The following is a 111,286-nucleotide window of genomic DNA, read 5'->3' as shown; positions in this document are numbered from 1 at the left end:
CACTCGTGGAGAGCCGCGAGGCGACTTTTGTCGGCGATCTCGGATTCCCGATCCACGGGATCGTGGGCGGGATGGTGATCCCGGTGGCCGCACTGGCCCTGCTGGTGGTGGCATTCTTCGCGAAAGTACGCGGTGCCCGCTTGTGGGCGGCCATCGTGCTCGGCCTTGTTGCCTTGCAGATCACGCTTGGATACTCCATCACCGATATGCCCTACCTCGGCCTGATCCACGGCGCGAACGCCCTCGCTGTGCTGCTCGTCGCCGTGCACTCCGCCCAGCGGATCAGGCAGCCCAGGACTGCGAGGGCGTCGGTTCAGGCCTCCGATGCCGTCGCGACGTGAGGTGTTCCGGCGCGTTGCCGCCGCCATCGCGGTGACAGGTGCCTTTGGCCTGGGTGCGCTGGCGTGGAGTTCGACGCTGCTGGGTGAGTACTCGGTGATGGACATGGGCGGCGGAAACGGCGGCCATGTCCATGACTCCGTTTCCGTCACCGGAAATTCCGGCACCGGCGCGCCCGGTCAGGTCAGGACGGTCAGTGTGGCCGCGTTGATCGCGGATCCGCTTCGGGATCCTGATGTGCGCGTCGAACTGGTCGCCCGCCAGCAGACCATCGATGTTCCTGGCGGGCGTCCTGTTGACGGGTACACGGTGAACGGCACCTCCCCCGGCCCGACCATCCGGGCGCGGCATGGAGAGCTCGTGGAGGTGGCCTTCATCAATGAGTCGGTCGCGGCCGGAGCCACCCTGCACTGGCACGGCATCGACGTGCCGAATGCGGCGGACGGGGTAGCCGGCATCACCCAGGACGCGGTGCCGGCGGGAGGCCACCATGTTTATCGGTTCGTCGCAGCGGACGCCGGGACGTACTGGTACCACTCGCACCAGGTGTCCCATGAGCAGGTCGAACGCGGGCTGCTGGGTGCAGTGGTGATCGAACCGGCTGAGCCGTTAACCGACGACGGCGGAACTGACGTTATTGCCCTCCTGCACGTTTACGGGGGCCAGCACACTCTCAACGGCCGGGTGCAGGACGAGCAGGTGCCCGCCGCCCCCGGGTCCCCGGTGCGCACGCGCATCATCAACACCGATCAGGGCACGGCCGCAGTCTGGTCCGCCGCTCCCTTCCATGTTGTCGCAACCGACGGGCACGAGGTGAACGCTCCCGCCGTCGTCGAGGGCCGGACGGTGCTGATCCCGGCGGGCGGACGTGTGGACGTGATGACCCAGGCTCCTGCGCAGGGATCGGTGCGCCTCCACGTGGGCGGGGCCAGGAGTGTCTCCATCGGCGATCCGGCGGTGGTCCCGCCCGCAACGCGGCAGCCCGCGGAGACGCTCGATCTGCTGGCCTACGGCGCGCCTGCACTGCTCGGCTTCGACGCGGGCTCTCCGGACCAGACGTTCGATTACGTGATCGGGCGGCGCTACGGCCTGATCGACGGGCGTCCCGGCAATTTCTGGACCATCAACGGACGGCTCTTCCCTGACGTCCCGATGTTCCACGTCCGCGAAGGCGACGTGGTCAGGATGCGCATCGTCAACGACTCGGGCGAGGTGCATCCGATGCACCTGCACGGCCACCACGTCGTGGTCCTCTCACGTGACGGCACGCCGGCGTCGGGAAGCCCCTGGTGGGTCGATTCGCTCGACGTCCACCTCGGCGAGTCCTACGAGATAGCCTTCGTGGCAGACAACCCCGGCATCTGGAGCGACCACTGCCACACCCTCCCCCACGCCGTGGACGGCCTCGTGGCCCACCTGATGTACGAGGGCATCTCCACCCCGTTCACCATCAACGGAGCCGCCGGCAACCATCCCGAATGACCCTGCAACGCGGGGTCACTCCTCGCCCAATAAACCTCGATTATCGGGCCAGGAGTGACCCCGCGTTGGTGTTAGGCGCGGCGGGCCCGTTTGATTCTGGCGATGAGGCCCTGAAAATCTTCGGCGAGATCGTCTGCGTTCGGTTTGAAATAGGACCATCCTGCGTTGATGAAGAATTCATCGCGGCGGTTATCGCGCGACTGCTGTTCCCTCGATCGGTGATGCTCGCCGTCGTACTGTACTGCAATCCGGTGCTTTCGGAAGCCAAGATCGGCTGCAGGCGACCACAGATCGTCGGGATCCAGGCGCAGCTGCAATTCGGGCTCAGGCAGGTGCGCGTCCGCGAGCGCCAGCCGAAGGAACGTTTCCGGGAACGAATCCGACCCCACCCGCATCTCATCCAGCGCCAGCCGCGCCTTCTCAACGCCTTTCATGTTGGGATGCTGCCGGATCAACAGGCGCAGGCCTTCTTTATAGGCGAACGGTGCGGTGCGGAACTCCAGCTCCGGCCGGGGAACGCGGATCAGCTGATCTCCCATGGCCACGACATACCGCAGGGGCAGCTCATGGGCCAGGTCCAGCCACGTCCGGGCGGGCCCGCTCACCCTGACGCCGTCTATCTCCACGACTTCGCCAGGAATCACGTGCACCCGGTGACCGACGACGCCGGCCCGCCGCACCCTGGGCAATCCATGCGGCTTGCTGAGGTGGAAGCCCGGCTCCTGGCTCAGCCAGGGAGAAAGGCCCAGGTCGAAGAAAACAGCCGCCGTCTCGTGGGACACCCAGGCGTCCGGAGTGGCAGCGCAGAGCACCCGAGCCCGGTCCACCAAGGAAAGGTCCTGTCCCACGTGCGTCCGGATCAGCCGTCCTGCCCCCATAAGGTCTTTGGCCCGCAGGCGGTTGGGTGCAACATCCAGGGCGCGTGCCTGGTAGACCGTGAATGGCAGCTTGGAGAGCTCCTCGGGAAGTGGCTTCGCGGTGACCATGGCACCCAGTCTGCACCCTGGCAGGATTCTCTTCAGAAGTTATCCACAGGTCAACCCCAGACCAGGCAACGCGGGGTCACTCCGCGCCCGATAAACCTCGATTATCGGGCCGGGAGTGACCCCGCGTTGCTTTGGTGGTCAGAGGCCGAGCCGGGCCACCGCTTCCTCGCGCATCTCCACCTTGCGGATCTTCCCCGAAACCGTCATGGGGAAACTTTCGCGGATGTCCACGTACCGCGGGATTTTGTAGTGGGCCAGCTGGCCGCGGCAGAACTCGGCGACGGCGGCGGCGTCCAGCGGTTCCGCCCCAGGCCTGAGGATGATGCAGGCCATCAGTTCCTCTCCGTACCTGGCATCCGGCACGCCGATCACCTGCACATCCTGGATCGAGGGGTGGCTGAACAGGAACTCCTCGACCTCGCGCGGATAGATGTTCTCGCCGCCGCGGATCACCATGTCCTTGATCCGGCCCTCGATCACCACATAGCCGTCCGCGTCCATCCGGGCGAGATCCCCGGTGTGCATCCAGCCGTCAGCATCAATGGCCTCCGCAGTCGTCTCGGCCTGGTCCCAGTAGCCCTGCATCACCGCGTAGCCGCGGGTGCACAGCTCGCCGATCCGGCCGCGCTCCAGTACCTCGCCCGTGCCCGGATCCACAATCCGGCTTTCCAGCTGCGGCATGGTGCGGCCCACTGTCTCCGTGCGCTGCTGGAGCGTGTCGCCCTTGCGGGTCATCGTGGACACGGGCGAGGTCTCTGTCATGCCGTAGCAGATGGCCACATCCTTCATGTTCATCCCGGAAATGACCCGGTTCATCACCTCGATGGGGCACAGCGAGCCCGCCATGACGCCGGTCCGGAGTGTTGAAAGGTCGTAGGAGGCGAAGTCAGGCAGTGCCAGCTCGGCAATGAACATGGTGGGGACGCCGTAGAGGGAGGTTCCGCCGAAGTCCTGGACCGCTTCCAGCGCTGCGGCCGGGTTGAAGCCGCGGCCGGGAATGATGGTGGCGGCGCCGTGGCTGAGCGCCGCAAGGTTCCCGATCACCATCCCAAAGCAGTGGTAGAACGGCACCGGGATGACCACGCGGTCATGCTCCGTGTAGCCGAGCAGTTCGCCGATCGAGTACCCGTTGTTCAGGATGTTGTGGTGCGTCAGCGTGGCACCTTTGGGAAAGCCGGTGGTCCCGGAGGTGTACTGCAGGTTGATGGGGTCGTGCGGATCCAGTTCAGCCATCCGCGCCTTGAGGCCGGAATGCCCGACGTCGTCAGCCCTCTTGAGCAGCTCGGCGTACGTCAGTTCTTCGTCACTTTGGGGGACGCCGGCGTCGAGCCCCTCCGTTCCGGAGTCCGGCAGGAACACCAGTTCGCGGAGGTCCGGGCAGGTTGCCAGCGCCTGACGTGCCATCCCCACGTAATCGGCATTGCGGTCCGACGGCGCAGCCACCAGCATCCGCATGCCGTTCTGCCGCACCACAAACTCCAGCTCGTGGCTCCGGTAGGCCGGGTTCACGTTCACCAGAATGGCGCCGGCCTTGGCGGTGGCGTACTGCAGGATGGTCCATTCCGCACAGTTCGGGCTCCAGATGCCCACCCGGTCACCCTTGGCAACGCCCAAGGCGAGGAGCGCACGCGCGAGGCGATCGACGTCGTCGTTCATTTTGGTGTAGCTCCAGCGGCGTGCGTCAGCGCCCGGAACTGCCGCCGCCTCGATCAGCGCGTCATGGAAGGGGAATCTGGCCACCGCCCGCTCGAAGTTCGCACCGATGGTCTCTTCGAGCAACGGGACGTCAGTGTCCCCGGCTGTGTAAGCGCGCATGAAGGCACGCTACACCCTGGGCTGCCCGGTATTGTGAAATCCATGACCACACCCATTGACCTAAAAGCCACGTTCATCCCCAACGAGGGTGAGTTCTTCCGCGTGAAGCTCGCCCTGGAAATCGCCATCGACGAGGTGGTGAATGAGCCGGGCTGCATCCGGTACGAGCTGACCGAGGCCACGGAGGAGAAGCTGGTTCTGACCGAGCAGTGGGCGTCGGAAGAGGATCTGGAAAAGCACTCCAAGGGCACAGCCGTGCAGGACCTGAACGAGTCGCTGAGCGCCCTGCTGGCCGAACCGGTCAAGGTGGAGCGCATCTAGCCGTCCGCGAACAAAAACGCGGGGTCACTTTTCGCCCGAAGAACCGAAGTTATTGGGCGGAAAGTGACCCCGCGTTGGAGTTAAGGGCGGGTCAGGCGTCCGGGATCTGCGTGCCGTCCTGCGGACCGGCGGACGTGCCGGCAGCTGCAGTGGCTTCCGCCTGCGAGCGCGCCACGTGGGCGTGGACCTCGTCCATGTCCAGGGCCTTGACCGCGTCAACCACCTGTTCGAGCTGCTGGGCGTTCAGGGCGCCGGGCTGGGAGAACACCAGGACTTTTTCGCGGAAAGCCATCAGCGTGGGGATGGACGTAATTCCGGCTTCGGCGGCGAGCTGCTGCTCGGCCTCGGTGTCCACCTTCGTGAACAGGACGTCGGAGTGCTTCTCCGAAACTGCCTTGTAGGTGGGCCCAAACTGCTTGCACGGACCGCACCACTCAGCCCAGAAATCCACCAGGACGATGTCATTGCCCTCGATGGTCGATGCGAACTGTTCACCTGTGATGTCTACGGTAGCCATGGCTTCAACGGTACGCGAGCGTGCCGCGGATGTCGCGGCCAGGGGTCCGCTGTTCGCTCCCCGCGTCATCGGGAATAAGGATGGAAGTCCGTGTACGGGCGGCTTCCGCGAGCCTGGCCGCCGGCCATCAACCCACGGTTTCCCACACGTGCGGGGCCGGCGTCCGGCTGCCGGGGAGGGAGTTCGTTTCGCGCCACTCGTGGATCCATTCAGGGAGCTCAAGGCCCGCCGGGGGCTGGCCGAACTCACGCAGGATCTCCTCCTGGCTGACAGGTTTGCCCTTGCTGACCAGGCGGGTGGCGATGTAGGCACGGGCGTAGATCTCGCCGTCGGCCACCATGCGCTGCTCGAAGTAGATGGCCTTGGCGTCCAGGCCGATGATCCTGGTTTCTATCGTGTACTTCTGCCACAGCTGCAGCGACTTGCGGAAGGCGATGGTCTCCCCCGCCGCCACCGGGCTCCAGCCGCGCCGGCGCATTGTTTTCCAGACGCCGCTGCGCACCATGAGGTCGAACCGGCCCAGGTCCATCAGGGAAAAGTACATGCCGTTGTTGACGTGTAAGGCGATATCAATGTCCGTGGGCAGGACCTTCAGCGGCAGGGAAGAGGTGTCCCAGATGGTCAGCGGTGAACGGCGGGCTGAGGTGACAAGCATCAGGAGCGTTCGGAGGAGGAGGTGCATTCCCTCATGTTACCCGCCGGTAACTTGGTCGCCAACCCTGTGGCGCGCCGGCCGCGTAGGATTCTGGCCATGACGCAACAACGCTACCGGGACCTGGCTGAGTGGCCGCTGATGGGCACAGCCCTGGTATTCCTGGCGGCCTACGCCTGGCAGGTGATCGGCCGGGTTGAGGGCACCGGCGCAGAGTGGCTTGAAACCGTGATGTGGCTGACCTGGGGCATCTTCGCTCTGGACTACGCCGCCAACCTCTGGCTGGCAGCGGACCGCCGCCGCTGGTTTCTCTTCAACCTGCATGAGTTGCTGATTGTGGCACTGCCGTTTTTCCGGCCGCTCAGGCTGCTCCGCCTGGTCACTCTGCTGTCCGTCCTGCACCGCACCATCGGCGAAACCCTCAGGGGCCGCGTTGTCACATATGTGGCCGGATCAGCCGCGCTGCTGGTCTTTGTGGGGGCGTTGGCGGTGCTGGACGTTGAGCAGTCCGCCCCGGATGCCAAGATCCTGACTTTCGGCGACGCCGTCTGGTGGGCCATTACCACCATCACCACCGTGGGCTATGGCGACATGTACCCCGTTACACCGATCGGCCGGATGGTGGCCGGGGCGCTCATGATGAGCGGCATCGCCGTCCTGGGTGTGGTCACCGCCTCGATCGCCTCCTGGCTCGTCCAGCGCGTGGAAGAGTCCGTTGAAGAGGCCACCGAAACGGCAGAGGAACCTGTCCGGGCTGAACTGGGTGAACTTGCCCAGGAGATCGCCGAACTGCGGCGCGAGATCGCCGAACTGCGCGGGACTGCAGAGTTGAAGGAACGCCGCAGCCTCTGACCTGCGGTGCGTAGGTAGTCCTCCTTGAAAAGTTGAGGTACGAAACGGCGGCCGCGCCAAGTATCCGCGGAGAAAGTCGGGTAACTCCTACTCGTGCCGCGCCCTTTCCCGTTTCCTAGACTCGGAGTTCCTAGGGCTGAATAAGTTGCCGGCGCATCCTCCGAGCTGGGGTGGATGATGCCGCTTCATAGCGGAGTTTCCGTATCTTCTGGGTATGCGGGCGACTCCCATCGTGCGCATCCGTGCGCGGTCCGGTCACGGCCGGGACCGCGTTTGCGCATCACTCCCGATCCGTCCTGCAATGTGGCATTTGAGCGGATGATAGACCGCGGTGCTGTTGGCGGGGCCGACCTGCGATGGGCCACCCATGAATCAGTTGACCGTTAATTCGACCGAACCACCCCACCGAAACTTCGAAACCGACATCCCCCGGGCAGACCTCACGCCGGGCCGCAATCACGTCAGTCACCGGCTGTGGGCCGGGATGGCCATTGCGGCCGTGGTCTCGGCCGTGGGGGTGGGGGTCCTGTCCGGACCGCCACCCACCGTCCAGGTACCGCCGCCCGCGGAGGCAATCACGACGGCGGTTGCGCCAGTTGTGGCCGTCGCCAGGCCTTTGGTTGCGGTGCCTTTGGACGACCCGTACGTTGGCACGCTGCAGGCTGACTCTGCCCAGCCTGCTGGTCCTGCGGAGGCAACAGTTGTTGCTCCTCCGGCCCCGGCCCCGCAGCCTGCCCCTGAACCTGCGCCGGCTCCGCCCGCCGACACGAACCTCTACACCGTGGCCCCGGGCGACACCGTGGGCGGGATCGCGGCCAGGTATGGCGTGGACATGAACGCCATGCTCGCCGCCAACGGTTTGGGCATGTACAGCATCATTGTCCCCGGGCAGACCCTGAAGCTGACCGGGCCCGCCGTCGCGGCTCCCGCGCCTGCTCCGGCCGCTGCGGTGGCGGCTCCGGTTGCTGCTGCACCCGCGCCGGCTCCCGCCCCGGCGCCGATGATCCAGGCCGCACCCGCGGTCCGGACCATTTATGTGGCAGGTGCCGGCGGACAATCCATGGTGGACGCCTGCATCGGGCCGATCCACTACACACCCAACGACGGCTACTCGCTCTTCATCACCGAGCACGATTTCTGTGGTGGCTGGGCCCGCTTCTCCGGAATCGGCGTGGGCGAAACGGTCAGCATTCCCGGCTACGGGACATACACCGCGACGGCGCGTGGCCAGGTACCGAACCCGGGAACCACCAACGATGTCATTCGGGTTTTTGGCGGTTTCCCCCGGGCCATCCTGCAGACCTGCATCCCCGGCACCAGCCAGATGCTGCTGATCGCGCTGAACTGAAGCAAGACTGCCAGCACAGACCAGCGCCACGGAGCGGACTCCGTGGCGCTGGTTTTGGTACGAACTGCGTGATGCCGAAGTGCGCGGCTACATAGGATGGCGTTCGGAAATGTGCTCGACCAGCTCGCCCACTTTCTCTTCCGAGTAGTTGCGGGCGATGTCACCCTGGCTGATGATCCCCACGAGCCGGTGGTCGGCGATAACCGGCAGCCGGCGGATCTGGTACTTCTCCATAATCTCAATGGCGGCGTCAACGCTCGCGTCCGCGTCAACCCAATGCGGCTTGCCCGAGGCGAGGTCGCGGGCCAGCACTTCGCGCGGGTCGCGGCCGGCAGCAACGCACTTGAGCACGATGTCACGGTCAGTGATCATGCCCTTCAACTTGCCGTCATCACCGCAGATCGGCAGCGATCCGCAGTCCAGATCCTGCATCATCTTGGCGGCATCTACGAGAGACTGGTTTTCCTTGATACACCTTGCATCGGTAGTCATGAATTCACGTACAGCACTCATTGGTCCTCCTTCATCGATTGAGGTATCGACGCGGGGTACCGGGGCACATGCGCCGATGCTGCCAGCCTACGCCGGGCCCCGCTCCGATGTCGACGACGGATTCCGGGCACCCGGCCCCAGCGGCTTTTCCCCGCTCTTAGGACTATTCCCCCAGTACCGCCGCGGGGAAGAGACCGTCAGGCGGGGAGTGCCAGGGGCTGGTCAGGCGGGAGTACCGGTGCCGGCAGGACGCGTAGTGCCGGGGCACAAAAAAGCTCCGGAACCTGGTGGTTCCGGAGCCTTTTCATTGGGTGGCAGATGAGGGATTCGAACCCCCGTAGGCGTTGCCAGCTGATTTACAGTCAGCCCCCTTTGGCCGCTCGGGTAATCTGCCGAACTTCAAAAGAAGATCACCCCCGGCTGCAGTGTTCAGAACGTCCGTTTCCGGGCCGTTCCGCTTCCAGTAACCGCGGGCAAGACAACTTTACAGAACTTCTGCCGAAGAATCGAATCGGGGCCACAGGCGGCGGGGATGGGCCCGAAAAGCCCTGAAATTCCGCGGAACAGAGGGGAATCAGGCGTCGCCGAGAATCCGTCCGGCCAGCCTGGCCTCGAACTTCACGGCCTGCTCCTCGGTGATCTGGTTGAGCTGGACTGCCCGCAGCAGGTCCTCGCTCACGCCGTCCATGCGGGCGGAGGAATCCGGAACCGGGCTGAAAATGATGGAGGCGGCGACCGCGGCTGCGGCAACGGATGTGGCTGCGGTGGCAACGGCTCCGGCCGCGGCAGAGGTGGTTCGGGTGACATAACGGACGGCGGTGCGATGCATTGCATTCCCTTTCGACCTGCTTTCAACTCCTTCAACTCTCCCGGGCCCGGCTTCGTTCCCGCCGGGCGTCCGCTATGAGGGAACTGTGAATCCGCAACAGCACCGAATCCACCACGGCGCTGCAGCGGATCCGTATTAGGCTGGAATACAGAGATCCCCGCCCTGCAGAGGCATGTCAGGGTACCCATCAACGTAAGGAGAGTCATGGCAGGCGAGTCAACGTTCGACGTCGTAAGCAAAGTGGACAAGCAGGAAGTAGCCAACGCCCTGAACCAGGCGCAGAAGGAACTGGTGCAGCGTTACGACTTCAAGGGTGTTGGGGCCGAGGTCGATTTCAGCGGCGAGAAGATCCTGATGAAGGCCAACTCCGAAGAACGCGTGCTGGCAGTCCTGGACGTACTCCAGTCCAAGCTGATCCGCCGCGGCATCTCGCTGAAGTCGCTGGACACCGGCGAGCCGTACGCGTCCGGCAAGGAATTCCGTCTGGAGGCCTCCATCAAGGAAGGCATCGAGCAGGATCTGGCCAAGAAGATCAACAAGCTCATCCGCGACGAAGGCCCCAAGGGCGTCAAGTCCCAGATCCAGGGCGACGAACTCCGTGTCTCATCCAAGTCCCGCGATGACCTGCAGTCCGTGATGGCACTGCTGAAGGACTTCGACGAGGCCGACCTGCAGTTCGTCAACTTCCGCAGCTAGCGCAGGAAGTACGACGGCGGCGCGCTAGTTCAGCGGGCGGCCGGCCATCCGTTCGAGCCGGGCGATCCGGTCCTGCATGGGCGGGTGCGTGGCGAAGAGCCTGGTCATTCCTCCGCCGCGGAACGGGTTGGCGATCATCAGGTGTGAGGTGTTGACCAGCTTCTGCTCCTGCGGGAGCGGCGCGATCCGCACGCCCTGCTCAATCTTGCGCAGGGCGGAGGCGAGTGCCAACGGATCTCCGGTCAGCTGCGAACCGTCCTCGTCGGCGTCGTACTCCCTGGTGCGGGTGATGGCGAGCTGGATCAGGGAGGCGGCAAACGGCGCCAACAGGGCCATGGCCAGCATGGCCAGGGGGTTGGAGTTGCGCCGGTCTCCCCCTCCGAAAAAGAGCAGCATCTGGCCCACGGACGTGATCACGCCGGCCACCGCGGCAGCCACGGATGAGGTAAGGATGTCCCGGTTGTACACATGCATGAGCTCGTGCCCCAGGACCCCGCGGAGTTCGCGGGCATCCAGCATCTGCAGGATCCCCTCGGTGCAGCAGACCGCGGCATTCCGGGGGTTGCGGCCGGTGGCGAACGCATTCGGGTTCATGGTGGGTGAGAGGTAGATGCGCGGCATGGGCTGGTTGGCCCGGACGGAAAGCTCGCGGACGATCTGGTAGAGCTGGGGCGCCTGGGCCTCCGTGACGGGGTAGGCCTGCATGGAGCGGATGGCGATCTTGTCGCTGTTCCAGTAGCCGTAGGCCGTGGTGGCCACGCCGATGAGGGCCATGATCCAGATCGGCGCCGAGCTGCGGGTGTTCAGCCCGATCAGGCCGCCCAGTCCAAGGAGTACTGCCCAGAGGGCGCCAAAGAGCGCCGCAGTTTTGAGGCCGTTGTAATGCTTGTGCACGTCCGCTCCTCCGCCTCTGTGTGGCCGGGCCCTAAGGCACCGGGTGATGGGCATCGTACTTTCTGAAGCCCGGTTGCAGCTGTGCGGCGAGCCATGCGAGTGCAATGCACAGAACCCCGCCGAGCAGCAGCACCCATCCCTCACTCAGAATTTTAGTCCCGCCCCCGGCCAGCAGGTCACCCACGCGCGGGCCGCCGGCCACCACCACGATGAAGACGCCCTGCAGCCGTCCGCGCAGGTGGTCCGGAGTGGCGGCCTGCAGGATGGTGTGCCGGAAAACGGCGCTGATGGAGTCCGCGATCCCTGCCAGTGCACAGCACAAAGCTGCCGGAACCAGCCAGAGGGTCGCCCCGCCGTCGTCCGTTCTTCCGGCCAGAAGCACCACCACCCCAAAGCCGGCAATCGAGGCGCCCCAGCCCATGACGGACCACACCACGGCGCTCCCCTGCCACCGGACATGGCCCAGCGGCCCGGAAAAGAGCCCGGCCAGGAACGCCCCCACTGCGGTGGAAGCGAGTAGGATTCCCACCGTGGACTCACCGCCGCCGATCATCACGGCACCAATGGCGGGCATCAGCGCCCGCGGCTGGGCGAGGATCATGGCCACGAGATCGATGATGAACGTCATCCGCAGGTTGGGCCGGGTGCCAAGGAACCGGAAGCCCTCGATGACAGACCTGATGCCGGCCCGCCCTGCACTGCCCGAGGGCGGCATGGACGGCAGCCGGAAGACGGCCCACAGCACAAAAGCGAAACTGATGAAGTCGATCGTGTACGTCCAGCCGAAGCCCACCCAGGCAACCAGCACGCCAGCCAAGAGCGGCCCCACCGTCATGGCCAGCCCGAAGGAAACCATGCTCAGCGCGTTGGCGGCAGGCAGGAGTTCCTTGCGGATGAGCACGGGGATAATGGCGCTGCGTGCCGGCTGGTTGATGGCCTGGGCGCCGCTTTGCAACGCCACAAGGAGGTAGAGCACCCAGACGTTTCCGAGCTGGAGCCAGGACTGGAGGGCGATCAGGCCCGTGGTCAGCCAGAGGACTGAGGTGGCAAGGAGTGCAACGGTGCGGCGGTCGTGCGAATCGGCGATGGACCCGCCCAGCAGTCCCCCCACCACCAGCGGCACGAGCGCGAAGACACCCAGCAGGCCAACGTAGAAGCTGTCCTGAGTGAGCCGGTAGACCTCCAGGCTGACCGCCACCAGGGTGAGCTGGCTGCCGACAGCGGAAACGGCGGAGCCCAGCCAGAGCCGGCGGAAGGCAGGGCTCTCCCTGAGCGGTGTGACATCGGCCAGCAGTTTCCCCACCCTGCAACCCTAGTGGTCACATCCGTCACTTCTTTGTCACACGCTTGGTATCCTCAGGCGGGGAAGGAGTTGGCTTATGAATCTGTCCAGACGGCTGCTTTACGCATCGGACATGTGGGAAGTGTCCCGGCCCCGGACGGCGCTGACTGCCGGCCATCTCCTGATCCGGCTGAGCAACCCCGCCATTGCCTTTGATCTGCGGTCCGCCGCGGACTGGCTGCTGTGTGCAAGCGCCGCCCGCCGGGCCCTGGCCGAGGTACTCGGCGCCAAAAGCTTCGCCGTGGTTTTCGCGCACCAGTGGCACCCCATTGGCTCGGCGATCGGCGAACCTGAGGTGGAATCCTCCACGCCAACGTTCCATCTCTTCGGCCGCTGGGACGGCGAGACCGTCAGCCCCGGCGAGCAATTGCGGCTTCCGGCGCAACGCCGACTCCCCGTGGCCACCAGTGAACTCATGAAGTACGACGACGGCCTCCGGGCTGCACTGCGGCGCTCGGCTTTGGAGCGGGCGGCTTTGGAGCCGGCACAGGCGGGCAGTGAGCTAGCGGGCGGGCCCGACCCGGCGGGCGAACTGCCTGCGGTCCTGTTCTGGAAACCGGAACCCAACGCCGGGCCGCTGCACACCATGCTGGCAACGGATTCCGCCAGTCCTGACATCGGGCCCGCGGACCTGCTGGCGGCCGCCGCTGCCCTGCCCGGCCTGACGGCCCGCCTGCGAGTGGGCGGGCTCAGCTGCGTAGCCGCCGACGCCGCGGGTCCCCGGCTCGAGATCCACGCCCTGGGCCGATCGGTGGGCGAACCGGTCAATCCGTTGAAACTGCTGCTCGAGCTTCCGGAGGTTAGCCAAGCCTTATTGTGATGAACTCATAATAAGTGCTTCAATGGAGCCATGACGGAGAATTTCGGCGGCCACGATGCATGGGCTGCCGCCCTGCGTGCCCACGGCCGCCGGGTGACCAAACAGCGGCTCGCCGTGCTGGCCGCCGTCGAACACCACCCGCATTCCCCGGCGGAGAGCATCCTGGCCGCCGCGCGCGCCGAGCTTCCCGAACTGACTGCCCAGTCCGTCTACGTTGTGCTCGGTGACCTGACTGACCTGCATATGCTGCGCCGCTTTGAGCCGCCGCATTCGCCCGCCCTGTATGAGACCCGCGTCGGTGACAACCACCACCACGCCATCTGCATCAGCTGCGGACGCGTCGAGGACGTGGAGTGCGCCGTCGGGCACGCGCCCTGCCTCACCCCGCACTGGGACGAAAACGCCAGGCCGATGACCATCCAGATCGCCGATGTCATGTACCAGGGCATCTGCCAGGACTGCCAGCAGTCCCAACAACTTCCTTCTGAACGTCCCTCACAAGTAATCGAGAAATAGGAGAACAATGACTGTCATTTCAACCACCCAGTCAGGTGCGCCCGTCACGTCCGACGCGCATTCCCAGACCGTCGGCGCCGACGGCGCCATCATCCTCACTGATCACTACCTGATCGAAAAGCTCGCACAGTTCAACCGCGAGCGTGTGCCGGAGCGTGTAGTGCACGCCAAGGGCGGCGGCGCTTTCGGTACGTTCAAGGCCACCTCGGACGTCTCCAAGTACACCAAGGCCGCGTTCCTGCAGCCGGGCGTCGAGACCGAGATGCTGATCCGTTTCTCCTCCGTCGCCGGCGAGAGCGGCTCCCCGGACACCTGGCGCGATCCCCGCGGGTTCGCCGTCAAGTTCTACACCTCCGAGGGCAACTACGACCTCGTAGGCAACAACACCCCGGTCTTCTTCATCCGCGACGGCATCAAGTTCCCGGACTTCATCCACAGCCAGAAGCGCCTCCCGGGCACCCACCTGCGCGACGCCGACATGCAGTGGGACTTCTGGACCCTGTCCCCCGAGTCCGCGCACCAGGTCACCTGGCTCATGGGCGACCGCGGCCTGCCGGCTTCCTGGCGTGAAATGCAGGGCTACGGCTCGCACACCTACCAGTGGATCAACGCCGAGGGCGAGCGCTTCTGGGTCAAGTACCACTTCAAGTCCAACCAGGGCGTCAAGTCCATCACCGGTGACCAGGCCGAAGAACTGGCCGGCTCGGACGCTGACTTCTACATCCGCGATCTGCAGGAAAACATCGCCGCCGGCAACTTCCCGTCCTGGGAACTGCACGTCCAGGTCATGCCGTACGAGGATGCCAAGACGTACCGCTTCAACCCGTTCGACCTCACCAAGGTGTGGCCGCACTCGGACTACCCGCTGATCCACGTGGGCACCATGGAGCTGAACAAGAACCCGGAGAACTACTTCGCGCAGATCGAGCAGGCCACCTTCGCGCCCTCGAACTTCGTGCCGGGCATCGCCGCTTCACCGGACAAGATGCTGCAGGCCCGCATCTTCTCCTACGCCGACGCACACCGTTACCGCGTGGGCACCAACCACGCCCAGATCCCCGTGAACCTGCCCAAGAACCAGGTCAACAACTACAGCCAGGACGGCGCCGGGCGTTACCACTTCAACGCCCCCTCCGTCCCGGTCTACGCCCCCAACTCCGTGGGTGGACCGGCCGCTCTTGAGCCGGCTTCCCCGGCGGGTGGCTGGGAGAACGACGGCGAGCTGACGCTCTCCGCGCACTCCCTGCACGCTGAGGACGGCGACTTCGGCCAGGCCGGCACCCTGTACCGCGAAGTGTTCGACGACGGCGCCAAGGCCCGCCTGCTGGACACCATCACCGGTGCTGTCGGCGGCGTGAAGACCCCTGAGATCAAGGAACGGGCCATCCAGTACTGGACCAACGTTGACGCCGAGCTCGGCGCCAAGCTCCGCGCCAACCTGGGTACGGCCGCTGCCGCTGACTCCGACGCTGAGTCTGCCAACAAGATCGGCTAGTCTCCTCTCGCGTCACTGCAGAACACCCCGTCACAGATACTCCGTGGCGGGGTGTTCTGCATTCCGGGCTTGGCCTTCCGGGCGCGTCACGTCGGAGATTTCCACATAGGTCCGGGCGGCTCTGGCTGGAGCTGGCCCGCGGTACCTAGGATCACACCATGACTACTTTCCAAGGCATTCCCCCGGGGGCGTTCACGTTCTACGCGGAGCTTGAGGACAACAACAACCGGGAGTGGTGGCTGGAGCACAAGGACAGCTACGTCAGCCTGGTCAGGGACCCGCTGACCGCGCTGCTGGCGGAACTGGAGCCGTGGTTCGGGCCGGCCAAGATCTTCCGGCCCAACCGGGACGTCAGGTTCTCGCAGGACAAGTCACCCTACAAGAGGGCCCAGGGCGCCTTTGCTTCGTCGCAGGAGGGCGTGGGGTACTACCTTCAGGTCAGCGCGGACGGGCTGTTGGTGGGCGGCGGTTACCATTCCCACACCCCTGCCCAGCTGGCCCGTTTCCGGAACTCCGTTGATGCGTCCGGGACCGGCGAGACCCTGCGGCAGATCGTGGACGGCGTAGCTGCCGCCGGTTTCGCGGTGGAGGGCGAAAAGCTCAAGACCGTGCCGCGCGGCTATAACAAGGACCACCCGCGGGCGGAACTGCTCAAGCACAAGTCGCTGTCCGCGGGCATCGAGCTGGGACAGCCGGAGTGGGCATCCTCGCCGGCCGCGGTCCAGGAGATCGCTGCGCTCTGGGACAAGCTGCGGCCGCTGGTGGAGTGGGTGGGCAGGCATGCGGCACCGTGAAAGACCAAAGGCAACGCGGGGTCACTTCCGGCCCGATTCCGGGGACGGAACGGGCGTGGAGTGACCCCGCGTTGCCCTAGCTGGCGCGGATTTACGGGCGCGGATTAGCGGGTGTCAGACCGGGATGTCGGACCCGAGCGTCAGATCCGGGTCTCAGACCCGGGTGAGCTCGTCCTCGTCGGCGGAGTCCGGCGTGGTGTGTCCGGCGGGGCGGTTGACTGCTTCATTTGCCTCGCTGAACTTTTCGTTCAGGCGGGAGTGCCGCTGTCCGTAGGCGAAGTAGATCACGATGCCGATGACCAGCCAGCCCGCGAAGAAGATCCAGGTCTCCACGGCAAGGTTAGTCATCAGGTAGAGGCAGAGCACGGCCGAAACGACAGGGAGGACCTTGCCGAAAGGCACCCGGAAGGAGGGCTTCAGGTCCGGACGCTTCTTGCGGAGCACCAGGATGCCCAGGCTCACCACGACAAACGCCGAGAGCGTTCCGATGTTGATCATTTCCTCCAGCAGGTCCACGTTGGTCAGGCCGGCCACCAGGGCCACCAGCGCACCGCAGAGGATCTGGAGGCGGACCGGCGTCGAACGCTTTTCACTGGTCTTGGACAGGGCACGCGGCAGGAGTCCGTCGCGGCTCATGGCGAGCACTACACGGGAAAGGCCCATCAGGAGCACCATGATCACGGTGGTGAGGCCAATGAGCGAGCCGAAGGCGATGACCTTGGCCGCGGTGGTGTTGCCCACGGCTTCGAATGCTGTGGTGAGGGTGGGGTTCTCTGCTGCGGCGAGGTCGGTGTAGGACACCATGCCGGTCAGCGCGAGGGACACCAGGATGTAGAGCACAGTCACCACGGCAAGGCCCCCGAAGATGCCGCGGGGCAGGGTCTTCTGCGGGTTCTTGACTTCCTCTGCGGAGGTGGCCACGACGTCGAAACCGATGAACGCGAAGAAGACCAGGGCGGCGCCGGCGAAGATGCCCAGGGTGCCGTACTGGGCGGGTGCGGCGCCGGTCAGGAAGCCGAAGAACGACTGCTTGAGGACGTCGGCGGTGCCGCCGGCCGTGGGTTCAGCCGTAGGGATGAAGGGGCTGTAGTTTTCGAATTTCACGTAGGTGAAGCCCACCACGATCACGAACAGCACAACACCGATCTTGACCAGGGTGAAGATGTTTCCGACGCGGGCGGAGAGCTTGGTGCCGAGAACAAGCAGCACGGTGAAAATGGCCACGATCAGGAACGCACCCCAGTACAGGTCCACCCCGCCGATGGACAGCGCCGGCGGGACATCGGCACCCATCAGCGCGAACACCTTGCTGAGGTAGATTCCCCAGTACTTGGCGATGACGGCCGCGGCGGTGAACAACTCCAGGATGAGGTTCCAGCCGATGATCCAGGCAAGGAGTTCGCCCATGGTGGCGTACGTGAAGACGTAGGCGGAGCCGGCCACCGGGATGGCGGTGGCGAATTCGGCGTAGCACATGATGGCCAGGGCGCACGTGACGGCGGCGATGGCGAAGGAGATGGTCACGGCAGGGCCGGAGAAGTTGGCCGCGGCCTTGGCCCCGACCGAGAAGATACCGGCGCCGACAGCAACGGCGACGCCCATGATCATCAGGTCCCAGGTGCTGAGGGAGCGCTTGAGCTTGCGTCCGGGTTCGTCGGCGTCGGCGATGGACTGCTCGATGGATTTTGTCCGGAGAAGGTTCATAAGAAGTTCCACAATCCTGATTGTGTTGGAAACAGACTTATCAACTTTACGGTCCATCCACTGGACGGTCCGAATCGTCCCGCATGATGAGACGGGCCTTATGCCGAAGATTATTGTGGGAAACACCTCGGGGCCCTCCATTTTGGAGGACCCCGAGGTCAATGTACCGAACCGGCTAGACGGGCCAGTCCATCAGGGTGGACCGGATGAGGAAGCGTTTGCCTTCGGGCGCCTCGACCGAAAACCCGCTCCCCCGCCCCGGCACCACGTCCACTGCAAGGTGGGTGTGGCTCCAGTAGTTGAACTGCTCCCGCGACATCCAGAACTCCAGCGGTTGCGGCTCGATCCCGTCCGAAATATCGAACAGGCCCAGCAGTACATCCGAGTCCCCGGTGATGAACTCCCCCGCGGGGTAGCACATGGGCGAGGATCCGTCGCAGCAGCCGCCGGACTGGTGGAACATCAGCGGGCCGTGCTGTAGCCACAGTTTCCGCAGCAGTTCCACGGACTCCGCGGTGAGCGCCACCCGGGAGAAGTCCTCCCCGGGCAGCGTCACTGCGGCGTCAAGCCTTGACTGGGGCATTAGAACCTCAGCACCACACGGCCGTCGATCTTGGCATGCTTCATCTCGTCCAGGACGGCATTGACTTCACCGAGTTCGCGGACCGAGACGGTGGGGTGGATCTTGCCCTGGGCGTAGAAGTCCAGGGCTTCCTCAAGGTCCTGCCGGGTGCCCACGATGGAGCCGCGGACCGTCAGGCCCTTGAGCACAATCTCGAAGATGGGCGCCGGGAAATCGCCCGGCGGCAACCCGTTGAACACAATCGTCCCGCCCCGGCGTGCCATGCCGATGGCCTGGCCGAAGGCTGATGGATGCACTGCTGTAACCAGGACGCCATGGCAACCTCCGGTTTCGCGCTGGATAACTTCTACTGGGTCTTCGTGCAGGGCGTTGACTGTGACTTCGGCACCGTGGGCTTTGGCCAGGGCCAGTTTGTCGTCGGCAATGTCCACGGCGGCGACCCGAAGGCCCATGGCCACGGCGTACTGCACCGCGATGTGGCCCAGCCCGCCGATGCCGGAGATGGTGACCCACTGGCCCGGCTTGGCTTCGGTCATTTTCAGGCCCTTGTAGACCGTGACGCCGGCGCAGAGCACCGGAGCGATCTCCACCGGGTCCGAACCGGCCGGGATCCTGGCGGCAAACCGGGAGTCCACCAGCATGTACTCCCCGAAGGAACCGTCGACGCTGTAGCCGGCGTTCTTCTGCACCTCGCACAGCGTCTCCCACCCGGTGCGGCAGTACTGACAGTCGCCACACGCGGACCAGAGCCAGGCGTTGCCTACCAGATCGCCGACGGCGAGGTCAGTGACACCTTCGCCGAGGGCAACGACTTCGCCTACTCCCTCGTGGCCGGGAATGAAGGGCGGCGACGGCTTGACGGGCCAGTCACCCTCCGCCGCGTGAAGGTCGGTATGGCAGACACCGGTGGTGATCACCTTGACCAGGGCCTCCCCCGGCCCCGGAGTGGGGATGGCGAGTTCCTGGATCTGGAGGTCCTTGCCGAATTCGGTTACTACTGCTGCGTGCATTGTCGTCGTCATTGGCGAAATCCTTGCGTTGGTGTGCTGGTAAGAAAAAGGGGGGGCGGCGCAGGGGCCGCCCGCCCCAGCCGGGCCTAGAAGAAGCCGAGCTTGTTTTCGTTGTAGCTGACCAGCAGGTTCTTGGTCTGCTGGTAGTGGTCCAGCATCATGGAGTGGTTCTCACGTCCGATGCCTGAGGACTTGTAGCCGCCGAACGCGGCACCGGCCGGGTAGGCGTGGTAGTTGTTGACCCAGACGCGGCCGGCCTGGATTTCGCGGCCTGCGCGGTAGGCCACGTTGCCGTTGCGGGACCAGACGCCGGCGCCGAGGCCGTAGAGGGTGTCGTTGGCGATGCCCATGGCGTCGTTGTAATCGCTGAATTTCGCCACCGAGACGACGGGTCCGAAGATCTCCTCCTGGAAGATGCGCATCTTGTTGTGGCCCTCGAATACGGTGGGCTGGACGTAGTAGCCGCCGGCCAGGTCGCCGGGGAGCTGGGCCCGGGCGCCGCCGGTGAGCAGCTTGGCGCCTTCCTGCTTGCCGATGTCGATGTAGGAGAGGACCTTCTCGAGCTGGTCGTTGGAGGCCTGGGCGCCCACCTGGGTTTCTGTGTCGAGCGGGTTGCCCTGGACCATCTTCTCCACCCGGGCCACGGCGTCGGCCATGAAGGAATCGTAGATGTCCTCCTGGACCAGCGCGCGGGACGGGCAGGTGCAGACCTCGCCCTGGTTGAAGGCGAACAGAGCGAAGCCTTCCTGGGCCTTGTCGTAGAAGGCGTCGTTGGACTCGGCAACATCGTTGAAGAAGATGTTCGGGCTCTTGCCGCCGAGTTCCAGGGTGACGGGGATCAGGTTCTGGCTGGCGTACTGGCTGATCAGCCGGCCGGTGGTGGTTTCGCCGGTGAAGGCAATTTTCCGGATCCGCGGGCTGGAGGCGAGCGGCTTGCCGGCCTCGACGCCGAAGCCGTTGACCACGTTCAGGACGCCGGCGGGGAGCAGGTCACCGATGAGTTCCATCAGGACCAGGATGGACGACGGCGTCTGCTCGGCGGGCTTGAGGACCACGGCGTTGCCGGCTGCGAGTGCCGGGGCGAGCTTCCAGACGGCCATCAGGATGGGGAAGTTCCAGGGAATGATCTGGCCGACGACGCCGAGCGGCTCGTGGTAGTGGTAGGCGGTGGTGTCGTCGTCGAGCTGGGACAGCCGGCCTTCCTGGGCGCGGACCGCGGAGGCGAAGTAGCGGAAGTGGTCAGCAGCGAGCGGGATGTCCGCGTTCAGGGTTTCGCGGATGGGCTTGCCGTTGTCCCAGGATTCGGCGACGGCCAGCATCTCAAGGTTTTCGTCGATCCGGTCCGCAATCTTGTTCAGGATCGCTGCACGCTCGGCGACGGAGGTCTTGCCCCAGGACGGGGCGATCTTGTGCGCGGCGTCCAGCGCCAGTTCAATGTCTTCTGCCGTTCCGCGGGCCACTTCGCAGAATGCCTTGCCGGTAACAGGCGTGATGTTTTCGAAGTACTGGCCTTTGACCGGGGCAACCCACTCGCCGCCGATCCAGTTCTCGTAGCGGTCCTTGAAGGTCACCTTTGAACCTTCGGTACCGGGCTGTGCGTAAACAGTCATTGCTAGCTCCTTTGCTGTGCATGAGGCGGCGCCTGATGCTGCGGCCGCCGTTGCATTCAGCGTAGGAGGGCGAAGGTTGCAGTCAGGTTGCAGGCATGTGAGCCAGCTCACGCAGAGGTTGCGGAGGCGCTCAGGCGCTCAGTTCGGCTTCCAGCCGTTCAAGATCGGCGACGACGGCGGCACGCTTGGGCGAGCGGGCAGGCAACAGTTTCAAAGCGGCAAGCCGGACCCCGACATCGTCCCGTGCCTCGGGAAGCTCGGCGTACTTGAGCAGGGTTTCGGCGCTGCCGTCGGTGAGGACGGCCTCGCGCATGAGCGAGGACACACGGTCGCGGAGATCGATCACGCCCGGCGCCTCGGACTTGGGCAGCAGTGCGCCGCGGTAGATTTCGAGGGCGATGCGGTGGGCGCCCCGCTGCAGGCAGCTGAGCACCTGGCCGCTGTCCGGGACCAGGTCCATGGTGAGCTTGTACGGCCGGGATTCCGGAACGGCCGCCGGATTGAGCTGCAGGAGGATTTTGCGCAGCCTGACCATCTCCGCGCGCAGGGTCATGGTGGAGCCGTCGCCCGGGTAAAGGAGGACGCTGAGCTCGTCTGCACTGAATCCGTCCGGATGCGAGCTCAGCAGGGCCAGGATTTCGCTGTGCCGGGCGGAGAGTGCCACGGTTTTGCCTTCGATGCTGAGCAGGGCCTGGTCGCGGCCCAGGAGCTGGAGGCTGTTGCGGTAGAGGCTGCCTTCTTTCGCACCGGAACCGGAACCCAGAGCGGTGCCCGCGTTCCGCCGTCGTGCTGGCCGGCTGGCAAGGGTGGCCGCAAGCTGGAGGCGTTCCACGCGTAGCTGCGCCTGCGCGGCGGCAACTGTTGCTTCGACCAGAGACAGGGTGTGGGGCGCCACCGCGGTGGCCGTTCCCGTAATATCCACAACGCCCAGCAGCGCCCCGGAATCCGGATCGTGGAACGGGACGGCGGTGCAGCTCCACGGGTGCACGGACCGCTGGTAGTGCTCCGCTCCGGAAATCTGGATGCCACGGCCCAGGGCCAGGGCGGTACCGGGGGCGCTGGTGCCAACGGTGGCCTCGGACCAGTCGGCGCCCGGGACGAACATCATCCCTTCCGCGCGGCGCTGCATGCCGGGGTCCCCCTCAACCCAGAGGAGCCTGCCCACTTCGTCGCCCACGGCCACGAGCAGCCCGCTGTCATGGCTGGGCTGGACCAGGAGTTTGTGGATCACCGGCATGATGCTGGCGAGCGGGTGCTGCCGCCGGTATTCCTCCAGCTCGTCCGTATCCATGGCCAGCGGGGCCTCGGGATTGTCCGGATTGGCCTTGAGGCTGGCGGACCGTTGCCAGGACTCCCGGATCAGTTTCCGCAGGCCGGGGATTTCCTGCTCAGCAGGGAACAGCAGCCCGCCTTCCAGTTTTTCATGGCCGGCCAGCGCGCCGCGTTGGAGCAGCCCTGCGGTGTCGTCGCCGCCGGGGGCTGGGGGGTGGATCAGGTTCCTCATCGAACTCCCACTGTGTACTGCCTAAAGTTTAGCCCCGGGAAATCCTGATCATGTCCTCGCGGGGCACAACCTTGATGCGCTCCCGGACCACAGCTTCCTCAGCGTCCTGCGCCACCCATTCGGCACCGAGTGCTGCTTCATGGGCGTCGAGCTTAATCCAGCCTTCCCACGTGGTGTATTCGATGCCGCGTTCTTCGAGGAGGTGGATGATGGCCTGCGGATCGGGGTTCTCGGCCGGGGGCAGCTGGAGGCGGTCTTCGAGCAGGAAGCCGATGGTCTCCAGCGCATCACCCTTGGTGTGGCCGATCAGCCCCACGGGTCCGCGCTTGATCCAGCCTGTGGCGTAGATCCCGGGAACGGGGTTGCCCGCGGCATCCAGGACCCGGCCGCCTTCGTTCGGGATCACGCCGCGCTTGGCGTCGTATTCCAGCTCGTCCAGCGGTGAGCCGTGGTAGCCGATCGCGCGGTATACGGCCTGCACCGGGTAGTCCACGAACTCGCCGGTCCCCTTGACGTTGCCGGTGCCGTCCAGTTCCATGCGCTCGAACTTGATGCCGGCCACCTGGCCCGTGCCGCCGTCGTCGTAAATCTCCACCGGGCTGTGCAGGAAGTGCAGGTGCAGGCGGCGGCTGGACGGCTGCTCGGCCTCGGCGTGTTCCTCCACCAGCCAGTTGGTGAGGGTGTTCACCATGGTCTTGATCTGGTTGTTGCTGCGGATGGCGTCATCGGAGGCTTCGTCGAATTCGAAGTCCTCCGGGTACAGGACGATGTCCACGTCCTTCATGTGGCTCAGCTCGCGCAGTTCCAGCGGGGTGAACTTGACCTGGGCCGGGCCGCGGCGGCCGAATACGTGGACGTCGGTGACCGGGGAGTTTTTCAGGCCCTGGTAGACGTTGTCCGGGATTTCGGTGGTGAGGAGTTCATCGGCGTGCTTGGCCAGCATGCGCGCCACGTCGAGGGCCACGTTGCCGTTGCCGATCACGGCAATTTCCTTGGCGTCCAGGGGCCATTCGCGGGGAACGTCCGGGTGGCCGTCGTACCAGGAGACAAAGTCCGCTCCGCCGAAGGAACCCTGCAGCTCGATCCCGGGGATGGGCAGGTCCGCGTCCTTGATGGCGCCGGTGGAGAAGATGACGGCGTCGTAGAAGGCGCGGAAATCGTGCAGGGTCAGGTCCCTGCCGTAGGTGACGTTGCCCAGGAAGCGGATGTCGCCGCGGTCCAGGACCTTGTGCAGGGCGTTCACGATGCCCTTGATCCGCGGATGGTCCGGGGCGACGCCGTAGCGGATCAGGCCGTACGGCGCGGGGTAGGCCTCGAACAGGTCGATGCTGACCTCGAAGTCGCCGTCCTTCACGCCGTTGGACTTGGTGAGGATGTCCGCCGCATAAACTCCCGCCGGACCCGCGCCCACAATGGCAACACGGAGCGGACGCTGGGAGGTGGTTTCGCCTGGGTTGGACACCGGGAGCCCTTCTGGAAGGAGGATTTCGCGCCGAAGGCGCTTCGTACAGCGCACCGTGCAGGGTGCGCACAATGTCCCATTCTAATTGTCGGCAGGCACTCCGGGGCGAGCCGTGACGCCGTCCTCACCCGCTTTTCTCAAGCGGGACCACCTCGCCCTCCCTGTACAGCAGTGCGCGAAGCTCGGATTCGGCGGAGTCCACCCGCTTGGGGTCGATGGTCTCCCCCGAGGCGAAATGGTCCAGCACGCGCGGATCCACGTAGCTTTTGCGGGCGATGGTGGGAGTGTTTCCCAGCACCGCGGAAGCGTCCTGCATTGCCTGGCTGATGGCTCTTTTCCGTTTGGCGGTGGTTCTCTGGGTGCCGGTGCGGGCCAGGCTGGCCGCGGCGGAGACAGTACCGTGCAGGGTGCGGAAGTCCTTCGCGGTGAAGTCCGAGCCGGTCCGCTCCTTCACGTAGGCGTTGATGTCCGCGCTGGTGACCGGGCGCCAGGATCTGCCTTCCTTGTATGCCAGGAGCCGGGCATTGCCACCCCTCCGTTTGAGTCCGCGCACCAGGGCGGCGAGATCGGCGTCGCGGATTTCCGATTCCCAGTCCTTGCCGCTCTTGGCGGGGAACCTCAGCAGGATGCTGTCCTTGCGCACCTGGACGTGGGCGCACAGGAGGGTGGCCAGTCCGTGGCTGCCGTTCTCGTTGGTGTACCGCTCGGACCCCACCCGCAGGGACCCGCTGTCCAGCATCCGGAACGCTGCCGCGAGGACCCGCTCGCGGGAGAAACCCTCGCTGCGCAGGTCCATCGTGACCTTCCGGCGGGCGGCCGGGAGTGATTCCGCCAGCTGGAGGGACCTATCGAACTTCAGCCGGTCCTTCCGTTCACGCCATTCAGGATGGTAGATGTACTGCCGCCGGCCCACGGCGTCCACCCCGGTGGCCTGGATATGGCCGTTTTCGAACGGGGCAATCCACACGTCGGTCCACGCCGGCGGGATGCCGATGCTCTCCAGCCGCTCCCGGATGGGCCCTGGCGGGAGCGTGGAGCCGTCCAAGTCCCGGTAGCTGAAGCCCTTGCCGGCGGGCACCCGGCGATAGCCCCGGCCGGAAGCGTTGCTGCGCCTCAGCCTCACGGGGTGGGGTCCTGCAGGTTGATCCGTGTCATGAAAGCAAGCCTACTGACTAAATGGCGGAATAGGCCTCCGCAGCATGATGTTATGGAAGACGTGCCTACTCCCCACGGACCCGACTCCCCCACCGAAACCTCCGCTCCGATCACAGCGGCAGGGAAAGCGCGGACGGGGACGTCCGGGGCCAAGGCCCCGGGGGTGAAGGCCCCCGGACTGAAAGCCGTGGATAAAGAGACGACGGCGGGAATCATCTTCGGCTTCGGAGCGTACGGCCTGTGGGGGCTGCTCCCGTTGTACTTCTTTGCGCTGATGCCGGCCGGGGCCGTGGAGATTGTGGCCAACCGCGTGGTGTGGTCGCTGGTGTTCTGTGCACTCCTGATCACGGTGACACGGTCCTGGCGTGCCCTGGCCGCGGCGTTCCGTGACCGTTCGGTGTTCTGGACCCTTGCCCTCGCGGCCGCCCTCATTGCCGTCAACTGGCTGACGTACACGTACAGCGTGACCACCGGCCAGGCCGTCGAAGCTGCACTGGGCTACTTCATCAATCCATTGGTGTCCGTCCTCCTGGGTGTTTTCATCCTCAAGGAGAGGCTGCGCCCGCTCCAGTGGGCCGCCGTCGGCATCGGCTTTATTGCGGTGGGGGTGCTTGCCGTCAGCTACGGAAAGCTGCCGTGGATCGCCCTGACGCTGGCCGTGAGTTTCGGGCTGTACGGGTTTGTGAAGAAGCGGGTGGGGCCGAAGGCGGACGCGGTGACCAGCCTCAGTGTGGAGACCATCGTGCTGGCCCCGCTCGCGGCAGCGACCATGGTGTTCCTGGGCCTCACCGGTGCGGCCACCCTGACAACCCAGGGCGCCGGGCACTTCTGGCTGCTGCTGGCCTCCGGCGTGCTCACGGCCGTGCCCCTGCTGTTCTTCGGCGCCTCCGCGCGGCGCCTGCCCCTGACCACCATCGGACTGCTGCAGTACGTCGCACCGGTGCTGCAGTTCATCGTGGCGCTGACGGTCTTCCAGGAAGCCATGACCACGGCACGCTGGATCGGCTTCGGTATTGTCTGGCTGGCCCTGCTGGTGCTGACGCTGGACATGCTTGGCGCGACACGCAGGAATTCTGCGGCGAAGAAGCTGGCACAGGCCTAGGCAGACAAGCGCGGACCGGCAGCTGGTCTGCTGCCGGTCCGCGCTTGGTAACTGCCGCCTGTAGCGGCCCGGGTGCCCGGCGCCCGGTGCGGCCGGAGTGCCCGCGCCGGGTGCCTGGGGCGGGGGTGCTAGGCGTGCGCCTTGATGGCGCGGGCCAGGACGTCCAGGCCGTCGATGAGCAGTTCGTCCGTGATCACCAGCGGGGGCAGCAGCCGGATGACGTTGCCGTAGGTGCCGCAGGTGAGGATGATGACGCCCTCGTTGAGGCAGGCAGCAACCACATTCCTGGTGAGCTCCGGGTTGGGTTCCTTGGTGCCGGCGTGGACCAGTTCGATGGCCAGCATCGCACCCCGGCCGCGGATGTCGCCGATGACGGCTGAGCCCGCACCGGCCAGTTTGGCCTGGAGTTCCCGGAGCCGGCCGGTAGCCAGTTCCTCGATGTGGCGGGCACGGCCGGCCAGATCGTATTCCTCCATGGATCCGATCGCGGCCAGGGCGGCAGCGCAGGCCACCGGGTTGCCGCCGTAGGTGCCGCCGAGGCCGCCCGGGTGGACGGCGTCGAGCAGGTCGGCCCGGCCGGTAATCGCCGAAAGCGGCATGCCGCCGGCGATGCCCTTGGCCATGGCGATGATGTCCGGGACCACGCCCTCGTGGTTCACGGCGAACCATTCGCCGGTGCGGCAGAAGCCGGACTGGACTTCGTCGGCGATGAAGACGATGCCCTTCTCCTTGGCCCAGCCGGCCAGCGCCGGAAGGAAACCTTCGGCCGGGACAATGAAGCCGCCTTCGCCCTGGATCGGCTCGATGATGATGGCGGCAACGGATTCTCCGCCGATCTGCTTTTCGATCATGGTGATGGCACGCTTGGCGGCTTCCTCGCCGGTGATCGCGGGGTTTTCCTCGCGGTACGGGTAGTTCATGGGCACGCGGTAGACCTCGGGCGCGAACGGGCCGAAGCTGCCGGCCGGGCCTGCCTTGTAGGGCATGGCCTTGGCGGTCAGGGCCATGGTCAGGTTGGTGCGGCCGTGGTAGGCGTGGTCGAAGGCGACCACGGCGTCCCGGCCGGTGGCCAGGCGGGCCACCTTGATGGCGTTCTCCACCGCCTCGGCGCCGGAGTTGAACAGCACGGTGCGCTTCTCGTGGTCACCCGGGGTGAGCCGGTTGAGCTGCTCGGCGAGGGCCACGTAGCTTTCGTAGGGGGTGATCATGAAGCAGGTGTGGGTGAAGTGTTCCACCGCTTCCTTCACGGCACCGACGACGGCGGGATCGGACGCGCCGACGCTGGTCACCGCGATGCCCGAGCCGAGGTCAATGAAGGAGTTGCCGTCGACGTCGTGGATGATCCCGCCGTCGGCGTCCGCTACGTAGACCGGGACGCTGGAGGCGACGCCGGCGGCGACAACAGCTTTGCGGCGCTCGGTCAGGGCAATGGATTTGGGGCCCGGGAAGTCGGCCTGGACGCGGCGCTTCTGCTCCAGCCGGTAGGTGATTTCGCTTGCGGTGGTGGTCATGGTGGGCTCTTTCTTTGCTGGGTGGGGGCCGGTAAGGATTACGCGTCGAGCGCAGACATGACGTGCTTGATGCGGGTGTAGTCCTCCACGCCGTACATGGAGAGGTCCTTGCCGTAGCCGGACTGCTTGAATCCGCCGTGGGGCATTTCGGCGGTGAGGAGGATGTGGGTGTTTATCCAGACGGCGCCGAAGTCCAGGTCACGGCTCATCCGCATGGCCGTGCCGTGGTCCGAGGTCCAGACGCTGGAGGCCAGGGCATAATCGACGTCGTTCGCCAGCTCGAGTGCCTCCGCTTCGGATGCGAACTTCTGCACGGTGATGACCGGGCCGAAGGTTTCCTTCTGCACGATGTCGTCCGTCTGCTTCGCGCCGGTGACGATGGTGGGTTCGAAGAAGAAGCCTTTGTCCCCCGCCCGATGCCCGCCGGTGACGATGCGGCAGTTCTCCGGCAGGTGCTCCACTACGGAGGTCACAGCGTTGAAGTGGTTGACGTTGTTCAGCGGGCCGAAGTAGTTCTCGGCATCGTTCTGGGAGCCGGTATGCAGGGACTTGGTGTGCTCCACCATGGCGGCTACGACGTCGTCGTGCACTGAATCCTCCACCAGCACGCGGGTGATGGCGGTGCAGTCCTGGCCGGCGTTGAAGAAGGCGAACTCCGCGATCGCGGCGGCGCTCTTCTTGATGTCAGCGTCCTTGAACACGATGGCCGGGGCCTTGCCGCCGAGCTCCAGGTGGGCGCGCTTAAGCCCCTTCGCGGCACCGGATGCCACGGCGATGCCGGCCCGGACCGAGCCCGTGATGGAGACCAGCCCGGGGATTTTGTGGTCCACCATCATGGCGCCGGTTTCACCGGTTCCCAGGACCACGTTCAGCACCCCGGCGGGCAGGATGTCTCCGGCCAGGCGGGCGAGCACCAGCGTGGATTCCGGTGTCGTGTCGGAGGGCTTGAGGACCACCGTGTTGCCGGCTGCCAGGGCAGGGCCGATCTTCCAGATGGCCATCAGGAACGGGTAGTTCCACGGCGCCACCTGCGCCACCACACCGATGGGTTCGCGCCGCACATACGAGGTGTGGCCCTCGAAGTATTCGCCGGCGGACTTGCCCTCGAGGATGCGGGCGGCACCGGCGAAGAAGCGGAGCTGATCGGCACCGGCAGCCACTTCCTCGGAGGCGATGAGCGAGCGCACCTGGCCGGTGTTGCGGTGCTGCGCCTCGACGAGTTCGTCGCTGTTGGCCTCGATGGCGTCGGCAAGCTTGAGGAGCATCAGCTGGCGCTGGCCGGGCGTGACATGCTTCCAGGTTTTGAAGGCATCCTTGGCGGCGTTCATGGCAGCATCAACATCGGCCCGGACGGAGACCGGCGCCTTGGCCACCACCTCTCCGTTGGCGGGATTGACGATGTCCAGCATGGCGGTGCCGGCGGGCGTGACGAACTCACCGTTGATGAAATTCTGCAAGGTCTGGACCACGGCGTACAACCTCTTTCATAAGGAACATCAGCTGTCAGGCGGATGGATGGGGCTGATTCGAGCCTATGCCAGCGGGTGCACCCAAGGAATAGCCACCTGCACACCCATCACGGAATTGTTTAGTGCGTTTGACCAGCCTTGGATATCCTGTCCAGATGGCCATTTCCCTCGCTGCCCTGGTGGGTGTGCATTCCCTCCACCTGTCCAAGGCAGGCCTCGCCGAAACAACGTGGCACCACGACATCAACTGGGTTGCGGTGACCGAACTGGAAGACCCGCAGCGGTTCCTCAACGGCGGCGAGCTGGTGCTCACCACGGGCATGCGGCTGCGGTCCGCTTTCGAACAGCGGCGGTTCGTCCGGCAGGTCCAGCGCGCGGGCGCGGTGGGCATCGGGTTCGGGATCGGGCTGACCCACGACGCCGTCCCGCCGGCCCTGCTTGCGGAGGCAAACCGGTGGGGACTGCCCATCGTCGAGGTCCCGTACGAGACCCCTTTTATCGCGATCGGCAAGCTGGTGGCGGATGCGCAGTCGGCTGACCACTTCGCCAAACTGGAACGGCTGATCGCCGGCCACCAGATCCTGGCGCGGGCCCTGCTCACCGGCGGCGGCCTCGCCGAGCTCCTCAAACACCTGGGCGGCATGCTGCGGACCGATGTTGCCCTGACCCAGTTCACCGCCCTGCTCTTCAGCAGCACCACGGACCATCCCACGGCAGACAAGTGGGCGTCCTATCCGGTTCCCACGGGCCGGCGGGATGCCTGCACCCTCTGGGTCCGGCAGCCCTTCGAGGATTCGGGCATCATCGGTTACGCCCAGAACCTGATCAGCGTGGAACTGAACAACATGGTCAAGCAACGCCAGGCCCAGCGCGCCCTCTGCGGCCAGGTCATCGAGGACGTCATCCAGGGCTCCCTGGAAACCAGTGAAGCCCAGCGCCGGCTGGCGGGCGTAGGTGTCAACAGCACCCGCAAGAACGTGGTCCTCCTGGCCGTATCGGCCGCCCATCACAAGGCTCTCCTGAGCACCTCCGTGCCGCAGCCGCTGGACGACGCGGTGGCCGCCGTCGTCGGGAAGGACCTGGTGGTGGTGATAAACGACGACGGCGGCGGGGCACCTGCGCTGGCCCGCAGCCTGAGCGACCACCTGGCTGAGGCGGGGATCCATGCGACGATCGGCATCGGCGGTGCGTACACCAAACCGAACGGCCTGCGCTGGAGCTACTTCGAGGCGCGGGACGCCGCGAGGCACGGCCTGCCGGTGAACGAGCCCGAACGCCTGAGCCTGACCTCACTGCTTCTGGCGAGCGAGGATGTGCCACTGGCGGACATGGCCCACGAGTCCCTCGACCCGCTGCGCACCTTTGATTCAGCCCACGGAGCGGAGCTGATGACCACCCTGGAAAGCTACCTGAACAACAACGGCTCGGTGGCCGCCGTCGCCGAGGCTTTGACCCTGCACCGGAACACCGTCCGCTACCGGCTGGCACAGATCACCGAGCTGACGGGCTACGACCCCGCGGTCACCGCGGACCGGGTGCAGCTCTGGCTGGCGCTGGCTGTTTCACGGCTCGGCGCCCGCCAGACCTGAGACGCCGAACGACACCACAACGACACCACAACGCGGGGTCACTTAAAGCCCCTTCCGCGGCTCCGGAGGGGCATTAAGTGACCCCGCGTTGCAGGAGCCGGCGGGACTTCTTCCGTTCCTTCCGGTACTTGGCTTCAGCCTCCGCGGCAAGCTGGATCTGCTGCGTGTGGAGCGTAACGTAGGCCGACGCGACCTCTTCGGGCAGTTCCGGCGCGGCGAGCAGTTTCACCAGCAGGTCCCGGGCCACCACGCTGTCGTGGAAATCGCCGAGGATCTGCTGCTGGCTGTGCGCAGCGTTCGCGATTTTCGTGGCATGTTTGCCGTGTACAGGCGCCACCGACTCGGCAACGTGCCGCAGCCGTTTGGCGTCCTTCCGCACGCGGTGCAGGGCCGTCTCGTATTCCACTCCCTGGTGTGAATGCCGGGCCGCCTTGTCTGAGCGGCGCAGCCGTTTGACCGCCTTGGCCACCTGCCTGCGGGCTGCCTTCCCCGCCGGCTCGGCGCTGCCCGGTCTGACCGGCGGGCTGTCCAGGAACGCCTCGAGGGCGTCCAGGAGATCGAAATAGCGCGCGGACACCATCGCCATCTGAAGCTTCCGGTGCGCTGCGTCCCGGTTCCCGCCCAGTTCATCCTCCAGCCGTTCCAGCACCGCCGCCGAGGCGGGTCCCTGCGGCAGCCCGGCCGCATGCTCGCGGAGGCGGTCCAGCATGACTTCGGCGTCCCGCGGCACGCCCAGCACCCGGCCCAGCCATTTGAGTTCGGCGACGAGGTGCTTGACGGCCAAGGCGTTGTAGAACCGACGGTAGGCTCCGAGCGCCGAACGGGCCCGCCGGGCGGCCGAGCGGATATCGTGCACCGCGTCGGGCTCTTCCAGCCGCACACCCGGATCACACGCCATGATTTCGCGCACCTGCGTCCCCAGGTAGGCGCTCAGGAGGTCCTGGACCGGGTCCTTTTTGCCGGTCGGTGGGGCGTCAGTTGCCGCAGACGCCCCCTGGGCAGATCCGGCCGTACCGGATTCCCCCAACGCCTTGGCCAGTTTGGACTGATGTTTCGCGGGGACTGCCCCGGCGGCCGCCAAGAGTTCTTCCGCGGGGGCGAACAGTTCAGGGCTGCCGTGCACCAGCTCCAGCTCCCACTCGCGCCATTGCTGTGTCCGCGCTTCGGCCGGTGACGCTGGGTGGGAGCTGCCTTCTGAATCGTGGGAGGTCTCCGGTCCAGCGGGTGCCTCCCGGGCCTCGGCGGTGACGCGGTCATCGGCGAGATCGGCCAGATGGGTGCCGTCCTCGCCATAGAGAGGGTAGGTGGTGCGCTGGGTTTCCAGACGGACCACTGGCACGGGTTCGTTGCCGCGGAGATGGACATGCAGGTGGGCCAGCAGGCTGTCAGGGACGACGGCGGCCTGGCCCAGCGGGGCGTGCAGCTCGCGGCGCCGCTGGGGTTCCGTACCTGCAGGGGGTTCCGGTGCGGGGGCAGCACCTTCGGGCGCGGTACCTTCGGACCCGCTACTTTCGGACGGGAGTTTCAGGTGCCAGCCGGCATCGGCACCGCCGGTCCGGCGCCGAAGGGTGATGCCGCGGGACGCGAGCGCATGAGTGCGGGAGTCGAAATACACAGCCTTCAAGGTGTCCACGTGAGGCTCCCCCACCCGCGCAACCCCGGGAAGCTCCGCGAGCGCGGGCACCTCGGTATCAGCGCCGACGTCGTACTTCCTTTCGACCTCAACCCCCTGCGAATCCATACGTGCCGTCCTTCCACATTGATGGGGCATGCAACCCGCAGAGCACGGTCCAGGACCTGCTCAGGGCACGATTCTATGCCGCGAACCTTAACAGGACCCCGCACCGCACGGCCTGTCGTCGGAAGGCCGGCACGGGGAGAGAGTTTCCCCACAAAATAATGAAACATCAAACGTCCAACGTCTAACCTTGAGGGATGCCCGTCACCCGTTCCGCACCCCCGCCCGCGCACACCGCAGCCCTCCCCGCGCCCGCCGCAGTGTCGTCCACCGCGCCGGCGTCCACCGCGCCGGCGTCCACCGCGCCGGCGTCTGCCGCGACGGCGGCCCCGCGCTCGGCCGTCGTGCTCGGTGTGCTTGCGCTGGTGCTCATCGGACTCAATCTGCGGGCCGGGATAGCCGGTGCGTCACCCCTCCTGCATGATCTGCAGCTGGTTCTGGGCTACGGGCCGCTGGTGGCTGCGATCATCCCCTCTATCCCTACCCTCTGTTTTGCCGTGGCCGGAGCGGCCACCTCGTGGCTGACCGGGCGGCTGGGCGTGGAGAAGGCCATCCTGCTCTCCCTGGCCATGCTGGCCACCGGGCTGCTGCTGCGCGGCATCCCGTCCACAGGCATGCTGATGGCGGGCACGGTGGTGGGGATGTCCGGACTGGCGGTGTGCAACGTGGCGATGCCGTCGTTCATCCGGGAGCATTTTGCCCAACGGACCTCGCTGATGACGGCGATTTACACGGTGACCATGACCACGGGCGCCACGGTGGCCTCCGTGACGGCGGTCCCCCTGGCTCTGGCGATGGGTTCGCCGTCCGCCGCGGTGGGCGCCATTGGCTTCCTTGCCGTTGCCGCTCTCCTGGGCTTCCTCCCCATAACACTGCACGCGCACCGCCACAGCGTCCGCAGAACCTCGGCCCGCGTTTCCCCGTGGCCCCTGCTGCGCACCCGGAAGGGACAGCTGCTGACGGCCATCTTCGCGCTCCAGGCATTGCTCGCCTATTCACTGATCAGCTGGTTCCCGTCCATGCTGATCAGCCGTGGCATCAGCGCCGCGGACAGCGGCCTCCTCTACGGGCTGATGCAGCTGGTGTCCGTCCCGGCCGGTATGGTGCTGATCGCGATCGGTGCCCGGCCCAGGATGCTCCGGCCAGCGCTGTATTCGGTCAGCATGATCATGGTGGCCGGACTCGCAGCGCTGCTGTTCCTTCCGTCCGGGCTGGTGGTATTTCCGGCCGTCCTGCTGGGCTTCGGCCTGGGAATATTCCCGCTGGTGATGGTGATGATCAGCCGGAGCGGGACTTCCACCGCCGAGACCACTGCGCTATCCACGCTCGCCCAGTCCACCGGCTACCTGCTTGCGACGGCGGGCCCTTTCGGCGCCGGCCTTCTGAACAGCGCCACCGGCGGCTGGACCCTCCCGTTGGCACTGCTGCTGGGCCTCGCCCTGGTCCAGGTTGCGGTTGCCCACCTGATCACGCGCGGCGCTGCAGCCGGAACGGCCGGTGGCACTGCCGCCGGCCGTACCACCGTCACTGCAGCCGGCCGGAAGAAGTAGGACGTCATGACCCTGAGCACCTCCCACCGCCAGCCCCTCGCGGACGAAATCACCGCCAAACTCCGGGAAATGATCCACTCCGGCGAATGGCCCCTGCACCAGCGGATCCCCGCCGAGCCCGAGCTGATGGCCGGGCTTGGCGTGTCCCGCGGCACGCTCCGGGAAGCCATCAAGGCGCTGGCCCACGGCGGGATGCTGGAAGTCCGCCGCGGCGACGGAACCTACGTCCGGGCCACCAGCGAGATGTCCGGCGCCGCCCGGCGGATGTACCAGGACCATACGGAGGAGCACATCCTCGAAGTCAGGCTGGGGCTGGACACCACGGCAGCGCGCCTTGCCGCCCGCAATGCAACGGCCGACGACGTCACCTCCCTGCGTGCCGCACTCGCCGCCCGTGACGTTGCGTGGAATGCGGAGGACTACGAGGGTTGGGCGCGTGCGGACTGGGAATTCCACGAGCGTGTTGCCCAGGCCTCCTCCAATCCCCTGCTGCATGAGCTGTACGTCAGTTTCGGCGGCGTTTTCCATCAGGAGCTGTTGAAGCAGCAGCGCCGGGGCAGGCTGGACGGCCTCACCTACGAGGGCCACGGCGAGCTGGTTGAGGCGATCGAGGCCCGCGACGCCGACGCCGCCGTGGCCAGTGTCAACCGGAACCTGAACTCCTGCGCGGAGTGGCTGCGGGCTTAACCGCGTCGGAGTCAGCGGGGTTTCGTTGCCCGGCAAGCCCATCAGTAGGCTTAGCATCTGACGTAGACAGTTAAGCCCTGCGTGCCCCGCCTCGAGGGTGCACGCCAATGAAGGAGCACCATGGCGCAAGCAGCCAACATGTCCGGGGATGAGCCTTCCGCGGCCTCTGACGCCGCAGTCGGAACCGGAAACCGCAAGCAGAAGCCACCAAACGCCCTGTGGGCCGATGGCCTGGGCCGGGTGGGGATCCGCTCCGCCCAGGTCCTGCTCATCCTGACAGTGGCGGTGGTCTCGGTCTACGCACTGATGCAGATCAAGCTGCTGGTCATCCCCATCCTGATCGCGCTGATTCTCGCCGCGGCCATCGGGCCCTTTGTGAACATGCTCCGGCGCCGCGGACTGCCGGGCGGCGCAGCAACCGCGGTGGCGTTTGTTGCCCTTCTCGTTGTCCTTGGCGCCGTGGGCACAGTCATCTACCTGTCCATCCGGAACCAGTGGGCTGAACTGGCCCAGCAGGCATCCGCCGGGCTCGACGAGCTGGAGCAGTTCCTGGTCAACGGCCCCATCCCCATCGACCCCGCCCAGCTGGACCAGGCCAGGGAAGGGATCATCCAGTTCGCCACCAGCAGCCAGGCCCGCTCCGGCGCCATCACCGGGCTGTCGGTGGTGACAGAGTTCCTGGCCGGGGCCGGCCTGATGGTGGTGATCCTGTTCTTCTTCCTCAAGGACGGCGCCAAAATCTGGAACTTCCTGCTCCGGCCGTTCAAGGGAGAGCGGGAGGCGAAACTGCGCCGCGTGGGAAGCCGCACCTTGGAGGTCCTGGGCGGCTACGTCCGCGGCACAGCGATCGTCGCCCTGGTGGATGCCGTGGCGATCGGTGCAGCGCTGCTGATCCTTCAGGTACCCCTGGCGATCCCGCTCGCCATCATTGTGTTTATCACCGCGTTCATCCCGCTGGTGGGCGCCACGGTTGCCGGCATCCTGGCCGCACTGGTGGCGCTGGTGGCGAACGGCCCAGTGGTGGCACTGATTGTGGTGGCCGTGGTGGTGGCCGTCAACCAGCTCGAAGGAGACCTGCTCCAGCCGATCGTGATGGGCAAGTCCCTGCAGCTCCACGCCCTGGTAATCCTCATGGCTTTGACCGCCGGAACCATCCTGGCCGGGATCATCGGCGCAGTATTGTCTGTCCCGCTCGCCGCTGTGGCCTGGGCCATCATCCAGGTCTGGACGGCCGAGGACCCGAACCTCAAGGACATGAACCCGGACCTGCCGCCGGCCAACACGCAACCCATCTGACGCTTCGCCGGCACACCGCACGACGTCGGGCAGGCACCCGGGTGCCCACCCGACGTCGTACTTTTTAAACAACGCCTTAAACAACGCGGGGTCACTCCCCGCCCAATTTAGCCACCGGATTGGGCGCGGAGTGACCCCGCGATGATGGTTTTGCTGAGGGGTTAGGAGCGGAGCCCGGCGAAGACGTTCTTGGGCCGCTGCATCTCGCCGTGCTTGGCACCGAGGATGATCACAGCGCCGGCGAAAGCGGGGATCGCCCACTGCAGGATCCTGAGCTGCTGCTGGGCGGACTTGAGCTCATCCGAGGCTGCGGGACTGGGCTCCGTTGCGCCGACAGCACCCTGGTCCGCAAGCTTCTCCACCTTCTTGCCGAGGATGCCTGCGTACAGCGTCACCGCTGCGCCGGCAACGGTCACCGCCGTCTTGATGGCTGTGTCCCGGGCGACGCCGTCCTGCTTGGCGATCCGTTCCTTGTTCTCCCAGGCGATGGCGAGATCTGCCGCCAGGTGCGAGACGAACGCCGCCGTCTGGATGGGTGCCCACTTCATCCAGCCGGAACTCGAGAGCCTGGTGCGCTCCGCCGGGTCCTTGGCTTCCGCCGCCGCGCCGTTGAGCCCGATGGCTCCCATCAGCGATCCGCCAAACCACGCACCGGCCGTCAGGTCATGAATCGAACGGGCCAGAAGATTTCCTGCCATGATGTGTTTCCTCACGTTGTTTCGGTTCCTGGATGCCGCTGGAGCGGTCTTTACTGCCGTGTCCCATTAAGGTCATGGTCAAGCCATCGTAAGCACACTTACTAATATTACGAAACCCCGACTTCCGCTGCGCTTACGCGTAATATCGTCGCCATGGAAAACACTGGGACTTTGTTTGGCTGGGCGTTCGGGGACCCCGCCCGTCAGCGTGAGGATTCGTACATGGCAGGGCTCCAGAAAGAGGCGCTGAAGAACGCCACAGAAACTTCCCGGGCCAAGGGAGTGGCGGTGGTGGAAGGCTCTGAAGTCTTCACCGCCCTGAGCGCCGAAGACACCCTGGTGGAGCTGGACCACGCACCGGGCAAGCTGGTGGTCCGCTGCACCGTCCATGTTGAGGGGCCGGGCGCCGGCAAGCTGCACGCCGAGGGACCCATGAACGGCTGACCATGTCCGATGCAGAATCAACCATCAGCGAGGCGGCGGACGCCGTCGAGGAAGCGTCGGACACCAAGGCGCTGGATGTTGTTGCGCGCTCCGGCTTCGCCGTGATGGCCCTGCTCCACATGATTGTTGGCGCCATTGCCATTGCCTTGGCTTTCGGGCAGCCCGGCCAGGCTGAAGCCACCGGAGCCATCGAACAGCTCGCCGCCAATCCGTGGGGGCCGGCCGTGCTGTGGTCCTGCGTGGTGGCCTGCGCCGGCCTGGCTCTGTGGCAACTCAGTGAGGCCACGCTCCGGGCCCGGCGGCTTCCCCGGGCGAAACGGCTGGGAAAGCTGATTTCGTCCGGCTTCCTTTTCCTCGCCTACGGCAGCGTGGGGCTCAGCTTTGCCGGCTTCGCCGTCGGACTCCGCGGGGACTCCGGCGACACCACGCGGGACTTCAGTACCGCCGTCCTCAATACGCCCGTGGGAGTGCCGCTGCTGGTCGCCGTGGGCCTGACCGTCATGGGCGTTGGGGTCTACTTCGTGGTGAAAGGGCTGCGGCGCGGGTTCAAGAAGGAGCTGTCCCGGTTTGAGGGCAGGCGCCGCGGGAAGCTGGTGGACTCGCTGGGCGTCACCGGGCACGTGGCCAAGGGAATCGCACTGAACCTGGCCGGGCTGCTGTTCGTCATAGCCGCCGCCAAGCAGACGCCCGAGGAGTCCACCGGCCTGGACGGCAGCCTCAAGGCTCTCCGGGAACACCCCTTCGGCCCGTACCTGCTGGTGGCGATCGGGGCCGGCTTCATCTGCTACGGAATATTCGCGCTGGTCCGGGCCCGGTTCGGCCGGATGTAACACCGCTCAGCCACCCCACCAATGGAAGGAACGCCATGTCAACCGTGAGCCAACTGTTCAATTCCCCGGCGGAGGACGTCTGGAAGGTGATCGCTGACGGCTGGCTGTATTCGGGCTGGGTGGTGGGTGCCTCCCGGATCCGTGCTGTGGATGCGCACTGGCCGGAGGTCGGCTCACGGCTCCACCACTCAGTGGGCATCTGGCCACTGGTGATCAACGACAGCAGCCGCGTAGCCGCCGTCGAGCCCGGCCGCTCCCTGGAACTGGTGGCCCGGGGCTGGCCGCTGGGCGAAGCCAAGGTGGTCATCACGCTGGAGGACCGAGGAACGCAATGCCTGGTGACCATCAAGGAGGACGCCATCCGCGGGCCGGGGAAGCTGGTTCCCAAGGCGCTGCGGAGTCCGGTGATCGATGTGCGGAACCGCGAGACCCTGAACCGGCTCGAGCTGATGGCCGCCGGTGGCGCGGGGCATTAACGCAACGCGGGGTCACTCCACGCTCAATAATTGGAGATTATCGGGCGGAAAGTGACCCCGCGTTGGTTGGAAGGGGCTGGTTGGAGGGGGCTGGTTGGAGGGGGTTAGACCTGGGCAGCGACGCCGTCGCGGGAAATGGCAACCATGTCCTCGCGCGGCACCACCTTGATGCGCTCACGCTTGACCTCGACACCGTGGGATCCGCCGGCCTCGGTGGCAGCGGCCCCCAGCGCCAGTTCGTGGGCGTCCAGGGCCAGCCAGCCTTCCCAGCTGGTGAACTTCACGCCGCGGGCGTCGAGGAGTTCGACGACGGCGTCCGCCCCGGGAACAGCGGCAACCGGAAGGTTCTCGCGGTCTTCCAGCAGGTATGTCACGGTCTCCAGGGCGTCGCCCTTGGTGTGGCCGATCAGGCCGACAGGTCCCCGCTTGATCCAGCCCGTGGCGTAGATGCCCGGCACGTGGGTGCCGGCGGCATCCAGGACGCGGCCGCCGTCGTTCGGTACCACGCCCTTCTTGTGGTCGAATTCGATCTCCGGCAGGGCCGAGCCGAAGTAGCCGATCGCGCGGTACACGGCCTGGACCGGGTAATCCACGAACTCGCCGGTGCCGCGGGCGTTGCCCGTGCCGTCCAGCTCGGTGCGCTCGAACTTCATGCCGGCGACCTGGCCCGGGGTTTCCGGGGAATCGTAGATTTCCACCGGGCTGTGCAGGAAGTGCAGGTGCAGGCGGCGGGAGGCCGTGAGCTCGGAGAGGTCCTCGGGCTGCTCGGCGATCCAGTTGGTGAGCGTGCCAACCATGGTCTTGGTCTGGTTGTTGCTCTGGATCTGGCGGTCCGATTCCTCGTCGAACTCGAAGTCCTCGGCGTAGAGGATGATGTCCACGTCCTTGGAGTGGGACAGTTCGCGGAGCTCCAGCGGGGTGAACTTCACCTGGGCGGGGCCGCGGCGGCCGAAGACGTGAACGTCCGTGACCGGCGAGTCCTTCAGGCCGGCGTAGACGTTGTCCGGGATCTCGGAGACCAGCAGGTCATCGGCGTGCTTGGACAGGACGCGGGCCACGTCCAGGGCCACGTTGCCGTTGCCGATCACGGCGATTTCCTTGGCGTCCAGCGGCCATTCGCGGGACACGTCCGGGTGTCCGTCGTACCAGGAGACGAAGTCGGCGCCGCCGAAGGAGCCGTCCAGCTCGATGCCGGGGATGTTCAGGTCCGCGTCCTTGATGGCGCCGGTGGCGAAGATGACGGCGTCGTAGTGGGTGCGCAGGTCCTCGATGGAGATGTCCGTGCCGTAATCCACGTTGCCGAAGAAGCGGATGTCGCCGCGGTCCAGGACCTTGTGCAGGGCGTTGACGATGCCCTTGATGCGGGGGTGGTCCGGGGCCACGCCGTAGCGGATCAGGCCGTAGGGTGCCGGGTAGCGGTCAAAGAGGTCGATGCTCACGGTCAGCTCGCCGCTCTTGACGGCTTCGCTCTTGGTGAGGATGTCCGCGGCGTAGACGCCGGCCGGGCCGGAGCCCACCACGGCGACGCGCAGCGGACGTTCGGCAGATCCTACGGAGGTGCTGGTTGACACGGCTGTGTTCCTTTTCTTCGAAGCTAAGAGGCGAGGACTCGGGGCTTATTGGGGCTGGTGGTGCTGTAATCGGCTGTCCTGAAGTGCGACGGCGCGAAGGGGCTCACGCGCACCACGTCACCGATCACAATCACGGCGGGATTTGCGACGCCGGTGGCTTCCGCCTGGTCGGCGATGGAACCGAGCGTGCCGATGGTCACGCGCTGATTCGGCAGATAGCCGTTCTCAACGATGCCAACTGGAGTGTCCTGAGGCAAACCGGCTCTGCCCAGGGCGGATGCCGAAGCACGGAGCGCGGCAACGCCCATCAGCAGGACGATCGTATGGTCCGCGCGGGCGGGAACCTCGGACAGCTCCTCGTGTCCGGTGACCACGCTGAAGCCTTTGGCCAGGCCGCGGTGCGTCACGGGGATGCCCGCTGCGGCCGGTACGGAGATCGCGGACGTGACGCCTGAGACGACTTCAACCTCGACGCCGTGCTGCCGGCAGTGTTCGGCTTCCTCGCCGCCGCGGCCCAGGACGTAGGGATCGCCGCCCTTGAGCCGGACCACGCGGTGACCCTTGAGGGCCTCCTCGACGAGGATCCGGTTGATCTCGGCCTGCGGCACGGGATGGTGGCCGGGGGTCTTGCCCACTTCGATGACGCGGACGTCCGGGGCGAGTTCGTTGAGCAGTTCGCGGGGGCCGAGGCGGTCTGCCACCACGACGTCGGCCTGGCCCAAGAGCCGGCGGCCGCGGACGGTGATGAGGCCGGTGTCGCCGGGACCGCCGCCCACGAGAGCCACGGAACCGGCTGAGGCACGGCGGCGGCGCAGCGGGAGATCTCCTGTTTCCAGCGCGGTGGCGACGGCGTTGCGCAGGGCCATGGCGCGGCGCGGGTCTCCCCCGGCGTTAACGGCGATCTGCACGTCGTCGACAACGGCGACGGCGGGCGTCCAGGCGGCTGAAGCTTCATGGTCGGAGGCGTTGACGCACCAGATGCGCTGCGCCTCGGCGTCGGCTGAAACCCGGGTGTCCACGGCGGGATCCCCGGTTGCGGTCTGGACGAACCAGACGCCCTCGACGTCTTCCGGACGGTAGGTGCGCTGCTCCCAGGTGAGGAGGCCGGCGTCGGCCAGTTCCTGGAGCGCGGCTGAGGCATCGGGAGCGACCACAGTGACCCGGGCACCGGCGTCGAGCAGGCCCTTGGCGCGGCGGGTAGCCACGGGGCCGCCGCCCACCACCAGCACGGGGCGGCCGAGCAGCCGCAGCGCTGTGGGGTAAATATCCTGAATTGCCATGGATCAACGGTAGGTTGCCGTCACATTCGCCAACAACGGCACGGAAACACCAGTTCACGTAAGGTAACGCTGCGTCACATAGGCCGGGCCGCCGTCGTCGGCCCCAGCGCACCCCAGGAACCAGCAACGCGGGGTCACTCCCGGCCCACTAATCGACGTTTATTGGGTCGGGAGTGACCCCGCGTTGGAGGGATGGCAGAGGACGGACCGTCAGTCGTAGGAGGGGCCCGACGGCGGGACTCGCCGTCGTGCGTTCCATCACGGCGCGTAGGGCCCGGATTAAACCAACGCGGGGTCAGATCCGGCCCGATAACCAGTGGTTATTGGGCAGGATCTGACCCCGCGTTGCAGGAAAAAAGCGGGTTAGCGGGTGCTGCCGGCGAGGAGGCCGCGGCTGCGGAGGAGGCGCTTCTCGATCGGCGCGAAGACCAGGAGCTCGATCAGGATGCCCACGGCCAGAATCAGCAGGATCGCGGCCATCACCACGGTCATGTCGGACAGGACACGGCCCTGGTCCAGCAGCGAGCCCAGGCCGAAGCCGATGGTCCCGCCCACGGCGATGATTTCGGCGGCCATCAGGGAGCGCCACGAGAAAGCCCAGCCCTGCTTCAGCCCGCCGAGGTAACCGGGAAGGGCTGCGGGGAGGACAATCTGCAGCGCCATCTGGAGCCGGTTGGCACCCAGAACAGTCCCCACCCGGCGGTACTGCGGCGGGATCTGGTCCACGCCGGAGATCAGGCCGTTGATGATGGAGGGGATGGCGCCCATAAACACCACGAAGTACACGGTGGCATCGGTGAGGCCGAACCAGATGATCGCGGCCGGAACCCAGGCCACAGAGGGCAGGACCTGAAGCCCGGAAATCAGGGGGCCGAACGCCCGGCGAAGCGGTGCCACCTGCGCCAGCAGCAGGCCCACCGGAGTAGCGATCGCCACAGAAATCAGGAACCCCACGATGCCGCGCTGGAGCGAGGTCCACACCGCCTCCTGCAGCTTGCCCTCGCCCCACAGCACACCGATCTGGCCCAGCACATCGAGCGGGCCGGGCACCAGGTCGCGGCGCTTGACACCGAGGGAGACATAGAACTGCCAGATCAGGACCAGGACCACCAGCGCGGCAACCGGCAATAGGATGCGGCTCCAGTCGATCCGGTGCTTGCGGGCGGCGTCGGACTGCAGGGAGTCCAGGCCGGCCTCAAGCTCACGCAGGTCCTCGTTCCCGGTGGAGGACCGGGTGAGGGCTGCGTGGACCTTCTCAGCGGAAGCGTGCTCCGCTACCGGCTTTTCTTCCGCCAGGGGGGTGGGGTTATTTGGCATGGCGGCGGATCTCCTCGCGCAGCCGGGCGGTGATGACCCCGGTCAGCTGGCCGGCCAGGCCGGCGTCGGTTCGGTGTTCCTCGGAGACGGCCCATTCCTGGACCACCCGGCCGGGGCGGGATGAGAGCAGCAGCACGCGCTGGCCCAGCCGCACGGCCTCGCGGACGTTGTGCGTGACAAAAACGATGGTGCGCCCGGTTTCTTTCCAGATGCGTTCCAGCTCATCGTGGAGGAGGTCGCGGGTGATGGCGTCGAGCGCGGCGAACGGCTCGTCCATCAGGAGCAGCTGCCGGTCCTGAGCGAGCGATCGGGCCAGCGCCACACGCTGGCGCATGCCGCCGGAGAGCTCGTGCGGGCGCTTGTCCCCGGCCTCGCCGAGGTGCACGAGGTCGAGGAGTTCATCTGCCTTGACCCGGCGCTGGGACTTGCCGACGCCGCGCAGCTTCAGGGCCAGCTCGATGTTCTCCCGGGCCGTGAGCCACGGAAACAGCGCGGCGTCCTGGAACATAAATGCGGCACCGTCGCTGGGCACTTCCAAAGCGCCCGACGTCGGGACTTCCAGTCCCGCCATGATGTTCAGCAGGGTGGATTTGCCGCAGCCGGAGGCACCGAGGAGGGCGACGAACTCGCCCGCGCCGATGGTGGCGTTGACGTCGTCCAGCACCGGGGCGCCGTCGCCGAAGCGCTTGCCCAGGTTTTCCAGTACGACTGGCATGGTCCCGTCCTTAGATTGGTGGATTGCTGGTAATGCGGGGTCAGTCCTGGCCGAGGCCGGCGGCTGAGGTGGGCTGTCCGGTCTTTCCGGCGGCGATGACTTCGTTCAGGGCGCGGAGGTCGAACAGCCCGGTGATGTCGGCCTGCTTGGTGGTACCGGCCTCCACTCCGTCTTTGAGCAGCTTGGGGTAGGTTCCGGCGAGCGGGTCCACGGTGAACACAATGTTCTGCAGGGACCGGTCCAGGACGTCGGCGGGCAGCGCGGCGCCGGCGGCTTCCTGCAGTGCGGCATTGACGACGGCCGACTTCTCTGGCTCGGGAGTGTCATTGAGCCAGGCCACGGATTCGGTGTGGCCCTTCAGCAGCGCCTTCACGGTCTCCGGATGGGCGGCGGCAAAGTTCTTGTTCACGATCAGGATGGTGGTGGGAAACTCACCGGGTTTGCCGGACGCCGAGCCGTCCCAGAGGTCCTTTTCATCCACCAGCACTTTCGCCCCCGCAGTCAGTACCAAACGGGAGGCCCATGGCTCGGGCAACCACGCGCCGTCGAGCTTTCCGTCCTGGAACAGTTTCAGCGTCTGGGCGTTTTCGGTGGGATTGATGGCGACGTCGCCGCTGCCGTCCACGTTGGTCTTGTAGCCCTGGGAGCCAAGCCAGGCGCGCAGCGCGACATCCTGCGTGCCGCCCAGTTGCGGGGAGGCCAAGGTCTTGCCGCGGAGATCGGCGGCGGAGTTGATGTCCGGCTTCACCACCAGCTGGGCCCCGCCCGCGGCAGCACCGGCGATGACGCTGATGGACTCGCCCTGGCTCTTGACAAACGAATTGATGGCCGGGTTGGGGCCGATGTAAGTGGCGTCGATGGCCCCGGCGTTCAGCGCCTCAATGGCGGCGGGTCCCGCGTTGAAGGTCTCGGTACTCAAGCGGGTGGAGCCGAGGTTGCGGGCCAGGATTCCCTGTTTCAGGCCCACCAGCGCGGGCGCGTGGGTCAGGTTTCCGAAGTAGCCCAGCTTCAGTTCGTCTGCAGCCGTCGGCGCCGGCGCGGCCTGGGCATCCGTGTTACGGGAAATGGTGGACGCCACCACGGCGCCGGCTGCGATCAAAAGGACCAGTCCGATCGCCAGGAATGCCTCGATGGCACGCTTGCGCTGGGGTGCTGCGCTTTCGCCTGCCACGATGCGGGTCATCCCGGGCTTGGAACTAGTCATTGTTTCACCATAGGGAGTGTCATAAACCCGTTCAATGACGCGGAAACGGGGGGTCACGCGGGTTCATCTAGCGTCACATTGAGTGGCTACAGGACGCCTTCGGGCGGTTTCAGTCGCCCTTAACGTTGACGAGCTGCCGCAGCTTGTGCCGTACCTTCACGAGGTCCTGCGCGTCACGCATCACCACGTCGATGGGCTTGTATGCGGCCGGGATCTCATCGATGAATGCCTCGCTGGCCCGGAACTCGATCCCCTGCATTGCCTGCTTCAGTTCCGTCAGCGAGAAGGTCTTCTTTGCCGCATTCCGGGAGTATTCGCGGCCGGCACCGTGCGGGGAGGAGTTCAGGGAGGCCGGGTTCCCCAGCCCTTCCACAACGTACGACGCCGTCCCCATGGACCCCGGAACAAGTCCCGGATCGCCCCGCCCGGCTTTAATGGCACCCTTCCGCGACACCCAGACCGACTTGCCGTAGTGCGTCTCGAGCTGGGTGAAGTTGTGATGGCAGTTGATCCGCTCGCGCTCCTTGACCGGCCCGCCCACCCAGTTGCGGAACTGCGCCACAACCCGGTCCATCATTTCCTCGCGGTTCAGCAGGGCAAAGTGCTGGGCCCACCGCAGCTCCTCGATGTACCGCCGGAACTCGGGTGTGCCCTCCTCCAGGTATGCCAGGTCCGGATCGGGCACGCGGGTGCCGCGCTTGTGGGTGACCTCCCGGGCAACGCCGATGTGATGCTGCGCGATCTTGTTGCCCACGCCGCGCGAGCCGGAGTGCAGGAACAGCCAGACGGCGTCGTTCTCATCGGCGGATACCTCAATGAAGTGGTTCCCCGAGCCCAGCGAGCCCAGCTGCAGGTCCCACTTCTCCACATACTGGCCAGGGTTGAACCCGGCTTGGGCCGCCAGCTCCCTCAGCTCGGCGATCCGGGGTACAGCGGTGGCCTGGACTGTCCGGTTATTGTGGCCGGCGGACAGCGGGATGGCCCGTTCGATGGCTTCACGCAGCGGTTTCCGGTTTTTGGGGAGGTCCTTCACCTGGTACTGGGTCCGCACCGCGATCATGCCGCAGCCGATGTCCACCCCCACGGCGGCCGGAATGATCGAGCGCAGGGTGGGAATGACCGAGCCCACGGTGGCACCCTTGCCCAGGTGCGCGTCCGGCATCAGGGCCAGGTGCGGGTAGATGATGGGCAACGTGGCCGTGGCAAGGGCCTGTTCGCGGGTATTGTCGTCCAGGATCGAGGCCCAGCTGATGAGCTTGCTGTTGATGGTCTCCACCGCGTCGCCTCCCTACCTTAAGGATACGAAACGACAAAACCGCGGCCTGTCCGCGGAGCCGGCCCGTAAGGGTCCGGAACTGCGAACAGGCCGCGGCGTCGGTACAAACTCAGATCGAGTAGCGCTCGTCCTCGTGGTCGCCCGGGTGGTCCTTGACCAGGCCCGCGGCCAGCGTGTTGCCGTCCAACGGATCGATGACTAGGAACGCGCCGGTGCGGCGGTGGTGCGTGTAGTTCTCCAGCGGCAGCGGGGCGGCGAGCCGGAGCTGCGCGTGGCCGATGTCGTTCAGCTCCAGGCTTGAGGTGGCTTCGAGCTTGAAGGAGGCCAGGTCCAGCTTGCCGCTGACGTTGCGGACCAGCGCCTGGACGGTGCGGGTGCCGTGCTTGACCAGCACCTTGGCACCCTCCCGCAGGGGCTTCGGTGACAGCCAGCACAGGGCGGCGTAAAGGTCGGCGGAGGATTCGCGGACGGTGCCGGCGGCGGCGATGGTGTCACCACGGGCGACGTCGAATTCCTCGGCCAGGCGGATCGCCACGGACTGCGGGGCGAACGCTTCCTGCAGGGACTCACCGGCGAAGTCGATGCCCACCACGGTGGTGGTGCGGGCGGCCTGGCCCGGCGTGAGCACGGAAACCTTGTCCCCCACCTTCACCGAACCCTCGGTGATCTGGCCGGCGTAGGCGCGGTAGTCGCGGTAGGCCTCAACGTCCAGGCCGGCGGCAACGGCGTCGGGAGCGAGTGCACCCTGCGGCCGGATGACCAGCTGCACGGGGAACCGGAAGCTCTCCAGCTGCGTGTCGATCTCGTCGGCTGCCGGCAGGGTTTCGAGGACCTCCAGCAGGGCAGGGCCGTCGTACCAGGGGGTGCGCTCGGAGCGGTCCACCACGTTGTCGCCGTCGAGGGCTGAGACGGGGATGACCAGGAGGTCGTCGATGTGGTCGGCGGTGCCCAGTTCGGCGGAGCCGATGCCCAGTTCGCGGGCCACCTGCTGCACGTCGGCCTGGATTTCGCGGAACACGGACTCGCTGAAGTCCACGAGGTCGATCTTGTTGACGGCCACAATGACGTGGGCCACACGCAGCAGCTGCAGCACGGAAAGGTGCCGGCGGGTCTGCTCCAGGACACCCTTGCGGGCGTCAATGAGTACGACGACGGCATCCGCAGTGGACGCGCCGGTCACCGTGTTCTTGGTGTACTGAACGTGCCCGGGGCAGTCGGCCAGGATGAAGCTGCGCTGGTCCGTGGCGAAGTAGCGGTAGGCCACGTCGATGGTGATGCCCTGCTCACGCTCGGCGCGCAGGCCGTCGGTCAGGAGGGCCAGGTCGATCCCGCCCTTTTCGCCGCCGAAGCCGCGGTCGGAGGAGGTGCGGGCAACGGCGTCGAGCGTGTCAGCAAGAATTGCCTTGGAATCGTGAAGGAGGCGGCCCACCAGAGTGGACTTCCCGTCGTCGACCGATCCGGCGGTGGCAAAGCGGAAAAGCGTGGTGGGCAGGGCGGTTTCCAGCCCGGCCAGCGGCAAAGTTTCGGTGCTCATTTAGAAGTAACCATCCTTCTTGCGGTCTTCCATGGCTGCCTCGGAGATGCGGTCATCTGCGCGGGTGGCACCACGTTCGGTGATGGTGGAGGCGGCAACTTCAATCACAACGTCGCTCACGGTGGCTGCGTCCGATTCGACGGCGCCTGTGCAGGACATGTCGCCCACGGTGCGGTAGCGGACCGTCTTGGTGATGACTTCCTCGTGCGGCAGCGGCTGGGAAACCTCGCCGACTGCGCGCCACATGCCGTCGCGGGCAAACACTTCGCGGTCGTGGGCGTAATACAGGCCCGGCAGCTCGATGTTCTCGCGTTCGATGTAGCGCCAGATGTCCAGCTCGGTCCAGTTGCTGATGGGGAACGCGCGGACGTGCTGGCCCACGGTGTGGCGGCCGTTGTACAGGTTCCACAGTTCGGGGCGCTGGTTGCGCGGGTCCCACTGGCCGAACTCGTCGCGGAGGCTCAGGATGCGCTCCTTGGCGCGGGCCTTGTCCTCGTCACGGCGGCCGCCGCCGAACACGGCGTCGAACTTGTTCTTCACAATGGCGTCCAGCAGCGGGACGGTCTGCAGCGGGTTGCGGGTGCCGTCGGCACGCTCGGCCAGCTCGCCACGGTCGATGAACTCCTGGACGGAGCCGACGACGAGCTTAAGTCCCAGCCTTTCAACCGTGCGGTCGCGGAAGTCGATGACCTCGGGGAAGTTGTGTCCCGTGTCAACGTGCAGCACGGGGAACGGGACCTTGCCCGGCCAGAACGCCTTGGTGGCCAGGTGCAGCATCACCACGGAGTCTTTGCCGCCGGAGAACAGCAGCGCGGGCTTCTCGAATTCGGCAACAACCTCCCGGATGATGTGGATGGCCTCGGATTCGAGGGTGTCCAGGCTGGAGAGGCGCGTGGATACGGCAGCTTCAGTCACCTGGCTGGTCTCCTCAGTTAGGTAAGTGCTCATACGTGTAGTCCGCATTCTGTCTTGTCGGTGCCTGCCCAGCGGCCGGCGCGGGGGTCATCGCCCGGTGCAACCTTCCGGGTGCAGGGCTGGCAGCCGATCGAAGGATAACCCTGGGAAAGCAGCGGGTTGACGGGCAGGAGGTTGTCATCGGAGTACTGGACCAGCTGGTCGAAGCTCCACGCAGCCACCGGGTTCACCTTGACCAGGCCGTTGACCTCGTCCCAAGTGACCAGCGGGGTGTTGGTGCGGGTGGGGGCTTCGTCGCGGCGGACGCCGGTGAACCAGAGTTCGTAGCCGGCCAGGGTGCGGCGCAGCGGGGCCACCTTGCGGAGGGCGCAGCACTGGGCGGCGTCGCGGGCGAAGAGGTCCTTGCCCAGGAGCCGGTCCTGCTGCTCCACGGTGTTCTCCGGCAGGACATCCACCACGTTGACGCGGAGGTTCGCGGCCACCTCGTCACGCGTGGCGTAGGTTTCCGGGAAGTGGTAGCCGGTCTCCAGGAACAGGACGTCGACGCCGGGCAGCTGGTCAGCAACCAGGGCCGGCAGTACGGCGTCGGCCATGGAGCAGGCGACGGCCACAGCGGGCAGCTCGAAGTTGCGCTCCACCCAGGCGATCACGTCGCGGGCCGGGGCGTCCCAGCCGAGCTCGGCGGCACCTGACTCGGCGATTGCCTTCAGTTCGTCGTGCGTGCGGAGTTTGGGGGACGCGGCTGCCAGCGTTGCCTCAACCTGTTCAGAGGCGACGGCCGGCTCAACGACGGGGTCAATACCCGCTGCGTGCTTGCTCACTGGAGGGCCCCCTCATCTGCTGCGTGGGCCCACTCGGCGAAGGTCTGGCCTTCGGCGCGCTGGGCAACAAAGGTGCGGACAACGCGCTCCACGTAGTCCGGCAGGTCCTCAACGTAGACCTTGAGGCCGCGGACCGTGCGTCCCAGGCCTGCTTCCTCGCGGTCGGTGGAAGCCAGGCCGCCGCCCAGGTGGACTTGGAAACCCGGGGTGGGGTCGCCGTCGGGCGTTGGCAGCATCATGCCCTTGAGGCCGATGTCCGCGGTCTGGATGCGGGCGCAGGAGTTGGGGCAGCCGTTGATGTGCAGGGACAGCGCGTGCGGCAGTTCGCCGGACTCCGTGAGGTCCGCGAGGCGGCGTTCCAGTTCTGCGACGGCAGTGGCTGCGGTGACCTTCGTTTCCACGATGGCCAGCTTGCAGTACTCGATGCCGGTGCAGGCGATGGTGCCGCGGCGGAACACGGACGGGCGGGCGGACAGGCCCAGGGTGTCCAGCTCGGCCACGAGGGGCTCCACCTGCTCCTTGGGAACGTCCAGCACAACCAGCTTCTGGTGCGGGGTGGTGCGCAGGCGGTAGGAACCGCGGGACTCGAGGGTGTCCGCGAGCTTGACCAGCTGCGAGCCGGAGAGGCGGCCGGCCAGCGGGGTGGCGCCGATGAAGAACTTGCCGTCCTTCTGCTCGTGCACGCCGATGTGGTCGCCCGGGGAGGTGGGCTTCGGGGCGGCGGGGCCGTCGGCCAGCTTGTAGCCGAGGTATTCGTCCTCGAGGATCTGGCGGAACTTCTCCGGACCCCAGTCGGCCATGAGGAACTTCAGGCGGGCCTTGGTGCGCATGCGGCGGTACCCGTAGTCGCGGAAGATGCTGGTGACGCCGAGCCACACTTCGGCGGCTTCCTCAGGCCTCACAAAGGCGCCCAGGCGCTTGCCCAGCATCGGGTTGGTTGAGAGCGCGCCGCCGGCCCAGAGATCGTAGCCGACGCCGAGTTCGGGGTGCTTCACGCCGACCAACGCGAAGTCGTTGATCTCGTGGACCACGTCCTGGCTGGGGTGGCCGGTGATGGCGGTCTTGTATTTGCGCGGCAGGTTGGAGAGCAGCGGGTTGCCGATGAAGCGTTCGCCCAGCTCGGCAATCAGCGGCGTGGGATCGATGATCTCGTCCTTGGCGATGCCGGCCACGGGCGAGCCCAGGATGACGCGCGGGACGTCGCCGCAGGCCTCGGTGGTGGACAGGCCAACACCTTCCAGGCGGGTCCAGATCTCGGGGATGTCCTCCACCCGGATCCAGTGCAGCTGGATGTTCTGGCGGTCGGTGAGGTCGGCGGAATCCCGGGCAAAGTCCACGGAGATCTGGCCGATGACGCGCAGCTGCTCGGTGGTGAGCGCACCGCCGTCGATCCTTACCCGGAGCATGAAGTACTTGTCCTCGAGCTCGTGCGGCTCAAGCGTTGCGGTCTTGCCGCCGTCGATCCCGGGCTTGCGTTGGGTGTACAGGCCCCACCAGCGGAAGCGGCCGTGCAGGTCCTGGCCAGGGATGGAGTCGAAGCCCTCTTTGGAGTAGATGGACTCGATACGCTCGCGGACGTTCAGGCCGTCGTCTTCCTGTTTCCAGGTTTCGTTGGCGTTCAGCGGAGTTTTGCCGTCCACTTTCCACTGCCCGTGCGGTTTTGCGGCGGGGCGGTTGGTGCGCGCGGGGCGCTTGGCGGCTGCGGAGTCCGCGGACGCTCCGGCTAGAGCTGTATCAGTCATGCATCGACTGTAGGGTGCCGCCGAAGGGCGTAACAAAGGTCCGGAAACGTTGAGTCACCTAGGGAAACATTTCGTCACGAAACGCCGACGAGCCTTGAAGATGCCCCTCCGCTGTGCTTTCCGGGGCCCTTTGTTAGTGCCCGCCCGCGACGGCGGCGTCGTACCTGTCCAGCGCGATCCGGGCGAGCACGGGCGATGGCAGCAGCGGCTCAGTGACGAGGTCGGCACCCGCTTTTGCCAGCTGGTCGTGGAAGAAGCCCGGCGCCAGCAGGTAGGACGCAATCACCACGCGGCCGCCCAGGTCCACGGCTCCCGCGGACTCCCCCGCCCCGGCACCCCCGGCCGCTTCCTCGCGGAGCATGGCGACGGCGTCGGGCACTGACGGCTTGGCCGAGGCGCCATAGGCGGCCACGATCCTGTTGCTCCGCAGTTCCCGGAGCTGGCCCAGAAGTTCCTCCACACTGACGGCGGCATTGGGGTTGGACGAGCCCGCAGCGGCAAGGACGATCAGGTCGCGGTCGGTGACGCCGGCCTCGCGGAGCCGCTGGTCCAGGAGCGCGGCAAGCCTCGGATCGGGGCCCAGCGGCGCCGCAGCCAGGCTCCCCGGCCTGCTCTTCACGGCACGCGCGATGTCCACCTTGACGTGGTAGCCCACGCTCAGAAGCAAGGGCACGACGACGGCTTCGGCACCTTCGGGCAGGCCCGCCACCACGTCCACGAGGTCAGGCTGCTGGACGTCAACATACGCTTCCCGCACGTCAAGGCCGGGACGCAGCGCGGCGATGCCGTCCCTCAGGGCGTTGACCTCGGCCGCACCCTGGGAGCTGGACGTCCCGTGGGCACAGGCGATCATGATCGGGTTATTCATAGGGGCTAGCGTAACGTTGGAGCCGCCCTGTCCGCCCAACTTTCACCTAGCCGGGACGCCCATGACATTCGCCTTTGACAACGCTCCCGTGTGGCTGGACCTGCTGGGCGTGTTCTTCTTCGCGGTGTCCGGCTCACTCCTGGCCGCGCGGAAGAACATCGACATTGTGGGCTCGCTGCTCCTGGCCTCCCTCGTGGGCCTGGGCGGCGGCGTGATCCGCGACCTCATCCTCAACAGCGGCCCGCCCGCCGCCTTCACCAACCCCGCCTACCTGTTCCCGCCGCTGCTGGCCACCGTTCTGGTCTACTTCCTGTACTCCAGCGTCCAACGTGTGACCTCGCTGCTGACCCTGTTCGACGCCGGCGGGCTGGCCCTCTTCTGCATGACCGGCACGGTCAAGGCCCTGGCTGTGGGCATGCACCCCGTGGCTGCGGTGCTGCTGGGCGTCATGACGGCGGTGGGCGGCGGGCTGCTGCGGGACGTCACAGCCAACGAGGTGCCCGAACTCTTCAACCCCAAGGACATCTACGCCCTGCCCGCGTTCCTGGGGTCTGCGCTGACCGCCATTCTGTGGGTTGCCGGCGCCTTTAACGTTCTCTCGGCAGCCGGCGTCGCCGCCGTCGTCTTCACCTTCCGGGTCCTCGCCTGGCGCCGCCACTGGCAGGCACCGCTGGCCGTGCACGGCTGGCAGCGGCGGGGCGAACCCGGGGACTCGGGCGGCGGCTCTTAGGGCGGTGATCCGGGCGGGTCCGCGGACGGTGATCCGGGCGGCTTTTTGGGCGGCTTTTGGGACCCCGGCGATTAGCTAGGATTAGAGCCATGACTGACATGTTCCTCGAGAAATTCCGTGCGCTTGTTCCGAAGTATCTCGAAGATGAATGGCAGGAAGAGGACGGCCTTACCACTGAAGAGCTGGATGCCGCCCTCGCAGAACACCAGTTCCAGGTTCCGTTGGTGCTGAAGGAGTTCTACCAGGCCGTTGGCGGCTGCGAGGACCTCATGGAGGCCTACCACTACTTCTGGGACCCGGAAGAGCTGGAAGTTGATGACGAAGGCTTCCTGATGTTTCTTGAGGACGAGGAAGAACAGTTCACCTGGGGCATCCGCGTGGGCGACCTCAGCGTCCCGGACCCCATCGTCTACCGCCGCAACAACGCCCGCGGACAGTGGAAATCCGAGGAGGGCACCTTCTCCGAGTTCGTCTTCGACATGTTCGAGTGGGCCTTCAACGACGAAGAGGACTAAGGCTCCCGTCGCGGGCGCCGAAGGCTACCTGCCGGGAGGCTCTCCCCTCGTCGCCTTCCCGCCGCTGCAGCCTGTCGCGCCTCCGCGTACCCCTCCTGCTGCACGCACGTGCGGCCTAAACGGGGCACATTGACACGGACTCGCCGCAGTCCAAGCCTGTTTCGCGGTCTGCATCGCCCAAAGTGCCCCAGACGGCGCGAGTTACTTCCCGCTGAAATCCCCACGACGGCGGGAGTTACTTCCCGCTGAAATCCCCACGACGGCGGGACTCACCTAGCGCCGAAGGCTCCCTGACGGGAAAGTTCAAGGACCTCCACCACCTGGGCCACCATCCGCTCAGGGTGATGGACGACGTCGTCGTAGCCAAATCTGAGGCCGAGGCGCCCGCCAATCAGGGTGGCATTGTTGCGTTTTCGGTCCTTTTTCACTTGGCGTGGCTCCAAGTGGGTGTCTCCGTCGGTCTCCACAACGAGGCAATCCTCAATCAGGAAATCCACCTCTCCCACTTCTGGAATGTCTACATGCCGCCGCACCTGTAGACCCGCACGGCGGAAGTGGTAGTCGGCCAGCACCTCCAGCAGGGAATCCGCCCGCGGGATCACGTTGTCCAGGAGGGCCCGGGCGCGGGCGTTGCGGTTCCCAGGAAGCTTGCGCCGCAGGAACTCCAGGGTGATATCGCCACGTTGGGCTGCACACTGGAGCATGACCAGCGACTCCACCGTGGGCAGGCAGCGCAGAGAATGAATGAGCACGTCGGCCAGGCCGGCGACCGGCAACCAGGGGTGGGTGGGATGAGGGCACCGACCATGAATCAGCGTCCCCGGCGGCGCCTTCTTGTGCCCCGGGCTGAGATGCACCGAAGACGCTTCGTGGAGAGTCCACAGCCGGTACGTCGGGGCGGCCGACAGGCACGTGACCAGGGCGTTGTGCTGCAAGGCCAGGCCGAGCGAGCCTGCCTCACGGGGCGTACTGTAGATACCCCGCCGAATCCGGACAATGCGCCCGGCACCCAGCGCCTTGTCGAGGTGGGCCCGGGAGAATCCTGCGCCACGGAGCGTCGAGGCCCGGGCTACGCCGGCCCGGGCACGTAGAAAAGTCTCAATATCCATGGCTCCAAAGTGCCCCCGCACCCCGGCAAAAGGCAGATCGAGTATGCGCCATGTGGAAAAGCCGGCCGTCGCGGGGCACTGTGACATGGACACGCCGCCTTTTAGCCGGGGACTAAGTCCAATAGGCCGCAAAGTGCCCCCCGAAGGAGCGGGAAATTCTGTGACACCGGCAGTAACAAGGGGCTTGCGCTTTATGACAAAGCTGTCATAGACTGTTCACGGATCCGCTAAACGCCTCCGGCGGATCTGATGCGAACGGAGAAATAGCCCCGGTTCGACGCAACGTATGACTCGTAACGTTGCAGAGAACCGGGGCTATTCCGCTTTAACAGCAATCCCAGGCCAGGATAGCCGGGGTCGGACGCCAGGATCAGCTGGCGCGGTCCACCACGGCCAGGGCGAAGTTGGACAGCGAAGACTTCACAACACCCTCGGGCAGCGGGGCCAGGGCAGCGATGGCTTCATCGGCCCAGCCGCGGGCAACCACCCAGGACTCGGCCGTCACCGGGTGCTCGCGCAGCCCGGCCACGGCGGAAGCCAATGCCTCGTCCGAGGTCAGGTCCCCGTCAATGAGCTTCAAAAGTTCGACGGCGGACTGGTCGCCGGCCGCGGCATCGCGCCGGAGGAACAGCACAGGCAGCGTGGGGACACCTTCGCGGAGGTCAGTGCCCGGGGACTTGCCCGACTTGACCTTGACGCCCGTGACATCGATGACGTCATCGGCCAGCTGGAAGGCCACGCCCACCTTCTCGCCGTACTCCACGAGCACATTCTCATAAGCGGGGTCGGCGCCGGCGAAGATCGCGCCAAGCTGGCCGGAAGCAGCCACCAGGGACCCGGTCTTATCGGCGATGACCGAGAGGTAGTGATCCACCGGATCCTCGTCCGGGCGCGGCCCCACGGTTTCATGCAGCTGGCCCAGGCACAGGCGTTCGAAGGTGCGGGCCTGGATACCCAGCGCACGCGAACCCAGTTCGGACACCAGGATGGAGGCGCGGGCAAAAATGAGGTCGCCGGTGAGGACCGCAACCGAGTTTCCCCAGACCTCGTGGGCCGTAGGAGCGCCGCGGCGGAAGGGGGCGGAGTCCATGACGTCGTCGTGATAGAGGGTTGCGAGGTGGGTCAGTTCAACCACCACGGCAGCCTGCACCACGGCCGGCAGCGAAGCATCACCGAGGTGTGCGCACAGCAGGGTCAGAAGCGGACGGATGCGTTTGCCGCCGGCTTCCACCAGGTGGCGCGACGTCGCGTCAGCCAGCGGATCGGAGTTGGCGATTGCTTCGCGCAGCTTCTTCTCCACCCGGGCCAGGTTGTTGGTGATGGCGGGGCCCAGCTCGGCGTCCTCCGCGATCGCCGCAAAGCCGGCAGGCAGCTGGAGGCCCGTGGCAATGGCGGTGGTGTTGAGGCTGGGTTCGGAGTCCGGCAGGCCGTGCCCGGCGTGCGTCCAGCTGTGGTCTGCGGAGTTAGTCACGGGTTAACCCTAACTTTTTGTTGCGGATACCGCTGGTTCGTAGCCGGGGAGGTATTGGATGTGGCCGGGACGAGCAGTTCCAGCACCCGGATGGCGCGGTCCTCGAAGCCCTTCGCGGCCGGGTCTGTGAGGTTGGCCAGGAGCCGCACCACAAAGCGCATCAGGACGGGAATCGGCATGCCGGTCCGCAGCGCGAGCTTCATGACCGCAGGCTTTCCGATCAACGCGGCAAAGGCCCTGCCCAGCGTGAAGTGCGAGCCCCACTGGCCCCGCACATAGTCCGCGTAGCCCGAAAGGTGGGCGTCGGCGTCGTGCGTTGAAGAGGAAGGCGCGTCAATGATGAACTCTGCCGCGAACCGCGCGGACTCCATCGCGTAGGAGATGCCCTCTCCGTTGAACGGGGACACCATGCCGCCGGCGTCGCCCAGGAGCATCAGTCCGGGCGAGTAGTGCGGCGTGCGGTTGAAGCCCATGGGCAGCGCGGCGCCGCGGATCTCGCCCACCTGGTTCTCGGGCGTGAAGCCCCACTCGGCGGGCATCGCCGCGGTCCATTCGCGCAGGACCTGCTTGTAGTCGAGCTTGCCGAATTCCTTGGAGGAGTTCAGGATGCCCAGGCCCACGTTGGCGGTGCCGTCGCCGACGCCGAACACCCAGCCGTAGCCGGGGAGCAGCTTGCCGTCGCGGCCGGGGAGTTCCAGCCAGCCTTCCATCCAGTCGTCATCGTGGCGCGGCGAGGTGAAGTAGGTGCGCACGGCGACGCCGAGCGGGCGGTCGTCGCGCTTCTGGATGCCAAGTGACACGGCGGTGCGGGTGGAGTTGCCGTCGGCGGCGAGTACGACGTCGGCGCTGAACTCCCGCGTCTCCCCCGTCTTGCGCCCGGACTCGTCCAGGAGCGCTGCGCGGACTCCGGTCACGCGGCCGTCCCCGGACCGCAGGGCTTCAGTAACGCTGTGCCGCTCCAGAACCACCGCACCGGCGGCCTGGGCGTGCCGGGCCAGTTCCTCGTCAAAGCCGAGGCGGGTGCGGATCAGGCCGTACTGCGGGAAATCCGAGACCTCGGGCCAGGGCAGTTCAATGGTCCGGCCGCCGGCCATGAGCCGGAGGCCCTTGTTCCGGCGCCAGCCATCGGACTCAGGATGCGGCAGGCCGAGCTTCTGGATTTCGCGGACAGCCCGCGGGGTCAGGCCGTCGCCGCAGACCTTCTCACGCGGGAAGCTGGTTTTTTCCAGGACGGTCACATCGATGCCGGCCTTGGCCAGGTAATACGCGGCGGTGGACCCGGCCGGCCCGGCGCCGACAATCAGTACTTTCACGCCGTCAGCGGGTGATGTTGCGGCGGAGCTTGGCCACGGGGCCCTTGTGCGCGGCGATGGCGGATGCAGCCCCATCCGGAGTGGATTCCAGCGGCTTGGTGGCCCGGTGGATGGCCACGATCCCGCCGGTCAGGTTGCGGTAGTTGACGCCTTCCCAGCCTGATTCCTGCAGCCAGGCGGCGAGGTGGTCCTGGTCCGGCCAGGCACGGATGGACTCGGCGAGGTAAACGTAGGCGTCCGGGTTGGAAGCGACCTTCACGGCGATGGCAGGCAGGGCGCGCATGAGGTATTCCGTATACATGGTGCGCCAGAGCGGGACCACGGGCTGGGAGAACTCGGCGATGACCAGCTTGCCGCCGGGCTTGGTGACGCGGAGCATCTCGGCCAGGGCCTTTTTGGGCTCGTTGACGTTCCGCAGGCCGAACGAGATGGTGCTGGCGTCGAAGGAGTTGTCCGCGAACGGCAGGTTGGTGGCGTCACCGGCGACAAAGTTGATGTCCGGGCGGCGGCGCTTGCCCACTTTGAGCATTCCAAGGGAGAAATCGCAGGCGATCACATCTATGCCTGCATCGGCATATGGCTCGCTGGACGTGCCGGTGCCGGCGGCCAGGTCAAGCACCCGCTGGCCGGGCTTTACATCCATGGCTTCCACCACAACCTTGCGCCAGCGGCGGGTCTGCCCCATGGAGAGGACATCGTTGACGACATCGTATTTAGGTGCGACGTCGTCAAACATCGTGGCTACTTCGTCCGGACGCTTATCCAAGGATGCTCGGTTCACCATGCCATTGTCGCAAATGTTCCGCGGGGCCACGAACCACACGCGGATCTTGGGCTGTGGGCTGAAAGCTAAGTGAACTTTGCGCAGAGTAGTGTTGTCTCATCATGACGAGCACGTTCCGCACCCTGACAGTCCCCCTGGATGGAAAAGCATCTCCGGAGGGGCTGCCTCAGTTTCTGGTCCGGGACGACCTCCTCTGCTGGACCCGCCGCGAGGCCGGCCTGGTGGGCTTCGGCGAGATCGCCCGCTTCACCGCCACCGGCCCGGAGCGTTTCCTCGAGGCAGACATCTGGTGGCGCCACCTCGTCCTTGAAGCCGACATCACCGATTCCGTGGAACTGCCCGGGACCGGCCCTGTGGCATTCGGCTCGTTCGCCTTTTCCAAAAAGTCACCGTTTGAATCACGGCTGATCGTGCCCGAGATCGTCGTGGGCGTGCGTGACGGCAAGTACTGGCTCACCCAGTTAACGGTCGACGACGGCGAACTCACCAGGGAGGGCGCTCTCGCCGCCTTTGACCGCTGGCTCAGCAGCGGCAGCACGAAGGACACGCTGCGGAACCTCCCGACGTCGGCAACCCCCTCTGCCGGGGACGGCACCTCCCCGGACGGTTCCGCGAAGGCGGGCACCGCCGTCGTCGTACGTCCTGTTCCTTTGGCTGCCGGCGCAACGCTGCACACCGGTTCACTCAGCGAAAAGGACTGGATGGCCGCCGTTGCCGCCGGGGTGGCGGAAATCCGGACCGGGGCGCTGGAGAAGCTGGTGCTGGCGCGGGACATCGTGGCTACCCTCCCTGCGGGCGTCAGTCATGCGAAGGTGCTGCGCGAACTCGCCCAGCGGTACCGCGAATGCTGGACGTACGGCGTGGACGGGCTGGTGGGCGCGACGCCCGAGATGCTGATCCAGGTGGAGGGCCGCACCGCCCAGGCCCGTGTCCTGGCCGGAACCCTGGACCGCCGAGATGCGCATGGCGAGGACGGCATCCCGATGGAGTATGCGGAGCGGGTGCTGGCCGGATCCGAGAAGCAGCGGCATGAACACGAGATCGCCATCCAGTCGCTGACCTCGCAGCTGGCACCGTTTTCGGAGGCCATGAACGCTCATGACGAGCCTTTTATCCTGGAACTGCCGAACGTGTGGCATCTGGCCTCGGACGTGAAGGCGGAGCTTGCCGAGGTGGAGGGCCACGTCCCCACCTGCCTTGCACTGATAAACGCGCTGCACCCCACGGCCGCAGTCTGCGGGACGCCCACGCTGGTGGCGGGGGCGCTGATCCGGAAGCTCGAACACCTGGACCGTGGCCCTTACGCCGGGCCGGTCGGGTGGCTGGACGCGGCAGGCAACGGCGAATGGGGCATCGCGCTCCGCGGTGCCGTGATCGAGGATCCCCACACCGTGCGGCTCTATGCCGGCTGCGGCATCGTGGACGGATCACAGCCCGAGGCAGAGCTGGCTGAGACCTGGGCTAAATTCCGGCCGATGCTGGAGTCACTAGGCATCCGCAGCTAGTGCTTGATTTGCCCGTGATTTAGTTGTCCAATAGTGAATCTAAGTTTCGTGTGACGCACATCTCGCTTTCAGCGATACACTATGAACCGATTTAGTACCGCACACCCCTGCAACAAAAGGTAAAGAACCATGCAGCTCATGTCCCTGGCCTCGGCCAAAATGACCGCCAAGGCAGCAGCGATCCTCGCCGCCGGCGCTCTCACCCTCACTGCATGCGGCGGTGGCAGCTCCACCCCGGCAGCCTCCGAGGGCGGAATCCAGCTCATCAACGCAGGCAAGCTCACGGTCTGCTCTGACGTCCCTTACGAGCCGTTCGAATTCCAGAAGGACGGCAAGATCGTCGGCTTCGACATCGACATCGCCAACGAGGTGGCCAAGGACCTGAACGCCGAACTCAGCGTCGTTGACAGCTCCTTCGAGGCCATTGAGACCGGAACCGCGCTCACCGGCTGCGATCTCTCCATCTCCTCGGTCTCCATCACTGACGTCCGCAAGGCTGTCATGGACTTCTCCGATCCCTACATGGATGACGACCTCACGCTGGTGGCCACCACGGCGTCCGGCATCACTGACATTGAGAGCGCCAAGGGCAAGAAGGTGGGCGTCCAGCAGGCCACCACCGGCGCGAAGTATGCCGATGAAAACGGCATCGATGCCCAGCAATTTGAGGACAGCGGCCTCCTGGTCCAGGCCCTCCAGGCCGGCACCATCGACGCCGCGCTGGGCAACCAGTCGATCCTGGCCTACGCCATCAAGGACGATGCCAAGTTCGAACGCGTGGAGGACTACGCCACGGGCGAGAAGCTGGGCATTGCCATCAAGAAGGGCAACACCGCCATGGCTGAGAAGGTCAACGGAACCCTCAAGCGCTTGACCGACGACGGCACCCTGAAGAAGTTCGAGACCACCTGGTTCGGCGAAACCGCCAAGTAGCCGGCACTTTCGGACTGAATTTTTCACAGCCCTGAGAATGACGCCGCTGGGGCCCCTGACGAACTGCACTGCGGTCCGTCCGGGGCCTCAGCCACGCAAATGAATGTGAGCACCCCATGGCAATGACCGCACGTCAACGGGCCAGAGTGAGCCTGTATGTCCAGATCGGCATATTCGTCGTGGCCGTGGCCGCGCTGATCCTGGCCACCGACTGGAAGACCATCGGCACCAGTGTCTTCAACTTTGGCAAGATCGGCCCGATGTTCCCGGACATCTTCCTGGTGGGCCTCAAAAACACCCTTATCTACACCTTCCTGGGCTTCGTTGTGGGCCTCTCCGGTGGCCTGCTCCTGGCCCTGATGAAGCTCTCTGCCTTCCCGCTGTACCGCTGGATCGCCACCGGCTACATCGAATTCTTCCGCGGCATCCCGGCCCTGCTGGTATTCATCGCCTTCGGCTACGGCGTGCCCCTGGCCTTCGGCGTCCAGTGGAACGTCACCATCGTGGTCATGGTCTCGCTGGGTATGGTCGCCTCGGCATACATCGCCGAAACCCTCCGCGCCGGCCTGCAGGCCGTGCCCAAGGGCCAGCTCGAAGCTGCCCGCTCGCTGGGCATGCCGCAGTGGCGGGCCATGGTGTCGATCGTGATCCCGCAGGCGTTCAAGATTGTCCTGCCGCCGCTGACCAACGAAGTCATCCTGCTCACCAAGGACTCCTCCCTGATTTACGTGCTGGGCCTGACCGCCTCGCAGTACGAGCTCACCAAGTTCGGCCGCGACGGCATCTCCAGCCTGGGAGCGGGCCTGACACCCCTCCTGGTCGCCGGTGCCTTCTACCTTGTGATCACCATCCCGCTGAGCCTCCTGGCCCGGAAGTTCGAAAGCCGCTCCGCGCGGACCAAGCGATAGGCAGGGAAGCCATGAACGACGTCGTCAATTCCTCCGCCGGAAACACCGGCTCCATCAACGCAGCCGGAGTCTCCATCAAGGACCTCCGCAAGTCCTACGGCACCAACGAGGTACTCAAGGGCATCAGCCTGGACGTTGCGCCGGGCGAGGTGGTGTGCCTGATCGGGCCCTCGGGTTCCGGCAAGTCCACCCTGCTGCGCTGCGTCAACCTGCTGGAGCAGCCCAACGAGGGCGTGATCCACGTGGGCGGTTTCGAGGCCACCGATCCCGATGTGGACATCGACAAGATGCGCCGCAAGGTAGGCATGGTCTTCCAGCAGTTCAACCTGTTCCCGCATCTGGACGCCCTGCGCAACTGCTCGATCGCCCAGACCAAGGTCCTGAAGCGGTCCCAGGAAGAAGCGGACCAGGTGTCCACGCACAACCTGGAGCGCGTGGGCCTGGGACACCTTTCCGACCGTTTCCCGGACCAGCTTTCCGGCGGCCAGCAGCAGCGGGTGGCCATTGCCCGCGCGCTGAGCATGGACCCCGAACTGATGCTGTTCGACGAGCCGACCTCCGCCCTGGACCCGGAGACCGTGGGCGATGTCCTTTCGGTCATGCGGAACCTGGCCAAGGAGGGCATGACCATGCTGGTGGTGACCCACGAGATGGGCTTCGCCCGCGAGGTGGCCGACCGCGTGGTCTTCATGGACGGCGGCGTTGTGGTGGAGGAAGGCGTGGCCGAGCACGTCATTTCCGCGCCCACCCAGGCCCGCACCAAGGAATTCCTGCGCCGCGTCCTGGACCCTACGCACATCGAGATCGAGGAGTAGGCGCCGCCTTCGACGCACCTGCTGCCTCTCGACGCGCAAATGCCCTGACGCTGCCGGATTCCGGTAGCGTCAGGGCATTTGCGCGTCATGGGTCTTCCCGGGTCTGAGGCCCCTCAGCCCATCAGGACTCCGGCGACGGCGGTGGCCACGGCCTTGTTGATCCGGGTGTGGAGTTGCCGCAGCCCTTGCCGGTCGGTGCGCACTTCGATGATGCTGCGCCCCGCAACGGGCGTGGACAGCGCCTCGGCGAGTCCCGCCGTCGTGCTGACCAAGCAGTGCCCGACGCCGTACGCGGCGGCGAGTGCCGCGATGTCCACGGTGTGGGGGGTTCCGAAGAGCCGTTCGACGGCGTCCGCGTAGCGTCCGGATTCCCGCACCGCCCCGTGCTCCAGCAAATCAAAGATGGCGCCGCCGGAGTCGTTGAGGACCACCATCCGGAGCGGGGGCTGGTCCTCGCCGGAGCCCACGAGCAGGCCACCGGCGTCGTGCAGGAAAGTGACGTCGCCCAGCAGCAGCGTGGTTTCCTGCTTGCCGCCGACGGCGATTCCGGTGGCGGTGGAGATGGTGCCGTCGATCCCGGCGAGGCCGCGGTTGGCGTAGACGGTGGCCGCGGGAGCGGCTGCGGGAAGGCCAGCCAGGTCCACGTCGCGGATGCCGTTCGAGGACCCCAGCATCAGCTGGCCGCCGGCATGCTTCCAGACCAGCGAACCCACGGCGGGGCCGGTGGCAGCTACCTCCGCGGCCAGGACACCGTCGAGGGCGTGCTGCGCGGCCGAGCCGGCCAGCAGCCACGTGTCCAGCCAGGCGGACGGACCGCGGCCGGCGAATTCGGCGAGATCGGCCAGGGTCTCCAGCGGCAGCTCGGTCCGCCGGCCCGGCTCGTACCAGGCCACCGGAACCGGCTGGTACAGGGCGGAAGGGATGTCGGCGCGCTCCAGGAGGGCGGACACCGGCCGGGACAATGTCGGCCGCCCGAACATCACCACCCGCTCGATGGGCTGCGCAGAATCCGGCCCGAAGTGCTGCAGCAGGAGCCGGTACGGGCCGATCGCGTTGGGCCCGAAGCGCGCGTTCGACGACGGTTCCGCCAGCAGCGGCAGGCCGTGCGCGCGGGCGAACGCCTCGGCGACCGGACCGGCGTCATGCCCTGCCAGCACCACGGTGCGCCGTTCCTCCTGCGTGGCGGCAGCGGGCGGGAGGTCCATGGTGAGCGGGTCGGTGCCGATGCGGAACCGCTGGCGCGCGGCCGCCGTCGGAAGCTCCTCCCCCGGCGCGGGAACCAGCGGGTCGCGGAAGGAAAGGTTGAGCTGGACCGGTCCGGGAGCGAGGTCCGAGAAGGCCCCCGTGGCAGCGGACAGCGCGGTTTCCACGGCGCGGACCGGGTTGCTGCCGGCGGGGACATCGGTTGCAAAGCGCACATGCTCGCCGAAAAGGTCCAGCTGGATGGTGGTCTGGTTGGCGCCGGTTCCCAGCAGCTCCTCGGGCCGGTCGGCTGACAGAACCACCAGCGGAACGGCGGCGTGATTCGCCTCCATCACCGCCGGCATGAGATTCCCGACGGCGGTGCCGGACGTCGTGAGGACGGCCGCCGGCGCACCGGTGGCGAGGGCAAGGCCCAGTGCGGTGAAGCCCGCGGACCGCTCGTCGATGCGGACCAGGAGTTCCACCCGGCCGGCGGCTTCCGCTTCGGCCAGGGCGTAGGCCATGGGGGCTGAGCGCGAGCCGGGCGAGACCACCACGTACTGGATGCCGCCGTCGGTCAGTGCGTCGACGGCGAGCCTCGCCGCCGCGAGGGAGTTCAGGGAAGTCACCGGTCCAGTCTGCCACCCCGCGACCCTCTGGCAGTTCCTGTCGCTTTAACCCAGACGCTCTGGCACTCCCCGTCGCTTAAAACCAAACGCTCTGGCACTCCCCGTCGCTTAAAACCAAACGCTCTCGCACTCCCTGTCGCTCAAAACCAAACGCTCTCGCACCTTCCGCGCCCGGTGGCGGGGAAGGTGCGAGAGCGTTGGTGGAATACCTGCAGGAAGTGGTAGAGCGTCTGCAGGAAACAGCGGCGGACTAGGCGTCGGTGCGGAACACCTGGATCACGGACGGGCGGGGCGCGCGGGCCTGGCCGCGTGCCGGCGTCGCGCCTTCTTTGACGTAATCCGGGAAGAAGGAGTTCTGCTTCTCGAAGGAACCGTCTTCACCCGGGTGCTGCACGGCGACGAAGACAGTGCGCTCGTCATCGTGGATGATCGGGCCGCAGGTCTCGCCGTCGCGCGGGACAGCCAGGAACTGCTCCACCTTGCCGCGCTCGGCGCCTTCAAGGGTAACCTTGAACAGGCCGTCAGCCTTGCCGATGCCGGCGGGGGCACCGTCGGTGGAGATCCAGAGGTTGCCCACAGAGTCGAACGCGAGGTTGTCCGGGCATGAGATCGGAGAGACCTTGTCCGCCGGGAAACCGGAGAAGTAGGTGAACTTGTCCGTGGCGGGATCGCCGCACACCATGAGCAGGTTCCAGGTGAACGTGGTGGAGGCCTGGCCGCCGGTTTCGGTGATCTCGACGATGTGGCCGTCGCGGTTCTCGGTGCGCGGATTGACCTCATCGGCCACAGCGTTCGAGCCGACGCCGCGGTTGGAGTTGTTGGTGCAGGCAACGTAGACCTTGCCCGTGTGCAGGCTGGGCTCAACGTCCTCGGCACGGTCCATCTTGGTGGGGCCCACCTTGTCAGCGGCCACGCGGGTGTAAACCAGGATCTGTTCGACGCTCATTCCGTCGACCATGGGCTGGCCGTCCACCACGAGGGGTAGCCATTCGCCGGTGCCGTCGAATGAGCCGTCGGAGGGAAGTTCGCCTGCCTTGAAGTCGGCCGAGTTGCCCTTGAACTTAGCAACGTAGAGGTTGCCCGCGGAGAGCAGGGTCATGTTGTGCTTGCGGTTGCCCTCGATGTATTTGTCCTTGGACACGAACTTGTAGAGGTAGTCGAACCGCTCATCGTCGCCGGAGTACGCCACCACGTGCCCGGTTTCGGCGATGATCACGTTGGCGCCCTCGTGCTTGAAACGGCCCAGCGAGGAATGCTTCTTAGGGGTGGATGTGGGGTCGAACGGGTCAACTTCGACGATGTAGCCGAAGCGGTTGGCCTCGTTCTCGTAACCGGTCTTGCGGGTGTCGAAACGGTCCTCATCAAGTTCCCACTGCCGGGCAGTGGCCTTGTCGGTGAGGCCGTAGCGCTTGTCATAAGCGGACGTACCCGGCGAGCGGAAGTAGCCGTTGAAGTTTTCCTCACCCGAGAGAATGGTGCCCCACGGGGTGGTGCCGCCGGCGCAGTTGCCCAGGGTGCCCTTGATCCAGCGGCCTTCCCGGTCGTCCTTGGTCTTGACCAGATCGGAACCGGCAGCCGGGCCGGTCAGTTCGTAAGTGGTGTGGTTAAGGTAGCGGCGGTTAAGCGGCGCACCCTTGACGTAGGTCCATGGCTTGTTTTTGTTCTTGCGCTCCAGCTCGACGACCGAAAGGCCGTGCGCGGCCTGGCCCACAGCGCGCATCTGCGCGGCGGGCATGGTTGCCGGGAACATGATGTTCTCGTTGGTGTACTCGTGGTTCGCGAACAGCACGGCGCGGCGGCCCTTGGTGTCCGGGATCTCGAGAATGTCCGTGTAGTCGTTGTTGTAGCCGAACTGCTTTTCCTGGGCGGCGGCTGTCTGGTTGTTCAGATCGAAGTCCGGGGTGCCGTTGAAGATGGGATCGCCCCAGCGGATCACGGGCTGCCAGGTGAAGCCTTCGGGAACAGTGACGGCGTCGACGGCGGCATCCACCGGAGCGATGGGCGTGAACTTCAGCTTCGAGGCGCCGAAGCCCTCTTTCGCTGCGGGTGCCAGGCCGGGACCACCGGCAACAGCCGGTTCCGCGGACGTGATGGCGCTTCCGAGTACGACGGCGAGGGCACCTGCGGCACCGAAACCCAAGGCGGCGCGGCGGGACATGGTGGCGGATGCGATATCGCGGAAGTAGCTGTTGGAGCTGGTGTTGCAGACGTCGCCGGAGCAGGCATTGTCACACTTCAGGGCACAGGTGACGGGGCTGCGCTTGCCTTTCGTGTGGCCAAGCATGGGGAGCAGGGAAAATTTGCGGGCTGTCGTTTCAGACAAGGGTTGCCTCCATTGTTGCGATCGGGTCCCGCTCACCCTGTCAGCCCGTTCCGACGTCAAGCCGTCAGCAAGATGAAATCCCGGTTAATCGCCGGTGACCTGCAGGAACTGCCAGAGCGTTGCGTGAAAAGCTGCAGGGTGTGCCAGAGCGTCCTGGGGGTGAGGGCAGGGTGGAGGCAGGCGGGTAGGTGTGTGGGGCAGGTGGGGTGGTGTCAGGGGGTGGGGGTGAGGAGGGCGTGGACGCGGCGGAGGCGGTCCAGCCACCAGTCCCGGCGGTCGGCGGGTGCGGCGAACTGCTCCAGCAGCCCGGCGTCGGCGGCGACGTCGCGGAGGCGGATGGCGCCGTCGTCGGCCACCAGCGGGTCCAGGGTGATGTCCGAGGTGAACAGCGAAACCGTCCCCAGCCCGCACGCATAGGGCAGTTCCGGCAGTGCGGCCGCCAATGCAAGGCCCGCACGGATGCCCACCGAGGTGTCCAGCGCGGAACTGACGACGGCGGGGAGCCCGGCCTGGGCCACGATGTCCAGTGCGCGCCGCACTCCCCCGAGCGGCGCTACCTTGACCACGATGAGATCGGCCGCGCCGGCCCGCGCCACCTTGAGGGGATCGGATTCCTTGCGGACACTTTCGTCGGCGGCGATCAGTACCGGCGTCCCCGCGGCCCGCAACCTCGAGCGCACCTCGGCGAGGCCTTCGATGGTGGGGACTGGCTGCTCGGCATACTCAAGTCCGACGGCGGCGAGCCGGGTGAGTGCCTCGACGGCGGCGGGCACGTCCCAGCCCCCGTTGGCGTCCACGCGGATGGCGGCATCCGGCAGGAGGGAGCGGACAGCGGCGAGGCGGGCGGCGTCGTCGTCGAGCGTCTGGCCTTGCTCCGCCACCTTGACCTTGACGGCATCCACCCGGCCGAAGCGTGCCAGCACTTCAGGCACACGCCCGGCAGGGACGGCGGGGACTGTGGCATTGACCGGAATCACTGAACGAAGAGGAGAGGGGAAGCCGTGCCAGCCGGCCTCGATGGCGGCGGCGAGCCAGCGGGAAGCCTCGGCATCGCCGTACTCCGGGAACGGGCAGAACTCGCCCCAGCCGAGCGGGCCGCTCAGCAGCAGGGACTCGCGCGCCATGATGCCGCGGAACTTCACCCGCATGGGCAGGCTCACCACATGGGCGTTGGCAAGTAGTTCCTCAAGGGGAGGGAGGGCGGCGGGAACAGCGGGGTCGGCGGGCATGGCTTCACTGTACCGGCGGCCGGGGCCCTGCCTGCCGGGCAAACGAGGCTATGTGGACAACCTAGATCCACTTGTTGTGCTTGAACGTCCAGTACAGGCCCAGTCCCATGGCGAGCATCAGGCCGAGGGCAAACGGGTAGCCGAAAACCCAGTCGAGCTCCGGCATGGTGCTGAAGTTCATGCCGTAGATGGTGCCAACCAAGGTGGGGGCGAAGAGGATGGCTGCCCAGGACGAAATGCGTTTGACCTGCTCGTTCTGGGCAAAACTTGATTCGGTGAGCTTGCGCATTTCGTCGTTCTGCCGCTGGGCCACCAGGGCGGCGTTGACGGCGAGGGCGTTCTGCAGCAGCGCCCGGAAGGAGGACACCCGTTCGTTCAGCCGGATCGCGTGATCCAGGACGTCACGGAGGTGGTCGCGGAGTTCGTCGGCCGGCGGCCGACCGGGAGTTCCTGTGAGCAGTCCCTGCAGGATGGGGACCAGCGGTCCGATGGCGCGCTGGAACGTGATGACTTGGCGGGAGAGTTCGTAGATCCGGCGGGACACGTCCGGATCGGCGCCGAAGAGGTCGTCCTCGATCTCGTCCACATCGTTTTCGAGACCGGCGGCAACGGGCTCGTACTCGTCCACCACCTGGTCCAGGATGGCGTAGAGCACCGCGTCCGGCCCGAGTGCCAGGAATTCGGGCATGCCTTCCATCCTGCGGCGCACCCTGGCCAGGTCCGGTGACTCGGCGTGCCGGACGGTCACCACGTAGTCTGGCCCGACGAAAACGTGGATCTCGCCGAAGTCCACCTTTTCGACGTCGTCGAGGTAGCGGGCGGGCCGCAGCACCAGGAAGACGCACTCGCCGTAGTGCTCAAGTTTGGCGCGCTGGTGGCCGGTCAGGGCATCCTCGACGGCGAGCGCGTTGAGATCGAACTCCTCGGCGACCGACCGCAGTTCCTCGGCGTCCGGGCGGTACAGGCCGATCCATGCCATCCCCTCGCGCTGCCGCAGGACGAAGTACGTCTCGTCGAGGCTTTCGGGGTCTTCGGTCCGCCGTCCGTCCACGTACACGGCGTTGTCGATGATGGTCACGGCCGCCCTCCTCCTGGCACAGCGGCCGAAGATTCGCGCCCCGCACTGCGTTCGCCCTCCACGCCGCGCGGCTGGCCGTCGCCGCCGCGCTCCAGACTGCGCGGCTGGCCGTCCTCACCGCGCGGCACGCCTCCCCCGCCGTCCCGTTCGCGCTCCCAGTCATCCAGGAGGGCGGGCAGCCTGGCATTGAGGAAGCGGTAGAAGCGGCCCATCTCCGTCACCCGCGACTCCGCCCGGGACCCCGCCGGCAGGGCCTCGGCGATGGCGTCCGTCAGCACGGCGAGGCTTTGGTATCTGGTGTTGCTGCGCATGGAGGCGATGTACCACTGGTCGTCATGAAGGGCGTAAACGTCGCGGCGGCTGCCGGGCTGCGAGACGCGCTGGACGAAGCCAACGGTTTGCAGATACCGGACCGCGCCCGATACCGCGGCCGCGCTGACGCCGAGCCTGCCCGCGAGCCCGGCGGCGGTGAGGCTCCCGTCGTCGGAGGAGACCAGGGCCATCAGTGCCCGGGCCGGCATTTTGGGGAAGCCCGCCGCTGCGAAACCTGCCGCGGCCTTTTCGGCCGCCGCAGTAACGGCCGACGGCGTAACGGCCGACGCAGTAACGGCCGACGCAGTAACGGCCGACGGCGTAACGGCCGCAGCCGCCCCGGAACCCGCCGCCGTGGCGGACACAGCGGCGGAACCCGCCGCCGTGGCGGAACCCGCCGCACCAAAACCCTCCCTCATGCCGTCCCCGTTTCCCGCCGCCGCATGCCAACCATGGCCACGGCAACGGCAACAACAGCGATGGCGAGCATCCACCACGCACCGCTCCAGTCCGTCGTCGAGCCGCTGGGAACGGGGGTGTGGGTGAACGGCGAGAGGTCACGGATGCTCTTGTCCAGTCCCACCAGCCCGCCGAAGATGCCCAGCACCACCCCGGCCCCGAGGAGTGCCCAGCCTCCGGCGATGGTCGCGGCCGGCCAGAGGACGAACACCAGGGCCGGGACCGCGAGGTAGATCAGGGCGGCGGGAAGCTGGGCCACGGCCGTCTCCCAGACAGCCTGCCCGTCCACGGAGGTATCGCCGGCGGCGGCCAGGGATGCCCAGGCACCGAATGCGGTCAGGGTCAGGACCAGCACTACGGACGCCGCGCCCAGCAGGAGGTAGCTGACCAGCCAGTGCAGGCGGCTGACCGGGGCGGCGAGCAGGAGCTCTGCAGTGCCGCCGGCCTCTTCCTGGCGCAGCCGGAGGACCGCCTGCAGCCCGCAGGCAGCCGCCAGGATGCCCGCGATCGAGAACATTGCCGAAATCATGAGCTGGGTCAGCGATACCCCCTGGGTCTGGAGGATGGCGCGCAGCGCAACGGTGATGTTGTTGCTGGTGGCGTCCGCGGCGGCGATCGCGCTGCCCAGGGAGCCGGCCAGCAGTCCCATGGCCAGCCCGCCGATGCACCAGCCGATGATCGAGCCTGCCTGCAGCCGCAGGGCAAGGGCGGTGGGGCTGCTCAGTCCGGGCCGCGCGGCCGCACGCCCGGGCAGCGCTCCCCAGACGCTCGCGCCGCTGTCCCGCCGTTCCAGGAGGAGCCACGCCGCACCCCCGCTGACCACCGCAAGACCCAGCGGCAGCAGCAGCGGCCACCATTGGTCGCCCGTGAACGCGAAGGTCTGCTGGCCCCACCCGATCGGGGAGAACCAGCTCGCTGCCCCTGCGGTCATGGACAGCCCGTCGGCACTCGGGGTGCCGCTGGCGTCGCCGATGCCCCGCAGCAGGTACGCCAGGACCACCAGCCCGGACGAGTAGCCGTTCGCGCCCCGGGATGTCCCCATCAGCTGCGCCACGAGGAGCCCCACGCCCAGAAATGCCAGGCCGACGGCGCCCGTGGCGGCTCCCGCAAGGAGGGAACCTTCGCGGTCAAGCCCCGCCGCCGCGAAACCGCCGAACACGGCGAGCGCCGCCAGGACGTTTGCGCTGATGCCGTGCAGGAGGGTTGCCACCGCAGGGGTGAGGCGTCCGGCGGGAGTGGCGGCGATCAGCTCGGCACTCCCGGCTTCCTCGTCAGCCCGTGAATGGCGCACAGCCAGGAAAGTACTCATCAGCCCGGCCAGCAGGGCGAGGAAGGCGTAAATCAGGAAGAACATAAAGCCGCCCAGGCTTGCGTCCCGCGGCAGGCCGCGGAGCATCAGGATGGCCGGGGTGGCGATGGCCACCTGGAGTATCTCCGCGCGGCTGGATTCCTCGCCGTAGGTCTGCTGGATGGCGGAGGCCGCGAACAGGGTCAGGGCGCCGATGCCCAGCACCCAGATGGCCAGCTGCCAGCGGTCACGCAGCAGGCGCTGTCCCCACAGGATCCGGAGTTCGCGCACCTCAGTCACGGCTCCTCGCGCCGAGCAGGTGCCGCCGCCGGGCGCGCTCCCCCTCAGTGCCCTCGGGGTGAGCGTCCTCCCCGCGGGCAAGTCCCGATGTGTCGCCGTAGTGCCGCAGGAACAGCTCCTCCAGCGACGGCGGCGTGATGATCAGGCCCTTAACCCCCATGGCACCCAGCACCGGAAGCACCTCTGCGATCCGGTCCGAATCGGCACCAAACTTGACCCTGCCGCCGTCGGACGTCAGTTCATGGACGGCACCCAGCTCCCCCAGCGCGCGGGTGTCCACGCCGTCGGCCGCGAAGGACACCTCGCTGCGGGTCAGGTGCCGCAGCGAGTCCAGCGTCCCGCCGTCCACCACCTGCCCGGCGCGGATGATGCTGACGCGGTGGCACAGGATCTCCACCTCGGAAAGGATGTGGCTGGAGAGGAGCACGGTGGCACCGCGGTCGGCGGCGGCGAGCACCTCCCGGCGGAAGACCGCCTCCATGAGCGGGTCAAGGCCGGACGTGGGCTCGTCGAGGAGGTATATCTCGGCGTCCGTGGCGAGGGCGGCGATCACGGCCACTTTCTGCCGGTTCCCTTTGGAGTAGGCGCGGCCTTTCTTGCCGGGGTCGAAATCGAGGGCCTCGCACAGGCGTGCCTTGCGCTGCCGGTAGGCCGCGGCGTCGGACGTCCCGCCGCGCAGGCGTGAGAGCAGGTCGATGGTTTCGCCGCCGGAGATGTTGGGCCACAGCCGGACATCGCCGGGGACGTAGGCCAGGCGCCTGTGCAGCTCCACGGACTGCGTCCAGGGGTCCAGGCCCAGGACGGTGGCCGTGCCGGAGGTGGCCCGGGCCAGGCCCAGCAGGACGCGGAGGGTGGTGGATTTGCCGGCGCCGTTGGGTCCGAGGAACCCGTGGATCTCGCCGCGTTGGACCTCGAGGTTGAGTCCGTCGAGGGCGCGTACCCTGCCGAAGTGTTTGTGCAGGTCAACGGTCTGGATGATGGTGTCCATAGGGCGAACCCTACTCAGATTCACAGGTTTGTGAAGATTCGAAAGACCCTGGAAAATCTTCCAATGCATATACATATGGGTATACAATTTCAGTATGGCACGGGCAGCGACCACAGCAGATGCATTCAACGCGGTGGCCGAGCCGCGCCGCAGGGAAATCCTCGATGCCCTCACCCAGGGCGAGCGGCCGGTCAACGATCTCGTGGAGATCCTCGGCCTGGCCCAGCCGCACGTTTCGCGGCACCTTCGCGTGCTCCGCGAGGTGGGCGCCGTGGACGTGCGCGACGAAGGGCGGCAGCGGCTCTACCGGCTGAACCCGCAGGCCCTGAAGCCCATCCACGACTGGGTAGCCAGCTATCAGCACCTCTGGGAAGAGCGGTTCGAGCTGCTCGAAGACGTCCTCGAGGACCTTAAAGACCAGGACAGCAACGAAAACTAAGAGAAGGAGCAGGACAATGGCACAGACCAGCAGCGGCACCATGGATGTCACCTTCCCCAGCGACCAGGAAATCCTGATCACCCGGACGGTCAATGCGCCCCGGCATCTGGTGTACCGGGCCTGGACCACACCCGAGCTTGTCCGGAAGTGGTGGCCCGGCCGTCGCGGCGAGATGACCGTGGCGGACATGGACCTCCGCGTGGGCGGCGCGTGGCGGTATGTCATGGTGGCGCACGGCGAATTCGAGGTCGCGTTCCACGGCGTCTACCGGGAGATTGTCCCGAACGAACGGATTGTCCACACTGAGGTCATGGAGACCGAGGGCGCTTCCCCGGACAGCGAGGAGGGAGCCGTGGTCAACACGGTCACCTTTGACGAGGCCGACGGCGGCGCCACCACCGTCCGGATCCGCACCGATGCGGGAAGCAGGGAAGTCCGCGACATGATTGCCCAGTCCGGCATGGAAGGCGGCGTGCGCGAACAGTTCGAGATCATCGAGGAACTGGCCGTGTCGCTGACATGAAGGTTGGTCCAAGGTTTGTGTGACACCCTTAACTGATGACTTTTTCACAACAGGCCCCGGCCCGGACCCAGCTGCGCCCCGCCCCGGGCTCCGGCTTCATGTTCGCCTTCGCCACGCTGGCCTGCATTGTGGGACTGATGGCCACGTACTACTACTTCGTGCAGACCACCACGGGCCAGTTCATTGACGAGTCTGCTCTGGTCGAAGCCGTGGACATCCACGGGCCGGCGGGCAAGGCTGCCACCGAGTTCCTCGACTGGCTGCCCACCATCTCACTGGTGGTGGCCGCCGTTGTGGTCCTGTTTGTCACGGTGATCCGCCGGCGCTGGACGGCTGCAGGCATTGCAGTGGCGGCGTGCATCGGCGCCAATGTGGCCACGCAGATCCTGAAGGAAGTGCTGCCGGCCCGCCCGGACAAGGGTGTGGTGACCCTGGAACTGAACTCCCTGCCATCCGGCCACACCACGCTGGCGGCGTCGGCTGCGGCGGCGGTGTTCCTGATGTCCTCCCCGCGCTGGCGTCCGATGGCCGGGTTTGTGGGCGGCAGCTTCGCGATCGCGTCGGGCGTGTCCACGCTGATCAACCAGTGGCACCGCCCGGCTGACGTGGTCGCCGCGTTCCTGCTGGTGGGTGCTTTTATGATCCCTGCCGGCTGGCTGATTATCCGCTCCGGCGGGGCATGGAATGTGTGGGACGGCTTCGGCAGGCACATCGGCTCGGCGAAGATCTGGCTGACGCTGCCGGTGGCGATCGGGCTGGTATCGGCCGCGGTGGCCGTGTATTCGCTGGCCAAGATCGCCCCGGGCCCCGCCCAGGAGGGCAGCACCACCAACTACTTCTGGGCCGGGATCTCACTCATTGTGATCGCCGGATACCTGGCGACGGTGGCCACCACGTCTTTGTTTGCCTACGCCGCCCGACGGCGGGACCCGGCAAGGCGCTGACGTCACCGGCGTGCCCTGCCGGCCTCAGTGGCCGTGCGGGGGCGGCGGGAGACGATCGTCCTTGCCCACGTTCTGGATGCCCACGGGTTCGCCTTCCGGTGTGTTGGTCCGCTTGTTGATCAGGTAGGTGACGAACCAAAGCACTACGCCGATCGCCATCAGTCCGCCGGCGATCTGGTACTGGATGATGTTGCGTCCCACCCACGGTCCGGCGAGGAACGCGCACAGCAGGGCGGCGACGAGCGGCAACTGCCCGGGCGACGTGAAGAAGACCTTCCGGTTGGGGTCCCGCTTGCGGCGGAGGACAACGCAGGTGATGTTCACAACGGTGAACACGAGCAGCAGCAGGAACGCCGTGGTGCCGGACAGGTTGGCCACCACGTTGCTCTTGGGATCGCTGGTGACGTACCAGATCAGGCCCAGCGCCAGGACGGTGGAGAACAGGATGCCGGCCCACGGGGTACGCCGGGTGGGGAGCACCTTCCCGAGCGGCCGGGGCAGGACGTTCTGGCGGGCCATGCCGTAGATCAGGCGGCTGGCCATCAGCATGTTGATCAGGGCGGTGTTGGCGACGGCGAAGACGGCGAGGAACGGGAAGATCCTGTCGATGGGGAAGTCCGGTGAGCCCTTGTGCACCACTTCAAGGAGGGCCGCACCTTCTGCTTCACGGATGTTCTCCAACTCGGTGGGCGAGAGGACGCTGACCACGGAGACAGCAACCAGCATGTAGAGGATCACTGCGATGCCCAGGCCGGTCAGCATGGTCCGCGGGAAGATCTTTTCAGGGTTCTGGGTCTCCTCCACCATGTTCACCGAGTCTTCGAAGCCCACCATGGCAAAGAAGGCGATGGAGGTGGCTGCAGTAACGGCCAGGAACAGGCCTTTGTCCTGATAGTCGTTGAAGACAAAGATTTCCGCCGGGTTCCCGGTCCCCTGCGCCATGACGTAGAAGCCGACGCCGATCACGATGCACAGGGCGGTCATTTCCACGATGGTCAGGATCACGTTGAACTTCACGCTCTCGCCCACGCCCCGCAGGTTGATCACGGCGAGCAGCAGCATAAATCCCATGGCCACGGCGGTGATCACGGGCTGGTCCGGGACGGCCATCCACCCGTTGATGTTCAGGCCACCGAAGAAGTTCTGAGCCAGGACGTTCGCCGAGGTGGAGGCGCTGGTGATGCCGGAGCAGACCACGGCGAAGGCCACCAGGAAGGTGACGAAGTGGATGCCGAAGGCCTTGTGCGTGTAGAGCGCAGCGCCCGCCGCCTGCGGGTACTGGGTGACGAGCTCAAGGTAGGAAAAGGCGGTCAGCGTGGCAACCACGAAAGCAAGCAGGAACGGCAGCCAGACGATACCGCCCACCGTGCCGGCCATGGTCCCGGTGACCGCGTAGACGCCGGCACCCAGGATGTCACCCACGATGAACAGGAGCAGGAGCTTGGGGCCCATGACCCGCTTCAGCTCGTGTTTGTCACCTTCAGGAGTAACGTCGAACACTTGATCTGAAGCGGTGCTCATGCCTGACCTCCACAGTCGAAACGATGCGACTCCTTCAGGGTGATCCCTGCGCGTCACTTTGGCAACAAGTTGTGCCCCGCTATGTGGACAACCCCACCGCCCATTTCCCTTGCGGCGGCTTCCGGGGAAGGACCACAATTGTCAGATCACAACCCAGCCAAGGATGTCCGGGGGTAACCATGATCCTGAAGACAACGCCGGAACCGGAAGCCTCGGGGCTGACTGCGGAACTTTACGACGACGACCTCGGCTCACTCGGTTATGTCACCCCGCAGACGAAGGCCATGGCCATTAATCCCGAAGTATCCCAGGCCTTCGACGCCCTGCTCGGCGCCATCAGGGCCTCGATGGATCTGCGCCGCTATGAGCTCGTAACTCTTGCCGCCGCGCAGGGTATTGGCTCGACGCATTGCCTGCTCGCCCACGGGGCCAAAGCGCTGGCGGTGTTCACGGAAGATGAGGTCGCTGCCGTGGCCCGGGATTACCGCAACGCAGGACTGACGGGCGCTGAAGTGGCCATGATGGAGTACGCCGAAAAGCTCAGCCGGGATGCAACAGCCATGACCGATGCCGACACCCTGGCGCTCCGCGGCCACGGCTTCACGGATCGCGAGATTGTGGACATCACCGTGGCCGCGGCGGCGCGCAACTACCTGAGCAGGGCGGTCCTTGCCCTGGCCGTGGACGTCGACGTGCCGCGAGTCCTGAGCCCGGAGCTCCAGGAGGCGTTACTCTCCCCGCTGGCTTCCCGCCGCCCACTGTAGGCAGCGCCCCCAGGCCGGGCCCTACGCCAGCGCGGCACCCAGCGAACGGACCAGCCACTCCCGGTAGGCCTGCACGGACCAGCCGGCCTCCCCCACCAGTGTCCGGTACGTCTGCGGGTGACCCAGCGACCAGATGGCGGCGGCAGCATCGGCGTCGGACATTCCGGACTTAAGCCCGCCGCGGGACCTCAGTGCGGCCGCCGCCTCGCCGTACCTTTCGAGGCGCTGCAGCGCCCGTGCGGTCTGCAGCCTGTCCACCGCGGGGTCGACGGCGGCGGCCTGGGCGATGACGCCCACCACGGGCCCGGTGCGCCGGTGGACTTCAACGAACCAGTCCGCGAGGACGGCGATCAGCGCATCGAAGTCGGGCGCCTCGGCGGTCCGCTGCCGCATCAGTTCCAGGACGTTCGACGGCGAGTGGGGGCCCGACGCCGCCGCATCCAGCACCGCGGACAGCAGCGCCGCCTTGTTCCCCACTGAGTTGTAGACGGTCTGGAGCGCCACTCCGCTTTCGGCCGCGATGGCCTCGATGGTGGTGGGCACGTACCCCTGTTTGGCGAAGAGCCGTCCTGCCACGCTTACGATCAGTGCCCGGGTCTCCGCCGCCTGGACAGCCCGGCGGGTGGGCCGGCCGGTGGGCCCAAGGGTGGTCCCGGGCGCCCCGGAAGGATCGGCCGTCACAGCCCGCGAACCAGTCATGAAAACAGACTAGTCCTCCACTGACTGGAATGCTATTCTAATGAAACCGCAGGGCATCCACAGAGGAAGCGCCCCGGGGCCCGGCTAAGGAGCCATCGATGGATGCTCATATAGTGGACGTTGTGGTGGTCGGTGCGGGGCAGTCGGGGCTCGCCGCCGGCTATTTCCTGAAGCGCGCCGGTGTGGATTTCACCATCCTGGAGAGCCATCCGCGGGTGGGCGACGGGTGGCGGGAGCGCTGGGAATCCCTGCGGCTTTTCACTCCGGCCCGTTACAGCAGCCTGCCCGGGCTGAAATTTCCTTCCCCCGGCGGCAGCTTCCCCGGCAAGGACGAGTTCGCGGACTATCTGGAAAGCTACGCGCAGCACTTCCGGCTTCCGGTGCGGACAGGCATTCAGGTCCTGACGGTTCGCAAGGCCGGGGACGTGTTCGAGGTCCAGACCGACGCCGGCCCCCTCATCGCCCGCGCCGTCGTGGCCAGTCCAGGCGCCACCACGGCGCGCTACGTCCCTGATATGGCGCTGGAACTGGACGGAGAAATACTGCAGCTCCACTCCCTGGACTACCGCAGCCCGGCCGGCGTGCCTGCCGGTGACGTGCTGGTGGTCGGCGCAGGAACCTCCGGCGCGGAGATCGCCATGGAACTCGCCCAGGAGCACCACTCCGGAAAGGTCTACCTCTCGGGACGGCCCACTCCGCACATTCCCGGGGCCGTTCTCCGCTGGGCCGGCCCGCTCTACTGGCGCCTGATCAACTCCGTGCTCACCCTGGACACCAAACCCGGCCGGAAGGTGGCCGCAGACTTCCACAAGCGCGGCGCCCCGCTGATCCGCATCTCCATCAAGGACGTCGAGCGCGCAGGCGTGATCCGGCTCCCCCGCGTCACCGGGGCGGTGGACGGCCAGCCGGTGTTCGACGTCGGGACCCCCGACGCCGGAACCTCCGACGGCGGGACGTCCGACGGCGGGACTGCCAACCCGGGTGCTGTGCCCGGCAACTCCCGGACCGTTATCTGGGCCACCGGTTACCGGCCGGACTTCGGCTGGATGGCGGGACTGCCGGTGGATGATCTGGGCTGGCCGGTGACCAGCCGCGGTGTAGTGGAAGAAATCCCCGGCCTCTACTTTGTGGGCATGCCGTTCCAGTACGCACTGACCTCCGGGACCGTGGGCGGGGTTGGCCGGGACGCTGAGTACGTGGTGGAGAAGGTGCTGGCCCATAGCGCCCTGACCAGCACGAATGCTTGACGGACTTTGCGGAAACCTTGACGGATTACCCCGGCGTAATTTGATCCGGCCCATGGAGAGTAGTTCCTGCCAGCACACGTGAGCCTGGCATTCACAGCCGGCCCGCTGGGGGGCGGCTGGCCCGTTGGGGGCGGGCATCGTCGAAAAGGACTTCTCTCATGGGCATCAGCATAAAAACCACTTCCGGTAAGATCCTGGCCTCCGTTGCACTGGTAGGCGCCGCAGCCGCGGTTGCCGGCATGGGCACCTACGGCGCTTTCACGTCCAGCACCACCGCAGACCAGCAGGTCACCGCGGGCACCGTCACGATCGACCTTGGCCAGGCGGGTGCCACCAATACGCTGAACGTTCCCGTCACCGGTCTCCTGCCGGGTGATTCCGTGGAGAAAATCGCCACGTTGACCAACAACGGCAATTCCGCGCTGAACAATGTCACGCTGACCACCAGCACCACGAACCCGTCGCTCCTGACCACAGAAACCATCCTGGGCCTTCAGCTCAAGGTCGAGTCGTGCAGCACAGGCTGGACCGGAACTGCTGCGCCGTACGGCTGCTCCGTAGCTCCGGCAGTGCTGGCGTCGGGCCCGATCATCGGCTCCAACGTCCTCCTGAATGTTGCTTCCTTGGCCTCGGGCGGAGCGGACAACCTCCGGGTCACAACGTCACTTCCCGCCGAAGCACCCAACGCCTTCAAGGGCGCCACCAGCACCATCAATTTCGACTTCACGGCGACGCAGCGCTCCGGCCAGGTCAAGTAAGGCCTGCAGCAACAACCCGCACGGCGGCGTCATGAAGCCGGCGCCGCCGGGCTGAACTTCCTTCACTATCCGAACCACCCCAAGGGGCTGCACAGCGATGAGCACGGTATCTGATCTTGGCCTGGCCAACAGTGCTGCCGCAGCCCGTACCCCTGAACCGTCCCGGCGCTCCGGTACCCCCCGATGGGGCGCCGGGACATCCAGGACCAAAGCCGTTGCGGGCCGGATGGTCGGCCTCCTCACCACGCTGATGGTTGTCGTCGCGATAGCAGCCTTCCTGCTCCTGGCGATCGGCCCCCGGGTCCTCGGCTACCAGACCTCCACCATGCTCACCGGCTCGATGTCGCCACTGATCAATCCGGGCGACATCGTGGTCACTGTCCCCACCCCGGTCCACGAGATAGCCGTCGGCGACGTCATCACCTATCACATACCCGTGGAGGACCACCGGGTGGAAACCCACCGCGTTACCGAGGTCCTCGCCACCACGGACGGTGCCGTAGCCGTACGGACCAAGGGCGACGCAAACAACGGCGTAGACCCCTGGACCGCCACTCTCGGGGCTGCCACCGTGGACAAGCACGTGATGACGGTCCCCGTTGTGGGTCAAGCCATTCGCGCACTGCGCCAACCCGTTGTCCTGAATATGCTCATGTATGGGGCGCCCGCCGTATTGGTCGTCGGGCTCCTGGCGTCGATCTGGCGCAAGGATCCGGAACCAGAGTCCGGTGAGTAAGTCTGCGGCGGTGTCCAGGGCCGGAGGAATGGTCATGGCCCTGTGCCTGGGCCTGATGCTGGCCTCCGGCACTGCCTTTGCAGCTTTTTCGGATTCGGAGCAAGCCAGCGCCCAGTTCAGTGCAGCTACCCTGGTGGCCCCGGCAGAAAACCCAACCAACATCACCATGACGTGTCTTGCTGGGGCGAGGACCATCACGGTTAAGACCTTCGGTCAGGTGGAAAAGGCCAACTACCACGAGCTGAAAATCTTCGTCGATTCCAATCCGGTTCCCCTTTACGTCGGCGAACTCAAGAAACAAGGGCAAACGGTTCTTCACTTTTCCCTCGGCAGCGGGACGTGGCGCGCGGAGATCACGGGTCAGTACAGACCCCCGGGCACTTCCAACGCCTGGACGAGTCCGGCGCTGGTTGTCCCCCTCGTCTGTAAATGACGCGCCACGGCGAGTAGCCGCCGCGAACCCCGCCCACGCAGCGGCAGCCCGGGTCTACCCCACCAGCGCTTTCCGTTCCCGCTCACTGAGGGAGGAAACAAAGCGGCAGTTCGAACACGTGATCTGGTAGGACCGGGACGTGGTGAAGACGGGAATGAAGAACAGCGTGAACTTCCGGGCGTGCTCGTCCAGGTAATGCTGGACAAACTGCCCGCAGTTCCGGCAGGTGGCGGGGCGCCCGGGCAGGGCGCGGACTACGGTCTTGAGGCCAAAGATGAAAAGCATGAGGTTCCCTTCTAACGGACCCTTCGAGGGTACCGCTTAATCGAAAGCATGCTTAGTAATTGCGCCGGTGCTTCAGCCGCGGAAGAACGACGGCGAACACGGCTGCCGCGGCGAAGCCCAGTACTCCCGTGGCCGAGACCCCCGCGCTCAGCGAGGCCAGTGCCGTCACCCCGGAAAGCAGGACGGGCCCGCCGGTGGAACCCGCGTCCGCGATGAACCGCCACAGCCCCAGGAACTGGCCACGGCCGCGGTCGGGCGAGAAGTCGGCGCCGAGCGTCATGATCAGCCCGGAACTGATGCCGTTGCCGAAGCCGATCAGCAGCGAAGCCAGCAGCAGCCCGGTGAACGAGGCAGTCAGCGGAATCAGGAACATCGCGATCCCCATGATCACCGTGGACGGGACGGCCACAAACAGCCTCCCGCGCCGGTCCATCACCTTCCCGGCCGGGTAGAACACCAGCATGTCGATCGCCCCGGACAGCCCGTAGATTACCGACGTCTGCGCCGGATCCATCCCCAGATGATCAGCCCACAGCGGGATCACCACCTGCCGGGACGCGCGCAGTGCACTGAGCAGCAGGATCCCCACGCCCAGCGTCAGGAACACCTTGCCGTGCGCAACAGCCACGTTCCGCAGCGTCGGCTCCGGACCCTTGTGGCCGCCGTCGGGCACTGGCGGGACCACCAGGTCCGGGATGGTGACGGCCAGGACGGCCGCCGCGGCCATGCCGGCCACGCCCACCCAGTACGCCCCGGCGATCCCGGCAAACTGCATCACGCCGGCGCCGATGAACGGCCCCACAAAGACGCCGATCCTGCTCACGCCGCCCAGAGTGGAGAGCGCCCGCGCCCGGAACTGGAGGGGCACGGCCTCGGTGAGGTACTTCTGCCGCGCCAGGCTGAAGACGCTCGCGGCCATCCCGACGACGATCATCGCCACCGCGAGCAGCCACAGTCCGTTGGGGATCAGGGAGGACATCGCGGCGGCCGCGAGCGCCAGGGCGCCCGTCGCGGCAGCGCCGACAATGGACCAGCGTTCGCCGAACTTCAGCGTGATGAGGGATGCGGGCAGGTTGAAGAACCAGGAGCCGAGACCGATCAGGGTGACGATCAGCGCGGAAACGGCCACCGAGGCGCCGAGGTCCCGGGCGGACAGAACCACCACGGGAAGCACTGCGCCTTCGCCGATGCAGAACAGCAGCGCGGGGCCGAATGCAGGTATGGCGATGCTCCGGAAGTTGAAAGGCTGCGGGGATCCTGGCGAAGTCATCAGATTTATCTTATGGCCCGGCAAAAATTCGCAGGATTCAGGGGGTCACAAGTCGCCTCAGGAGGACTACCGTTTGCCTTGAGGGGCACTGTAGCTGCGCCCTCTTCAAACCTGAGGGAGGTTCCATGGGTGAGGTGTGGATTCGTACCATCCACAACAGTCTGGTCCGGGCGGACAAAGTCACGGAAATCGCTTCCACCCGCGGGTCCCTTCATGAGGACCAGGGTTATGCGCTGAAAGTCATTGTGGACGGCAAAGCCCACGTGGTGATTGACGACGCCGGCCTGCCGGGCTCGCTGGCCGAACGGCTGGAGTTTGCGCGGCATCTCGAGGATGCCCTGCTGCTCGCACTCGACGAGGCACGCATGGCCGATGCATCAGTGGTGGTTGCTTTTGAACCGGAAACCGATCGCTGGGCTTTCGCCGCGGCGGCTGAACTGACCGGCGGACTCAGCCGATAATCGGCCGTTCCTCGGGCAGCCGGTATAGGCGGGGGTGGGCGGACAGCGCGAGCGCGGACGCCACCGTCACCGTCCCGATGCGGCCAGTGAACATCAGGACCATGAGCACCCACTCTGCCGATGCAGGCAAGTGGTAGGTGATCCCTGTGCTCACGCCCACCGTGGCGAAGGCGGAGATCGATTCGAACAGGACTTTTTCGAGGCTGTAGTCGGTCAGGATCAGCAACAGCATGGTCCCGACGACGACGGCGGCCACCCCCAGGAGCGCCACTGACAGTGCCTGCCGTTGGGACGAAGCACTGACTGAGCGGTGTGCGATGGTCACCTCATCGCGCCCGCGCACCTCGTTCCAGATGGCGAAGCCCAGCACCAGGAACGTGGTGATTTTGATGCCGCCGGCTGTGCCGGCGCTGCCGCCGCCGATGAACATCAGGATGTTCGTGACCATGAGCGTCTCGGGAGCGGCCACGCCGTAATCGATGCTGTTGAATCCCGCCGTGCGCGGGAAAACGCCGCCCGCCACCGAGCCCATGATCTTGCCGGTGAGGGACAGGTTTCCCAGCGTCTCGGCCCTGTTCCATTCAAAAGCAGCGAACAGCGCGATCCCCACCGCCAGCAGCAGCAGGGTGCCGTAGATGGTCAGGCGCAGGTGGATGGTCCAGTTCTTGGGCTTCTCCCCACGAAGCAGCTGGATGATCACCGGGAAGCCCAGCCCGCCGGCGATGACGGCCAGGCAGATGGGGGTGATGATCCACGGGTCCGACGCCAACCCGATCAGGTTGTCGCTGAAGAGCGAGAACCCTGCGTTGTTGAAGGCGGAGATGGCGTGGAAGGTCCCGTGCCACAGTGCGGTGGCCGGGTTTGCATCGTAGGCCAGCAGGAACCGGCCGGTCAGGAGGACTGCGGTGACGGCCTCGAAGCCGAGCATGATTTTGGCAACCCGGACCAGCACGGCCCGAACGTCCCCGAGGTTCAGGGTGTGCGTCTCGGACTGGGCCACCAGCTGGCCGCGCAGCCCGATGCTCTTGCGGACCAGCAGCGCCATCAGCGTGGCCAGGGTCATGATGCCGAACCCGCCGGCCTGGATCAGCCCGAGGATGACGGCCTGGCCGAACGGGGTCCAGAACGTGGCGGTGTCCACGGTGATCAGCCCGGTGACACAGACGGCTGAGACGGATGTGAACAGCGCCGGCATCAGGAGCTCGGAGCCGGGATCCGTCCGCGCAAAGGGGAGCATCAGCAGCCCGGCCCCCACCAGGATCACCGCCAGGAATGCCAGGGGCAGTGACCGGACGGGATGGGACAGGGCCCGCCGGACGAAGTTCTCCTCCTTGCCGGCCCTTCCGTCTCCGCCCCTGCCGTTGGCCGGCTTGCCGTTCACCGGCCTGCCGTTGATGAAATTGCGCTGGACAGGCCGGGAGCCCTTCTCCCCCGCGGACCTGTCCTTCATGGTGCTCATCCGACGTGGATCCCCGGCCTGAGGTCCGGGTCAGGCTCGTTCTCGCGGATGATTTCGCGGACCACCGGCGCGGTGTCCCCACGGCCCAGCAGCAGGTAGCGCATCAGGTGGGCCAGCGGGTTTCCTTCGGCCCACTCGAAGTAGGCGTGCGGCCGGACCCCGGTGGCATCCCGGAGTGCCAGCAGGATGGCGGCGATCGCGTTGGGGGCGGCGGGGCTTTCGGCCCGCAGGACCCGGTGGCCGTCCACCTCGATCCCCCGCACCTCCAGGACTTCGCTGAAACCTGAGGGATCGGTGATGTCGATTTCGAGGAAGATGACGTCGGCGGTGCCGGGCACGGGGTTGTTCTCGCGCTGGGTGGCTTCCTTGCTGGCGTACTCTGTGGCGTCCCCGCATTCTGCGGCGTCCCGGTCGTGGGGCCGGTTGGCGATCAGGTTGATCCGGCCGTCGAAGTCCAGGGTGTCGCTGATGAAGCGGCGCGCGTCGTCGTCGAACGTAATCGTGTCAACGCGCAGCTCGGTGGTGCGGCTGATCCGCGAGACCAGCGAGACGGCCACGATGCCCAGGATGAAGAACCCGGAGATGGCGATGCCGTCCGGCTTGGCAACCACGTTCGCGGCCAGGGCGTAGAGCATCACCAGTGTCAGGACGGTGAACCCGATTGCGGCCTTCCGCTGTTTCCGGCGGACGGCTGAGATGGTGACGGCCACGGCGCCGGAGACCATCATGGCGAGGATTCCGGTGGCGTAGGCGCCGGCCTGGGCGTTGACGTCGGCGTTGAAGCCGATGGTGATGAGGATGCTGATGGCCGTGTACACGAGGACCACGGGACGGACCGCGCGGGACCAGTCGGGCGCCATGCCGTAGGAGGGCAGGTAGCGGGGCACGATGTTGATCAGCCCGGCCATCGCGGACGCCCCGGCGAACCAGAGGATCAGGATGCTGCTGACGTCGTAGACCGAGCCGAAGCCGTTGCCCAGGAGCTCGTGGGCCAGGTATGCCAGGGCGCGGCCGTTCGCTTCGCCGCCGTCCTGGAACTCCTGGGCCGGGATGAGCACTGTGGTGACGAAGCTGCTGCCCAGCAGGTAGACGCTCATGATGAGGGCGGCGGTGGTCAGGAGCTTGCGGGTGTTCCGAATCTTGCTGGCCAGCTTCTCCTCGGGCGTCGCACCCTGGGATGCCACCAGCGGCATCATGCTGACGCCGGTTTCGAAGCCCGAGAGCCCCAGCACCAGCAGGGGGAAGGCCACCAGCGCGGGGCCCACCACACCCCCGAACCCGCCGGATGCGGTGGTGAGTGCGCTGGTCCAGTCAGCCATGGCACCGGGCTGGGTGACGGCGTCGTACATTCCCACGCCGATGATCACCGCGTTCAGCACCAGGAACACCGCCACCAGCGGAATGGCGACGGCCACGGCCTCGGAGAAGCCCAGCAGGAACACACCGCCCAGGATCAGGAGCAGCACCACCGTGATGGGCACGGCCTGGCCCTCCAGGAAGGGCGGCAGGTAGGGGTTTTCGAGCAGGTGCACGGTGGCGTCCGCGGCCGAGAGCGTGATGGTGACGATCCAGGACGTGGCCACAAAGCCGAGCAGGATCAGGACGAATATTTTGCCGCGCCAGAACGGCAGGAGCCGCTCCAGGATGGCCACCGAACCCTGCCCGTGCGGGCTTTCGGCGGCCACGCGCCGGTACATCGGCAGCATGCCCACCAGCGTCAGTGCCACGATCAGGAGGGTGGCCAGCGGCGAGAGGGCACCGGCGGCGAGCGCGGCGATGCCCGGCAGGTAGGACAGGGTGGAAAAGTAGTCCACACCGGTCAGGCACATGACCTTCCACCAGCTCTGCTGGGGCACATGGTCCTCCGCCGCCTCCGGCCCGATCGGCTGATGTACCCGGTGCTCCAGCAGCCAGCGGGACAGTGCGTTGCCAGGCTCGGCCTCCCGTTCGGGATTCGGCACGGTGGCGGGGATTGAGTAGTGGGCTGATGCCGTCAAGGACGTGTCTTTCGTTGCTGCCGGAGGCGGCCAGCATGCCCCGCCCGGAGAGCAGGGTGCCGCCTATAACCCACGGAGCGTAGCACCGGCGTGAAGCCCGAAACCCCGGGATTCCGGGGATCTTAATGCTTTCTTAACGCCTCATTCGCGCCCGGATTAACGCCCGACGGCGGCACCCGCCGGGGTGCGCGCCCTCACTCCTGGAAGCGGTAGCCCAGCCCCTGTTCAGTCAGGAGGTGGCGCGGGTTGGCGGGGTCCGTCTCCAGCTTCCGCCGCAGCTGCGCGAGGTAGACCCGCAGGTAGTTTGTCTCGCCGGCGTAGGCGGGCCCCCAGACCTGGTTGAGCAGTTCGTCGTGCGTGACAAGGGCGCCGCGGTTCCGGGTCAGCAGCTCCAGGATCTTCCACTCAGTGGGCGTGAGCCGGACCGTCTCGCCGTCCCGGGTGACGCGCTTGGCCGCCAGGTCCACGGAGAAGTGCTCGGTTTCCACCACCGGAAGGTCGCCTGAGGTTCCGCGGCGCAGGGCAGCGCGCAGCCGGGCCAGGAGTTCGTCCATGCCGAACGGTTTGGTCACGTAATCGTCCGCGCCGGCGTCCAGGGCCAGGATTTTGTCCTCCGAGCCGTGCCGCGCGGACAGGACCACGATGGGCACGTCGCTCCAGCGCCGCAGCCGGCGGATGACCTCCACCCCGTCCAGGTCCGGCAGCCCCAGGTCAAGGATGACCACGTCGGTCTGGTGCGCGGCCGCCTGGTCCAGCGCACCCTGCCCGGTGAAGGCGGTCAGGGTTGAATAGCCACGGGCGTTCAGGTTGATCTGCAGGGCGCGGAGGATGGGGACTTCGTCGTCAACGATCAGTACGGCGGCCATCAAGTCCTCTCATGCCCGGTTCGGTGCGCAGTTCGGGGCGGGGTCCAGGGGCCACACCCGTGGACAGCGGAAGGCGGACCACCATGGTCAGCCCGCCGCCGGGGGTGGGTTCGGCCAGGAGGACTCCGCCCATCGCCTCGGTGAAACCTTTCGCCACGGCCAGGCCCAGCCCGATGCCCGTGCCTGGATTCGTATCGTCCGCCCGCTGGAAGGGCCGGAACATCGCCAGGACCTCCCCCGCCGGGATGCCCACGCCATGATCCACCACCGTGAGTTCGCTGGCCGGGACGTCCCCAATTGTTGCACTGCCGGCGCCGCCCACGGATCCGGAAATCACCACGTCGGAGTCCGGCGCGTATTTCAGGGCGTTCTCCACCAGGTTGGCGATGACCCGTTCCAGCATGCCCGGGTCCGCATCGACAGCGGGCATGTTGTCCGGCAGGAGCAGCCGGAGCCGTTCCGAGTCCGTGCCGCGCAGTGCCTCCCCCACGGCGTCGGCCCAGTGGACCGGGCGGATCAGGGGCGAGACGGCGTCGGCGGTGAGCCGGGACATGTCCAGGAGGTTGCTGACCAGCCGGTCCAGCCGGTCCGCCCCGGTTTCGATGGTGGCGAGCAGTTCCTCCTGTTCGTCCACGCTCAGGCTGATGGTGCGGTCGCGCAGGCTGCTGGCGGCCAGCTTGATGCCGGCCAGCGGCGTGCGGAGATCGTGCGAGACGGCCCGCAGGATGGAGGTCCGCATCTTGTTTCCCTCTGACAGGCGGAGGTTTTCGCGCTGGCTGGCCGAGAGCTCCTCGCGTTGGAGCATGGCCAGCAGGTGGGCGCCGAACGCCGACAGCAGCCGCCGCTCATCCTGCGACAGTTCCCGCCCGGTGAGCGTCAGCAGCCGGTCCGCATCCAACTGCTCGGCTGTGGCAGCCGGGGATGCGGTGGCAGCCGGGGCTTCGGTGTCCGCCCCGGCCCCGGAGGCAGCAGAAGTACCGGAGCGCTCGACGGCGGCGCCCGGCTGGGTGCCCGGAGGCGCCGTCGGCCGTTTCTTGCCGGAGTATTCGCGTAACACCCAGCCATTTACGCGGCCGGGACCGCCGGAACCGGCGCGCTCCCCCGCCGGTTCCCGGACCCACAGCCCTGCCCCGTCCACCTGGAAATGTTCGCGGACCTGGTCCAGGAACGCGGGGATGCTGTTCCCTTCGGCCACGGCCCGGCGGCTCAGTTCACCCAGCACGGCGGCTTCGGCGCCGGCCCGGTGCGCTTCCTTGCTGAGCCTGGCCGATCTGTCCACCACCATGGAGACAGCCACCGCCACGAGGACAAAAATCAGCAGCGCCAGGACGTGTTCGGGGTCGATAACGGTGAAGGAACCGATGGGCCGGACGCTGAAGTAGTTCACGGTCAGCCCGGCCAGGACAGCGGCCGCCAAGGCAGGCCAGAGCCCGCCGAGCAACGCCACGGCCACCACTCCGGTCAGCTGGACCAGCATGTCCGTGGACAGCTGGTCGTGGGGCAACCGCTCCAGGAGGAACTGCAGACCCGGCGGCAGCACCAGGGCGAGGATGAACGCCGGCAGCTGCCGGGCGCGTCCCAGGCTGGGACGGCGCCTGATGCGTTCCGCCAGCACTGCGTCGTGCCCGATGAGGTGGACGTCGAGGGTGCCTGCGTTCCGGATGGCGGCGGCCACCGTCCGGCCCCGGCCCGGCCAGCGCGGCAGGCCGCCAGACGGCCTGGACGTCCCCAAAACGAGCTGGCCGGCGTTGACGCCGCGCGCGAACTGGAGCAACGCCGTCGGGATCTCCTCCCCGCCGATGGCGTGGAAAATGCCGCCGGCGCCCAGTGCCACCGTGCGCAGCCGGTCGAGTTCCTTGGAGGAGGGCACCGCCCGTGCGGCGGTGGTGCGGACATGGACCACGTGCAGCTCCCCGCCGGCGGACAGCATCCGTGCGGCCCGGCGGATCAGCGCCTCGTCCCCTGCGTGCCCGCTGATTCCGACGACGATCCGCTCACCGGCGGACGTGCTGCTTTCTGGTGACATGACTCCATTGTTCACTCGTTACGTCCCAAGAACGGCGGGAAAGGGCATACCCGTAACCTACCCGTCAGTAGTGTTGCGTGGGTCACATTGGATGCTTACTCTGGTCGAGGCTTATGCAAGCGGGCCATGCAAGGGCTGCAGCGTCGCAGCCGATGCCGGGGAAGGCTTTACACCGTGAATTCCAAACTCAACATTCTTGTCCGCGTGGATCTCGACCACGCCCGTGCCCAGGTTGTCGCCAAGGGCCACATCACCGTGCACAGCGTCCAGGCCCTTTACGTTGTGGTCAAACGCGCCAACTCGCTGAAGCAGGGTCTCGACCTGGAGCTGGACATCACCCACGCCCGCGTTGATGACGCGGCACTCGAGCAGCTCCGGGACTGCTCCCGCACCCACCACCTTCCGGTGAAAATCGACCCGCAGCAGATGCCGTGCAACGTCAGTGTCCTGGCCCCGCGCGTCCCTGCCGTAGCCGGAGCAGCACTTATCGCCGCCTGAGTTGTGGGTATGCTGGGAACGGAGCGGCAGCATTGCCCGTTCCCGGCTCAGTAGGGGGCACACGCCAGGACACCCGTGTCCTGATGCCAAAGGTCTGCTCCCATGCCACAGCCGCTCCCCCTTAATGAACTCACCTTCACTGCTGCCCGCATCCAGGGCCTGCTTCTGAGCAAGGAAAAAGCCCACCGTGCGGTCGGGCAGCTGACCGAGGGTATCCGTGAGGCTCTTCCGCCTGGTTCAGGCGCCGGCGTCTCGCTCCTGGACGAACACGCCCTTGCTGGACAGGCCCTTGCTGGACAGGCCCTTGACGAACAGGGCGGCGAAGAACACGACGGCGGGACCAGCGTGGGTGCCACCAGCGCCATGGTCCTGGAGGCTGACGCGGCGCAGTATGAACTCCGCCAGGGTCCTTGCCTGACAGCGTGGTCCACGCGGCAAACGGTCCTGGTCCGGGACGCCTTTGGTGATGGAACGTGGCCCCAGTGGTCCCGGACCGTCAGCGGTTTGGCCATCCGGTCAGTGGTCAGCGCGCCGCTGCTGGCCGGCACCAGGTGTCTGGGAACAGTCAAGATCTACTCACCGCTGCCCGCCGCGTTCGACGCCGCCACGGCCCTGATGCTGGAGAAATTCGCGGCGGCCGCATCCACGTTGCTGGCCAATGCCCATGGCTCCGAGGCACCGCGCCGCTTGACGAAAGTCCTCGGGGCCGCCCTGCACAGCCGGGACAACACCGCCCGCGCCCAGGGGGTGCTGATGCAGCAGTTCGGCTTCAGCCCGGACGGTGCCCTGGAGGAACTGCTGCTGCGGTCAAGGGCCAGTGGAAAGCCGCTGGCCAGCGTCATTGTGGAAATCCTCACGGGGACGCGCAATGCCTCCCGGCGGAACCCTGGCCCGGCATAAACTTCGGAGTATGAAGATTGCAGTTGCCGGGGGAACCGGAACAGTGGGGCGGCACGTGGTCCGCGTTGCGCGTGAACGGGGCCACGAAGTGGTCAGCCTGTCGCGCCAGGAGGGCGTCAACCTGATCACCGGAAAGGGCCTGAACGAAGCCCTGCACAACGTGGACACCGTTATTGACGTGTCAGGGATCCGGGAACTGAGCACCAAGAAAAACGTGGACTTCTTCACCACCAGCACGCAGAATCTGCTGGCCGCAGAGAAAAAGGCCGGGACCAAGCACCATATCGCGCTCTCCATCGTGGGCATCCAACTGGCAAAATCAGGCCTGTACGCCGGGAAGCTGGCGCAGGAGGAAGCCGTCCGGCACGGCGATGTGCGCTGGACCATCCTGCGGTCCACCCAGTTCCATGAATTTGTTCCGATGACCCTCGGGTACACCTCCGCGGGACCGCTCGCGCTGGTGCCGCGGATGCTGATGCAGCCGGTGGCGGCAGCTGAAGTGGCCGAGGCGCTGGTGGATGCGGCGGAGGCAGGACCGAAGGGACGCCTCCCCGATCTGGGCGGCCCCGGCAAGGAGAGGCTCGCGGACCTGGTCCGCGCCTACCTCCGAAAGACGGGGAAGAAGAAACTCATCGTGCAGGTCCCGCTCCCGGGGCCCATGGGGAAAGCGATGCGCAGCGGTGACCTGATCCCGGAACCGGGTGCCGCCGTCGGGCGCCAGACCTTCGCGCAGTGGCTGGATGCCACCGCCAACTAGAAGAGCAACGCGGGGTCACTCCCGGCCCAATAAACGGCTCCGGAGGGGCGATAAGTGACCCCGCGTTGCAGGAAGAAAGCAGGAAGGGGCCCTACCGGTACCCGTCCACGATCGCCGCAGCAATTTCCTTGTACGCCCGCCGGGTCTCGGGCCTGAGTACGTCGAGGGTGACCAGGTCGCCGTCGGCCACCCCGCGGTCGTGCGGGACGGCGATGAGCTGGCGGCAGATCCCGGCCAGGTGCTCCTCGATGGCGTCCTTGTCCACGCGGGAGGAGACCTCGTCCTTGTCCGTGATGACCACAATGGCGTTCCGGGCCAGGTCCTCGTAGCCGTGGCTGGCCAACCAGTGGAGGGTGCTGCGGGCGCGTTTTGCCCCTGAAACCGCGTAGCCGGCGGCGATCACCAGGTTGTCCGCGGACTGCAGGATCCCGCTCATGGCGTTGTGGGTCACTCCGGTGCCGCAGTCGGTCAGGGCCACGGAGTAGTAGTTGGAGATCAGCTTGCGGATCCGCAGGTACTCGGCGGCGGTGAGCGAGTCCGAGACCTCCGGGTCCTGCTCCCCCGCGATCAGGTGCAGCCGGCCGGCGTGGTGCATGTAGCGGGCCAGCGCCGTGAGCGAGTCGATGGATTCGATGTTGTTGAGCAGGTCCGTGATGGTGCGCGGGCTGGACTGCTGGTAGATCCCCTCGCCCAGTGCGCGTTCCACGAGGTCGCCGGAGTCCGGGTTCGCGTCGATGGCGCAGGGCGCGTCGCCGCGGAATTCGGCCAGGGTCAGGCCCACACCCACCGTGGTGGAGGTCTTGCCGATGCCGCCTTTGAGGCTCAGCACCGCGGTGTTGTAGCTGCCCTGCAGCTGGCGGGCGATGCGTTTGGCCAGTTCGTCCTCATCGCGCTGCTTGGCGCCGGGGCCCATGTTCCAGGCCCCGCCCGTCATGGAATAGACGGCACCGCGGACCCCGCCCACCGGCCGTGGCTTCTGCTCTTTGACGAACAGGCCCGGCGAGCTGATGAAGTCGGGCATGGGGCTGTCGGCGATGACGTCCGCCGCTGTGGGGCGGACCCGCCGGAACGCGGGCGCTTCCTCTGTAGCGGACAACGACGGCGGCGTGGCTTCCACGGCGCCGGTGGCGGTTTCCGAGGTGGCCGGGTCCGCCGTGGGAACGCCGGTGATCTGCGGCTGGGCGGTGACCGGCGGCCTGGCCGGGCGGCGGGTGGGGGCGGGAACGGAAGCCGGGGTAGTGGCCTGATCGGCGGCGGCTGCCGCCTCAGCCCAGGAGCTGCGGCGCGGAACCGGTGTGCCGGCGTCGGGCGTTTCGGAAAGTTCGGGAGTTACGGCTGGCATGGTTCCTGTCCGGGCATCCGGCAGCGGCGCGTCGGCGCGACGGAGGTCGCGGCGTCGGCGGCCCGCCGGCGGTTGCCCTGCGTTCTCTGCAATGGCGCGTGCGTTCTTATCCGCCGGATCTGGCATGTCTGTCCCCCCGGACGTCGGCAAAGGTTCTGCGGCACTTACTGAACTGCAAGTCTAGGCGCTGGGGCAGAAACGCAAGGTCAGACCCGGGTGAGGGCCGCCACTACAACGCCGGCGGTGAGGATGAGCAGGACCGCGAGGACGGCGTAGGCCTGCCATTTGGGACGGCCCTTATGGGGGTTGATGTCTACGTAGGGCATGTCAGATGCAGTTACTCCTTGTGGCGGGCACCCGGACTGCTCTCCGCTTGAGCCGCAGCACCTGGTACATGGCGGCAAAGGGAATGAGCAGGGTGCCTAGCAGCGCGCACAGCGCCAGGGCATAGTCGACGAGAGCCACAGCAGTCTCCGTTGATAGCAGTGATCCCCCATGTGATCACCAGCCACGGTAGCCGGAAGTCACACTGAGTGACAAATCACGTCACAGGTACGGCGCGGCGTCCTGGGCCGCGCCGTGCATCGCGCTTTCGTGTTTCCCCGAATTCCGGGTGCGCTGCCGTGGCACCACAACGGCGGGGTCTGATCAAGTCACGCCGGATGTGACATTGCCGGGCGTGAGTGGATCTCGGCTGCAGACATACGCCGGATTCCATGGGCCTCCGCCGTGGGGGCGCGATGTGCTCCTGGTGCGTGTTCGCGGCCGGCTGAGGTGAGATCGGAAATCAGCCCCATGCCGGCGTACTCCCGCACTGCGGCGATGCCGGCAACTGCTGCAGCTTTGTTGCGAAAGGATGTGGAAACGGCCATGACGGTCCCATCGGGCGCTGTTACCCGGAACCTGTAAAGGGATTCCGCATCAATAAAAAGTTCAAACGTGCCGGCCATTGCTGTCCTCCCGGTAGGCGGGGCGTCCCCGCGGCGTCGTTGCCGCGGGGATGCCATAGACGCGCCTTTGCGTCTCTTCACCGCTGGTCTGGTCGCGAAATTCGCAATTTATAAATTCATCAACTGCTAAAGAGTCTGACCCACCTCCCGGTTCCCCGCAAGTGCTGGGAGGTGGTCCGGGCCGGTGAAGCTGCAAAAAGCTTCGGTAAAGGTCGCGCGCAGGCGTATGCTGTTTCAGCGGGACAGACAAGTCTGTCCCGCTGACCAAAAGGTGGACCGGCTACAGCCATTTGGCCCAGCCACAGAGACGAGAGGTATCCGGCGTGCCTGCGTTGCCAGAAGCGAAGTCAGACCTGTTCAGGTCCCTCGGGCATCCCGCGCGGATCCGGGTAGTGGAGTTGCTGGCCGATGGTCCCGTCCCTGTGAGCGAGCTGCGCCGGGCAACCGGCCTGGAAGCGTCAAATCTGTCCCAGCACCTCAGTGTCCTGCGCAGTCAGCGGCTGATTACTTCCTCGCGAACTGATGGCCAGATCCAGTATCAGCTCAGCTCCCCGGAGGTCTTGACGTTGTTCAGTGTGGCCGGTGCGCTGCTGATCAGCACCCTGCAGTCCACCAGGCTGGAACTTGCCGAGCTGGCCGACCCGGAGTCATCCTGAACCGAAGCTCCTAGATTCCTGCCGCCTTTCAGCGGGCCATCGCCCTTGATGTCGTAAAAAGTGCGTCCTCGAGGATCATATCGGCGGCCTTTTCCGCGATCATGATCGTGGGAGCCTGCGTGTTCGAACTGACCAGACGCGGCATGATCGAGGAGTCAACGACGCGTAATCCCTCAAGCCCATGGACCTTCAACCGCGGCGAGACGACCGAATCCTCTGTGGTTCCCATGGCGCAGGTGCCGACCGGATGGTACGAAGTGCGTCCGTAGGAGCGCACGAAATTCACGTACTCGTCGCGGGTTTTAACCGGGGTACCGTCGCCCATGCGCTCCGTTCGAATGAACTGAGCCATCGACGGCTGCTCCATAATCTGCCGGCTCTGCTGCACGCCGGCGATGGCCATTTCGACGTCGTAGTCATCGGCCAGGTAGTTTGGATCGATGAGCGGTGCTTTTGCCGGGTCCAAGGACGCCACACGGACTGTTCCCCGGCTCCGGGGCCGCACGAAGTACGAGTTCAACGTTGCACCGAATCCGGGCCGCAGGTCTGGGCAGCCTACCTCCGCCCGCGCCGCCGGCAGGAAGTGGAACTGCAGGTCCGGCGTCTTCTCGTCCTTGTTCCCATAACTGAATCCGCCTGCCTCGACGACGGTTGAGGCGAACGGTCCGGAATGGAGGGCGAGGTACTCGAGACCGGCCATAACGGACGCTGGGCCCACCCGGTTGAGCCGGTCCAGGCTGTGGTAGTCGTCGGTGAGTTCGAAAATGACGTCCACAGCGCAGTGGTCCTGCAGGTTCTTACCCACACCGGGCAGGGGACGTATGGTGCCGATGCCGGCGGCGGCGAGGTCCGCCGGGTTACCGATACCCGAAAGCTGCAGCAGTTTGGGCGAACCGAAGGCGCCGCTCGCGACGAGCACTTCCCGCTTGGCGCTGTACGTTCGTGCGCTGCCGCCTTCGAGCGCCTGAATCCCGACAGCCCGGCCGTTCTTGATAACTACTTTCGAGACGATCACGTTAGTGCGGACCGTGAGGTTACGCCGCTTGCGCGCGGGTTTCAGATAAGCGTCGGCCGCGCTGCAGCGGCGGCCGTTCTTCGTGGTCGTCTGGTAAAAGCCGACGCCGTACTGCTTGGCACCATTGAAGTCACTGTTGTAGGGCAACCCGAACTCTTGGCCCGCTAGCACGAAGGCCGCCGAGAGCTTGTGCGGATGTACAAGGTCAGATACTCCGAGCGGCCCCTGGGCTCCGTGGTGGGGTGCCGAAAGCCGGCTGTTCGACTCTGAGCGTACGAAGTACTTGCCCACCTCGTCGGCGGACCAACCTTCGCATCCGTAGTCCGCGACCCACCCGTCATAGTCCTCGGCCACGCCACGAGTAAAAACCTGGGAGTTGATGGATCCGCCGCCGCCGAGCACACGGCCCTGGCGGATCGGAATACGACGGCCGTTGCCGTGCTTCTGCGGAATGCTGGAATAGCCCCACTGATGCGGCCCGGTACTAAGTTTCGGAAAGCCGGCGGGCATGTGGATAAACAAATTGCGGTCGGTTCCGCCCGCCTCCAGCAGGAGGACGCTCACCGTGGGGTCTTCACTGAGCCTGCCGGCCAAGACACAGCCGCCGCTGCCGCCCCCGGCAATTACGTAGTCATATGCGCCGTTGTTGAACATTGAACCCCTCGGCTCATGGCTAACTGCACCGTAGCTTGAAGCATTCACTAGAGTTTCTGGTCGGGCGGGGATGATGTCAACCCCCCGCGTTGACTTGCCTGATACCTAATACGTCCGCGTAGCCGGACACGTTCCTCATGTAGTGCTTTTTGGCTCGGGTGCGGGTACGCCTGATTAGAGTTATCACGCGTGGCTATGGCGGCACTGGCCGGGCCAAAGAACGCAAGCTTCCGCACCGATGGGCCAGGCCGGACGTGTTGTCGATGGAAGGCGAACCGAGTGGAGTTGAGCTGCCATTATCGGCGTCCCGTCAGACATGCTTGAACGATTCGTCGACCCAATAATCGTTATGCTCAGCGGACCTTGCCCTTGGTCACGGTGATCGTGATGCGTGAAGTGACAGCGTCGGGGCTGACTCCGTTGGTGGCGGTCACCGTAAACGTTGCCTTACCGGCCTTGATCGGCGTGCCGGAAAGGACCCCCGTGCGGGAGTCCAGGCTCAGCCCTGCGGGCAGTGCACCGGAGGACACGCGGAAGGTTGGGGCCGGGTCGCCCGTGGCTGTGAACGTGTAGCTGTAGGCGGCACGCGTGGTTGCGTTTGTCGGTGGTGTGTCCGCGGTGAATACCGGGGGTGCCGAGTTCACATCGATGACAGACACCGTGTTGGAACCGGTCCCCTCGCCACTGTTGGTGACGTAGGCTGTCGACCCGTCCGGGGTGAACGCAACACCTTCGGGGTCCGGCCCGACCGGGATCGTGGAGGTCACCGCGCCCGTCGCCACAGCGATGACCGACACCGTGCCGTAGTAGGTGTTGGTGACATAGGCTGTCGACCCGTCCGGGGTGAACGCCACAGCGTTCGGGTTCGTCCCGGCCGGGATCGTGGAGGTCACCGTTCCTGTCGCCACAGTGATGACCGACACCGTGCCGGCAGAGAAGTTGGTGACGTAGGCTGTGGACCCGTCCGGGGTGACCGCAACACCCCACGAACCCGACCCGACCGGGATCGTGGAAGTCACCGTTCCCGACGCCACAGCAATGACTGACACCGTGTCGGAGCCGTTATTGGTGACGTAGGCTGTGGACCCGTCCGGGGTGAACGCAACACCGACCGGAGCCGACCCGACCGGGACCGTGGAGGTCACCGTGCTTGACGCCACAGCGATGACTGACACCATGTTGGAACCGGGGTTGGTGACGTAGGCTGTCGACCCGTCCGGGGCTACCGCGACACCTAACGGGGAAGACCCGACCGGGATCGTGGAGGTCACCGTTCCCGACGCCACAGTGATGACCGACACTGTGTTGGAATCCCAGTTGGTGACGTAGGCTGTGGACCCGTCCGGGGTGAACGCTACACCCCGCGGGGCAGACCCGACCGGGATCGTAGAGGTCACGGTGCCCGATGCCACAGTGATGACCGACACCGTGTTGGAAGCCATGTTGGCTATGTAGGCTGTGGACCCGTCCGGTGTGACCGCAACACCCCGCGGGTCTGATCCCACCGGGATCGTGGAGGTCACCGCGCCCGCGGCAGTTGCCGGGATATTGCCGGCCAGCATGAGCACCGCCAGGATCGGGCTGATGATGGCCGCACGCCGCCGGAACCAGGGGGAAGTGGGTGTACCCCGGAGGAACCGGCGTGTGCCGGCCGCAGGGTGTTTTATGCCCGGGGCGGAACGTTGCCCCGTCTTCCGCCGGGACAATCTTGCTAGGAACCGCATCAGGTCCTCCTGCGTGTGGAAAGCGATGTTTGTGAGTGTGCCGCGTTCGTGCGGTTTGCGGCTCAATCCGGAGCTTATAGATCAGGCAAACCTACGGTCACCAGTAGCCGGTACCTGTCTTTGGTTTGGCGCTACCTTTTTCCACGCCCGGGGGCGCCGACTCCTAGCTCTGAACCCACGTTGGGCGTCTCATAGCCCCAGGGTCTCGAAACCCCAGCCTTTCAAGACAGCCAGCTGGATGCACGGGGCGCCCGCTCCTGCCGATAGGAGCACGCGCGAGAACCGGCCACCACGACGTCTCGACTCACGGGGGCTCTGGTGGGTCGTAGATCCGGACGGGATCCGAGCCCCGTAGCTACAGCGCCAGCGGAGCCGAATCGGCGGCGCATCCTGCAGCCAGCTACGTGGTGTGGGCTCACCACCCTGATTGCAGCGGTGCTGTCACGCCAACCTATGCGGTGGCAGGACCGGTTGGCGATGCGGCACGGGTGGCGTGTCCGCGGCCCCTGGGCCACAGTTGAACAGCCATGACAAAAGCCCACGCGGCCAGGAACACCAGGGCCACCAGCCGCGGCGCAGAGTCGAACAGGCCAACATAGGAAACCATCAGACCGTGAATGATCCAGGCGATCCCTGAGGCGGCAGCCAGCCATCCCGGCCAGCGGGCATAGGCGTGGCCGTAGGCGATGGCCAGGCCGAAGAAGATGAGCGTCAGCCCGAGCAGGATGTTGGAGTAGCTTTGCAGTGCGTACTCGGACCACCTCAAGCCCATGGCGGCCGACAGGGCTGCGGGCTCCTGGTCAGCGGGGGCGCCCGCCCAGGCATCCACCGCCCACTTGAGTGCAATGCCGTCTACCGCCTGGAGCATGGTGATGGCCGCCGCAGTGAGCACCACGGCTGCCAGGCCGAAGCGTGCAAGCGCAGTGGAGCCTTCCCGCTTTTCAGTCATGGCGAAATACAGGGCCACGAGTCCGCCAAAGAACACCAGCGCGGCCACCCATTGGGTGAAGTGGATGGCTATCCAGCCCTCGCTCTGCGCATACTCCCTGAAGACCGCGGTATGGTTCATCACGTCCTCCCGGGACGGGTGCACCGCCGTGGCAGCCACGAGCAGGATCACGCCGAGGGGAAGCGCAACCGCGCCGATCCTCCCCCAGAATGCCCTTGGTTCCGCATGAGTTTCCATCACATTCTCCTCTCCAGCCCGGCCGAATCCCAACAGTGCCCTTGAACCGCTGCGGGACACATCGCCAGGCCTTCCAGTGCATCAAATTGGCTGGAGCGGGCGGCATTTCGTCTACCCGTAGCAACAAGGTTAGGAGCATGTAAGGGAAAGGTGAAGAGGAACCCGAAAGGCACGGCTAACGGCTGAGCGCGGCCACAACGACGGCTGCGGTGGCCACTCCAAGCACCACCAGCAGTACATAGGACATTGACTGCATTCGCCGACGGCGGAGCTCGCCTCTGGACTGCCGCGCGGAGCGGGTTCCCCCATATCTACCCATACCGCGATGCTATGAAATGCATCCTCAAGATTTGCTCAAGTCACGCGCTTTGTGACTCAGGGGGACAGCTGACAGGTGTGGACGCCCGGATCCCCTGCCCTGGGCCCACGAATGGCAGTAGGCTTCCTGATTAAGGCCAGAATTCGGGCAGTGATGGGGGACATCTTGTTTTTCGAACCGGTTGAAAGGTACTTCCGCACGCTGGGGCATCGCGGGCGGACTGTGATGTTCCAGCTTCCGCTGTCCCTGACGATGCTCCTGGTTACCGTCCTTGCCATGGTCTTGCACCCCGAGCTCAAGTGGTCCGGACCGTTCCTCTACAGCCTGGCAGCCCATCTCGTCCTGCTCGCCGCCTGCGCGATCGTTCCATGGGAACGGCTGCCCAGGCCGGCCGTACTGATCATCCCGGTGCTGGACTGCTTGGCCATCGGCCTGTCCCGCGAAGCAGGGGACCAATACCTCGCCGTGCTGGGCTTCCTGCTGGTCTTCCCGGTCGTTTGGCTCTCTGTGGGCAGGCACCCCAGCGGCGTAGTCCTCGCCGTCCTCGCCACTATCCTGGGCGCCGTTCTACCCCCGGTAATCCTCGGCACCGGCTTCACCAGCGCCTCCTTCATCAGGATTGTGCTCCTGCCGGTCATTCTCGGCGCAATCGCACTCACAACCCACGGGGTTGCCAACGCGATCTCCAGTCAGCGGCGGCTGCTTGAGGACCGGGCAGTTGAGGTCCGGAAGCTCCTGACTGCCAGCGAAAGCCGAGAACAACTGCTGGGCACGGTCCTGGACACAGTCAGCGTCGGTGTCTGCGCACTCGATGGCCAGGGCCGCACCATACTTTCGAACCACCACCAAGGCAGCCAACTGGCCGAACCCCTCAGCGATCCACCTGATGCAGACTCGGACCGCATTCCCGTTTACGGCACCGACCGGGAGCATCCCCTCCCGCCCGAGCGGCACCCCCGGACCCGGGCAGCCAGAGGCGAGGCCTTCACCGACGAACTGATCTGGATGGGAACCGGAAGCAGGCAACGGGCCTACTCGGCAACCTGCAGGCTCATAACGAATTCCGACGGCGAGCACGCCGGCGCAGTTCTCGCTTTCACCGACGTCACCGCGCTGGTGGAAGCGCTGTCCGCGAAAGACCAGTTCGTCGCCAGTGTCTCCCACGAATTGCGCACCCCTCTGACGTCGATCCTGGGATACCTTGCCCTGGCGCTGGACGAAAAACCTTTGGACCCGGACATGGACCACTACCTGACCGTAGCCAAACGCAACGCCGAACGCCTGCTGAACCTGGTCGGAGATCTGCTCACCATCGCCTCCGGTGCCTTAACCGTCGATCCCCGTCCGGCCGACCTTGCCGAAGTGGCGGCCAACAGCGTCGAAGCCGCCCAGCCCAAAGCCAAGGCCGGTGGCATCATCCTGTCGCTGGAAACAGAGGGTCAAACCACCGGACGGCTCGACCCGGACCGCATCGGCCAAGCCATAGACAACCTGATCTCGAATGCCGTCAAATACACTCCCAAAGGCGGCACCATCACCGTACGGGTCAGCACCACGGGAAACCAGCTCAGTTGCGAAGTCACCGACACCGGAACCGGAATGACCGAGGAAGAACTGGCCCAGGCATTCACCCGATTTTTCCGGGCCGCCGGCTCACATTCCTCCGCCATTCCCGGCGCCGGTCTGGGACTGGCCATCACCAAGTCCATCATCGAAAACCACAGGGGAAACATCACCCTGACCAGCAGCACGGGTGAGGGAACCACCGCAGCAATCACCCTCCCCGGGGCGGACACCGAGGCCCTCTCGTTGGCCTCCAAATAGCCTCCACCTAGCAGCCGCATTTGACCGTAAGCATACTTAGCATTAGTGTTTCATGGGTGATCGGCGCTCAGCGAACAACATAACTTGATAGTGGTTGGAAGAATCTGGGGTCATTGACCACCAATTGCCGCAACCGCGAGCTGGCCGAATTTCACCGCCGTATTTCACGGTCTCATAAGAAGCAACCAATCGAGGACCCTGTATTGGGCCCAAAATAAGGGAGCAAAACTATGTCATTTCTCAAAAAAGCCACCGCAGCAGCCGCCGGAACTCTTTTCCTGGTTGGCGCCGTAGCAGGACCTTCGCAGGCCAAGGAAAACACCACCATCAATGATGGTCTGGTAAACGTCACCGTTGGCGATGTCATCGTCAAGGATGCCGTTGACGCCAACATTGCGGCCGCCGTCGCCGCCACCCTCTGCGATGTCGCGGACGTCGGATCACTCGCCGTTCTAGGCGAGGCCGTGGACGCGTCAGGGAACGACGTGACAGTCTGCGACACCCTTGCGGGTCCGGTCCGTATCGTGAATAACTGATACTCCGCAGAACCAAAAAACAGCCCCCGGCCAGCAGGCCGGGGGCTGTTTTTGCCTCCATAAGATTTGTTCAGAGTCGGGACCTACCTGGCTCCCGCAGCCTCCGGAAGCAGAATGACGCGACGGCTCGGCAGCCCTGACCCGGACTGCGCTGCCTCGGTCGTCACGCTAGCGGGGATCGCACGCCCCCGGCCCCAGGCACGAATGGACGCAACGTCCTCGGCATTCGTTTGGCTGTAGGGAATGACATCCTCGAAGAAGTCCAGAATCTTGCTGTTGTCTGGAAGTGAGGTGGATCCCGAGGTAAACATCGCCGTCGCAATTTCGTGAACGACGGCATCAATATCTGAACCAGAGAATCCTTCTGATGTAGACACGAGCGAAGTCAGCAGTTCGGCCGGCACTGCCTGTCCCAGGTATCTGGAGAAATACATCTCGATGATTTCGACCCGATCAGCGGAGTCAGGCAAATCAACAAAAAACATCTCGTCAAAGCGTCCTTTGCGCAGCAGTTCGGGGGGCAACGAAGTGACATCATTCGCCGTGGCCACGAGAAAGACCTTGGATGCCGATTCCTGGAGCCAGAACAGGAACTGCCCTATCAGTCGTTTTGATGTCCCTGAGTCGCCGCTCCCTGTGGCCAGCGCCTTCTCGATCTCATCGATCCAAAGGACGCACGGGGCAACTCGTTCAGCCGTTTCAAGGGCTTCGCGGAGTCTGCTTTCGGACTGACCGACGTACATTCCGAGAATCGCTGACATGTCGAGCCGATAGAGCGGAAGCCGCCAGTCTGAAGCGATGGCCTTGGCTGACAATGACTTGCCACAGCCTGGAACGCCCACGAGCAGGACTCCCTTGGGGGGCCGGAGGCGGGTCTTCGACAGATCAGCCTTCATCAGTTCCTGCCGCGAAGCCAGCCACGCCCGCAGGTTCCGCAGGCCGCCGACCTTGTAGTCCTCTCGCAGCTTTACCCGTTCGATGCCATTCAGTTCACCAAAGATACGGTCCTTGAATTGGGACAGTTCAGAGATGTCCGCCACCTCAAGCTTGCCCTTAGCGAGCATCGTCGCGATGACATTTATTGCTTCCATTTCGGTGACACCCGAGAGTATTTCAGCGGCAGCCCGGATCTCGTCCTCCTGCCAGTCGACCTGCACCACGCCACGGTGGTCGTTCACCATTTCCGTAATGCTGAACAGCATCTCCGGTGGCGATGGGAGGTCAAGGGCCACGCTCATCCCTTGCCTGGCAAGGCCCGACCAGACAGGCTTTGAACTCACCAGGACTATGGAGCCTTGCCTGGATTCGGCAAGTCGAACCATTTCAGCAAAGTGCCGTGCAGTGGAGCTTTCCTGATCCAGATCCTCGACATCAGTGAAAATGAAGTTGGCATTGTTGCGGGCCGCGAACGTGGACCGGGCGTGTTCGAGGGCGCCCGTCAGGGAGTAGTCATCTGATACCGCGTTCGAACCGGTGAGCTCCCTGAGACCTTCCGTCCGGGAGTGCACATAGAAGGGCATCGCCTTCAAGTCGAACGCCACCCTCCTCAGTAACTCAAGTACACGGCTGGGTTCTATTGACGTAATCACAACCAGTGGCACTCTCGCGTTGAGATACCGTCGCACTACATCGCTAGTGCCGAGCATGTCAGGCATAACCGTTTTCCTTAGTGATCGAGATTCGTGGTGTTGTCGAAGAGCCGCACTTGGCGCCTTTTGCCGGCAGCGGGTGCCTGTGCACCCTCCGGCGAGGCAGTCGCCCTCGAAACTTCCGGCAGAGGTTGTGCCTGGAGCGGAACAGGTGCGGCGGCAGAGCCATCCTGAACAGTCTCAAGCGTCAAGACGTGTACCAGTGAGTTTGTACGCACGATGCCGAGCAGCCGGTCAGCGGCGGCCGGGTCAACTCTCCCGACCGCCGCAGACTTTGACACATTCTTCTCCAGATCGGCCTGCAACCTGAGAATAGAGGCTTTTGCATCCGCGGAAAGGGCATCCCTTACCCGAGGGGGCAAACTGACGTGTCGAGCTAGTTGAACCCGGCGGGCCAGAACCCTCCTGAGCTGCACCAAGTCGCGGCCCAGGTCGTGATCGGACCGCGCCGTCTCAACCGCCTTGGAAAGCGACGCCTGCCAGTCCGTCATCACCTGTGTGATTGCAGCGTCCACGTGGGACAGCAATCGTGCCCAAGTGCTTGGACTGAAATCCGCCTCGTCCAGCTGAGGGAGCTGGTCAAGGGGCGTCAGAGGATCCTTCTGCCACTGTCGAAGCGTGAGCACCCACGTCTCGTAGACACCGTGTCCTCCGGGACTTGCCGTGTCCGGCATGGAGGACGCTAGTCCCGCGCACGGCGCCGCACGGAGATTTCGCCCGGCGGCATCGGATCCCAAGTGGGCAGGTCGCCAGCAATTTTCCGTTCCCGCGAAAGCTGTTGCTTCTGCGGAACGGCTTTTGACCTCAAGAATCCGCGGCCCACCACCACAGCAGAATCCGAAGGGGAGATGGCCGCGGGAAGAAATCTGCTGGTGGATCTTGCCCGGGAGATAATTTGGCCAACCGCCATTGTTTCCTGGCTTGAGCTGGAATGAGGTGCCGATTCAGGAAGAGGCGGCGTCACTGAAACCTCTTGTTCCATGGCTTCTGTCTGCTCGGTCATTACTGCACGCTCCTCTTGTCGGTTCCAGCAGGCCACGTTTCAATCAGCTGGATCAGCTGACCCTCGTGACCATCCAGTTCGTGGAAAGTAAGTTTTGCATCGATGAACTGGGCCGCTGCGTCCCTGAACATCGACTGCGAATTCTCCAGGGCTGCCTTCCCGGTCTGGCGAAGCCGGTCGACATCGGCGTTGGCCTTCTTCTTTGCGCTCTCGCCCAGGAAGTAGACCGCAGCCGCTCCCCCGAGCAGGGCAACAATTCCCAGCACGGGATTGATGAAGAAGCAAACGATCACTGCCGCCAGCGCAATCAGTCCGGGCTTGATGTAATAGGACGTTTTGAACGAAGCGTCCGCAATGCGCCCCGCAATGGTCTGGGCCCAGGTTGCCTCTAGTTTCGCAAGGGCTGACGCCTCAGAATCATCGGTTCTTGCCGACCATCCGGGGAACCCCAGGCTGGACGCGAAATTGGAATGCTGAGGACCGAGTTCAATGGTGACCTGATCGACGTATCGGCTCCGGTATTCCCTCGTGTAGATGCCCACGGCAGCCAGGAAATCCTCGCGTCCCGTTCCAATGGCCACACGCTGCGTCTGCTGGCTGACTCCGAGGTTTTCGGGCGTAATGGCCGTGGATGTCTGCAACGAGACAGCGTCAATCGTGGACTCCAGGGCTTCAAGAACTATGTCTGACTGGGCGCGCGCCCTGTCCAGATCGCCGTTCTCATCAATGACGGCATCGTGGTAGGCCACCTGCCGCCGGAGCGGAAGTTCTTCTTCGTCAAACTCGGTAACAAGCTGCTCCAGGATGTCATCCAGCAGATCTTCAACGGTGCTTGAGCGTGGAGCTTCGAACGCCTTGATTTCGGAGTACTTCTCGATCACGAGGGGCAACGCGGAGGAGGCCTCAAGCTGGTTCTTTACGTGACCCCAGTCCGGTGACAGCGCAGCCAACTCCGCGTAGTGGCTGCTATCCAATACCTGGGCATGCACAGCGACTTCTGCATTCCACTTGGCCACCTGGGCATCGACGATATCTTTCCGCGACCTGAGCGTCTCATTCCAGTCAGACAACTGCTCGGCGACCACGTTCTGCCCGTCCAGGCCAAATGCCCCTTGGGCGCTGGACTCGAGAACAACCGCAAACTCTCGAGTAAGGCCTGTGGGATCCAAAGACAGCAAATAATGGCGCAGCCATCGGACGGATGCATCCATCCGCCCCTGCCGGCGCAGCACCAGCGAGAAAAAGAGGCTGGTCTTGTTCTTGTCCCTGGCGAATGCTTCCCTCACTGAGGTGTCCACGATGTCCGTGTCATCCCGGGACCAGCCCGCCAGGGCAACAAGAGCCGGTGCGAGCCAGTACCTGGGGCTTTGGATCATCAGTTCTTCGCTGATCTGGGCCACAGTGCTATTGGATACGTTTCCTACGTCGAACGCCTGCAACATGCCAATGGAAGTCCGTCGGACGGTGGCGTAGTGGCCAAACTGCCGGTCCAGTTCCCCTTTCAGGGCGCCTACCTTAGTCTCCGACTGGAGTACATTGGCCCGGCGTTCGGAGGTCTTCACATAAGCATCGAAATCGTTGCGGAGCTTTATCAACTCGTCCGTGGACAGTTGGAGGTCCCGGCGGACCAACCCCACGTCCCCTTGGAGTGAATTCAACTCCCGTTGAAGTACCGCTCCTACATTTTCGATAGCGTTGATCGCTGGCCGCAAGTCAACGTGCAAATTCTGGCTCACTCAACATCCCCTCCATTAGATTGGTCAAACCGTTAGATGACGCAGGTTCCGTCCGGGCGAACCGGAACAATTTTCCCGTCAGAGTAGACCTCTATGAAGATATACATGGCTGACTGGGCAAGACTTCGTGCACCGGAGAACGGTTCAGGAACCATATCTTCACGGCGGTAATGCTCAAGAATGGTTTCTCCCAGTGAGAGACGGTGATCGACGAATGGCGGACCGAGGTGGCATTTGGCGAAGAGCCCAAGAAGAAGTCCACCGTTTCGTTCCGCATAGTCGGCGGCGATCTGGTTGAGAAGATCGCTCCTGGCCGCAGCGTCAGTGGTGGTGTCAAGGGATTGAACGGCCTCAAGGAGTGCTTTGGAACGGGGTTTCTTCCTGTTCCCGATCACATACGCCTCACTGACGTAGGGCGCCATTCGCTGCTGGTCGTTTTGGCCCACTTTGAAGACGTCGGCGCCGGCACCAAGCACGCGGCGTTTGTTCTGAGAGAAGCCGGAAACAGTCATGATCTTTTCCCTATCATCGGGGTCTTCTGAAACCGCGCCGACACGGCACGCAACACTGCATAGACGGCGATGAAGGTCAGAAGCATCGTGATCATGGGACCCGTCATCTCAAATATCCCCTCACGTGTCGTGACTCCTTGCTCCGCTGACGTGAGTGCAAAAGAGCCCAGGGTCATCGCCAACGCCGCAGCGAGTTCCACCCAGTCACGGAAGCGGACCATAGTGCCGACTACCCCGACGAAGATGGCCGCGAGCAGAACACCCACGAAGATTCCCGGGTTGTTCAGTTGGCTCTCAAGCGGGACGGTCATATAGATCACGAGTTCGGTCGATGCAAACAGGAGGAGACCCACTTTCCAGTCAACCTCTCCAGTCGCGAAGCCTGCGAAAGTTCCGAGTGTGGTGAAAGCCCAGACCAATGCCAAGAGAATCCAGCGCAACAAGAGGCTTCCGCTGGCTCCTTGGTCCCCCGGAAATAGATAGTCTTTGGCAGCGGCCACTGCACCCAGGATTCCAAGGGCGGAATACATGAAGTGCACCGGAATTTTCACCACCGCCACGGTTCGCGGAACGACGCGGCAAACGAAAACGACAATGGCGACCGCCGCGCCGGCTGGCGCTGACATGGATGCGCCCGTTTCAGAGGTCAGGGATGCCAGACAAAGCACGGCCAGGAAGCCTGAGATGAACTCCCGGCCGCTGCGCGCGTCTGCAAGGTTGTCAAAAATACGGTAGGGCAAACCCTTAGTGGCTTTGCGGCGCTTAAATAACGTGGTCCCACGAAGGATGTATAAGTAGAGGCCCACCATGAATACAAAAACTCCGGCAGCGCTGGCTATTTCACCCATCATTGGTTGCTGCCGCTACCTGCGAGTCGCACTAAAACTGCCCAAACCGTGGTCACGGAAGCCCCCAAATCAACTTTTCCACGCCGTACCTGTCCCATCGCAGGCGTAGGCACATCAGATCACACGGGGATCTGATTCATGCAAGAAATGTTCCATATTGCGTCATTGAAACTTGATTATTACGCGCAGCAAACCCCAAACCTCAAGATTTCATCAAGGCTGGGAGTGTGATCCATAAAAGCCTTGCCAGAAGTGCAATTGTGGCCGAATATCGGCAAGGGTGGCATCAATGCCTGCCTCTAAATTGGGAGCCAGCTATGAATTGCAAGAAATGTCATAGGCCTCTGCACGATTGCGCGGCGTGCAATGGAGGTAAGAACCGAGGTCTTTTTGGCACGGCCCTGACTTGCTCGAAGTGCAATAGTTCCGGCCTTCAATGTTCCGAGCACGGGGCAGGCTGGAAGTAAAAGTCAGAATTGACTGCAGGAATTCACTGAACAACACGTGAGACATGGGGACAAATGAAAAGCAACAACCTTGAGTTCGAATCAAGCCTGTCCGTTCAGCAACTGGGTCACACCCTTAACAGCTCATATGCGCGACTCAGAGCGACAGTAGAACCTGTGTTGGCGAGTTCCAACCCGCTCGACACCATGGGCGGATCTCCGGATATCGCAGTAGTCGGAACAGCACGGGGAATTGTCGGCGGGGCTTGGGGTGTCCACGCCTACGTGAACGACGCCGGTCCGCACCGGCTCGTGGAACTCGTTGCGATCGGTGACTCGGGGTTCAGCCGAGCCTTCAACGGGCTGCGCAACACGATCTCACTGGGGAAAAGCTCAGAAAAGATGGCCCAGATCGCTGCTGACTTGAAGGCTGCCGACAGCAGCCTTCGAGCGCTCTGACGGTCACATCTGCTGAAAGAGACAGGGGTGTTGTTCGCAGTCAACACTGCGAACAACACCCCCGCTTTGTGCAGCGTCCTAGTGCAGCGGCCGGGTCTCCTGCAGGCGCTTGATGAACCAGCGGGACTGCTCGGGGCCGTAGGGCAGCACCGGGATGGCCTTGGTGGCGTCGGTGGGGGTTTCGCGGATGGACTGCGTCGCCTGGCGGACGGCGGTGGTCATGGTGTTGGCCATGGTCCGGACGAACTGGTCGCTGCAGAGCTCGCCGTGGCCGGGCACCAGGAACTCGTAGCGGTGGCGCAGCGCGGAAATGTGCCGGAGCGAATCGGCCCAGTCCTCCGGGAAGGAATCCTCGAAGGACGGGTGTGCGCCCTGCTCCACGAGGTCCCCCACGTAGAGGGTGGTGGGGCTGCCCACCAGGAGGTCGCCGTCGGTGTGTCCGCGGCCGAGGTAGAAGAGCGTGGCGGTCACGCCGCCCAGGTCCACCAGCACGGGCTGGTCCCGGACGATGGCGTTGGGCACCACCAGTTCCACGTTCTCGCCCTCACCGGTGGACATCTCCGGCTCCAGCGTTCCCACAAACCGGCGTTGCAGGTCCCCGTGCGCCTCGATCTCCCGCGCACAGTTCTCATGCGCCCAGAACTCCGTGACGCCGTCGGTGGCAAACACTGCGTTCCCGAAGAAGTGGTCGTAGTGGGCGTGGGTGTTGACAACGACGAGCGGCAGGTCAGTCTTCTCCCGCACCGCGGCCAGGATCTCCTGCCCCTGCCGGGGCCCGCAGCCGGTATCGATCACCATGGCCCGCTCCGAGCCCACAATCAGGCCGGTATTCAACAGTGAACCTTCGGTGACCAGCACGTAGTTGTCCGCGCCGACGTCGAGCCATTCTGACATTGTTACTCCGTACCTCCGGAAAGCACTTGCGTTCTTCTTGGCCTTTGATTCTACCCACGGGTCTTGAGTCAACCCGGCGGACCGGCCGGACCAGTGAGCGGAAAACTGCTTCGTGGGCTGAATCATCCCGGGAAGAAGTAAGTTTTCGTCCCGCGGACACGCCATCGAATGATCACTCCCGGCCTGTACGGTTGAGCCCATGGTCTCCCAGAGCGCGAGTTTCGTAGATGCCGGCGTCCTCCTAGCGCTCGGCGGAACCCACGTCGCCGGCACACCGTTACTGCATTCCGAGGGCAACCCACTTTCAGGCGCTCCCTCCAGCAAATTCCGGCCCGCCGGACACATTCGCCGCAGGAGCACCTTTACCTGCGTTTTCCTTGCATCACTAGCTCTGGTTTTGACCCCGACTGTTGCCCATGCTGATGCTGTTACTGACCGCGCGCCTTCACAGACATTTCCTTCTCCTTCGTCTTCCTCTGCTCTGCCTGAGGGGGAAGAGCGATACATCGTGAGATATGGCAACGATGTGAATGCAGAAGCGGAATCCGCTTCCCTCCAACAAAAAGGGATCGAAGTCAAAGAAACCCTTTCTCATGCGATGAAAGCTTCAGTAGTTGTGGCCACCCCCCATGAGATAGAGACACTGAAAAAATCAGAAGACGTAGCATCAGTTGAACTGGACGCCCCTTTCTCAATTTCTGGCGCAACATCCATCTGGGGCCTTGATCGGATGGATCAGCGAACAGGACGGGACGGCCAATTCGCCATTGGTGATGAAGGCGCCGGAGTGAACGTCTACGTCGTGGACACCGGCCTCTATATGTCGCACTCGGAATTCACGGGCAGGGTTCTTGCCAGCTGGACCGGAATCGGTGACGGTAACGGGGTCAATGACTGCAACGGGCATGGGACGCACGTCGCCGGAACGGCCGCCGGAACAACCTACGGTGTTGCCAAAAAGGCGGCCATCATCCCCGTCCGGGTGGTCGAATGCGATGGAAGCGGCTGGAACTCCACCGCCATAGCCGGCATCGACTGGGCGGTCGCGCATCACGTTGCCGGCCAGCCAGCAGTCATGAACCTCAGCATCGGCGGGTTCACCAGCGATTCCTTTGACCAGGCCGTTCAAAGTGCGGTAAATGATGGCATCACGGTAGTGGCGGCAGCAGGCAATGAAGGGGTGGACGCCTGCACTTACTCCCCCGCCCGAATCGCGTCCGCCATTACCGTTGCAGCGACGGACATCAACGACGCTCAGGCATCCTGGTCCAGCTACGGTTCATGCGTGGACATTCAAGCACCGGGAGTGTCCATCAGATCGGCCTGGAACGACTCACCCACCGGCTCCAACACCAGGAGCGGCACCTCGATGGCCACTCCTCACGTTTCCGGTACGGCTGCGGTCATGCTCTCCCGTGACCGCACACTGTCTCCTGCGCAGGTTCACCAGGCGATGATCGCCAACGCCACAACGGGTGCCGTCGGAGCCAACAAGGGAGCGACCCCTAACCGTCTGCTCTTTGTCATGGGTACCCCACCGGTTCCACCGTCCTGCTCGAATCTCAAGCTCGGGGATGCCTGGGCCGGGGTCGGCACACACTGTGGGTTGCAAGGATCAGCAGCTTCCACTCTCTCCAACATTGAGGCTGCCCCCGCGCCCACCCTCAATGAAACTGCTGCTCCTTCTGAGTCCGCTCCTGCTGCTCCTGACTCCGCACCTTCTTTTACTGAAGACGCCCCCGTGTCAGCACCAGCTTCTGCTGAGGCTCCCATGGTTCCCGCAGCTGCGCCTGCACAGCAGTCTCCTGCGCGGAGCGATGTTTCCTCTCCGCAGATTTCAGAGCCCAACGCCAAACTTATCCCTGCTGCCGGCAGTGAGGCGCAGGTAGTAACGGCGGCCAAACCCGAAGTGATTTCCCCTGGGGCTGCGGCGAATGACGTCACTGAAGAAGCTGAAACGGCAGCTTCAGGAATGCCATCGTCACCAGTGATTTTGGCACCGCCAGTGAGCTCGACTTCTGCCGCCACTATCATTCCTGTGGGCGGTACATTCGAAGAGGCTTCAGAGGGTCACGCCAGCGCTGGAGTGAACAACCCTGCCTGGGCCATCGCAATAGGAGCGGTTCTGTCCTTGATGGGCGGGGCGGCTGTCCCATTCATGGTCAGGAGGCGCCGGCAAGTCGCGGCTGCCTGGGATGCCACCCCGGCGTGACGCTCTCCCCCAACAGACTCTCCTGGCCAGAGTTGCACTGCGATATGGCCTGAACCGGCGCCGCGGGAGGCGTGTAGTACTCCTGGCAGGGTTGTTGGACAGGGCATCCCCTCAAGTGTGCAGATCGCGTGCACCAGACCTGCGAAGCCCGGCCGGCCGGCGCCCTGGCCCTCCAAGGCAAGCTGACGGCGGTATCCACCGCTGTTCGCGGCAAAGATCAGCGGAACCGCAGTCGGTGGCACGGCTGCGCCGAGCGCCGAGACTGTCTCAAGGAAACGCACGGCCTGGAAGACGCGCGCCCGGCCCAGGACATCCGCCTGCTGTGCCCCGGCATTCGAGCTCACCCAGTGGGCTGCCTTGGTCAACAGCGCCTGCTTCTGACCGGCCGTCCACTGCCGGCCATCCTCGAGGCTTGACGCCACCAGGAGCCGCACGCCCTCAGTATTCCTCAGGTCCAGCCATGGTGAGTCGTTTTCTTCGACGAAGTGGCGCCCAGCGAACGTCTTGAGCTCCGTGGGCAGGGCCTGCGGAACCAGGTTCTCCAGCAGCGGGATGCTGAATGCGGGAATGAGTGCCGCGGCCTGGAGGAGGTTTTGCTCCACGGGCGGCAGGCCGCGCATGGTCCGGATGAGCCATGCTCCAGTACATCGCGAACGCAAGGTCGAAGGCGGGCGCAGGAATCCTTTTGGCAGCCAGACGGGCACGGATGGCGATCAGAAGTGTTTCGAAGTCACGGTCACCGGATTTTGCGAAGTCGTGCCGGTACGTGATGGGGGCGGTGGGATCTGTCTTCTCACCGGAGCTGACGAGCTCACCCAAATGACGCGAGAGCGCGCTCTAGCCTATCCCGCTCCGCCCGTAAAATGACAGAACATTGTTCCGGGGACGCAGGAAATCAGTGACCAGGTTCGGATCCTTCGCAAGCTCGCCCACAACCCGCCGGCTGGCCGCCAATGCCTCCGCCTGGGCCACTCGATTGGTGAAAATCCGCGTCCCCGCTGACGGCATTCTTCCTG

At 65.5% G+C, this 111,286-nt stretch carries 104 protein-coding genes and 1 tRNA gene (1 of these 105 only partly in view); 41 read left to right on the top strand and 64 right to left on the bottom strand.

The window, feature by feature from the left end; translation table 11 throughout:
* Together AC1MCA_RS15600 and AC1MCA_RS15595 are read left to right on the top strand one after the other, a co-directional pair.
* Positions 1–341 carry the 3' portion of a hypothetical protein gene (locus AC1MCA_RS15600; protein WP_479798974.1) on the top strand. 127 nt of this gene lie to the left of the window's left edge, so 341 of the gene's 468 nt are visible here — the last part of the coding sequence; its start codon lies off the left edge, out of view; the stop codon is at positions 339–341.
* Positions 325–1,821, top strand: coding sequence for a multicopper oxidase family protein (locus tag AC1MCA_RS15595; RefSeq protein WP_479798973.1), 1,497 nt, complete (start codon positions 325–327; stop codon positions 1,819–1,821). Before AC1MCA_RS15600 ends, AC1MCA_RS15595 begins: the two co-directional genes overlap by 17 nt.
* 71 nt (positions 1,822–1,892) lie before the next feature.
* Here AC1MCA_RS15595 and AC1MCA_RS15590 read toward each other — a convergent pair whose 3' ends face one another.
* Together AC1MCA_RS15590 and AC1MCA_RS15585 are read right to left on the bottom strand one after the other, a co-directional pair.
* Positions 1,893–2,807, bottom strand: a complete 915-nt coding sequence (locus tag AC1MCA_RS15590) for a hypothetical protein (RefSeq protein WP_479798971.1) — start codon at positions 2,805–2,807, stop codon at positions 1,893–1,895.
* A gap of 138 nt (positions 2,808–2,945) precedes the next feature.
* Positions 2,946–4,622: an AMP-binding protein gene (locus AC1MCA_RS15585; protein ID WP_479798968.1), complete on the bottom strand. Its 1,677-nt coding sequence runs from the start codon at positions 4,620–4,622 to the stop codon at positions 2,946–2,948.
* A gap of 42 nt (positions 4,623–4,664) precedes the next feature.
* On the opposite strand from AC1MCA_RS15585, the gene AC1MCA_RS15580 reads away from it, so the two are divergent.
* Positions 4,665–4,943 (top strand): putative quinol monooxygenase, encoded by a 279-nt coding sequence (locus AC1MCA_RS15580; RefSeq protein ID WP_108597513.1) that lies wholly within the window; start codon positions 4,665–4,667, stop codon positions 4,941–4,943.
* A 91-nt stretch (positions 4,944–5,034) separates the two neighbouring features.
* Here AC1MCA_RS15580 and trxA read toward each other — a convergent pair whose 3' ends face one another.
* Both trxA and AC1MCA_RS15570 read right to left on the bottom strand, forming a co-directional pair.
* Positions 5,035–5,460, bottom strand: coding sequence for a thioredoxin (gene trxA / locus AC1MCA_RS15575; RefSeq protein ID WP_479798965.1), 426 nt, complete (start codon positions 5,458–5,460; stop codon positions 5,035–5,037).
* A gap of 127 nt (positions 5,461–5,587) precedes the next feature.
* Complete coding sequence (locus AC1MCA_RS15570; RefSeq protein ID WP_479798963.1) at positions 5,588–6,142, bottom strand: acyl-CoA thioesterase; 555 nt, start codon at positions 6,140–6,142, stop codon at positions 5,588–5,590.
* 69 nt (positions 6,143–6,211) lie between these two features.
* Here AC1MCA_RS15570 and AC1MCA_RS15565 point away from each other — a divergent pair, with 69 nt between their 5' ends.
* Together AC1MCA_RS15565 and AC1MCA_RS15560 are read left to right on the top strand one after the other, a co-directional pair.
* Complete coding sequence (locus AC1MCA_RS15565; protein ID WP_479798959.1) at positions 6,212–6,964, top strand: potassium channel family protein; 753 nt, start codon at positions 6,212–6,214, stop codon at positions 6,962–6,964.
* Between the two features lie 367 nt (positions 6,965–7,331).
* Positions 7,332–8,312 (top strand): LysM peptidoglycan-binding domain-containing protein, encoded by a 981-nt coding sequence (locus AC1MCA_RS15560; protein WP_479798957.1) that lies wholly within the window; start codon positions 7,332–7,334, stop codon positions 8,310–8,312.
* Positions 8,313–8,399: 87 nt separating this feature from the next.
* Here the strand turns inward: AC1MCA_RS15560 and AC1MCA_RS15555 are convergent, their stop codons facing one another.
* The 3 genes from AC1MCA_RS15555 to AC1MCA_RS15545 all read right to left on the bottom strand — a co-directional run bounded on the left by AC1MCA_RS15555 (position 8,400) and on the right by AC1MCA_RS15545 (position 9,633).
* The gene (locus AC1MCA_RS15555) at positions 8,400–8,825 is read right to left on the bottom strand and encodes a CBS domain-containing protein (RefSeq protein WP_108597510.1); all 426 of its coding nucleotides are present in this window, start codon (positions 8,823–8,825) and stop codon (positions 8,400–8,402) included.
* Between the two features lie 291 nt (positions 8,826–9,116).
* Positions 9,117–9,198 (bottom strand) — tRNA-Tyr (locus AC1MCA_RS15550).
* 180 nt (positions 9,199–9,378) lie between these two features.
* The gene (locus AC1MCA_RS15545; RefSeq protein WP_479798954.1) at positions 9,379–9,633 is read right to left on the bottom strand and encodes a hypothetical protein; all 255 of its coding nucleotides are present in this window, start codon (positions 9,631–9,633) and stop codon (positions 9,379–9,381) included.
* 204 nt (positions 9,634–9,837) lie between these two features.
* Here AC1MCA_RS15545 and AC1MCA_RS15540 point away from each other — a divergent pair, with 204 nt between their 5' ends.
* On the top strand, positions 9,838–10,329 hold the full coding sequence (locus tag AC1MCA_RS15540; RefSeq protein ID WP_108597512.1) for a YajQ family cyclic di-GMP-binding protein: 492 nt from the start codon (positions 9,838–9,840) through the stop codon (positions 10,327–10,329).
* 24 nt (positions 10,330–10,353) lie between these two features.
* Here the strand turns inward: AC1MCA_RS15540 and htpX are convergent, their stop codons facing one another.
* Positions 10,354–11,223: a zinc metalloprotease HtpX gene (gene htpX / locus AC1MCA_RS15535; RefSeq protein ID WP_479798950.1), complete on the bottom strand. Its 870-nt coding sequence runs from the start codon at positions 11,221–11,223 to the stop codon at positions 10,354–10,356.
* A 31-nt stretch (positions 11,224–11,254) separates the two neighbouring features.
* The gene (locus AC1MCA_RS15530; RefSeq protein WP_479798948.1) at positions 11,255–12,526 is read right to left on the bottom strand and encodes an MFS transporter; all 1,272 of its coding nucleotides are present in this window, start codon (positions 12,524–12,526) and stop codon (positions 11,255–11,257) included.
* Positions 12,527–12,602: 76 nt separating this feature from the next.
* Here AC1MCA_RS15530 and AC1MCA_RS15525 point away from each other — a divergent pair, with 76 nt between their 5' ends.
* The 4 genes from AC1MCA_RS15525 (at position 12,603) to AC1MCA_RS15510 (ending at position 16,190) form a co-directional block, all read left to right on the top strand.
* A complete protein-coding gene (locus AC1MCA_RS15525) occupies positions 12,603–13,385 on the top strand; it encodes a hypothetical protein (protein WP_479798946.1) in 783 nt (260 codons plus the stop codon).
* A 30-nt stretch (positions 13,386–13,415) separates the two neighbouring features.
* Positions 13,416–13,901 carry a Fur family transcriptional regulator gene (locus tag AC1MCA_RS15520; protein WP_479798944.1) on the top strand — a complete coding sequence of 162 codons (486 nt, stop codon included), beginning with the start codon at positions 13,416–13,418 and terminating at the stop codon, positions 13,899–13,901.
* A gap of 7 nt (positions 13,902–13,908) precedes the next feature.
* The gene (locus AC1MCA_RS15515) at positions 13,909–15,396 is read left to right on the top strand and encodes a catalase (RefSeq protein WP_108599715.1); all 1,488 of its coding nucleotides are present in this window, start codon (positions 13,909–13,911) and stop codon (positions 15,394–15,396) included.
* A 158-nt stretch (positions 15,397–15,554) separates the two neighbouring features.
* Positions 15,555–16,190 carry a DUF2461 domain-containing protein gene (locus tag AC1MCA_RS15510; protein ID WP_479798942.1) on the top strand — a complete coding sequence of 212 codons (636 nt, stop codon included), beginning with the start codon at positions 15,555–15,557 and terminating at the stop codon, positions 16,188–16,190.
* 153 nt (positions 16,191–16,343) lie between these two features.
* Here AC1MCA_RS15510 and AC1MCA_RS15505 read toward each other — a convergent pair whose 3' ends face one another.
* From AC1MCA_RS15505 to AC1MCA_RS15475, 7 genes are all read right to left on the bottom strand, one after another.
* Complete coding sequence (locus AC1MCA_RS15505) at positions 16,344–17,894, bottom strand: APC family permease (RefSeq protein WP_479803421.1); 1,551 nt, start codon at positions 17,892–17,894, stop codon at positions 16,344–16,346.
* Positions 17,895–18,069: 175 nt separating this feature from the next.
* A complete protein-coding gene (locus AC1MCA_RS15500) occupies positions 18,070–18,477 on the bottom strand; it encodes a DUF779 domain-containing protein (protein WP_108599713.1) in 408 nt (135 codons plus the stop codon).
* The gene (adhP, locus tag AC1MCA_RS15495; RefSeq protein WP_181365203.1) at positions 18,477–19,499 is read right to left on the bottom strand and encodes an alcohol dehydrogenase AdhP; all 1,023 of its coding nucleotides are present in this window, start codon (positions 19,497–19,499) and stop codon (positions 18,477–18,479) included. The genes AC1MCA_RS15500 and adhP overlap by 1 nt, the downstream gene beginning before the upstream one ends.
* A 74-nt stretch (positions 19,500–19,573) precedes the next feature.
* Positions 19,574–21,097: an acetaldehyde dehydrogenase ExaC gene (gene exaC, locus AC1MCA_RS15490; RefSeq protein WP_479798939.1), complete on the bottom strand. Its 1,524-nt coding sequence runs from the start codon at positions 21,095–21,097 to the stop codon at positions 19,574–19,576.
* Positions 21,098–21,227: 130 nt separating this feature from the next.
* Positions 21,228–22,601: a helix-turn-helix domain-containing protein gene (locus AC1MCA_RS15485; RefSeq protein WP_479798937.1), complete on the bottom strand. Its 1,374-nt coding sequence runs from the start codon at positions 22,599–22,601 to the stop codon at positions 21,228–21,230.
* 28 nt (positions 22,602–22,629) lie between these two features.
* Positions 22,630–24,063 (bottom strand): FAD-dependent oxidoreductase, encoded by a 1,434-nt coding sequence (locus AC1MCA_RS15480; protein WP_479798936.1) that lies wholly within the window; start codon positions 24,061–24,063, stop codon positions 22,630–22,632.
* A gap of 124 nt (positions 24,064–24,187) precedes the next feature.
* Entirely contained in the window at positions 24,188–25,186 is a 999-nt protein-coding gene (locus tag AC1MCA_RS15475) for a DNA topoisomerase IB (protein ID WP_479798934.1), read from the bottom strand.
* Positions 25,187–25,270: 84 nt separating this feature from the next.
* Between AC1MCA_RS15475 and rarD the strand changes: the two genes are divergently transcribed.
* Positions 25,271–26,320 (top strand): EamA family transporter RarD, encoded by a 1,050-nt coding sequence (gene rarD / locus AC1MCA_RS15470; protein WP_479798932.1) that lies wholly within the window; start codon positions 25,271–25,273, stop codon positions 26,318–26,320.
* A gap of 128 nt (positions 26,321–26,448) precedes the next feature.
* Here rarD and gabT read toward each other — a convergent pair whose 3' ends face one another.
* Positions 26,449–27,831 (bottom strand): 4-aminobutyrate--2-oxoglutarate transaminase, encoded by a 1,383-nt coding sequence (gabT, locus tag AC1MCA_RS15465; protein ID WP_108599706.1) that lies wholly within the window; start codon positions 27,829–27,831, stop codon positions 26,449–26,451.
* A 38-nt stretch (positions 27,832–27,869) separates the two neighbouring features.
* Positions 27,870–29,300 (bottom strand): gamma-aminobutyraldehyde dehydrogenase, encoded by a 1,431-nt coding sequence (locus AC1MCA_RS15460; protein ID WP_479798930.1) that lies wholly within the window; start codon positions 29,298–29,300, stop codon positions 27,870–27,872.
* Positions 29,301–29,455: 155 nt separating this feature from the next.
* Here AC1MCA_RS15460 and AC1MCA_RS15455 point away from each other — a divergent pair, with 155 nt between their 5' ends.
* Positions 29,456–30,889 carry a PucR family transcriptional regulator gene (locus AC1MCA_RS15455; protein WP_479798928.1) on the top strand — a complete coding sequence of 478 codons (1,434 nt, stop codon included), beginning with the start codon at positions 29,456–29,458 and terminating at the stop codon, positions 30,887–30,889.
* Between the two features lie 73 nt (positions 30,890–30,962).
* Here AC1MCA_RS15455 and AC1MCA_RS15450 read toward each other — a convergent pair whose 3' ends face one another.
* Positions 30,963–32,630 carry a CYTH and CHAD domain-containing protein gene (locus AC1MCA_RS15450; protein ID WP_479798927.1) on the bottom strand — a complete coding sequence of 556 codons (1,668 nt, stop codon included), beginning with the start codon at positions 32,628–32,630 and terminating at the stop codon, positions 30,963–30,965.
* A gap of 194 nt (positions 32,631–32,824) precedes the next feature.
* Between AC1MCA_RS15450 and AC1MCA_RS15445 the strand changes: the two genes are divergently transcribed.
* The 3 genes from AC1MCA_RS15445 (at position 32,825) to AC1MCA_RS15435 (ending at position 36,160) form a co-directional block, all read left to right on the top strand.
* Entirely contained in the window at positions 32,825–34,177 is a 1,353-nt protein-coding gene (locus tag AC1MCA_RS15445; protein WP_479798925.1) for an MFS transporter, read from the top strand.
* Positions 34,178–34,183: 6 nt separating this feature from the next.
* On the top strand, positions 34,184–34,864 hold the full coding sequence (locus AC1MCA_RS15440) for a FadR/GntR family transcriptional regulator (RefSeq protein ID WP_479798924.1): 681 nt from the start codon (positions 34,184–34,186) through the stop codon (positions 34,862–34,864).
* Positions 34,865–34,984: 120 nt separating this feature from the next.
* Entirely contained in the window at positions 34,985–36,160 is a 1,176-nt protein-coding gene (locus AC1MCA_RS15435) for an AI-2E family transporter (protein ID WP_479798922.1), read from the top strand.
* A gap of 161 nt (positions 36,161–36,321) precedes the next feature.
* On the opposite strand, the gene AC1MCA_RS15430 is transcribed toward AC1MCA_RS15435, so the two are convergent.
* Positions 36,322–36,858 (bottom strand): hypothetical protein, encoded by a 537-nt coding sequence (locus tag AC1MCA_RS15430; protein ID WP_479798921.1) that lies wholly within the window; start codon positions 36,856–36,858, stop codon positions 36,322–36,324.
* 153 nt (positions 36,859–37,011) lie between these two features.
* Between AC1MCA_RS15430 and AC1MCA_RS15425 the strand changes: the two genes are divergently transcribed.
* Genes AC1MCA_RS15425 through AC1MCA_RS15415 form a run of 3 tightly spaced genes read left to right on the top strand, consistent with a single transcriptional unit; the run spans position 37,012 to position 38,608 of the window.
* Positions 37,012–37,302 carry a hypothetical protein gene (locus AC1MCA_RS15425; RefSeq protein ID WP_479798919.1) on the top strand — a complete coding sequence of 97 codons (291 nt, stop codon included), beginning with the start codon at positions 37,012–37,014 and terminating at the stop codon, positions 37,300–37,302.
* A gap of 2 nt (positions 37,303–37,304) precedes the next feature.
* Positions 37,305–38,132: a DUF1206 domain-containing protein gene (locus AC1MCA_RS15420; RefSeq protein ID WP_479798917.1), complete on the top strand. Its 828-nt coding sequence runs from the start codon at positions 37,305–37,307 to the stop codon at positions 38,130–38,132.
* 35 nt (positions 38,133–38,167) lie between these two features.
* Positions 38,168–38,608: an SRPBCC family protein gene (locus AC1MCA_RS15415; protein ID WP_108599086.1), complete on the top strand. Its 441-nt coding sequence runs from the start codon at positions 38,168–38,170 to the stop codon at positions 38,606–38,608.
* A 104-nt stretch (positions 38,609–38,712) separates the two neighbouring features.
* On the opposite strand, the gene AC1MCA_RS15410 is transcribed toward AC1MCA_RS15415, so the two are convergent.
* The 11 genes from AC1MCA_RS15410 to AC1MCA_RS15360 all read right to left on the bottom strand — a co-directional run bounded on the left by AC1MCA_RS15410 (position 38,713) and on the right by AC1MCA_RS15360 (position 51,851).
* A complete protein-coding gene (locus AC1MCA_RS15410) occupies positions 38,713–40,179 on the bottom strand; it encodes an FAD-dependent oxidoreductase (protein ID WP_479798915.1) in 1,467 nt (488 codons plus the stop codon).
* 23 nt (positions 40,180–40,202) lie between these two features.
* Positions 40,203–41,459, bottom strand: a complete 1,257-nt coding sequence (gene cobA / locus AC1MCA_RS15405; RefSeq protein ID WP_479798913.1) for a uroporphyrinogen-III C-methyltransferase — start codon at positions 41,457–41,459, stop codon at positions 40,203–40,205.
* A gap of 363 nt (positions 41,460–41,822) precedes the next feature.
* Positions 41,823–42,776, bottom strand: a complete 954-nt coding sequence (locus AC1MCA_RS15400) for an ABC transporter permease (protein WP_479798912.1) — start codon at positions 42,774–42,776, stop codon at positions 41,823–41,825.
* The gene (locus AC1MCA_RS15395) at positions 42,766–43,491 is read right to left on the bottom strand and encodes an ABC transporter ATP-binding protein (protein ID WP_108598526.1); all 726 of its coding nucleotides are present in this window, start codon (positions 43,489–43,491) and stop codon (positions 42,766–42,768) included. Before AC1MCA_RS15395 ends, AC1MCA_RS15400 begins: the two co-directional genes overlap by 11 nt.
* Before the next feature lie 40 nt (positions 43,492–43,531).
* Entirely contained in the window at positions 43,532–44,674 is a 1,143-nt protein-coding gene (locus tag AC1MCA_RS15390) for an ABC transporter substrate-binding protein (protein WP_479803420.1), read from the bottom strand.
* 130 nt (positions 44,675–44,804) lie between these two features.
* The gene (locus tag AC1MCA_RS15385; protein ID WP_479798910.1) at positions 44,805–45,971 is read right to left on the bottom strand and encodes an RtcB family protein; all 1,167 of its coding nucleotides are present in this window, start codon (positions 45,969–45,971) and stop codon (positions 44,805–44,807) included.
* 109 nt (positions 45,972–46,080) lie between these two features.
* A complete protein-coding gene (locus AC1MCA_RS15380) occupies positions 46,081–47,505 on the bottom strand; it encodes a sulfate adenylyltransferase subunit 1 (protein WP_479798909.1) in 1,425 nt (474 codons plus the stop codon).
* Positions 47,506–48,453 carry a sulfate adenylyltransferase subunit CysD gene (cysD, locus tag AC1MCA_RS15375; protein ID WP_479798907.1) on the bottom strand — a complete coding sequence of 316 codons (948 nt, stop codon included), beginning with the start codon at positions 48,451–48,453 and terminating at the stop codon, positions 47,506–47,508.
* The gene (locus tag AC1MCA_RS15370; protein ID WP_479803418.1) at positions 48,450–49,169 is read right to left on the bottom strand and encodes a phosphoadenylyl-sulfate reductase; all 720 of its coding nucleotides are present in this window, start codon (positions 49,167–49,169) and stop codon (positions 48,450–48,452) included. The genes cysD and AC1MCA_RS15370 overlap by 4 nt, the downstream gene beginning before the upstream one ends.
* Positions 49,170–49,237: 68 nt before the next feature.
* Positions 49,238–50,983: a nitrite/sulfite reductase gene (locus tag AC1MCA_RS15365; protein ID WP_479798905.1), complete on the bottom strand. Its 1,746-nt coding sequence runs from the start codon at positions 50,981–50,983 to the stop codon at positions 49,238–49,240.
* Positions 50,984–51,116: 133 nt separating this feature from the next.
* Positions 51,117–51,851 carry a sirohydrochlorin chelatase gene (locus tag AC1MCA_RS15360; RefSeq protein WP_479798903.1) on the bottom strand — a complete coding sequence of 245 codons (735 nt, stop codon included), beginning with the start codon at positions 51,849–51,851 and terminating at the stop codon, positions 51,117–51,119.
* Positions 51,852–51,912: 61 nt separating this feature from the next.
* On the opposite strand from AC1MCA_RS15360, the gene AC1MCA_RS15355 reads away from it, so the two are divergent.
* Together AC1MCA_RS15355 and AC1MCA_RS15350 are read left to right on the top strand one after the other, a co-directional pair.
* A complete protein-coding gene (locus tag AC1MCA_RS15355; protein WP_479798901.1) occupies positions 51,913–52,581 on the top strand; it encodes a trimeric intracellular cation channel family protein in 669 nt (222 codons plus the stop codon).
* Between the two features lie 89 nt (positions 52,582–52,670).
* Positions 52,671–53,096 (top strand): hypothetical protein, encoded by a 426-nt coding sequence (locus AC1MCA_RS15350; RefSeq protein ID WP_108600810.1) that lies wholly within the window; start codon positions 52,671–52,673, stop codon positions 53,094–53,096.
* Positions 53,097–53,365: 269 nt separating this feature from the next.
* Here the strand turns inward: AC1MCA_RS15350 and AC1MCA_RS15345 are convergent, their stop codons facing one another.
* The 4 genes from AC1MCA_RS15345 to AC1MCA_RS15330 form a co-directional block, all read right to left on the bottom strand.
* Positions 53,366–54,205, bottom strand: coding sequence for a type IV toxin-antitoxin system AbiEi family antitoxin domain-containing protein (locus AC1MCA_RS15345; protein WP_479798899.1), 840 nt, complete (start codon positions 54,203–54,205; stop codon positions 53,366–53,368).
* Positions 54,206–54,575: 370 nt separating this feature from the next.
* Entirely contained in the window at positions 54,576–55,676 is a 1,101-nt protein-coding gene (locus AC1MCA_RS15340; RefSeq protein ID WP_108600808.1) for a polyprenyl synthetase family protein, read from the bottom strand.
* Positions 55,673–56,989, bottom strand: coding sequence for a geranylgeranyl reductase family protein (locus AC1MCA_RS15335; RefSeq protein ID WP_479798897.1), 1,317 nt, complete (start codon positions 56,987–56,989; stop codon positions 55,673–55,675). The genes AC1MCA_RS15340 and AC1MCA_RS15335 overlap by 4 nt, the downstream gene beginning before the upstream one ends.
* Before the next feature lie 4 nt (positions 56,990–56,993).
* Positions 56,994–57,770, bottom strand: a complete 777-nt coding sequence (locus tag AC1MCA_RS15330) for a demethylmenaquinone methyltransferase (protein WP_479798895.1) — start codon at positions 57,768–57,770, stop codon at positions 56,994–56,996.
* Between the two features lie 104 nt (positions 57,771–57,874).
* Between AC1MCA_RS15330 and AC1MCA_RS15325 the strand changes: the two genes are divergently transcribed.
* The 4 genes from AC1MCA_RS15325 to AC1MCA_RS15310 all read left to right on the top strand — a co-directional run bounded on the left by AC1MCA_RS15325 (position 57,875) and on the right by AC1MCA_RS15310 (position 61,934).
* Complete coding sequence (locus AC1MCA_RS15325; protein WP_479798893.1) at positions 57,875–59,278, top strand: isochorismate synthase; 1,404 nt, start codon at positions 57,875–57,877, stop codon at positions 59,276–59,278.
* Positions 59,279–59,407: 129 nt separating this feature from the next.
* Positions 59,408–60,211: an ABC transporter substrate-binding protein gene (locus AC1MCA_RS15320; RefSeq protein WP_479798891.1), complete on the top strand. Its 804-nt coding sequence runs from the start codon at positions 59,408–59,410 to the stop codon at positions 60,209–60,211.
* A 116-nt stretch (positions 60,212–60,327) separates the two neighbouring features.
* Positions 60,328–61,119, top strand: a complete 792-nt coding sequence (locus AC1MCA_RS15315; RefSeq protein ID WP_479798888.1) for an amino acid ABC transporter permease — start codon at positions 60,328–60,330, stop codon at positions 61,117–61,119.
* Positions 61,120–61,130: 11 nt separating this feature from the next.
* On the top strand, positions 61,131–61,934 hold the full coding sequence (locus tag AC1MCA_RS15310; RefSeq protein WP_479798885.1) for an amino acid ABC transporter ATP-binding protein: 804 nt from the start codon (positions 61,131–61,133) through the stop codon (positions 61,932–61,934).
* A gap of 113 nt (positions 61,935–62,047) precedes the next feature.
* Here AC1MCA_RS15310 and menD read toward each other — a convergent pair whose 3' ends face one another.
* From menD to AC1MCA_RS15275, 7 genes are all read right to left on the bottom strand, one after another.
* A complete protein-coding gene (menD, locus tag AC1MCA_RS15305) occupies positions 62,048–63,745 on the bottom strand; it encodes a 2-succinyl-5-enolpyruvyl-6-hydroxy-3-cyclohexene-1-carboxylic-acid synthase (RefSeq protein ID WP_479798883.1) in 1,698 nt (565 codons plus the stop codon).
* Positions 63,746–63,995: 250 nt separating this feature from the next.
* Positions 63,996–66,068: a PhoX family protein gene (locus tag AC1MCA_RS15300; RefSeq protein WP_479798882.1), complete on the bottom strand. Its 2,073-nt coding sequence runs from the start codon at positions 66,066–66,068 to the stop codon at positions 63,996–63,998.
* Between the two features lie 212 nt (positions 66,069–66,280).
* Entirely contained in the window at positions 66,281–67,297 is a 1,017-nt protein-coding gene (locus AC1MCA_RS15295; RefSeq protein ID WP_479798880.1) for an o-succinylbenzoate synthase, read from the bottom strand.
* Positions 67,298–67,358: 61 nt separating this feature from the next.
* Entirely contained in the window at positions 67,359–68,375 is a 1,017-nt protein-coding gene (locus AC1MCA_RS15290) for a magnesium and cobalt transport protein CorA (protein ID WP_479798877.1), read from the bottom strand.
* A complete protein-coding gene (locus tag AC1MCA_RS15285; RefSeq protein ID WP_479798873.1) occupies positions 68,372–69,106 on the bottom strand; it encodes a GbsR/MarR family transcriptional regulator in 735 nt (244 codons plus the stop codon). The genes AC1MCA_RS15290 and AC1MCA_RS15285 overlap by 4 nt, the downstream gene beginning before the upstream one ends.
* The gene (locus AC1MCA_RS15280; protein ID WP_479798869.1) at positions 69,103–70,734 is read right to left on the bottom strand and encodes an ABC transporter permease; all 1,632 of its coding nucleotides are present in this window, start codon (positions 70,732–70,734) and stop codon (positions 69,103–69,105) included. Before AC1MCA_RS15280 ends, AC1MCA_RS15285 begins: the two co-directional genes overlap by 4 nt.
* Positions 70,727–71,722 (bottom strand): ABC transporter ATP-binding protein, encoded by a 996-nt coding sequence (locus AC1MCA_RS15275; protein WP_479798865.1) that lies wholly within the window; start codon positions 71,720–71,722, stop codon positions 70,727–70,729. The genes AC1MCA_RS15280 and AC1MCA_RS15275 overlap by 8 nt, the downstream gene beginning before the upstream one ends.
* A 94-nt stretch (positions 71,723–71,816) precedes the next feature.
* Here AC1MCA_RS15275 and AC1MCA_RS15270 point away from each other — a divergent pair, with 94 nt between their 5' ends.
* From AC1MCA_RS15270 to AC1MCA_RS15260, 3 genes are read left to right on the top strand one after another with little or no spacing between them, the layout of a single operon-like run.
* Positions 71,817–72,161 (top strand): ArsR/SmtB family transcription factor, encoded by a 345-nt coding sequence (locus tag AC1MCA_RS15270; protein WP_479798862.1) that lies wholly within the window; start codon positions 71,817–71,819, stop codon positions 72,159–72,161.
* A 16-nt stretch (positions 72,162–72,177) separates the two neighbouring features.
* The gene (locus AC1MCA_RS15265; RefSeq protein WP_479798858.1) at positions 72,178–72,684 is read left to right on the top strand and encodes an SRPBCC family protein; all 507 of its coding nucleotides are present in this window, start codon (positions 72,178–72,180) and stop codon (positions 72,682–72,684) included.
* Between the two features lie 35 nt (positions 72,685–72,719).
* Complete coding sequence (locus AC1MCA_RS15260; protein WP_479798854.1) at positions 72,720–73,628, top strand: phosphatase PAP2 family protein; 909 nt, start codon at positions 72,720–72,722, stop codon at positions 73,626–73,628.
* 24 nt (positions 73,629–73,652) lie between these two features.
* Here AC1MCA_RS15260 and AC1MCA_RS15255 read toward each other — a convergent pair whose 3' ends face one another.
* On the bottom strand, positions 73,653–75,149 hold the full coding sequence (locus AC1MCA_RS15255; protein WP_479798851.1) for an APC family permease: 1,497 nt from the start codon (positions 75,147–75,149) through the stop codon (positions 73,653–73,655).
* 179 nt (positions 75,150–75,328) lie between these two features.
* On the opposite strand from AC1MCA_RS15255, the gene AC1MCA_RS15250 reads away from it, so the two are divergent.
* Entirely contained in the window at positions 75,329–75,913 is a 585-nt protein-coding gene (locus tag AC1MCA_RS15250) for a carboxymuconolactone decarboxylase family protein (RefSeq protein WP_479798848.1), read from the top strand.
* A gap of 21 nt (positions 75,914–75,934) precedes the next feature.
* Here the strand turns inward: AC1MCA_RS15250 and AC1MCA_RS15245 are convergent, their stop codons facing one another.
* On the bottom strand, positions 75,935–76,612 hold the full coding sequence (locus AC1MCA_RS15245) for a TetR/AcrR family transcriptional regulator (RefSeq protein WP_479798846.1): 678 nt from the start codon (positions 76,610–76,612) through the stop codon (positions 75,935–75,937).
* Positions 76,613–76,710: 98 nt separating this feature from the next.
* Between AC1MCA_RS15245 and AC1MCA_RS15240 the strand changes: the two genes are divergently transcribed.
* The 4 genes from AC1MCA_RS15240 (at position 76,711) to AC1MCA_RS15225 (ending at position 79,786) form a co-directional block, all read left to right on the top strand.
* Positions 76,711–77,859, top strand: coding sequence for a flavin-containing monooxygenase (locus AC1MCA_RS15240; protein ID WP_479798844.1), 1,149 nt, complete (start codon positions 76,711–76,713; stop codon positions 77,857–77,859).
* A gap of 158 nt (positions 77,860–78,017) precedes the next feature.
* Positions 78,018–78,617, top strand: coding sequence for a TasA family protein (locus tag AC1MCA_RS15235; protein ID WP_479798841.1), 600 nt, complete (start codon positions 78,018–78,020; stop codon positions 78,615–78,617).
* Positions 78,618–78,714: 97 nt separating this feature from the next.
* Entirely contained in the window at positions 78,715–79,353 is a 639-nt protein-coding gene (locus tag AC1MCA_RS15230; protein ID WP_479798839.1) for a signal peptidase I, read from the top strand.
* Positions 79,354–79,381: 28 nt separating this feature from the next.
* A complete protein-coding gene (locus tag AC1MCA_RS15225; RefSeq protein ID WP_479798837.1) occupies positions 79,382–79,786 on the top strand; it encodes a SipW-dependent-type signal peptide-containing protein in 405 nt (134 codons plus the stop codon).
* A gap of 54 nt (positions 79,787–79,840) precedes the next feature.
* Here the strand turns inward: AC1MCA_RS15225 and AC1MCA_RS15220 are convergent, their stop codons facing one another.
* Positions 79,841–80,071, bottom strand: coding sequence for a zinc-ribbon domain-containing protein (locus AC1MCA_RS15220; RefSeq protein ID WP_108598466.1), 231 nt, complete (start codon positions 80,069–80,071; stop codon positions 79,841–79,843).
* 52 nt (positions 80,072–80,123) lie between these two features.
* Positions 80,124–81,341, bottom strand: coding sequence for an MFS transporter (locus AC1MCA_RS15215; protein WP_479798833.1), 1,218 nt, complete (start codon positions 81,339–81,341; stop codon positions 80,124–80,126).
* Between the two features lie 125 nt (positions 81,342–81,466).
* Here AC1MCA_RS15215 and AC1MCA_RS15210 point away from each other — a divergent pair, with 125 nt between their 5' ends.
* Complete coding sequence (locus AC1MCA_RS15210) at positions 81,467–81,802, top strand: hypothetical protein (RefSeq protein ID WP_479798831.1); 336 nt, start codon at positions 81,467–81,469, stop codon at positions 81,800–81,802.
* On the opposite strand, the gene AC1MCA_RS15205 is transcribed toward AC1MCA_RS15210, so the two are convergent.
* The 4 genes from AC1MCA_RS15205 to AC1MCA_RS15190 form a co-directional block, all read right to left on the bottom strand.
* Positions 81,792–83,261, bottom strand: coding sequence for a TrkH family potassium uptake protein (locus AC1MCA_RS15205; protein WP_479798830.1), 1,470 nt, complete (start codon positions 83,259–83,261; stop codon positions 81,792–81,794). The two genes, AC1MCA_RS15210 and AC1MCA_RS15205, sit on opposite strands and share 11 nt — an antisense overlap.
* Positions 83,258–85,258, bottom strand: a complete 2,001-nt coding sequence (locus AC1MCA_RS15200) for an APC family permease (protein ID WP_479798829.1) — start codon at positions 85,256–85,258, stop codon at positions 83,258–83,260. Before AC1MCA_RS15200 ends, AC1MCA_RS15205 begins: the two co-directional genes overlap by 4 nt.
* Positions 85,259–85,452: 194 nt before the next feature.
* Positions 85,453–86,124, bottom strand: a complete 672-nt coding sequence (locus tag AC1MCA_RS15195; protein ID WP_479798825.1) for a response regulator — start codon at positions 86,122–86,124, stop codon at positions 85,453–85,455.
* Positions 86,102–88,150 (bottom strand): DUF4118 domain-containing protein, encoded by a 2,049-nt coding sequence (locus tag AC1MCA_RS15190; protein ID WP_479798823.1) that lies wholly within the window; start codon positions 88,148–88,150, stop codon positions 86,102–86,104. Before AC1MCA_RS15190 ends, AC1MCA_RS15195 begins: the two co-directional genes overlap by 23 nt.
* 174 nt (positions 88,151–88,324) lie before the next feature.
* Between AC1MCA_RS15190 and AC1MCA_RS15185 the strand changes: the two genes are divergently transcribed.
* The 3 genes from AC1MCA_RS15185 to AC1MCA_RS15175 all read left to right on the top strand — a co-directional run bounded on the left by AC1MCA_RS15185 (position 88,325) and on the right by AC1MCA_RS15175 (position 90,305).
* Positions 88,325–88,648 (top strand): hypothetical protein, encoded by a 324-nt coding sequence (locus AC1MCA_RS15185; protein WP_479798821.1) that lies wholly within the window; start codon positions 88,325–88,327, stop codon positions 88,646–88,648.
* A gap of 102 nt (positions 88,649–88,750) precedes the next feature.
* Positions 88,751–89,548: a GAF and ANTAR domain-containing protein gene (locus tag AC1MCA_RS15180; protein ID WP_479798819.1), complete on the top strand. Its 798-nt coding sequence runs from the start codon at positions 88,751–88,753 to the stop codon at positions 89,546–89,548.
* 10 nt (positions 89,549–89,558) lie between these two features.
* Positions 89,559–90,305 (top strand): SDR family oxidoreductase, encoded by a 747-nt coding sequence (locus AC1MCA_RS15175; protein ID WP_479798817.1) that lies wholly within the window; start codon positions 89,559–89,561, stop codon positions 90,303–90,305.
* Between the two features lie 91 nt (positions 90,306–90,396).
* On the opposite strand, the gene AC1MCA_RS15170 is transcribed toward AC1MCA_RS15175, so the two are convergent.
* From AC1MCA_RS15170 to AC1MCA_RS15160, 3 genes are all read right to left on the bottom strand, one after another.
* Positions 90,397–91,647, bottom strand: coding sequence for a MinD/ParA family ATP-binding protein (locus AC1MCA_RS15170; RefSeq protein ID WP_479798815.1), 1,251 nt, complete (start codon positions 91,645–91,647; stop codon positions 90,397–90,399).
* 327 nt (positions 91,648–91,974) lie between these two features.
* Entirely contained in the window at positions 91,975–92,112 is a 138-nt protein-coding gene (locus tag AC1MCA_RS15165; protein ID WP_479798813.1) for a hypothetical protein, read from the bottom strand.
* A gap of 188 nt (positions 92,113–92,300) precedes the next feature.
* Complete coding sequence (locus AC1MCA_RS15160; RefSeq protein WP_479798811.1) at positions 92,301–92,519, bottom strand: hypothetical protein; 219 nt, start codon at positions 92,517–92,519, stop codon at positions 92,301–92,303.
* Between the two features lie 401 nt (positions 92,520–92,920).
* Here AC1MCA_RS15160 and AC1MCA_RS15155 point away from each other — a divergent pair, with 401 nt between their 5' ends.
* A complete protein-coding gene (locus tag AC1MCA_RS15155; RefSeq protein ID WP_479798810.1) occupies positions 92,921–93,253 on the top strand; it encodes an ArsR/SmtB family transcription factor in 333 nt (110 codons plus the stop codon).
* Positions 93,254–93,281: 28 nt separating this feature from the next.
* Here the strand turns inward: AC1MCA_RS15155 and AC1MCA_RS15150 are convergent, their stop codons facing one another.
* The 4 genes from AC1MCA_RS15150 to AC1MCA_RS15135 all read right to left on the bottom strand — a co-directional run bounded on the left by AC1MCA_RS15150 (position 93,282) and on the right by AC1MCA_RS15135 (position 98,151).
* On the bottom strand, positions 93,282–94,922 hold the full coding sequence (locus AC1MCA_RS15150) for a GMC family oxidoreductase (RefSeq protein WP_479798807.1): 1,641 nt from the start codon (positions 94,920–94,922) through the stop codon (positions 93,282–93,284).
* 353 nt (positions 94,923–95,275) lie between these two features.
* Complete coding sequence (locus AC1MCA_RS15145; protein ID WP_479798805.1) at positions 95,276–96,712, bottom strand: beta-propeller fold lactonase family protein; 1,437 nt, start codon at positions 96,710–96,712, stop codon at positions 95,276–95,278.
* 385 nt (positions 96,713–97,097) lie between these two features.
* Positions 97,098–97,832 carry a hypothetical protein gene (locus tag AC1MCA_RS15140; protein WP_479798803.1) on the bottom strand — a complete coding sequence of 245 codons (735 nt, stop codon included), beginning with the start codon at positions 97,830–97,832 and terminating at the stop codon, positions 97,098–97,100.
* Between the two features lie 175 nt (positions 97,833–98,007).
* Positions 98,008–98,151, bottom strand: a complete 144-nt coding sequence (locus tag AC1MCA_RS15135; protein WP_479798801.1) for a hypothetical protein — start codon at positions 98,149–98,151, stop codon at positions 98,008–98,010.
* A gap of 153 nt (positions 98,152–98,304) precedes the next feature.
* Between AC1MCA_RS15135 and AC1MCA_RS15130 the strand changes: the two genes are divergently transcribed.
* Complete coding sequence (locus AC1MCA_RS15130; protein ID WP_479798799.1) at positions 98,305–99,975, top strand: sensor histidine kinase; 1,671 nt, start codon at positions 98,305–98,307, stop codon at positions 99,973–99,975.
* Between the two features lie 230 nt (positions 99,976–100,205).
* The gene (locus AC1MCA_RS15125; RefSeq protein ID WP_108599205.1) at positions 100,206–100,511 is read left to right on the top strand and encodes a hypothetical protein; all 306 of its coding nucleotides are present in this window, start codon (positions 100,206–100,208) and stop codon (positions 100,509–100,511) included.
* Positions 100,512–100,594: 83 nt separating this feature from the next.
* Here AC1MCA_RS15125 and AC1MCA_RS15120 read toward each other — a convergent pair whose 3' ends face one another.
* The 6 genes from AC1MCA_RS15120 to AC1MCA_RS15095 are packed head-to-tail and all read right to left on the bottom strand — an operon-like array spanning position 100,595 to position 106,259.
* Positions 100,595–102,166 carry an AAA family ATPase gene (locus AC1MCA_RS15120; RefSeq protein ID WP_479798797.1) on the bottom strand — a complete coding sequence of 524 codons (1,572 nt, stop codon included), beginning with the start codon at positions 102,164–102,166 and terminating at the stop codon, positions 100,595–100,597.
* A gap of 11 nt (positions 102,167–102,177) precedes the next feature.
* Entirely contained in the window at positions 102,178–102,834 is a 657-nt protein-coding gene (locus tag AC1MCA_RS15115; protein WP_479798795.1) for a hypothetical protein, read from the bottom strand.
* 8 nt (positions 102,835–102,842) lie between these two features.
* Positions 102,843–103,163, bottom strand: coding sequence for a hypothetical protein (locus tag AC1MCA_RS15110; protein ID WP_479798793.1), 321 nt, complete (start codon positions 103,161–103,163; stop codon positions 102,843–102,845).
* Positions 103,163–104,899, bottom strand: coding sequence for a hypothetical protein (locus AC1MCA_RS15105; RefSeq protein WP_479798792.1), 1,737 nt, complete (start codon positions 104,897–104,899; stop codon positions 103,163–103,165). The genes AC1MCA_RS15110 and AC1MCA_RS15105 overlap by 1 nt, the downstream gene beginning before the upstream one ends.
* A 32-nt stretch (positions 104,900–104,931) precedes the next feature.
* Positions 104,932–105,411, bottom strand: coding sequence for a hypothetical protein (locus AC1MCA_RS15100; protein ID WP_479798790.1), 480 nt, complete (start codon positions 105,409–105,411; stop codon positions 104,932–104,934).
* Positions 105,408–106,259 (bottom strand): hypothetical protein, encoded by an 852-nt coding sequence (locus AC1MCA_RS15095; RefSeq protein ID WP_479798788.1) that lies wholly within the window; start codon positions 106,257–106,259, stop codon positions 105,408–105,410. Before AC1MCA_RS15095 ends, AC1MCA_RS15100 begins: the two co-directional genes overlap by 4 nt.
* A 623-nt stretch (positions 106,260–106,882) precedes the next feature.
* Between AC1MCA_RS15095 and AC1MCA_RS15090 the strand changes: the two genes are divergently transcribed.
* Positions 106,883–107,164, top strand: coding sequence for a hypothetical protein (locus tag AC1MCA_RS15090; protein ID WP_479798786.1), 282 nt, complete (start codon positions 106,883–106,885; stop codon positions 107,162–107,164).
* A 78-nt stretch (positions 107,165–107,242) separates the two neighbouring features.
* Here the strand turns inward: AC1MCA_RS15090 and AC1MCA_RS15085 are convergent, their stop codons facing one another.
* On the bottom strand, positions 107,243–108,058 hold the full coding sequence (locus AC1MCA_RS15085; protein ID WP_479798785.1) for an MBL fold metallo-hydrolase: 816 nt from the start codon (positions 108,056–108,058) through the stop codon (positions 107,243–107,245).
* A 199-nt stretch (positions 108,059–108,257) separates the two neighbouring features.
* On the opposite strand from AC1MCA_RS15085, the gene AC1MCA_RS15080 reads away from it, so the two are divergent.
* Positions 108,258–110,270 carry a S8 family peptidase gene (locus tag AC1MCA_RS15080; RefSeq protein ID WP_479798783.1) on the top strand — a complete coding sequence of 671 codons (2,013 nt, stop codon included), beginning with the start codon at positions 108,258–108,260 and terminating at the stop codon, positions 110,268–110,270.
* Positions 110,271–111,286: the final 1,016 nt, after the last annotated feature.

This window comes from Arthrobacter sp. BK1 (assembly GCF_056680055.1).
The sequence above is the reverse complement of the archived record's forward strand: the minus strand, read 5'-3'. Positions and strand labels throughout refer to the sequence as shown.

What these genes read in the sequence shown, in the direction of transcription:
- AC1MCA_RS15595 (WP_479798973.1), top strand. Translation starts at nt 325, where the DNA reads ATGCCGTCGCGACGTGAGGTGTTCCGGCGCGTTGCCGCCGCCATCGCG.
- AC1MCA_RS15590 (WP_479798971.1), bottom strand. Translation starts at nt 2,807, where the DNA reads ATGGTCACCGCGAAGCCACTTCCCGAGGAGCTCTCCAAGCTGCCATTC.
- AC1MCA_RS15585 (WP_479798968.1), bottom strand. Translation starts at nt 4,622, where the DNA reads ATGCGCGCTTACACAGCCGGGGACACTGACGTCCCGTTGCTCGAAGAG.
- AC1MCA_RS15580 (WP_108597513.1), top strand. Translation starts at nt 4,665, where the DNA reads ATGACCACACCCATTGACCTAAAAGCCACGTTCATCCCCAACGAGGGT.
- trxA (WP_479798965.1), bottom strand. Translation starts at nt 5,460, where the DNA reads ATGGCTACCGTAGACATCACAGGTGAACAGTTCGCATCGACCATCGAG.
- AC1MCA_RS15570 (WP_479798963.1), bottom strand. Translation starts at nt 6,142, where the DNA reads ATGCACCTCCTCCTCCGAACGCTCCTGATGCTTGTCACCTCAGCCCGC.
- AC1MCA_RS15565 (WP_479798959.1), top strand. Translation starts at nt 6,212, where the DNA reads ATGACGCAACAACGCTACCGGGACCTGGCTGAGTGGCCGCTGATGGGC.
- AC1MCA_RS15560 (WP_479798957.1), top strand. Translation starts at nt 7,332, where the DNA reads ATGAATCAGTTGACCGTTAATTCGACCGAACCACCCCACCGAAACTTC.
- AC1MCA_RS15555 (WP_108597510.1), bottom strand. Translation starts at nt 8,825, where the DNA reads ATGAGTGCTGTACGTGAATTCATGACTACCGATGCAAGGTGTATCAAG.
- AC1MCA_RS15545 (WP_479798954.1), bottom strand. Translation starts at nt 9,633, where the DNA reads ATGCATCGCACCGCCGTCCGTTATGTCACCCGAACCACCTCTGCCGCG.
- AC1MCA_RS15540 (WP_108597512.1), top strand. Translation starts at nt 9,838, where the DNA reads ATGGCAGGCGAGTCAACGTTCGACGTCGTAAGCAAAGTGGACAAGCAG.
- AC1MCA_RS15525 (WP_479798946.1), top strand. Translation starts at nt 12,603, where the DNA reads ATGAATCTGTCCAGACGGCTGCTTTACGCATCGGACATGTGGGAAGTG.
- AC1MCA_RS15520 (WP_479798944.1), top strand. Translation starts at nt 13,416, where the DNA reads ATGACGGAGAATTTCGGCGGCCACGATGCATGGGCTGCCGCCCTGCGT.
- AC1MCA_RS15515 (WP_108599715.1), top strand. Translation starts at nt 13,909, where the DNA reads ATGACTGTCATTTCAACCACCCAGTCAGGTGCGCCCGTCACGTCCGAC.
- AC1MCA_RS15510 (WP_479798942.1), top strand. Translation starts at nt 15,555, where the DNA reads ATGACTACTTTCCAAGGCATTCCCCCGGGGGCGTTCACGTTCTACGCG.
- AC1MCA_RS15505 (WP_479803421.1), bottom strand. Translation starts at nt 17,894, where the DNA reads ATGAACCTTCTCCGGACAAAATCCATCGAGCAGTCCATCGCCGACGCC.
- AC1MCA_RS15500 (WP_108599713.1), bottom strand. Translation starts at nt 18,477, where the DNA reads ATGCCCCAGTCAAGGCTTGACGCCGCAGTGACGCTGCCCGGGGAGGAC.
- adhP (WP_181365203.1), bottom strand. Translation starts at nt 19,499, where the DNA reads ATGACGACGACAATGCACGCAGCAGTAGTAACCGAATTCGGCAAGGAC.
- exaC (WP_479798939.1), bottom strand. Translation starts at nt 21,097, where the DNA reads ATGACTGTTTACGCACAGCCCGGTACCGAAGGTTCAAAGGTGACCTTC.
- AC1MCA_RS15485 (WP_479798937.1), bottom strand. Translation starts at nt 22,601, where the DNA reads ATGAGGAACCTGATCCACCCCCCAGCCCCCGGCGGCGACGACACCGCA.
- rarD (WP_479798932.1), top strand. Translation starts at nt 25,271, where the DNA reads ATGGAAGACGTGCCTACTCCCCACGGACCCGACTCCCCCACCGAAACC.
- gabT (WP_108599706.1), bottom strand. Translation starts at nt 27,831, where the DNA reads ATGACCACCACCGCAAGCGAAATCACCTACCGGCTGGAGCAGAAGCGC.
- AC1MCA_RS15455 (WP_479798928.1), top strand. Translation starts at nt 29,456, where the DNA reads ATGGCCATTTCCCTCGCTGCCCTGGTGGGTGTGCATTCCCTCCACCTG.
- AC1MCA_RS15450 (WP_479798927.1), bottom strand. Translation starts at nt 32,630, where the DNA reads ATGGATTCGCAGGGGGTTGAGGTCGAAAGGAAGTACGACGTCGGCGCT.
- AC1MCA_RS15445 (WP_479798925.1), top strand. Translation starts at nt 32,825, where the DNA reads ATGCCCGTCACCCGTTCCGCACCCCCGCCCGCGCACACCGCAGCCCTC.
- AC1MCA_RS15440 (WP_479798924.1), top strand. Translation starts at nt 34,184, where the DNA reads ATGACCCTGAGCACCTCCCACCGCCAGCCCCTCGCGGACGAAATCACC.
- AC1MCA_RS15435 (WP_479798922.1), top strand. Translation starts at nt 34,985, where the DNA reads ATGGCGCAAGCAGCCAACATGTCCGGGGATGAGCCTTCCGCGGCCTCT.
- AC1MCA_RS15430 (WP_479798921.1), bottom strand. Translation starts at nt 36,858, where the DNA reads ATGGCAGGAAATCTTCTGGCCCGTTCGATTCATGACCTGACGGCCGGT.
- AC1MCA_RS15425 (WP_479798919.1), top strand. Translation starts at nt 37,012, where the DNA reads ATGGAAAACACTGGGACTTTGTTTGGCTGGGCGTTCGGGGACCCCGCC.
- AC1MCA_RS15420 (WP_479798917.1), top strand. Translation starts at nt 37,305, where the DNA reads ATGTCCGATGCAGAATCAACCATCAGCGAGGCGGCGGACGCCGTCGAG.
- AC1MCA_RS15415 (WP_108599086.1), top strand. Translation starts at nt 38,168, where the DNA reads ATGTCAACCGTGAGCCAACTGTTCAATTCCCCGGCGGAGGACGTCTGG.
- cobA (WP_479798913.1), bottom strand. Translation starts at nt 41,459, where the DNA reads ATGGCAATTCAGGATATTTACCCCACAGCGCTGCGGCTGCTCGGCCGC.
- AC1MCA_RS15400 (WP_479798912.1), bottom strand. Translation starts at nt 42,776, where the DNA reads ATGCCAAATAACCCCACCCCCCTGGCGGAAGAAAAGCCGGTAGCGGAG.
- AC1MCA_RS15395 (WP_108598526.1), bottom strand. Translation starts at nt 43,491, where the DNA reads ATGCCAGTCGTACTGGAAAACCTGGGCAAGCGCTTCGGCGACGGCGCC.
- AC1MCA_RS15390 (WP_479803420.1), bottom strand. Translation starts at nt 44,674, where the DNA reads ATGACCCGCATCGTGGCAGGCGAAAGCGCAGCACCCCAGCGCAAGCGT.
- AC1MCA_RS15380 (WP_479798909.1), bottom strand. Translation starts at nt 47,505, where the DNA reads ATGAGCACCGAAACTTTGCCGCTGGCCGGGCTGGAAACCGCCCTGCCC.
- cysD (WP_479798907.1), bottom strand. Translation starts at nt 48,453, where the DNA reads ATGAGCACTTACCTAACTGAGGAGACCAGCCAGGTGACTGAAGCTGCC.
- AC1MCA_RS15365 (WP_479798905.1), bottom strand. Translation starts at nt 50,983, where the DNA reads ATGACTGATACAGCTCTAGCCGGAGCGTCCGCGGACTCCGCAGCCGCC.
- AC1MCA_RS15360 (WP_479798903.1), bottom strand. Translation starts at nt 51,851, where the DNA reads ATGAATAACCCGATCATGATCGCCTGTGCCCACGGGACGTCCAGCTCC.
- AC1MCA_RS15355 (WP_479798901.1), top strand. Translation starts at nt 51,913, where the DNA reads ATGACATTCGCCTTTGACAACGCTCCCGTGTGGCTGGACCTGCTGGGC.
- AC1MCA_RS15350 (WP_108600810.1), top strand. Translation starts at nt 52,671, where the DNA reads ATGACTGACATGTTCCTCGAGAAATTCCGTGCGCTTGTTCCGAAGTAT.
- AC1MCA_RS15345 (WP_479798899.1), bottom strand. Translation starts at nt 54,205, where the DNA reads ATGGATATTGAGACTTTTCTACGTGCCCGGGCCGGCGTAGCCCGGGCC.
- AC1MCA_RS15325 (WP_479798893.1), top strand. Translation starts at nt 57,875, where the DNA reads ATGACGAGCACGTTCCGCACCCTGACAGTCCCCCTGGATGGAAAAGCA.
- AC1MCA_RS15320 (WP_479798891.1), top strand. Translation starts at nt 59,408, where the DNA reads ATGCAGCTCATGTCCCTGGCCTCGGCCAAAATGACCGCCAAGGCAGCA.
- AC1MCA_RS15315 (WP_479798888.1), top strand. Translation starts at nt 60,328, where the DNA reads ATGGCAATGACCGCACGTCAACGGGCCAGAGTGAGCCTGTATGTCCAG.
- AC1MCA_RS15310 (WP_479798885.1), top strand. Translation starts at nt 61,131, where the DNA reads ATGAACGACGTCGTCAATTCCTCCGCCGGAAACACCGGCTCCATCAAC.
- AC1MCA_RS15295 (WP_479798880.1), bottom strand. Translation starts at nt 67,297, where the DNA reads ATGCCCGCCGACCCCGCTGTTCCCGCCGCCCTCCCTCCCCTTGAGGAA.
- AC1MCA_RS15285 (WP_479798873.1), bottom strand. Translation starts at nt 69,106, where the DNA reads ATGAGGGAGGGTTTTGGTGCGGCGGGTTCCGCCACGGCGGCGGGTTCC.
- AC1MCA_RS15275 (WP_479798865.1), bottom strand. Translation starts at nt 71,722, where the DNA reads ATGGACACCATCATCCAGACCGTTGACCTGCACAAACACTTCGGCAGG.
- AC1MCA_RS15270 (WP_479798862.1), top strand. Translation starts at nt 71,817, where the DNA reads ATGGCACGGGCAGCGACCACAGCAGATGCATTCAACGCGGTGGCCGAG.
- AC1MCA_RS15265 (WP_479798858.1), top strand. Translation starts at nt 72,178, where the DNA reads ATGGCACAGACCAGCAGCGGCACCATGGATGTCACCTTCCCCAGCGAC.
- AC1MCA_RS15260 (WP_479798854.1), top strand. Translation starts at nt 72,720, where the DNA reads ATGACTTTTTCACAACAGGCCCCGGCCCGGACCCAGCTGCGCCCCGCC.
- AC1MCA_RS15255 (WP_479798851.1), bottom strand. Translation starts at nt 75,149, where the DNA reads ATGAGCACCGCTTCAGATCAAGTGTTCGACGTTACTCCTGAAGGTGAC.
- AC1MCA_RS15250 (WP_479798848.1), top strand. Translation starts at nt 75,329, where the DNA reads ATGATCCTGAAGACAACGCCGGAACCGGAAGCCTCGGGGCTGACTGCG.
- AC1MCA_RS15245 (WP_479798846.1), bottom strand. Translation starts at nt 76,612, where the DNA reads ATGACTGGTTCGCGGGCTGTGACGGCCGATCCTTCCGGGGCGCCCGGG.
- AC1MCA_RS15240 (WP_479798844.1), top strand. Translation starts at nt 76,711, where the DNA reads ATGGATGCTCATATAGTGGACGTTGTGGTGGTCGGTGCGGGGCAGTCG.
- AC1MCA_RS15235 (WP_479798841.1), top strand. Translation starts at nt 78,018, where the DNA reads ATGGGCATCAGCATAAAAACCACTTCCGGTAAGATCCTGGCCTCCGTT.
- AC1MCA_RS15230 (WP_479798839.1), top strand. Translation starts at nt 78,715, where the DNA reads ATGAGCACGGTATCTGATCTTGGCCTGGCCAACAGTGCTGCCGCAGCC.
- AC1MCA_RS15225 (WP_479798837.1), top strand. Translation starts at nt 79,382, where the DNA reads ATGGTCATGGCCCTGTGCCTGGGCCTGATGCTGGCCTCCGGCACTGCC.
- AC1MCA_RS15220 (WP_108598466.1), bottom strand. Translation starts at nt 80,071, where the DNA reads ATGCTTTTCATCTTTGGCCTCAAGACCGTAGTCCGCGCCCTGCCCGGG.
- AC1MCA_RS15215 (WP_479798833.1), bottom strand. Translation starts at nt 81,341, where the DNA reads ATGACTTCGCCAGGATCCCCGCAGCCTTTCAACTTCCGGAGCATCGCC.
- AC1MCA_RS15210 (WP_479798831.1), top strand. Translation starts at nt 81,467, where the DNA reads ATGGGTGAGGTGTGGATTCGTACCATCCACAACAGTCTGGTCCGGGCG.
- AC1MCA_RS15205 (WP_479798830.1), bottom strand. Translation starts at nt 83,261, where the DNA reads ATGAGCACCATGAAGGACAGGTCCGCGGGGGAGAAGGGCTCCCGGCCT.
- AC1MCA_RS15195 (WP_479798825.1), bottom strand. Translation starts at nt 86,124, where the DNA reads ATGGCCGCCGTACTGATCGTTGACGACGAAGTCCCCATCCTCCGCGCC.
- AC1MCA_RS15190 (WP_479798823.1), bottom strand. Translation starts at nt 88,150, where the DNA reads ATGTCACCAGAAAGCAGCACGTCCGCCGGTGAGCGGATCGTCGTCGGA.
- AC1MCA_RS15180 (WP_479798819.1), top strand. Translation starts at nt 88,751, where the DNA reads ATGCCACAGCCGCTCCCCCTTAATGAACTCACCTTCACTGCTGCCCGC.
- AC1MCA_RS15175 (WP_479798817.1), top strand. Translation starts at nt 89,559, where the DNA reads ATGAAGATTGCAGTTGCCGGGGGAACCGGAACAGTGGGGCGGCACGTG.
- AC1MCA_RS15170 (WP_479798815.1), bottom strand. Translation starts at nt 91,647, where the DNA reads ATGCCAGCCGTAACTCCCGAACTTTCCGAAACGCCCGACGCCGGCACA.
- AC1MCA_RS15160 (WP_479798811.1), bottom strand. Translation starts at nt 92,519, where the DNA reads ATGGCCGTTTCCACATCCTTTCGCAACAAAGCTGCAGCAGTTGCCGGC.
- AC1MCA_RS15150 (WP_479798807.1), bottom strand. Translation starts at nt 94,922, where the DNA reads ATGTTCAACAACGGCGCATATGACTACGTAATTGCCGGGGGCGGCAGC.
- AC1MCA_RS15140 (WP_479798803.1), bottom strand. Translation starts at nt 97,832, where the DNA reads ATGGAAACTCATGCGGAACCAAGGGCATTCTGGGGGAGGATCGGCGCG.
- AC1MCA_RS15135 (WP_479798801.1), bottom strand. Translation starts at nt 98,151, where the DNA reads ATGGGTAGATATGGGGGAACCCGCTCCGCGCGGCAGTCCAGAGGCGAG.
- AC1MCA_RS15130 (WP_479798799.1), top strand. Translation starts at nt 98,305, where the DNA reads ATGGGGGACATCTTGTTTTTCGAACCGGTTGAAAGGTACTTCCGCACG.
- AC1MCA_RS15125 (WP_108599205.1), top strand. Translation starts at nt 100,206, where the DNA reads ATGTCATTTCTCAAAAAAGCCACCGCAGCAGCCGCCGGAACTCTTTTC.
- AC1MCA_RS15120 (WP_479798797.1), bottom strand. Translation starts at nt 102,166, where the DNA reads ATGCCTGACATGCTCGGCACTAGCGATGTAGTGCGACGGTATCTCAAC.
- AC1MCA_RS15115 (WP_479798795.1), bottom strand. Translation starts at nt 102,834, where the DNA reads ATGCCGGACACGGCAAGTCCCGGAGGACACGGTGTCTACGAGACGTGG.
- AC1MCA_RS15110 (WP_479798793.1), bottom strand. Translation starts at nt 103,163, where the DNA reads ATGACCGAGCAGACAGAAGCCATGGAACAAGAGGTTTCAGTGACGCCG.
- AC1MCA_RS15100 (WP_479798790.1), bottom strand. Translation starts at nt 105,411, where the DNA reads ATGACTGTTTCCGGCTTCTCTCAGAACAAACGCCGCGTGCTTGGTGCC.
- AC1MCA_RS15095 (WP_479798788.1), bottom strand. Translation starts at nt 106,259, where the DNA reads ATGGGTGAAATAGCCAGCGCTGCCGGAGTTTTTGTATTCATGGTGGGC.
- AC1MCA_RS15085 (WP_479798785.1), bottom strand. Translation starts at nt 108,058, where the DNA reads ATGTCAGAATGGCTCGACGTCGGCGCGGACAACTACGTGCTGGTCACC.
- AC1MCA_RS15080 (WP_479798783.1), top strand. Translation starts at nt 108,258, where the DNA reads ATGGTCTCCCAGAGCGCGAGTTTCGTAGATGCCGGCGTCCTCCTAGCG.